The 100516-nt window shown below is 42.1% G+C and carries 78 protein-coding genes, 1 pseudogene and 1 riboswitch; of the genes and pseudogenes, 48 read left to right on the forward strand and 31 right to left on the reverse strand.

The annotated features are described in order from the left end of the window. On the forward strand, positions 1-4273 hold a 4273-nt coding region (locus tag AC2SLM_RS04370), incomplete at its 5' end, for a beta strand repeat-containing protein (RefSeq protein WP_486552262.1). Positions 4274-4469: 196 nt separating this feature from the next. Continuing rightward, a complete protein-coding gene (ttcA, locus tag AC2SLM_RS04375; RefSeq protein WP_486552348.1) occupies positions 4470-5501 on the forward strand; it encodes a tRNA 2-thiocytidine(32) synthetase TtcA in 1032 nt (343 codons plus the stop codon). A gap of 87 nt (positions 5502-5588) precedes the next feature. Here ttcA and AC2SLM_RS04380 read toward each other — a convergent pair whose 3' ends face one another. The 6 genes from AC2SLM_RS04380 to ccoN all read right to left on the reverse strand — a co-directional run bounded on the left by AC2SLM_RS04380 (position 5589) and on the right by ccoN (position 11562). Then, the gene (locus AC2SLM_RS04380; RefSeq protein ID WP_486552264.1) at positions 5589-6179 is read right to left on the reverse strand and encodes a FixH family protein; all 591 of its coding nucleotides are present in this window, start codon (positions 6177-6179) and stop codon (positions 5589-5591) included. A gap of 97 nt (positions 6180-6276) precedes the next feature. Further along, positions 6277-7683: a cytochrome c oxidase accessory protein CcoG gene (ccoG, locus tag AC2SLM_RS04385; RefSeq protein ID WP_486552266.1), complete on the reverse strand. Its 1407-nt coding sequence runs from the start codon at positions 7681-7683 to the stop codon at positions 6277-6279. 424 nt (positions 7684-8107) lie between these two features. Next, positions 8108-9229 carry a cytochrome-c oxidase, cbb3-type subunit III gene (ccoP, locus tag AC2SLM_RS04390; RefSeq protein WP_486552268.1) on the reverse strand — a complete coding sequence of 374 codons (1122 nt, stop codon included), beginning with the start codon at positions 9227-9229 and terminating at the stop codon, positions 8108-8110. Continuing rightward, a complete protein-coding gene (locus AC2SLM_RS04395) occupies positions 9226-9408 on the reverse strand; it encodes a cbb3-type cytochrome oxidase subunit 3 (protein WP_486540610.1) in 183 nt (60 codons plus the stop codon). Before AC2SLM_RS04395 ends, ccoP begins: the two co-directional genes overlap by 4 nt. After that, positions 9408-10046: a cytochrome-c oxidase, cbb3-type subunit II gene (gene ccoO, locus AC2SLM_RS04400; RefSeq protein ID WP_486552269.1), complete on the reverse strand. Its 639-nt coding sequence runs from the start codon at positions 10044-10046 to the stop codon at positions 9408-9410. The genes AC2SLM_RS04395 and ccoO overlap by 1 nt, the downstream gene beginning before the upstream one ends. A 25-nt stretch (positions 10047-10071) precedes the next feature. After that, a complete protein-coding gene (ccoN, locus tag AC2SLM_RS04405) occupies positions 10072-11562 on the reverse strand; it encodes a cytochrome-c oxidase, cbb3-type subunit I (RefSeq protein WP_486552271.1) in 1491 nt (496 codons plus the stop codon). 613 nt (positions 11563-12175) lie between these two features. Between ccoN and AC2SLM_RS04410 the strand changes: the two genes are divergently transcribed. Beyond that, on the forward strand, positions 12176-12565 hold the full coding sequence (locus AC2SLM_RS04410; protein WP_486540604.1) for an SCP2 sterol-binding domain-containing protein: 390 nt from the start codon (positions 12176-12178) through the stop codon (positions 12563-12565). 90 nt (positions 12566-12655) lie between these two features. Here the strand turns inward: AC2SLM_RS04410 and AC2SLM_RS04415 are convergent, their stop codons facing one another. Further along, a complete protein-coding gene (locus AC2SLM_RS04415; RefSeq protein ID WP_486552272.1) occupies positions 12656-13201 on the reverse strand; it encodes a hypothetical protein in 546 nt (181 codons plus the stop codon). 318 nt (positions 13202-13519) lie between these two features. Beyond that, positions 13520-14482: a hypothetical protein gene (locus AC2SLM_RS04420; protein WP_486552274.1), complete on the reverse strand. Its 963-nt coding sequence runs from the start codon at positions 14480-14482 to the stop codon at positions 13520-13522. Between the two features lie 513 nt (positions 14483-14995). On the opposite strand from AC2SLM_RS04420, the gene AC2SLM_RS04425 reads away from it, so the two are divergent. The 6 genes from AC2SLM_RS04425 to AC2SLM_RS04450 all read left to right on the forward strand — a co-directional run bounded on the left by AC2SLM_RS04425 (position 14996) and on the right by AC2SLM_RS04450 (position 23206). Next, positions 14996-16231, forward strand: coding sequence for a lipoprotein-releasing ABC transporter permease subunit (locus AC2SLM_RS04425; RefSeq protein WP_486540598.1), 1236 nt, complete (start codon positions 14996-14998; stop codon positions 16229-16231). A gap of 103 nt (positions 16232-16334) precedes the next feature. Continuing rightward, on the forward strand, positions 16335-17021 hold the full coding sequence (lolD, locus tag AC2SLM_RS04430) for a lipoprotein-releasing ABC transporter ATP-binding protein LolD (protein WP_486540596.1): 687 nt from the start codon (positions 16335-16337) through the stop codon (positions 17019-17021). Positions 17022-17139: 118 nt separating this feature from the next. Further along, positions 17140-20109 (forward strand): ComEC/Rec2 family competence protein, encoded by a 2970-nt coding sequence (locus AC2SLM_RS04435; RefSeq protein ID WP_486552275.1) that lies wholly within the window; start codon positions 17140-17142, stop codon positions 20107-20109. A 219-nt stretch (positions 20110-20328) separates the two neighbouring features. Continuing rightward, the gene (sppA, locus tag AC2SLM_RS04440) at positions 20329-21384 is read left to right on the forward strand and encodes a signal peptide peptidase SppA (RefSeq protein WP_486552277.1); all 1056 of its coding nucleotides are present in this window, start codon (positions 20329-20331) and stop codon (positions 21382-21384) included. A gap of 4 nt (positions 21385-21388) precedes the next feature. Continuing rightward, complete coding sequence (locus tag AC2SLM_RS04445) at positions 21389-22282, forward strand: alpha/beta fold hydrolase (RefSeq protein WP_486552278.1); 894 nt, start codon at positions 21389-21391, stop codon at positions 22280-22282. An 81-nt stretch (positions 22283-22363) separates the two neighbouring features. After that, complete coding sequence (locus AC2SLM_RS04450; protein ID WP_486552280.1) at positions 22364-23206, forward strand: CPBP family intramembrane glutamic endopeptidase; 843 nt, start codon at positions 22364-22366, stop codon at positions 23204-23206. A 65-nt stretch (positions 23207-23271) separates the two neighbouring features. On the opposite strand, the gene dusA is transcribed toward AC2SLM_RS04450, so the two are convergent. The 4 genes from dusA to AC2SLM_RS04470 all read right to left on the reverse strand — a co-directional run bounded on the left by dusA (position 23272) and on the right by AC2SLM_RS04470 (position 29092). After that, the gene (dusA, locus tag AC2SLM_RS04455; protein ID WP_486540588.1) at positions 23272-24312 is read right to left on the reverse strand and encodes a tRNA dihydrouridine(20/20a) synthase DusA; all 1041 of its coding nucleotides are present in this window, start codon (positions 24310-24312) and stop codon (positions 23272-23274) included. 320 nt (positions 24313-24632) lie between these two features. Then, positions 24633-25940, reverse strand: a complete 1308-nt coding sequence (locus AC2SLM_RS04460; protein ID WP_486552282.1) for an MFS transporter — start codon at positions 25938-25940, stop codon at positions 24633-24635. Positions 25941-26026: 86 nt separating this feature from the next. Further along, entirely contained in the window at positions 26027-27703 is a 1677-nt protein-coding gene (locus AC2SLM_RS04465; protein ID WP_486552349.1) for a phospholipase D family protein, read from the reverse strand. A 489-nt stretch (positions 27704-28192) separates the two neighbouring features. Then, positions 28193-29092: an NAD(P)-dependent oxidoreductase gene (locus AC2SLM_RS04470; protein WP_486552283.1), complete on the reverse strand. Its 900-nt coding sequence runs from the start codon at positions 29090-29092 to the stop codon at positions 28193-28195. Between the two features lie 396 nt (positions 29093-29488). Here AC2SLM_RS04470 and AC2SLM_RS04475 point away from each other — a divergent pair, with 396 nt between their 5' ends. The 4 genes from AC2SLM_RS04475 to AC2SLM_RS04490 all read left to right on the forward strand — a co-directional run bounded on the left by AC2SLM_RS04475 (position 29489) and on the right by AC2SLM_RS04490 (position 33504). After that, positions 29489-30793 carry an O-succinylhomoserine sulfhydrylase gene (locus AC2SLM_RS04475; protein WP_486552285.1) on the forward strand — a complete coding sequence of 435 codons (1305 nt, stop codon included), beginning with the start codon at positions 29489-29491 and terminating at the stop codon, positions 30791-30793. A 162-nt stretch (positions 30794-30955) separates the two neighbouring features. Further along, positions 30956-31288 (forward strand): YbaB/EbfC family nucleoid-associated protein, encoded by a 333-nt coding sequence (locus AC2SLM_RS04480; protein ID WP_486540580.1) that lies wholly within the window; start codon positions 30956-30958, stop codon positions 31286-31288. A gap of 262 nt (positions 31289-31550) precedes the next feature. Beyond that, the gene (gene recR / locus AC2SLM_RS04485; RefSeq protein ID WP_486540578.1) at positions 31551-32138 is read left to right on the forward strand and encodes a recombination mediator RecR; all 588 of its coding nucleotides are present in this window, start codon (positions 31551-31553) and stop codon (positions 32136-32138) included. 55 nt (positions 32139-32193) lie between these two features. Continuing rightward, complete coding sequence (locus tag AC2SLM_RS04490; RefSeq protein ID WP_486552287.1) at positions 32194-33504, forward strand: ribonuclease D; 1311 nt, start codon at positions 32194-32196, stop codon at positions 33502-33504. Positions 33505-33946: 442 nt separating this feature from the next. Here the strand turns inward: AC2SLM_RS04490 and AC2SLM_RS04495 are convergent, their stop codons facing one another. The 6 genes from AC2SLM_RS04495 to gcvT all read right to left on the reverse strand — a co-directional run bounded on the left by AC2SLM_RS04495 (position 33947) and on the right by gcvT (position 41013). Next, a complete protein-coding gene (locus AC2SLM_RS04495; RefSeq protein WP_486552351.1) occupies positions 33947-34651 on the reverse strand; it encodes an alpha/beta fold hydrolase in 705 nt (234 codons plus the stop codon). Between the two features lie 227 nt (positions 34652-34878). Next, entirely contained in the window at positions 34879-37770 is a 2892-nt protein-coding gene (gene gcvP / locus AC2SLM_RS04500; RefSeq protein ID WP_486552288.1) for an aminomethyl-transferring glycine dehydrogenase, read from the reverse strand. Positions 37771-37820: 50 nt separating this feature from the next. Further along, complete coding sequence (locus AC2SLM_RS04505; RefSeq protein WP_486552290.1) at positions 37821-38210, reverse strand: RDD family protein; 390 nt, start codon at positions 38208-38210, stop codon at positions 37821-37823. A 72-nt stretch (positions 38211-38282) separates the two neighbouring features. Further along, positions 38283-39041: a nitroreductase family protein gene (locus AC2SLM_RS04510; RefSeq protein WP_486552291.1), complete on the reverse strand. Its 759-nt coding sequence runs from the start codon at positions 39039-39041 to the stop codon at positions 38283-38285. A gap of 276 nt (positions 39042-39317) precedes the next feature. Continuing rightward, on the reverse strand, positions 39318-39698 hold the full coding sequence (gcvH, locus tag AC2SLM_RS04515; RefSeq protein WP_486540570.1) for a glycine cleavage system protein GcvH: 381 nt from the start codon (positions 39696-39698) through the stop codon (positions 39318-39320). A 169-nt stretch (positions 39699-39867) separates the two neighbouring features. Beyond that, positions 39868-41013 (reverse strand): glycine cleavage system aminomethyltransferase GcvT, encoded by a 1146-nt coding sequence (gene gcvT / locus AC2SLM_RS04520; RefSeq protein WP_486552293.1) that lies wholly within the window; start codon positions 41011-41013, stop codon positions 39868-39870. Between the two features lie 703 nt (positions 41014-41716). Then, a riboswitch (glycine riboswitch) is annotated at positions 41717-41851 on the reverse strand. A 174-nt stretch (positions 41852-42025) separates the two neighbouring features. On the opposite strand from gcvT, the gene AC2SLM_RS04525 reads away from it, so the two are divergent. The 8 genes from AC2SLM_RS04525 to AC2SLM_RS04560 all read left to right on the forward strand — a co-directional run bounded on the left by AC2SLM_RS04525 (position 42026) and on the right by AC2SLM_RS04560 (position 49862). Further along, positions 42026-42346, forward strand: coding sequence for a YcgL domain-containing protein (locus AC2SLM_RS04525; protein WP_486540566.1), 321 nt, complete (start codon positions 42026-42028; stop codon positions 42344-42346). Between the two features lie 298 nt (positions 42347-42644). Then, the gene (locus AC2SLM_RS04530) at positions 42645-43250 is read left to right on the forward strand and encodes a hypothetical protein (protein WP_486552295.1); all 606 of its coding nucleotides are present in this window, start codon (positions 42645-42647) and stop codon (positions 43248-43250) included. Positions 43251-43594: 344 nt separating this feature from the next. After that, positions 43595-44470 (forward strand): AAA family ATPase, encoded by an 876-nt coding sequence (locus AC2SLM_RS04535; protein WP_486552297.1) that lies wholly within the window; start codon positions 43595-43597, stop codon positions 44468-44470. A 43-nt stretch (positions 44471-44513) separates the two neighbouring features. Next, entirely contained in the window at positions 44514-45011 is a 498-nt protein-coding gene (locus tag AC2SLM_RS04540; protein ID WP_486552299.1) for a GNAT family N-acetyltransferase, read from the forward strand. A gap of 34 nt (positions 45012-45045) precedes the next feature. Further along, a complete protein-coding gene (locus AC2SLM_RS04545) occupies positions 45046-46278 on the forward strand; it encodes a vWA domain-containing protein (protein WP_486552301.1) in 1233 nt (410 codons plus the stop codon). A gap of 72 nt (positions 46279-46350) precedes the next feature. Continuing rightward, positions 46351-46884, forward strand: a complete 534-nt coding sequence (locus tag AC2SLM_RS04550; RefSeq protein WP_486552302.1) for a septum formation family protein — start codon at positions 46351-46353, stop codon at positions 46882-46884. A gap of 212 nt (positions 46885-47096) precedes the next feature. Continuing rightward, complete coding sequence (nspC, locus tag AC2SLM_RS04555) at positions 47097-48230, forward strand: carboxynorspermidine decarboxylase (RefSeq protein WP_486552304.1); 1134 nt, start codon at positions 47097-47099, stop codon at positions 48228-48230. A gap of 360 nt (positions 48231-48590) precedes the next feature. Then, complete coding sequence (locus tag AC2SLM_RS04560) at positions 48591-49862, forward strand: saccharopine dehydrogenase family protein (RefSeq protein ID WP_486552305.1); 1272 nt, start codon at positions 48591-48593, stop codon at positions 49860-49862. 505 nt (positions 49863-50367) lie between these two features. Here AC2SLM_RS04560 and AC2SLM_RS04565 read toward each other — a convergent pair. The 5 genes from AC2SLM_RS04565 to metG all read right to left on the reverse strand — a co-directional run bounded on the left by AC2SLM_RS04565 (position 50368) and on the right by metG (position 57060). Then, positions 50368-51162, reverse strand: a complete 795-nt coding sequence (locus AC2SLM_RS04565) for an ABC transporter ATP-binding protein (protein ID WP_486540552.1) — start codon at positions 51160-51162, stop codon at positions 50368-50370. 91 nt (positions 51163-51253) lie between these two features. Beyond that, positions 51254-52150: an ABC transporter permease gene (locus tag AC2SLM_RS04570; protein WP_486540550.1), complete on the reverse strand. Its 897-nt coding sequence runs from the start codon at positions 52148-52150 to the stop codon at positions 51254-51256. Positions 52151-52501: 351 nt separating this feature from the next. Then, entirely contained in the window at positions 52502-53530 is a 1029-nt protein-coding gene (locus tag AC2SLM_RS04575; protein ID WP_486540548.1) for an ABC transporter substrate-binding protein, read from the reverse strand. Between the two features lie 129 nt (positions 53531-53659). Continuing rightward, complete coding sequence (locus tag AC2SLM_RS04580; RefSeq protein ID WP_486552307.1) at positions 53660-54766, reverse strand: ABC transporter substrate-binding protein; 1107 nt, start codon at positions 54764-54766, stop codon at positions 53660-53662. A 194-nt stretch (positions 54767-54960) separates the two neighbouring features. Then, positions 54961-57060, reverse strand: coding sequence for a methionine--tRNA ligase (gene metG, locus AC2SLM_RS04585; protein WP_486552309.1), 2100 nt, complete (start codon positions 57058-57060; stop codon positions 54961-54963). A gap of 554 nt (positions 57061-57614) precedes the next feature. Here metG and mgtE point away from each other — a divergent pair. The 18 genes from mgtE (at position 57615) to AC2SLM_RS04675 (ending at position 80578) form a co-directional block, all read left to right on the forward strand. Next, entirely contained in the window at positions 57615-58952 is a 1338-nt protein-coding gene (gene mgtE, locus AC2SLM_RS04590) for a magnesium transporter (protein WP_486552353.1), read from the forward strand. A 210-nt stretch (positions 58953-59162) separates the two neighbouring features. Then, a complete protein-coding gene (gene apbC / locus AC2SLM_RS04595) occupies positions 59163-60434 on the forward strand; it encodes an iron-sulfur cluster carrier protein ApbC (protein ID WP_486552311.1) in 1272 nt (423 codons plus the stop codon). Between the two features lie 173 nt (positions 60435-60607). Continuing rightward, positions 60608-61696 carry a DUF2804 domain-containing protein gene (locus tag AC2SLM_RS04600; protein ID WP_486552312.1) on the forward strand — a complete coding sequence of 363 codons (1089 nt, stop codon included), beginning with the start codon at positions 60608-60610 and terminating at the stop codon, positions 61694-61696. A 235-nt stretch (positions 61697-61931) separates the two neighbouring features. Continuing rightward, positions 61932-62507 carry a dCTP deaminase gene (gene dcd / locus AC2SLM_RS04605; protein WP_486552313.1) on the forward strand — a complete coding sequence of 192 codons (576 nt, stop codon included), beginning with the start codon at positions 61932-61934 and terminating at the stop codon, positions 62505-62507. A gap of 363 nt (positions 62508-62870) precedes the next feature. After that, positions 62871-63509 carry an NADH-quinone oxidoreductase subunit A gene (ndhC, locus tag AC2SLM_RS04610; protein ID WP_486540536.1) on the forward strand — a complete coding sequence of 213 codons (639 nt, stop codon included), beginning with the start codon at positions 62871-62873 and terminating at the stop codon, positions 63507-63509. A gap of 10 nt (positions 63510-63519) precedes the next feature. Continuing rightward, positions 63520-64188, forward strand: coding sequence for a NuoB/complex I 20 kDa subunit family protein (locus tag AC2SLM_RS04615; protein ID WP_486540534.1), 669 nt, complete (start codon positions 63520-63522; stop codon positions 64186-64188). Positions 64189-64440: 252 nt separating this feature from the next. After that, complete coding sequence (gene nuoC, locus AC2SLM_RS04620) at positions 64441-66231, forward strand: NADH-quinone oxidoreductase subunit C/D (RefSeq protein WP_486552315.1); 1791 nt, start codon at positions 64441-64443, stop codon at positions 66229-66231. A 196-nt stretch (positions 66232-66427) separates the two neighbouring features. Further along, positions 66428-66937 (forward strand): NADH-quinone oxidoreductase subunit NuoE, encoded by a 510-nt coding sequence (nuoE, locus tag AC2SLM_RS04625; protein ID WP_486552317.1) that lies wholly within the window; start codon positions 66428-66430, stop codon positions 66935-66937. Next, on the forward strand, positions 66934-68547 hold the full coding sequence (gene nuoF / locus AC2SLM_RS04630; RefSeq protein ID WP_486552318.1) for an NADH-quinone oxidoreductase subunit NuoF: 1614 nt from the start codon (positions 66934-66936) through the stop codon (positions 68545-68547). Before nuoE ends, nuoF begins: the two co-directional genes overlap by 4 nt. Before the next feature lie 16 nt (positions 68548-68563). Then, the gene (nuoG, locus tag AC2SLM_RS04635) at positions 68564-71590 is read left to right on the forward strand and encodes an NADH-quinone oxidoreductase subunit NuoG (RefSeq protein ID WP_486552319.1); all 3027 of its coding nucleotides are present in this window, start codon (positions 68564-68566) and stop codon (positions 71588-71590) included. Between the two features lie 46 nt (positions 71591-71636). Further along, a complete protein-coding gene (gene nuoH, locus AC2SLM_RS04640; RefSeq protein ID WP_486552354.1) occupies positions 71637-72632 on the forward strand; it encodes an NADH-quinone oxidoreductase subunit NuoH in 996 nt (331 codons plus the stop codon). Between the two features lie 196 nt (positions 72633-72828). Further along, the gene (gene nuoI, locus AC2SLM_RS04645) at positions 72829-73377 is read left to right on the forward strand and encodes an NADH-quinone oxidoreductase subunit NuoI (protein WP_486552320.1); all 549 of its coding nucleotides are present in this window, start codon (positions 72829-72831) and stop codon (positions 73375-73377) included. Then, positions 73374-74075: an NADH-quinone oxidoreductase subunit J gene (gene nuoJ / locus AC2SLM_RS04650; RefSeq protein WP_486552322.1), complete on the forward strand. Its 702-nt coding sequence runs from the start codon at positions 73374-73376 to the stop codon at positions 74073-74075. The genes nuoI and nuoJ overlap by 4 nt, the downstream gene beginning before the upstream one ends. Before the next feature lie 143 nt (positions 74076-74218). Further along, complete coding sequence (nuoK, locus tag AC2SLM_RS04655; protein ID WP_486540645.1) at positions 74219-74527, forward strand: NADH-quinone oxidoreductase subunit NuoK; 309 nt, start codon at positions 74219-74221, stop codon at positions 74525-74527. Positions 74528-74531: 4 nt separating this feature from the next. Next, on the forward strand, positions 74532-76406 hold the full coding sequence (gene nuoL / locus AC2SLM_RS04660) for an NADH-quinone oxidoreductase subunit L (RefSeq protein ID WP_486552323.1): 1875 nt from the start codon (positions 74532-74534) through the stop codon (positions 76404-76406). A gap of 1 nt (position 76407) precedes the next feature. After that, the gene (nuoM, locus tag AC2SLM_RS04665) at positions 76408-78168 is read left to right on the forward strand and encodes an NADH-quinone oxidoreductase subunit M (RefSeq protein ID WP_486552325.1); all 1761 of its coding nucleotides are present in this window, start codon (positions 76408-76410) and stop codon (positions 78166-78168) included. Further along, positions 78168-79643: an NADH-quinone oxidoreductase subunit N gene (locus tag AC2SLM_RS04670; protein ID WP_486552327.1), complete on the forward strand. Its 1476-nt coding sequence runs from the start codon at positions 78168-78170 to the stop codon at positions 79641-79643. Before nuoM ends, AC2SLM_RS04670 begins: the two co-directional genes overlap by 1 nt. A 110-nt stretch (positions 79644-79753) precedes the next feature. Next, a complete protein-coding gene (locus AC2SLM_RS04675; protein WP_486552355.1) occupies positions 79754-80578 on the forward strand; it encodes a ferredoxin--NADP reductase in 825 nt (274 codons plus the stop codon). 137 nt (positions 80579-80715) lie between these two features. Here AC2SLM_RS04675 and AC2SLM_RS04680 read toward each other — a convergent pair whose 3' ends face one another. From AC2SLM_RS04680 to AC2SLM_RS04705, 6 genes are all read right to left on the reverse strand, one after another. Then, the gene (locus AC2SLM_RS04680; RefSeq protein ID WP_486552328.1) at positions 80716-81492 is read right to left on the reverse strand and encodes a hypothetical protein; all 777 of its coding nucleotides are present in this window, start codon (positions 81490-81492) and stop codon (positions 80716-80718) included. 123 nt (positions 81493-81615) lie between these two features. Further along, entirely contained in the window at positions 81616-82401 is a 786-nt protein-coding gene (locus AC2SLM_RS04685; protein ID WP_486552330.1) for a MipA/OmpV family protein, read from the reverse strand. Between the two features lie 95 nt (positions 82402-82496). Next, a complete protein-coding gene (locus tag AC2SLM_RS04690; protein ID WP_486552331.1) occupies positions 82497-83288 on the reverse strand; it encodes a rhomboid family intramembrane serine protease in 792 nt (263 codons plus the stop codon). A gap of 89 nt (positions 83289-83377) precedes the next feature. Further along, positions 83378-84589, reverse strand: coding sequence for an alpha-hydroxy acid oxidase (locus AC2SLM_RS04695; protein WP_486552356.1), 1212 nt, complete (start codon positions 84587-84589; stop codon positions 83378-83380). Between the two features lie 74 nt (positions 84590-84663). Beyond that, positions 84664-86439, reverse strand: a complete 1776-nt coding sequence (locus AC2SLM_RS04700) for an L-lactate permease (RefSeq protein ID WP_486552333.1) — start codon at positions 86437-86439, stop codon at positions 84664-84666. Positions 86440-86627: 188 nt separating this feature from the next. Beyond that, positions 86628-86942: a glutaredoxin family protein gene (locus AC2SLM_RS04705; RefSeq protein WP_486552334.1), complete on the reverse strand. Its 315-nt coding sequence runs from the start codon at positions 86940-86942 to the stop codon at positions 86628-86630. A gap of 162 nt (positions 86943-87104) precedes the next feature. On the opposite strand from AC2SLM_RS04705, the gene mtgA reads away from it, so the two are divergent. The 5 genes from mtgA (at position 87105) to AC2SLM_RS04730 (ending at position 91583) form a co-directional block, all read left to right on the forward strand. Next, entirely contained in the window at positions 87105-87782 is a 678-nt protein-coding gene (gene mtgA / locus AC2SLM_RS04710; RefSeq protein WP_486552336.1) for a monofunctional biosynthetic peptidoglycan transglycosylase, read from the forward strand. A gap of 238 nt (positions 87783-88020) precedes the next feature. Beyond that, a complete protein-coding gene (gene ppk1 / locus AC2SLM_RS04715; protein ID WP_486552337.1) occupies positions 88021-90252 on the forward strand; it encodes a polyphosphate kinase 1 in 2232 nt (743 codons plus the stop codon). A gap of 223 nt (positions 90253-90475) precedes the next feature. Beyond that, positions 90476-90637 (forward strand): hypothetical protein, encoded by a 162-nt coding sequence (locus AC2SLM_RS04720; protein ID WP_486552338.1) that lies wholly within the window; start codon positions 90476-90478, stop codon positions 90635-90637. 101 nt (positions 90638-90738) lie between these two features. Further along, complete coding sequence (locus tag AC2SLM_RS04725) at positions 90739-91074, forward strand: hypothetical protein (protein WP_486552339.1); 336 nt, start codon at positions 90739-90741, stop codon at positions 91072-91074. Positions 91075-91217: 143 nt separating this feature from the next. Continuing rightward, positions 91218-91583, forward strand: coding sequence for a hypothetical protein (locus tag AC2SLM_RS04730; RefSeq protein ID WP_486552341.1), 366 nt, complete (start codon positions 91218-91220; stop codon positions 91581-91583). A gap of 117 nt (positions 91584-91700) precedes the next feature. Here AC2SLM_RS04730 and AC2SLM_RS04735 read toward each other — a convergent pair whose 3' ends face one another. Then, positions 91701-92483: a MiaE family protein gene (locus AC2SLM_RS04735; protein WP_486552357.1), complete on the reverse strand. Its 783-nt coding sequence runs from the start codon at positions 92481-92483 to the stop codon at positions 91701-91703. Positions 92484-92982: 499 nt separating this feature from the next. On the opposite strand from AC2SLM_RS04735, the gene AC2SLM_RS04740 reads away from it, so the two are divergent. Continuing rightward, positions 92983-95190 carry a malate synthase G gene (locus AC2SLM_RS04740; RefSeq protein ID WP_486552342.1) on the forward strand — a complete coding sequence of 736 codons (2208 nt, stop codon included), beginning with the start codon at positions 92983-92985 and terminating at the stop codon, positions 95188-95190. Positions 95191-95317: 127 nt separating this feature from the next. Here the strand turns inward: AC2SLM_RS04740 and AC2SLM_RS04745 are convergent. Then, a pseudogene (locus AC2SLM_RS04745) lies at positions 95318-96018 on the reverse strand (IS1 family transposase). A gap of 867 nt (positions 96019-96885) precedes the next feature. Between AC2SLM_RS04745 and AC2SLM_RS04750 the strand changes: the two are divergent. The 3 genes from AC2SLM_RS04750 to AC2SLM_RS04760 form a co-directional block, all read left to right on the forward strand. Next, complete coding sequence (locus AC2SLM_RS04750; RefSeq protein ID WP_486552344.1) at positions 96886-97941, forward strand: porin; 1056 nt, start codon at positions 96886-96888, stop codon at positions 97939-97941. 782 nt (positions 97942-98723) lie between these two features. After that, positions 98724-99830, forward strand: coding sequence for a porin (locus AC2SLM_RS04755; RefSeq protein ID WP_486552345.1), 1107 nt, complete (start codon positions 98724-98726; stop codon positions 99828-99830). A gap of 120 nt (positions 99831-99950) precedes the next feature. Continuing rightward, on the forward strand, positions 99951-100516 hold a 566-nt coding region (locus tag AC2SLM_RS04760; RefSeq protein ID WP_486552346.1), incomplete at its 3' end, for a transposase domain-containing protein.

A 100516-nucleotide genomic window follows, 5' to 3' on the forward strand; every position in this document is an offset into this window, starting at 1 on the left:
AGTGGCCAATGGAGAGGATACAAACGATACCACGCCACAGATCACAGGCTCTATCTCAACTGCTTTGACAGGATCTGAGAAAGTTGTTGTGTTACGTGATGGTGAAGTGATTGGTAATGCCACAGTAGACGGTACTACTTGGACCTATAACGATACTGGTTTAGAGAATGGGAATACTTATGAGTACACTGCACGTATTGATACCGCTGGTGGCAATCAAAGTGTTACCTCACCATCTTATAGTATTAGCGTAGACACAACCGTACCAACTCAGACTATTGAGATCACAACAGTAATTGATAATGTAATCCCAGTTGTAGGAAATGTAGCAAATGGAGGTTTCACTAATGATATAACACCTGAAATACAAGGTACAATCAGTGAAACTTTAGATGTTGGTGAAGTAGTGGCAGTTTACCGTGATGAAGTTAGGGTTGGTGTTGCCAAAGTTACTAATCAAAATTGGAGCTTTGAAGATAAAAATTTACAAGATGGTGAGAATTATACTTATACAGCCCGTGTAGAAGATAGTTCAGGTAATCCAGGCCAGTTCTCATCAGACTATGTAATTAATTTAGATACTACAGCTCCAGCAACTAATACCATTGATATTACCAGTATCACTGAGGATACAGGTACAGCTAGTGACTTTATAACCAATGACCAAACGCTAGAGTTTAGTGGTACCTTAGCTAATGCACTAACAGGTAATGAGAAAGTTCAAATTAACATAAATGGAACATGGCTAGATGCCACGACCACAGGAACAACCTGGAGCTATGATAATAAAGGTGAAACTCTAGCAGAGGGAACCTATAACGTTCAAACGCGCATTGTGGATATAGCCGGTAATGTGGGAGCAGTTGATACCCAGGTTGTTAAGGTTGATACGACAGATCCTGAAACCAATACTATTAGTATAGACAGTATTACCGAAGATACTGGTAGCTCAGATTCTGACTACATTACTAAGGACCAAGAGTTAATCTTAAAAGGTAGCTTAAACAAAGCACTAGCAGCTGATGAGAAAGTTCAAGTCAGCCTAGATGGGATTAACTGGGATAATGCTGAATATACAGCAGGTACAACAACTTGGTCATTTGATAATACAGCTGAAACTTTGCCGCCTGGCGATTACACGGTATATGCTCGAATAGTAGACACCGCAGGTAATGTAGGGGCTACTGATAGTCAAGACGGTAAAATTGACACCACACCTCCAGCAACGAATAATATTGAAATCACTGGAATCACCACTGACACAGGTAGCAGTACAACTGACTTCATTACCAAAGACCAAACTTTAGAGTTTAATGGTACTTTAGCGAATCCTTTAGGAGATGATGAGAAAGTACAAATTAGTCTGGATAATGGAACAACCTGGGTCGATGCAACGACGAATGGTACCAGTTGGTCATATGATAATACAGCTATAACATTAGATGAAGGCACCACCAACGTTAAAGCACGAATTGTTGATACCGCTGGTAACGTAGGCGCGACGGACAATCAAGATGTGATAATTGATATCACAGAACCTGAAGCGAAAGCGACTATTGTCTCCTACGTGGATGACCAAGGTGATGTTACCAGTGACACAAGCACCGCTGAGGTGACAGATGATAGCTCTGTTACTCTAAATGGAACTTTATCAGAATCGTTAAAAGCTGGAGAATCAGTTGTAGTTTATAAAACAACGACTGTAAATGGTGTAGACACTACGGTCGTTCAAGGAACAGCTGCAGTAGCTGCGGATAATACGTGGACACTAGATAATGTTCCTATTTCTGAAACTAAAGCTACTTTCACTGTGAAAACAGTTGATACTGCAGGTAATGAAACTGCAGGAACAGGTTCACTACCTATTCAATTATTAGACCCTGCTCAAGTGACTAAGATTACTGTTACCGATGATTTGACAGATTTAGTAGATACCGACGGTGATGGTGTTGCAGAAGAGCTAGATGCAAATACTAATCCTGAAGGTAGTGCAACTGTTATTGATGGAGTTACAGGTAATTACATAGGTGTGGTCTCTGAAACTGAGTCAGGTGTAGTTGGTACATCTTTACTAGAAGGCTTAACCAATGATAATACCCCTACCATAACTATTAATCTTGACAAAAATATAGCTTCAGACTTCCAAGTGCTTAATCTTGTTCGCTCTTATCAAAGGGGTGATGGTGAATGGGTAGAAGAAGGAGTAATAGCCAGTTCAACTTCAGGTTTGATAGTAAACAGTTCTGATCCCACTATCTATACCTTTGAAGATGTTCTAGCAGATGGAGGTATCGATAGAAACTACCGTTATGAAGCTGTATTAGTCAATGATCCAGTTATTACAAACCCTAACTTAATAACTTCTGAAATTACAGAGTTTGAGTTAGACACTGTAGCCCAAACCCCAATCATTACAGGCTATAACTCGAGTACTGGTGTTCTAACTGGGATATCTTTAGAAGACGGTACTGTATACGTTGGTCAAGGCAATGAAAGAGTCTCTAAAGCGGTTACTGCTGATACTGTGTGGACGTTACAATTAAGTTCTTCTCAGCGAGATGCCTTTAATGCTAGAAACGACATTGATAATGTAAACAATGTCAACCCGAAACAACCGATTAGCGGTGCTACAGATGATCCCTTAGCGATAGGGTTTGTAGATAAGGCAGGTAACATACCTTCTGCGGATATCAGCTTCTACTATTTTGATTATAAAGATCCGAATTCTGGGGTAAATAAATTTAATGCTGAAGACTTACCAAAAGGTGGTTCAAATGCCTTTACTGACCCCGTAAACAATACAATAGTTAATGGCAATATAACGACGTATAAAACTAACTTTACTTCAGATTCTGATATTATCTTCATTGACAGTGATATAAGTAGATATGGCGGTAATAATGGGCGTTTCTTAGTCGATACTGGTGCAGGTGACGATGTGTTAAACCTGACAGGTAATATTAATCCTGGCGTCTCAATTCAAATGGGCACAGGCAATGATATTGTTGCTGCTGAAACCCTTAACGGTTCAACTACTGACCCAACGGTTATCGATTTAGGAGATGGTAATAATACAGTAACTAAGACCGCTAAGGGTAATTTTGAATATATCAAGGTTATCGCTGGTGATGGGGATGATGTCTTTGATATGAAATTCACTGATTCAGATTTAAAATACAGCTCTCTGTTATTAGGTGGTGGTGATAACTACATTTTCTCTGGCGATGACTTCGACAACGTCACTGTAACGACTGGATCTGGTGATGATACTATTTTGGTAGACTCTCCCATTAACGAAAACGAGTGTGATATATCGGGTGTATATAACCTTGGTGATGGTAATAACTCTATCATTCTGACATCAGGCGGTATTAATAATTTCTACACTGCTTCTGGTACTACGATTAATATGGGTAGTGGCGAGGATGTCGTCGATATTACTGACGACTTTGATAATACAAATCAATCAGGTAAGGTTGCAATATTAAATACTGGTGCTGGTAATGATAGAGTCTCGATTGGTGAAGATATTAATGGTAGTACAACTAGCGTTAATTTAGAAGCTGGCGATGATGAATTAAACGTTAGAAACATCGAAAATGGCGCTACAGTCACTATGGGAGAAGGAGATGATATCCTAAAAGTATCAAGTAATATCCAAACTGGAGCCAAAGTTAACATGGGTGACGGGGACGATAAAGTTATTATAGAAGTAGATATTAATGGTAGTACTACAAACGTAAATTTAGAAGCTGGCAATGATAGTTTAACCGTTAGAAATGTCGAGGGTGGCGCTACTGTAACCACTGGTGAAGGAAATGACACCGTAACGGTATCTGGAGAATTAGCAGGTAATTCTACCATTAATCTAGGTGCTGGCAACGATATCATCTATCTTGATCACTTCAACGATGGTGCTGGATCACTGATTGACGGTGGAGAAGGTTTAGATATACTAAATCTGACTGGTGGAAATACAGGAGGCGCTAATGATATCGCTATTAACAATATAGAGATTGTTGATCTTTTGGGTGCTGGAGGCAGTTATGATTTAGATGTTGCAGATATTACAAATAGCAGTAATACACCATCAACAATCTATATAAACCAAACTGGGACGGGTAATACGATTGATATAGATCCTAATTTAGCTAAATCTGCGTCACAGTCTGGACAAACATATTCAGATCCATCGAATACTGTTCATGTGTATGATGTGTATTCAAATGGTGTTGAAACGGTTTATATCGAGCAAGGTATCAACATAATTTAAAGTTATTACTAATAATTAGCTAAAACAACTAAAACGTCCTCTCGAGGACGTTTTTTTATGTTTATAACCTTTACCCAATTACTCAATCAAGCGAATAAATACCTAATTTGATATAATCGCACTCTAAATACAGATAGGTGATAGCGATATTATGCAAACCAATTTCTCACAACCGCAAACCTTTAATCCTGCTGAAATGACTAATAGCGCTATAGAGTCTCATGACGATATATTGTTAGACAGTCATGACAATGGTTCTGATGGACTAGAGCAAGCGATAGACCACAAAGGCACAAAATCAGCCCGCTTTAAAAAGCTGCAAAAGAAGCTGCGTAAACAGGTATCTCACGCCATCAAAGACTTTAATATGATTGAAGATGGCGATGTGGTGATGGTATGTGTGTCTGGTGGTAAAGACAGTTATACCTTGCTTGATATTCTGCTTTTTTTAAAGCGTATTGCGCCAATTAAGTTCGATGTGGTGGCCGTTAACTTGGATCAAAAGCAGCCGGGTTATCCTGAAGAAGTGCTGCCCAACTATCTACAGCAGCAAGGCATACCACATTATATCTTAGAAAAAGATACTTATAGCGTGGTAAAAAGCGTAGTACCGGAGGGCAAAACCTATTGCTCAGCATGTTCTCGCTTACGTCGTGGTTCACTATATGGTTTTGCCAAGCAGATTGGCGCGACTAAAATTGCATTAGGCCATCACCGTGATGATATGTTGGCGACATTCTTCCTAAACTTATTCCATGGCGGGTCGCTCAAATCCATGCCGCCTAAGCTACTTAGTGATGATAAGCAAAATATTTTGATTAGACCGTTAGCCTATGTGGAAGAAAAAGATATTATCAAGTATGCACGTTATAAGGAATTCCCGATTATTCCGTGTAACTTGTGTGGCAGTCAGGAAAATCTACAACGTGCAATGGTAGAAGATATGCTGCGTGAATGGGATAATGCGCATCCTCAGCGATTGGCATCTATTTTTAAAGCGATACAAAATGTAGCGCCGTCACAATTAGCAGACAGAGAGCTGTTTGATTTTGAGAGTTTACATCTAGACCGTGATGACAGTGAACGAGCCTTTGAAGGTCATAATATTCAAGTAGGTGTAGCGAGTGAGCTTGCTAATATTGGCCTGCCGACTCAACCAGAAATACAGCCATTCGAGAAAGCGGCTAAGACTAAGAAGATTCCGACGATCAATCCAATTATCGATTAACAGTGAAACTTAGTTCTTATCACTTATTTGGTTGAACTTGAATTAAATTTTGAAAAAAAAGAAGAGCCTAGGCTCTTCTTTTTTTATTCACTGAGGTTCATCAAAGGAGTGTAGGGGCTCAAATGTGATTCTGTCTTGAGGTAATTTACCCACTTCTCTTAAACGCCAGTTGAGTTTGCCCTCATTACTGACTTGAACATAATACTTGGATTCTAACTCATCAATCTGAACCTTAGTAGTATAGTGATTATCATCGGTATGCTTTAATATCGCATCACGGTCTTTATCAATGTCTGTCGCATGAGAGATAGAAAGCGTCAATTGATCAGGATAATAAATTGGCGTTCCATCATGAAGCTGCCCTGACTCTAAGCTATCAGCAGGGTAGTTCAGAGTAAAGGTTACGGCGCCGTCTTTTGCAAACAGCATCTCACCTGTTAAATCCAAATCATGCGCCAATTTATCACGTGAAACATCTTGGTATAGTGTTTTACCATCCATATACCAGTCATCACGCACGACAGTATCTTTGATTTGAACTGAATAATAAACAAACCACAAACAGGCAACTACCACAAATAGCGGTAAGCCAATCACAAAAATTACAACCATATAGTTCTTATACCAAGGCTGCGTATCTTGATGCCCAAATTTGCCTGTTGGTGAGTGCTTATTCATTTCAAAACCTTAAAGAATGTGATAGTACAACCCAGATGTTGCCAATGATCAAGACCATACGATTTATGTACGCCTTGTGTCATTAATCTAATAGAGTCTAATCGCGCCCTTGAGTGGTAAAGACGTTTTGCTTGGTCACATGGTATTTACCGTCTTTACTTTCAACGTTAAACTCAATCGGCATCTCGCCAACATCAATAACCTTTGGATCACCAACGACACTTACAGGCATGTCATAACTCTCACCGGCATTAAGCGGTAAGCTATCAAAGCGGGTACGTAAGCTCAAACCCTCTTGCTCTGTTAATGACAGCGTATAGTCATGCGGCTGCTGAGTCTTGTTGGTAATTTTAACAATGTAGCTATTTTCAATCAGACCTTCAGAGTTTAATGACGATAACTGATTGCGGTCGCGGCGAATATCCATCTGTAATGGCACGCGGTCAATTAATGCGTAACCGACGACAGCTATCAGCACCGATAATAACAGTAAATAAGCAAATAGTCTTGGGCGTAAGTAACGGCTCGGTTCATTCTCAACCAATTGACGTTCTGTCGTATAACGAATTAGGCCACGTGGATAACCGACTTTATCCATAACCTCGTTACAGGCATCGAGGCAAGCGGCACACTGGATACACTCAACTTGTAAGCCATCACGAATATCGATACCGGTAGGGCAGACTTGCACACACATGGTACAGTCAATACAATCGCCTAAATCTTCGGGATGAGTGCCTTTTTTGCGAGGACCACGAGGCTCACCACGGTTATAGTCGTAAGACACAATTAGCGTATCTTTATCAAACATCACACTTTGGAAGCGGCCATATGGACAGATATAAACACACATAAATTCGCGCATATAAGCGGCGTTAGCATAAGTGGCAAAGGTAAAGATAAACATAGATACCCAAACCCACGTTGGCCAATCTGGGAACGGAATACCGCCCAAACTCTGCCAGCTGCTATACATGAGACCAGTACCTGCCACGTAGCTGACGAACGTTGTCGCGGTAAACAGTGACATCAATGCCCAAATGACATAAATAACCGCTTTTTTACTCGCTTTACTTGCCGACATAGGCTGTTTATCAAACTTAATACGCTTGTTGCGATCGCCAATAACCCACTTCTCTACGTGCTGAAATAGATGGGTCCAAATGGTTTGTGGGCAGGCATATCCACACCAAACGCGGCCAGCGTAAACCGTCACCATAAATAAGGTAAAAGCTGCGATCATAAAGAAGGCTGCCACAAAGAAGAAATCTTGCGGGAATAAAGTTAAACCAAAAATATAATAATGTTGACTGGGTACATCAAACCATATTGCCTGCCTTCCATCATATTTAAGCCAAGGCAGAATTAAAAAAGCGGCCAATAACACATACATACTAATTAGGCGTATGCGCTGATAGAAGCCATCCGTAAAGCGAGGATGGATGCGTTTTTTTGTCGCATCTAACTCGTGAACTGGAATTTGATTGGAGGATGGGGCTGACATAAATGTACCTCTAATAGTTAGAATCATTATGCTGGCAAAAGCAGTACGGGTAGGGGATTAGCTGCCCATATCGTTATCTATATTTTAACATTGAATCGTCTTTGACAGGAGAACAATAGCGTACTGAGAGAGTCAATCATGAGTAATTAAGCAGGATAAAACACGCAAAACTTATAACAGCTTTATCAAACTTAGATTATTTAAATGATTAGGGTATAAGTTTTACCGATTTAAAATTTATATAAAATGCATGTTTAGTATCAATTTTGATTTATTAGTGCTCATAGCTACTATAATCTGGAGAAGACATATAAATATATTGCGATGATCCTCGGTTTTAAAATAGGACGATTGTCTAAAATAGATAAAGGGGGCTGTATGAACAGCCCCCTTTATTAATCTCTAGATAGTGCACTACAACAAACTATTCAGCAGATGCAGTAGCTTGTGTTGGTGCGCTAGCATTTACATTGTTAGACAGTGAGTAAACGTAAGCGGCAAGAAGCATAATACGCTCATTACCTAGCTTAGATTCCCACTCAGGCATAACCCCACCGCGGCCATGACGAATCGTTTCACGAATCGTTTCACGGTCACCACCATATAACCAGATGTTATCAGTTAAGTTAGGTGCGCCGGCAGAGATTGTGCCTTTAGCATCTTCACCATGACAAATAACACATTTTTGATTAAAGATAGCCTTACCTTGAGCTACTTTAGTTTGATCTAGGTCATAATCGTTCTGGTTGCCAGATATTGATAAGACATATTCAGCTGCAGCGCGAACGCCGTCTTCACCAATATCATTACGCTGTGCAGGCATCGGTAATGGCTGTGTTGGATCTAGGCCAACATGACGACCATTATGTAGTGTCAACAAGATATTCTCAGGCTTGCCACCATGTAACCAATCATTATCGGTTAGGTTAGGGTAGCCAGGTGCGCCTTTCGCGTTAGAACCATGGCATAAAGCACAGTTCTGTAGGAATAAACGTTCACCTGCCATCAATGCTTTAGTATTACCGGCAAGCTCTTTTACATAAGGTGCAAGTTCAGTAATCTGAGTGTTGATGTCCTCTTGTAATTGTCTAGGCGCATCTTCAGTACCACGAAGCTCAGACTGCATAGAAGCTAAAGTAGCTAGCTTCTGGTTAGCTGTTGGATTAGGCAAAAAGTTGTTTTGGAAGTTATCTGTAAACGTTTGATTGTTACGCTCAAGATCACTATAAAGCTCATTTTTTGAGCTCCAAGGGACAGTTTTACCATCAACTTCAACAGTAGCAATACCGTTAAAGGCATGCGGGAATAGGGCAGGGAAGAACACCCAATAACCGATGGCCCAAATGATAGAACCAAAGAAAATAGCTAACCACCATTTAGGTAGCGGCTTATCATACTCTTGAATCACATCATCATAAGTATGACCAGTCGTGCCGTCTTCTTCAAGATCTGGCTTGTTGCGTAGAACGAAAAGGAGCACGCCAAGAATACCCAACCAACAGGCCAAACTTAAGATGGTGATCCATGAACTCCAAAATATGCTCATCTTTTATCCTTATTGCGTAAAGTAGAGGCTGAGGAGCTAACGAGCTCATCATCCAACGCAAGCTGTGCATCTTCTTCAAAGCGCTTTTTGTTCTTTGGTGAGTAAGCCCACCATGCAATGCTAATAAAAGCAATAAACGCCACGACGGTTGCAATGATTTGTAGGTCACTAATACTCATTAACGTTGACCCTCCATCGCCGTACCAAGCTGTTGTAGATAAGCAACAACGGCATCAAGCTCTGTTGCGCCTAACACTTGGTCAGGTGCACTTTCGATGTCCTCTTCAGTATAAGGAACACCAAAGCGATCACGGAATAAGCGCATTTTCTCTTGAACTTTAGCACCATCAACTTCGCGTTCTGCAAGCCATGGGAAGCTTGGCATTACAGATTCAGGTACTAATGAACGTGGATTGATTAAATGCTTTCTTTGCCAATCATCAGAATAACGGCCACCAACACGTGCTAAATCAGGACCTGTACGTTTTGAACCCCATAGGAATGGATGGTCCCATGCAGATTCTGCTGCACGAGAGTATGGCCCATAACGCTCAACTTCTGCACGAAGCGGACGAATCATTTGAGTGTGGCAAACATGACAGCCTTCACGGATATAAATATCACGTCCTTCAAACTCTAACGCTGTCCATGGTTCCATAGTAGGAAGGGGTTGGTTAACACCACCTTCCTCAGCAGACTTGGTATCAAAAATTAATGGAACAATCTCTACCAGTGTTGCAAAACTAATTGCAATCACAATAAAGATGACCAGCAAGCCTGTATTTTTTTCAATTATTTCATGAGCTGTACCTGCCATGATATCTCCTTAAGCGATTGCTGGTTTACACATTTACAGGCTGAGTGTCTTCGTCATCATTGACGATAGGGCTATGATCGGTTGGATCTGCTGCGTCAACGGGACGGGCATTCGGCATTTTGATTGTTTTATAAACGTTGTAAGCCATAACAAACATACCGCCAACATATAATAAACCACCAAAGGCACGACCAATATATGGGTAATGCGAGAACGTTACGGTTTCAATAAAGTTATAAGCAAGCGTTCCGTCTGGATTTGTTTGACGCCACATCATGCCTTGACCAATACCTGAAATCCACATAGAAACGATGTAGAAAATAGTACCTGCAGTCGCAAGCCAGAAATGCGTAGTAATTAAACTTACAGAATACATTTTTGGTTTGTTATAAATACGCGGTACTAACACGTAAAGTGAACCGATGGTAATCATACCAACCCAGCCAAGTGCACCTGAGTGTACGTGACCAACTGTCCAGTCTGTGTTATGCGATAACGCGTTCACAGTCTTGATTGACATCATAGGACCTTCGAACGTTGACATCGCATAGAACGATAGTGCAACAATCAAGAATCGAATGATAGGGTCAGTACGTAATTTATCCCAGCTACCTGAAAGCGTTAGTACACCGTTAATCATACCACCCCAAGATGGTGCAAATAGGATGATAGAGAATACCATACCTAATGATTGTGCCCAGTCAGGAAGTGCAGAGTAATGAAGGTGGTGTCCACCGGCCCACATATATGACGCGATTAACGCCCAGAAATGCACAATTGATAAACGATATGAATAAATCGGACGACCAATTTGCACTGGTACGAAGTAATACATCATACCTAGGAAGGCAGCTGTCAAATAGAAACCTACCGCGTTGTGACCATACCACCACTGAACCATCGCATCTGTTGCACCGCCAAATAACGAGTAAGACTTAAATAAGCCTACTGGAATAGCCAAGCTGTTTACGATGTGTAGTAACGCGATAGTGATGATGAAGGCTGCAAAGAACCAGTTAGCCACATAGATATGTGAGGTTTTACGCTTAATTAATGTACCAAAGAATACAATGGCGTAAGAGACCCAAACAACAGCAATTAAGATGTCAATAGGCCACTCAAGCTCAGCATATTCTTTAGAAGTGGTGATACCTAGAGGAAGTGTGATGACCGCAGCCACAATGACTGCTTGCCAACCCCAGAAGGTAAACCACGCCAAATAAGGTGCGAATAGTCGAGTTTTACACGTGCGCTGGACAATATAGTAAGAGGTTGCAAATAATGCAGAACCACCAAACGCAAAAATCACCGCATTCGTGTGAAGCGGTCTTAATCGGCTAAAGGTTAGCCATGGAATATCAAAGTTAAGGGCAGGCCAAGCTAATTGTGAGGCGATGAACACCCCAAGACTCATGCCAATAATCCCCCAGATAACAGCCATGACAGTAAAAAATCGCACAATGGTGATTTCATAATCATGATCGACTGGAGAGACTGCTGTGTTATTTATACTCATTGGAATATTTCCTTTACAGCCTTAAGTATCAAAGTTATCAACCAAAATAGAGCCTGCAAAAAAACATATTCCTGAGTCACAAAGGTTATCAAATTCTAACCTTTAATATGACATAAACAGTCACAGAAATTAGCAATGGCTCACTTTTAACCCGCTCGTAAAAATCATTCAGCGTGTTAATCGTTTGGCTGTTATACCTGATGTTATCTAAATATGTAGCTATTGTAACGCATAGGATACAAAATATCATCTGACGAAACAGTCAAAACTAAAAAAACCCGCAAAATTTTTGTGGATAAGCATCTTGAGTGTCGTCTGAGATAAAGTTTTTATTAAGCTGTCGGCTAATCGCTACTTTTGTAAATACAAAATGACTCAGTGATTCAAAAAGTAGCAACTACCTGAGAATTTTTTGCTACAATCGATATATACGTCAGTATGATATTTGCTTATTTAAATCAACATTTAATCAAAAAACTGCTGATTTGTTAACAGGGTAAGGTACAATTGGACACAAAATATGTGATAGTATTTTAATGCACCTATAATGTGGTTAGTATTTTAACCCTATTTTTAATTTAACTCTATTTATAATTTATACAAGGGAAATCTTATGGCAGTATTCTTAACGGATGAGTGGTTCAATGAAGTGGATCGTTTAACAACTGAAGCAGGCGATTTAAACTTACCGCCAACATTTGCAAACATGAAGTTAAATCTAAATATTAGCGATACTGCAAATGGTGATGTGCAAGCTTATTTAGCCGACGGCGTATTAAAGAAAGGTCAGACTGATACTGATACGACCATCAAAATTGATGAAGAGACTTTGAAAAAAATAGCCCTCCAAGGCGATATTAATGAGGCGATGCAAGCCTTCATGTCAGGTAAAATTCGTATCGAAGGTGATATGAGTCAAGTAATGGCGCTACAAAGCGCTAAGCCAAGTGCTGAGCAAAAAGAATTATTCAAGAAAATTTATGCGATGACAGAACAAGCGTAAATAAGTCTTAATATGAGCAACAAAAAGAGCGCCTAGATTAATTTAGGCGCTCTTTTGTTTATGACATCTTATTTATTAAGTAGATAACCGTTAAGCCAAATGTAGCAAATAAAACATCAACAGCATGCCAGTAATAAAAAAGCTGGCGCAGCTAATTTGTCTAGCATCAATTGATTTACTTTTGATGCCTAGCATTACCATTAAAGGAGTCGGTAATTCTTCTTCTGACTGACTCTTACTCGAAGATAAGCTGCTAGGCGCTAAAGGATTAGCAGATAAAGAGTGGTTCGAGACAGTATCAGACGATAAAGGTGTCTGATTGCTGTTAGCTTTCATAGCATGAGGTCCGGCTAAAGAGGAGAAGGGAGTCAGGCTGCCACGCTCTTTACTACTGGCACCTAACTTCTCATGTTTAGAGCCTAAATAAGTATCTGCTTTTGCATTTAGCTGATTAGAGCCAAATGTATTCGCGGGAGTACGTAAAACACTTTTTGGAGCTTGGGTACTAGCAGCTTGATCGTTATTAGCAGAGTTAAGGTCGCCCATAGAGTAAGCATTGCCCAAAACCACAGGTTGGGTTAAGAGGTAAGGATGCGCAAATGGCGTAAAAGATTGTTTGGCAGGAGAGACTTTCATAGAACCACAATTATGAAAAGTAATAAGACATTAAAACGCAGTGATAAATAAGAGGCGCTAATGGTGCTTATTCTTTCATTGTTAAGAAGTTGGTTAATCTTAACCTGATTTTGCGTCAAATGTAAATAAGACCTTTGTCAAAAAGTCAACTATTTTTAGTATAACCATCAGTATTAAGCTTATAGATAAACTTATGTCCGGTTTTTATATAGAGCAACTAAAAAAGCCAACCCAATTAGGTTGGCTTTGATTTCTTTCTAAGCGATTGCTTTAGGACTGATTGAATCAAAATTATCAATCATTCGACAAATAAAGTGATTATACCGGCTGATTTTCACGATAAATGGCAGCTTGTAGCCAGATATTAGCTTGTACATAATCATTCACCTGAATATGTTCGGTGACAATGTTAGACGGCGTTGCCATACGTACCACAAACGGGGTTGCATCAGGTTCGCGTAAAATCGCAATATCAAAGATGGTTAGCTCTTTTTCAAATAAATGTTGCTGCTGTTTGCCAAGTACTTGGCCTTGGCACCAAGCTTCATCTTCTTGACCCAAAGTTTCGCCAAATAAGTAAGCACACATATTGCCTAAGTTAATCTCGACAGGCGCAAGAGGCTCGTCAGTGTCTGGCTGCCATTCATCAATCAGCTCATCTAGATTATCCGGAGCGACACCATTATTTTGCGCCAAAATATCGTTATAAGCACGGTGATAACGAATGGCCTCTGGGTCTTCAATTAAAATAGTCTCTTCTTTATTGCTAGGTGTAATCGCGTAGGCCCAAGCACTAAAGTTCACAAAATAGCTGTCAGACTGACGATACAAGTCTTTGTTTACAGTATAAAGCTGGTCAAAGGCATAAATCACGCTGCCATCCCCACTAATCAGACGTAAAACCGCATCTTGAGTATTATCATTGGCAATAATACGGTCAATCTTGCAGCTAAAACCATAAGGGCTATTCACACAAGGGTAGGCGTTAATAAAGTTTTTTGGTTTGCCGTTATCCATTGCTAATACTTGTTTTATATGACACATATCATTACAAGAAAGCAGTAGGTTAGACAGGTCCTCTTTCTTAAGTGCTGGATGTAGACCTGATGTGATGGTGGCATCATCAATCGATTTTTGCAGCCAGTTAGGCACATCGTTTTCGATATCGTTGGTTAAAATACGCCAATGATCACCGTGTCCAGCTGTCTGTTCGTTGGTTAGTGTAACCTTGGTAGGGCGTGTCTTAGGATGCTGGCTGTATTTATAGGTATGAGTAGTCATAATGAGCGTGTACTTTTGATGGTTAGTTATAAGGGTTGCTTTTTAACTTGTTATTAATATATTGTCATCACTAAGATGCGCTTCTATTAACATAGATAGGGGCAAGTTGTTTAAATACAACCTTTGTATTGTGACCTGCCGGCTATACCTATTAAAAATGCAGCATATCTAAAGCCAAGGGGTAGCAAGCGAGCAACTCTTAAAAGCAAAGCGGTAAATTATATTAAAATAATCACAGCAATCAAATATAGCCAAGTTGGCGCTGTTTGTGTCAAACTATGGGCTTTTGTCATATGACACTTTAATACGCTGTTATAATAATGGCAATATGTAAGTGATGCTTCTATAGATCAATAGCGATCAAGGTCTGTAAACAGGGCTTATTTTAAAATTGATTTATACGATTACCCACCTGCCATTTACTTATCGTCCATTGGCGATAACAGCTTATTTATCTTTATCATTTTAGTTACTACCGATTAGTTACCACCGAATTGGTTAAGAGCCTTAATTATGTTTCGTCCGTTAGCCCTATTTTTAGGATTACGTTATACACGCGCTGAGCGTAGTAATCGCTTTATCTCCTTGATTTCATTAATCTCTATGGTCGGATTGACACTGGGTGTCGCTGTTTTGATTACCGTGTTATCCGTTATGAATGGTTTCGACCGTGAGCTCAAAACTCGTATTTTAGGCATGGTACCGCAAGCGACGGTCAGCTCCGGAGAGATCATCACCGAGTGGCAAGGGTTGGCAGAAGAGATTAAAAAAGACCCTGATGTCGTGGCGGTTGCGCCTTTTATCGAGCTACAAGGCATGTTGACCTCTAACGGTCAAGTCGCAGGCATTATGGTCACGGGTGTTGAGCCTGAATATGAGAAAAATGTCTCAATTATTAACGAGCATATGGTCGAAGGCGATATCGGTACCCTAAAAGATGGTGACTTTAGTATTGTGCTTGGTGAGAGTATGGTCGAGGCACTTGGTTTGCAAATTGGCGATAAAGTCACCTTGGTATTGCCTGAAGCGTCGCCTTCTCCAGCAGGTGTTATTCCCCGCTTTAAGCGCTTTACGCTAACGGGTGTGTTTAATATTAGTCGTGAAGTCGATAATCTGGTTGCCTTTATTCCCATGGGGGATGCGGCAAAATTACTACGCTTACCAAAAGGTGCTCAAGGTATTCGAATGAAGTTAGACGATATCTTTATGGCACCTGAAGTTGCACAGCGTGCGGCCAGTATTGCACCAGGTAGTCTGTTTGCCAATGATTGGACCCGTACGCATGGTAATCTATTTGGCGCTATCCAAATGGAGAAGGCGATGGTTGGTTTGCTGCTATTCTTAATTATTATCGTTGCTGCCTTTAATATCGTATCTAGCTTAGTAATGCTCGTTACCGATAAAAAAGCCGATATCGCTATCCTCAAAACCTTTGGTGCCTCACCGAAACTGATTACTCAGGTATTTATGGTGCAAGGTCTGGTTATTGGTGTGATTGGTACAGTGGCTGGCACGATACTCGGTGTGATTTTAGCGCTGACTGTTGGTGATTTATTAGGCTGGGTCAATCAGGCAATGGGTCTGCATTTATTTGATGCTTACTTTATTAACTACTTGCCGACTGAACTACGTTGGATGGATGTACTGATTATTACCAGTACTTCATTTTTATTAAGCTTTTTGGCGACTATTTATCCAGCACGTCGTGCGGCCAGTATCCAGCCTGCTCAAACCTTACGTTATGAGTAATTGGGTTTGATTCATTAAATGGCCTGTCGTTAATGCCATAAAATTGATGCCATAAAGCCTTATTTAAAATGTATTATAAAAAAACAGCTAGCGAGAAAGATGTATGTCAGAAATATTAGTCGCAAAAGATATTAATAAAATATACGACGAAGGAAATATCCGTACGCAGGTATTAACCGGTCTGAATCTTACGGTTCGTGCCAGTGAGCGTATTGCGATTGTCGGTACCAGTGGCTCAGGTAAAAGTACTTTGCTTCACTTATTAGGCGGGCTAGATGTACCGACTTCGGGAGAAGTTTGGCTGCAAGGCAAATGCTTAAATCAAATGAATGAAACCGAGCGCGGTGAAATGCGTAACCGCCATTTAGGCTTTATCTATCAGTTTCACCATTTATTGCCAGAGTTTACTGCCATTGAAAACGTGGCTATGCCGTTACTACTACGTAAAGAAGTGCCTATTAAAGAGGCGCGTCAGCAAGCAGTTGACTTATTAGAGCGTGTTGGTTTAGGTCACCGCTTGGAGCATCGCCCAGGTGAGCTATCAGGTGGTGAGCGCCAGCGTGTTGCCATAGCTCGAGCCTTGGTAACCAAGCCTGCGCTTATATTGGCGGATGAGCCAACCGGTAACCTAGATTATGACAATGCACAAAGTATCTTTGCACTATTAGCGGAGCTGCAAGATACGATGAAGACGGCTCTATTAATGGTGACCCATGATCGTAGCCTTGCCGCTATGGCAGATAGGCAAATGCTACTCAAAAATGGTAAGTGGGAAGAGTTTGATAGCTGATCTTAATTTGTCACTGAATTAACTTGATAGGCAAATGATAACGCCAACTGTCCGATGGGTGGTTGGCGTTACTGCTATTGAGGCTTTTAATTATTAATATGATATTAGGGACGAGACCGTGGCTTGGTTCACAGGGGGTGTGGCGCTTGCATTGATGTTGGCTATTTTAGAGATAGATCCTAATCAATTGGCAGCAATCAATGGAGAGAACTCTTATCAGCAGTGGCAAACACTAAGTTACGGGTTTATCTTTATTAGTCTTACCGCTTGGATGGTGGCTTATTTTCGTGCCCACTCTCAATCACACTCAAAGCCCTCTCATCCTACCCAAATTAACTTTTACTTATCTCCTCTTCGCGTATTAAAGCAGCAAGGTATCATCGTTTTGTTAGCTAAAGTTATGGCAGTCGTATTATTTTGGCTTGCCGTTATGAGTCAGGGGCTAGCACAGCGGACACAGGCTATTGAGCAATCACCTGCTGAAACTTGGTATATACAGACAACAGTCACGCCACTTGGATTAAGTGATAAGCGATTAGAGCTGAAACACTCTTCTAATACTTCCAATAATAACAATAATAATAAAAAGTCATTAACTGTTGAGGAGGGCTACCGCCAGTTAGTCAGCTTAACAGATATAACTTGGCATAAAAGGGTGGAGCCTAGCTCCAGTCATCAACAGGATATCGCTACTAATCCCTTTACAGAACCCGCGGTTTTAGAAGACAACGATACAGAGATATCAGATGTCACAGCTGCTCTAAAATTGCCTAAACAAATGACAGTAATGCTACAGAGTTACAAAGCTAAAGATATCTGGCTTAATGAGTTCTCTGCTGACAAAACAGTTCGTTTAGCGCTGCAATTAAGCCCGATAGAGCTGACCGATAATCCAGATGAGTTTAACGAATATCGCTGGTTAAGTAGCCGGCACGCCACTGCTAAAGCCAAACTTATGACAAGTGATGATGTTAATCAATCGATAGAGATGGTTAATAACGATGGTACTGGCCTAGCGCAGTGGATTGATAGGAAGCGCTTTGACTTACGTCAGCATTTCTTACATTTAATGGCGATGCAACATGCAAAACAGAGCGATTTAAAGGAAGATGGCGTTAATACGGATGACAACACTTCTAATTCTGATAATAGCCTATCTATAAATCCTGCGAAAAAAGAGGCAATAGCGGTTACCTTAAGCTTATTAACCGGCGATCGTAGTCTTATCAGTCAAGACATGACTGGGTTATATCGTTTTGCCGGCATTTCGCATCTGTTGGCAATATCTGGAACTCATGTTCTGTTTTTAGCCATGCTTTGCGCGGCTCTTATCACAGCCCTGATTAATCGCTTTAGACCCAGTATCTATGAATGGCTACCGCGATGGCAATGTGCGTTTGTTATTGGCGTAGTCGCAGCCTTTGCTTATGCCGCTTTCGCAGGATTTGATGTGCCGGCAGTGCGCACCGCGTGTATGCTGCTGGTCATTGGTATATTGCGCTATTTTTTAGCGATAACGGCGACATTTAAAGTTTTACTGAGCTTAGCGGTTGCTATGGCGTGGTGGGATGTTTTTGTGTTATGGCAGGCGGGGTTTTGGCTGTCTTTTATCGCAGTAGCGGTACTCTTTGTTTATACTCAGCGCTGGGGAAGTCGTGATAAAAAGTCGACTGATATAAATCTGACCACACGGAGTGCAACGGTTAGCAAGGCACCAGCAATAACAATCTCTAGAAGCAGTCGGATAAGGCGGCAAATAACTGATTTATTTAAGCTACAGATGTGGATATCTGTTGCTATATTGCCAATTAGCTTGTGGTTATTTGGTAAAGTATCACTATGGGGCTTTGTGGTAAATTTATTCGCTATCGGTTTATTCGGTTGGATTATTGTGCCGTTAAATCTACTGGCAGGGGTGGTTTATACCTTCTCTCCAACTGTGGCAGACAGGCTATGGTCACTTTTATTCTGTATATTATCTAACTTTCATACTGGTTTATTTTGGTTACAAGAGACAGCCAAACAAGTCGGCTGGATATACACTGATATCAGCTTGCCAATCTTACTTCTTATTTTGCTTATTGCATTGCCGTGGATGTTGCCGCAACGGGTGCTCAGCCGACTACTTAGTATCCCTGCACTACTACTGCTCGGCTTTTCGACAGTATTATTAGCAAAAGATACCACTGATTCGATACAGATAATTCCCATAAATCTGCAAGACTCAGATTATTTTGCAGTTATCGTACGTGATAACACAAATGCTTGGTTATTATTATCAGCATATGCTTCGGGTTATCAAAATAAGGCCAATAAGTTAAACGACAATGCTTTATTTATAGCGCCTGAAAAAACAAAAGCGTTATCACAGGCGGTCTACGAGCAGTTAAAAGAACAGCGGCTAAGTCAGTTAACTGGTGTGATTGTACAAACAGCGACGCCCAAGCTTGCGGCCGTGGTTGCTGATTTACGTAAATTTATGCCTATTTCTTATTATTGGCAGGCAGGTCTGAGTGTGCATGAGTCTCAGGTTACCAAAGTTATGCAGGGGACGCGTTTGCAGGCTCAAGATTGTCTGGCTGGCAATAACTGGCAAGCTATTGATAGAGACAAGACATCTGCCTCAAGCATTAATATTAGTGCCGTTACCGGTTGGTCAATTGATGAAGATAATAAAGTCGCTGACTGTACGATTATGCTAGATACGCCTTTGTCGATAACACTTATAGATAACCCGCAACAAACAAATATCATAGCATCGCATCCTTCTAGCTATCCTACAGGCAGTCAGTTAGATGACGATACAAATAGCTCTTTAAATAATTCGACGTTAAATAACAATAATTTTCATAATAGGATTATAATATATACCAGTGCTCAGCCACGAATGGCAGCATTATGGCAATTGCAGTGCGCAGCAGATATTAAAGAGCAGCCCTGGGTCACCTCACCGCAGGCTCAAATAGACAAATCCTCCCTAAATGTCATGCAGCCATCATCTTGGCAAATTATTGACGAGCAATTGATTCCAATAAACTCTCAGCTTAAGCAAACTCATTTATATTGGCATCAGTCTATCAAGCCGTAATAATAAACGTCGGTTAAATACAATTGTTAATTAATTTCAGTTATCATGACGATTATTTTACAGAAATACCGCTGACATTTAGGGATCAAGTAATATATCGTTGCGTTTGTTAAACAAAGCCATATTGCAGCCTTGAAGAGTAATTGCCATACTGGTTCTCTTTACTCTAACTGTCATAATTTAAACCCTTTTTTATAGCACGTAGGATTCATATTTTATATGTCAAACTGGCCACCAGAACCGAATAAAGTTCCTGATAACAACCCATCACCAAATAACAAACCTCCTCGCGTTTTACCGACAGGCGCTGGCGGCCGAGAATGGCATTTACTTGAGAAAACATTACTGGCAAGTATCGAGGAGCAGCGTCGAGCGAGACGTTGGCGTATCATATCCAAGCTAATAACCTTTGGCTTTATTTTGCTGTTTTTCTTTTTATTAAGCAGAAGCTGTACTACCGTTGAAAGTATGAACAGTGTCGATGTGGCCAAGCCGCATATCGCTGTTGTCGATGTCGAAGGCGTAATTAGCAGTAGCGATCAAGCCAATGCTCATGATATCAGTGCTGCGCTTACCGAAGCGTATGAAACTGAGTCAGCTAAAGCCGTAGTGTTAAATATCAACTCACCAGGTGGCTCTCCAGTTCAGTCTGACCAAGTGTGGCAGACGATGATGGACTTGCGTACAGAGCATCCTGACAAGAAGCTGTATGCAGTGATTGGTGATATTGGTGCGTCAGGTGCTTATTATATTTCGTCTGCAGCTGATGAGATTTATGTCAATCCTTCAAGCTTGGTAGGCTCTATCGGCGTTATTATGCCTGGCTACAATATTGAAGGCCTGATGGACAAGGCGGGCGTTAAAGACACCACGTTAACCGCGGGAGAGTACAAAGATATCCTTAGCATGAGCCGCTCTTTGACTGAGTTTGAGCAGCAGCATGTAGAAAGCGTGCTAAATAATACTCATAAGCACTTTATTAATGCGGTCAAAAAAGGTCGCGGCAATAAATTAAAAGATCCTGAAGAGAATAATCTATTTACAGGGCTGTTCTGGACAGGTGAGCAAGCAATTGATTTGGGTCTAGCAGATAAAGCAGGCAGCTTAATGACTATTGAAAAAGAGCTTGATATTGATCATGTTATTAATTACACGCCAATGGATCCAATGCAGCAATTGTTAGATAGCTTTGCGATTAAACTGGGTGCTGGTATTGGTTCTTCAGTTGAGTTAAAGTTATTACCCCAAGAGTCAACGTCTGGTGAGATGAGATAAAAAAATGGCAACAGGTTTTACGTTTTCTAATGAGCTAATTGATATTAAAGGCTTACCCGTGTCTAAACTGACGGGTAAGCCGGTGATTCATTTTGCGCATGCCAATGGGATGCCAAGTCGGGTGTATCAGCCTATCTTTGATATTCTAGAGCAGCAGTTTACGGTGGAATATATTCCTACGTTAGGCTTTGATGAACAAGGCAAACCGACTTATCCTATTGATAATCATTGGAAGAGCTTGACCAAGCAAGTGATTGACAGTGTCAAACAGGTCAAAAAAAAGCATAAGGTACCTGTGATAGGGTTGGGCCATTCACTTGGCGCACTGTGTACACTGCAAGCTATGTATAAAAAGCCCAAGCTGTTTGTACAATCGGTATTGATGGACCCACCACTGATTTATGGACTCAGCAATCTACTATGGCATATTGCTAAGCTAACCTCTAGTAAAGTGGTAGATAAAATGTCGCCGGCAGGTATTTCAAAACATCGCCGTGATGTATGGGAAAGTCGTGAGCAGGCCAGTGAATTATTGCGCCCCAAAACCTTCTTCAAAAACTTTGATCAGCGTAGCTTTGATCACTATATTCAATATGGGCTACGTGACCAAGAAGATGGCAGTGTGACGCTAACCATTCCCAAGCAGGCAGAAGTAAAAGTATTTCGTACCAATCCATCACTGTATTGGCTCAAGCCTAACAGGCCACCGAAAAAGCCGGTGACCTTGCTTATTGGTGATAATAGCCAGTTTCATCAGCGTCAGTTTCCACAAAAAGTGGAGCAGCGCTTATCTATTCCTTTTAAGCTGCATGCCGGTGGTCATATGTTCCCTCTAGAGCATCCAGACTCTGTGGCTCAGCTTATTCTGCAGACAATCGCTGAGCAAGCTTCAAAGTAGGCTTCGCTGTACTTTGACACTCTTTATTTATCGAGCACGTTTTATACGTGCTTTTTTAACGACTGATATGACCTCATTCTTATGGCTGACTTTCCCTACAAAAGACCAGATACCGACTTAACAAAGAGCGACCTTCAGCAAGATACGAGCCCTCTTAATGAGCCAAAACTGTTCTCCAGTCCAGGAGTGGTTCTGCTAATAGCGGGGATAGTTGGGCTGTTTTTGATAGTTCAGCTGTTGGGTGTTTATCTGTTTGCTCCGATTGTCTTTAATGAGCAAACACTAACGCCTGCTCAGCGTTTTGCGATGGGCAGTTTTAATGGTACGGTAACCAGCTATGCGCTGATATTTACCTTGGCCACTATCAGCATTGTTATCTATGCTGTCGTCAAGTGGCGCATCAGCCGAGCGACTAAAAGCAATACGTCTTATACTCAGCATCAAAAAATGCAGGTACGTGATTATCTGGCGATGAGGCCATTTAATTACAAAGTCGGTCTAGGTATATTGGGATTATGGCTGCTATTTGTCATAGTCACCGAAGCGATAAGCTTTGCACTAGATAAAGATCCGACCGCTTTTGTCGATGTCTTATATGACAGTGCTAATCCGAAGTGGCTGCTTATTGTGGTGATGGTATTGGTTGCGCCGGTTTATGAAGAGCTAATGTTCCGCGGAGTATTATGGAGTGCATTAAAAGAGCAGATAGAGGGTAAGAAAGGCGTATGGCTTGCCACGATAGTAACCAGTCTTATCTTTGCGATTATTCATATCCAGTATGCTATCTATGAGATGAGCGTAATATTTATCTTGGCGCTTTTATTAAGCTACGCCCGTATTAAATCAGGCTCAATATGGCTGCCGATGATGATTCATATTCTCAACAATACAGCAGCCATGTGGCTATATCTTTCAGTGCACTAGCTGATTAACAATCATAACTTGTTGTTAAACTAGTATCGGTAAGTTGCATTTACTTCAAGTACCTATTAGCCGATACTTTCTTGCTCAAGCTGAGCCTGCCGGCTTCTCTCAATCAATGCCAATGTATGGTCGCCGGCTGCTCTAATCTCGTCAACGGTTAGCTGCTGCTTGCCGCTGAGAGCTTGACGCCATTTACGTGCCCCAGGCAAACCTTGGAATAACCCTAAAAAGTGACGTGCCACAGACGGTAAAGGCTCCCCTTTGGCGGCTTGCTCATCTAAATATGGATACAGCTTAGCCAGAATATCTTCACGCGTCGGCGGCTGTTCACCCCATAAAGTCATGGCTTCTGCCAATAGGTAAGGGTTTTGATAGGCTGCACGGCCAATCATAACCCCGTCGACATATTGCAGATGCTCTTTAATTTGCTCAATAGTGCTGATACCGCCATTAATCTCTATCTTAAGCGCAGGAAATTCTTGCTTGAGCCGGTATACATCTTCATAGCGTAGCGGCGGAATCTCACGGTTCTCTTTCGGGCTTAAGCCTTTAAGCCATGCAATCCTAGCGTGTACGATAAAACGCTCACAGCCAGCATCGGCACTGGCAGCCACGAAATCTCGCATAAACTCATAACTGTCATGCTCATCAATACCGATACGGTGTTTGACTGTCACCGGAATATCAACCTCTGCTTGCATTGAGCGAACTAAGCTTGCCACCGTATTAGGCTCAGCCATTAGGCATGCGCCAATTTTATTGTGCTGCACTCTATCAGATGGACAACCTACATTGATATTAACCTCATCAAAGCCGCGCTTTTGCCCCTCAACTGTGCAATGTGTCATCTCTTTAATATCAGCGCCACCTAATTGCAACACAAGTGGATGCTCAATATTATCAAAGCGTAGAAGCCGATCAGTATTGCCATGAATAATCGCACCGGTTGAAATCATCTCAGTATATAGATAAGTATGCGGATTAAACAGGCGCGCAAAGAAACGATAATCCGTCGTTGTCCAATCAATCATGGGTGCGACAGATAGGCGTTTGTTTTGCATAATATTGATAGGCGTATCGATAGAGTTTACGAGGGTATCAGTCATAAGGCTGCAGGTACTCTTTGTTATCTGAGTTGAGGCAAGGGTGATTTTAGGCAATAATAATACTGCCTATAGTGGCTGCCATAGGGTGGCCGCTATTATACCATGACCGGCTGCAGCTTCTTACGATTCATCATATTGTTATTCATTACTGGGAGACATCGTTGTTGTAAGGGCTTAGGTTGTTCATAGCAATTAGTATAAAAACACAGAGTATGACTGCTTTTAGAACACATAAATAAGTTTAATAAAAATGAGCCAGTCAATGGTTTAACTGGCTCATTTTTATTAATTAGTTACTATTTAGATCAGATAAAGAGCGTTTATAACTTAAGCCCAGCATCCAAAGCTTTAAATTTCGGTAAGCGGTAAATATATAGACCAATAAGAAAGGCGATAATACCGATAAAGATGAGATAAAGGGCAGGCGAGAAGCTCACATAACTGGTGGCATAGCCTAAAGCAAAGGGCAAGTTGACCCCAACGACGGCATACATAAAGTTGTAGGTAAGACCAACTGAGGTAACGCGAGAGGCTGTAGGGAATAGCTGTACTAAAATTACTGGACCGAGACTAGCGATACCACTACAGAATCCTAAAATAGCATACATAAATAAAATCAGCATGCCGCCGGTCTCAGAAAGATGATAGTAAAAGGCCAATGTTTGGAAGATAAGGGCTAAGCCGCCAAAAATTAGCGCCTTACCAGTACTGCTTTTATCCGCAATTAATCCAAAGAAAATACAGCCAATAATTAAAAATAGTACGCTTAAGTTATTGGAGAACCTAAGCATAGATTGATCGACACTAAACTTCATTAAAATCAATTCAGGTAATAATAAAGCAACGACCATTACTAAGCTTGAGATAACAAAGGTTAGCATTAAAGCCAAAAATATTGCATTAAAGCGCTTAAACGGCAGGCTCATATCTGACAAGCTGGGCACATAACGCTTATGCTCTTGTTGGCACGTAAAAATAGGTGTTTCATCGAGTAGATTAAAAAGCATCAGGGCTATAAAGTTTAATGCCGCCCCCCACACAAAAGGAATACGCCAGCCACTTTCAATAAGCTGAGTCTGAGTATAGGTGGTCGTCAGCAGCTCAAACATAATGTTAGAACCGATTTTGCCGAACATGAAGGCTGCGGTCACAAAGCTTAGGTAAGTCGCTAAGTTGCTTTTGGATATGTGCTCCGCAATATACACCCAGCCTAGCGGTGTATGTGCCCCGAACGCCATGCCTTGTATAAGCCGCGCCGCAATAAATAAAATTGGTGCAATAACACCGACTTGAGCGTAAGTCGGCAGGCAGGCAATCGCTAAAGTAGTCACTGCAATACAAGTCAAGCTCACCATTAAGGCAGGTTTTCGGCCTTTGACATCAGCATAACGACCTAAAAATAAAGCTCCAATCGGCCGCGATAAATAGCCGGCAGCAAAAAGACTTAATGCTTGTAGCTTATTAAGTACGGGGTCATGACTGATAGGAAAGAAAGTCGCGCTAATGATATCTGCCATAAACAGGTAGATAAGAAAGTCAAAATATGTGACCGCATTAGCAAAGCAAATAACCATTAATTGCTTTGGCGATATGGCACTCTTTGAGTCTGATAAAGCAACAAAAGGCATAGGGTTCAATTGTTATCATTAAAAATAAACTGCCATAATCATTATGACAGACCAAGAACTTCTAAACATTAAGGTAGTTATAACTGCTATAACAGCCAATCAATCGGTAGCCATGACATGATCTTTAACCAAATGGTATCTGCAAAGTCGACATCTGGTTCTTTGTTATAAATGACCGTTTTGCCGGCTTCGTGAGTTTGCCACTGCAATTGATTGTTATCGGTCAACACAACTCGGTACGCCAAAGGCAACAAATCTTTACTGACGGCATCATGTAGCTCCAATGCCAAATCTTCATCCTCAATTACCACGCCCATTTCAGTATTAATATTGGCTGAGCGGGGGTCAACATTATAAGAGCCGATAAAGACATTATGGTCATCTACTGCAAAGGTTTTGGCATGTAGACTGGTCGAGGACTGTGAACGTGCCCGCCACAGCTTATTCTCACGATCTTCTTCTGATGCAATCGCTTTGAGCTCGTAGACCTCTATCCCCGCTTTTAATAGTGGCACACGCCACTGGGCATAGCCTGAATGAACAGCGGCAACATCGGTTGCATTGAACGAATTAGTGAGTATCTTAACGTTAACGCCGCTCTTAGAAAGTTTGATTAATGTATCTACACCTTCCTTTGTAGGCACAAAATAAGAGGAAACAATGGTTAAGTCTTTGTTTGGCTTACCTAATAAGTTTCTTAACTGATAGACCAAATGCGTGTCTGAATCTGCGGTATTAACCAATTTATTAACATCATCACTCAAAAAAGTCATCGGCGCCCAGCGAAAAGGCACCCGCTTGTTAATCAAATCATTACCAATACTTGCTCGTTGCAGCGCACGATTATAGACATCAGCGGCTTCATCCCCAACTTGAGACGGAGTGATTTTATCTAACTTTGAAATAAAATCATCCCTTGGCGTGTTGTTATTTGTTAATGTGCGCGGTTTGTCTACCAAAGTCTCGATGTCATACGATAAGGGTGACTGCCAATAATCCTCAAAACTGGTGGTAATATCAGCGACGACATCACCGATAAGTAATACATCAAGATCGGCAAATTGACTGCTTTCGTTATTACTTAAATACTCATCACCGACGTTACGTCCACCAATGACACTGATTTGTCGATCGAAGGTCATGCTCTTATTGTGCATACGATGATTGATGCGTCTTAAGTTAGTTAGGTAATTTAAGGTCTGGAATTTTCGGTACGAAAGCGGGTTGATTAATCTAACCGCAATATTTGGATGGCTTGAAAAACGGCGTAAATGTTTGTCTAATTTGGCGTTATTATTAAAATCATCAAGCAAAAAGCGAACCACTACGCCGCGTTCAGCCGCATCCCATAATTTCTTAAGCAGCAGCTGTCCGGCCTGATCGTCATGCCAAATGTAGTATTGCACATCAATACTCTTTTGAGCCATATCCGTTAAGATGCTACGGGTCGCAAAAGCATTGGTACCGGTAATAATCGGATGATAACCAGATAAATTCGGATGTAGCTCGTTTTGCTCAGTGACTGCTTTAGCAAATTGAGCCTCTTCTATCGATACAGTTGCGGGCGGCTTGCTCTCTTGGGTATCCGTACTGTTTTGAGTCGTCTGTTTTTGATTATTATCCTTATCTGAAAGATGAGACGTGTTAGAGGCGTAACGCTCTTTTAATAGCTGGCTGAGCCTAAGGCTGTTTTCAGTATGCGGCTCAGTAGGCAATGAATTACAAGCGGCCACTGCCAAGCTTAAACAGCAGGTAGACGCCATCTTTATCAGTAGATGGCCTTTGAGTTGTGTATAAGCCTTAAAAGCGCCTGTTCCTGCCTGCATTTTTTTTACCATGAGTTTCTTTGATAACGGTGTGTGTTTATGGCTGTTAATAGAATAATTGCCCAAAATATCGATACCTTCTCATAAAAATTAATCTGAGGGTGCAGTGTTAAAATTATTCTACACCCAATCACCCTTGTAGACAGTCATATTAAACTAGCTGAAATATTTATCGCATCGTGCTTGTCATCATCTGGTTAAATCAAATCAAGCACGATGAATAGAAAAACAACGCTTAATTTAAATGCAGCCGATTTAGGGCGTGTCCTCATTTTGAAAATGGTGATAAAAATAAGATAAATCGCAGTCAGACAAGGAAAATAATGCCGTAAATATCGAGATATTTACGAGTTATTTGAGGCAGTATGACAAGATTTAGCTATTTTTAGCCCATTTAAATGTAATCGTACGAATTGAGGATACGCCCTAATCATCTTCAATTGTGATGCCGGTCATAGACTCATAGAATTTGGCAAATTCAGAAAAATCTGCCGCGCCGGCTTCATGTTGATTACTGGCAGCACGGACTAGGCTAGCCACTTGAGCCATCACTGGCGTGGGGACCTGTTTTTTAGTTTGCAAATCAATAGCGATACCGCAGTCTTTGGCCATCAAATCAATGGTAAAGGTCTTAGGGAACTCTCTATTTACAATACGATCTGGAAGGGTTGCGCTAGTGGCAAAGCTTTGGCCACTGGCTTTATTGATACAGGCCAAGGCTTGCGTAGGGTTAACGCCATGTGCTTTGAGTACCGATAAACCTTCAGCAGCTGCCCATGCATTAATCGCAAATAAAGTGTTGTTTACCGCTTTGACCGCAAAACCTGCACCGGTATCACCGACATGCACAATGAGACCGGCAAAGCAGTCGATAGCTGGTTTGGCGTAATCAAGCGCTTGCTTATCACCGCCGACCATTACCGTAAGTGTACCACTGTCTGCACCTGTGGTTTGTCCAGACACCGGTGCATCCAAAAACTGACAATTAACGGTAGCAAGCTTTTGCTGACTGGTTTTGGCAGCCTCTGGAACGCCGCTGGTGCAATCGACCCAAACACTGTCAGACTCAAGATGCGGTAACGCCTCATCAATCAGCGTATAAACCACTTGACTGGTTGGCAGGCAAGAGAAGATAACATCTGCTTTAACCGCCTGCTCTAAGCTAACCGCTTGTGTGCCAAATTCTGCTGCGTGTGCCTCTGCCTTGCTAGGGGTGCGGTTCCAAACCATGACCGTGTCAAAATGAGCGACTAAATGTTTTGCCATAAGATAGCCCATAGCGCCTAAGCCGATAAAACTTACTGTGGTGGGAGCAGGTGTGGTCATTGTTATTCTCCAAAAGGAATTAAAAGGGGTAGGTTATAATAGTTTATGATAATAAAAAGCGGGCTTTAATTTAAAGGATGCATACTTATATAGGCTGATTAGATGGTCTCTGTGCTACAGAAGATGCCTAGTCACAAAGCAAGGTTAACTATAAAATAAGCGGCCTTCAACTCAGACGCGTCTTATAACAGCAATAAATGACTCAGATAGTGACAGGTTTTTATTGATAGCGCCTGTTATCTTAGCGATACTAGTGACTGAATCTTTTTATCACTGTTACTGTTATTTCACTATTATTATAACGAGATAGTAGAGTGAGATAGCTGAGATAAATCGCATATTTCTTTGAAAGACACCTACTTTAACCATTAACGATACTGGCTAATTGATACTACTATGACAGATAACACATCGAACCGTAAAGAGACAAACCTAACTAAGGCGCAAACTGAGAATAATACGCTGGATAGTAACTGGCGTAATGATGCGCTGGATTTGAGCCAAGACTATGCGATGCAAACCATTGCTGTTCGTGCCGGTCAGCACCGTACTGATGAGGGTGAGCATAATGAGCCGATTTTTACTACCAGCTCTTATGTTTATGACTCCGCTGCTGATGCTGCCGCTCATTTTAATGGATCAAAGACCGGTAATGTTTATTCTCGTCATACCAATCCAACGGTGCGTACCTTTGAGCGTCGTTTAGCGGCGCTAGAGGGTGGTGAGCGTGCAGTAGCGACGGCTTCTGGTATGGGTGCTATCTTAACGATGTGTATGGCCTATCTAAAAGAAGGCGACCATATTCTGGCGGCGAAACAGTTATTCGGCTCATCAGTGGGCTTGTTTAACAACTTCATGGGTAAATTCGGTGTAGAAGTCAGTTATGTTGACTGCTTTGATAATGATGCTTGGGCACAAGGCGTGCAGCCCAATACACGTCTGCTATTTTGTGAGACGCCAAGTAATCCGCTAGGTCAAATTGCTGATATGCAAGCGATTGCTGATATTGCCCATGCGCATGATGCACTGTTTGTGGTAGATAACTGCTTTGCCACGCCAGCGATTCAGCGTCCATTAGATTTCGGCGCTGACATCGTGATTCATTCCGCGACCAAATACATTGATGGTCAAGGCCGAGTGCTTGGCGGCGCCTTAGTGGGTAGCGATGAGTTGATGCAGCAAGCCTTTGTGGTGGTACGCTCTTGCGGTATCAGCATGAGCCCGTTTAACGCGTGGGTATTTATCAAAGGCTTAGAGACTTTAAACTTACGGATGCGTGTTCACTGCGACAATGCCAATAAAGTCGCTGCATTCTTAGAGGCACATCCTAATGTTGAAAAGGTGCATTTCTCAGGATTAGCCAGTCATCCTATGCATGAAATGGCGATTAAACAGCATCACCGTAGCCACTGCTTTGGCGCCATCATGGGCTTTGAGGTCAAAGCAGTCGGTGGTCATGACATGAAATCAGCGGCATGGCATGTGATTGATAGTACTCAAATGGTGTCTATAACCAATAATTTAGGTGATGCCAAAACCACGGTCACGCATCCGGCGACAACCACCCATTTTAGAATATCAGCTGAAGCGCGTGCAGAGGCTGGCGTGACCGATGGGCTCATCCGTCTGTCGGTGGGTCTTGAAGATGTAGATGATATTATCAAAGACTTGGCTCGTGGTTTAGACAGTTTATCTGCATAGATTATTCAAATACGTTACTGACGTATATTATTGGCGTGAGCGCACATACAAGCGGACTATAATATCCCCTTAGACACTCTAGCCACTTATCAGTATAATGAGACACATCTATAACGTAAGACGTAGACTGCACATAAATTTATGATTAATTAAGAGGCAACTATGAATATTCAAGCACTTATGCAGCAAGCACAATCGATGCAAAAGCAAGTAGAAGCGAACGTCGAAAAAGCCAAAAAAGAGCTTGCTGATAAAGAAGTTCAAGCAGAAGCAGGCAACGGCCTAGTAAAAGTTACGATGACGGGTCGTCATGTGGTGAAACGTTTGTCTATCGACCCAAGCTTGCTTGAAGATGAACCAGACTTAATCGAAGACTTAATCGCTGCTGCTATTAATGCGGCTGTGACTAAAGCAGATGAGCTGTCTGACAAGACTTTAGCTGATGCGACTAGCGGTATGGGCTTACCACCAGGTATGCAAGGTCTGTTCGGTTAATAACAGTTGTGAACTAACAGTTATCAATTAATAAAAATAACTGTCTATAACATAAACTAATATAAGCACCGATAGAGATGCTGATATAGATAAGAGTAGCTGCGTAATGTGGCTACTTGAATAATATAAGATAAGGGGTGGTAATGATTGAATTACACCCCTTTTTTATTCTTTTATAGTTATGCCTTTTGAATTGACCTTATATCGTCACCATATATAGGCATAATGGATAAGTGACTTTAATTGTTAAAAAGGTGATTGATTGTTAACCGAAAAATTTGATAATTTGGTTAAGCAGCTTCGTGTGCTGCCAGGTGTTGGTCAAAAGACAGCACAGCGTATGGCACTACATTTGCTCAACGGGAAACGTCCTCAGGGCCTAGCATTAGCACAGGCTTTGGATATTGCGATGCACGATATTATTGAATGTCGTCAATGCCACTCATTTAGTGATGATGAAGTGTGTCCAATATGCTTAGACCCAAGACGTGATGATACTGTGCTTTGCGTGGTCGAGACCGCAGCGGATGTGATGGCTATCGAGCAGACCGCAGGCTATCGTGGCCGTTATTTCGTACTTGGTGGGCATTTATCACCGCTTGATGGTATTAATGCTGATGATTTAAATATTGATCAGCTGATACATCGTCTCAAGCTTAGTCCTGTCGACGAATTGGTACTGGCGACCAGTACTACGGTTGAGGGGCAGACCACGGCGCACTTTATTACCGAAGCGGCAAGACGGCATGTCGGTAAAGTGACACGTATTGCTCAAGGCATCCCGATGGGCGGCGAGCTTGAGTATTTAGACAGTATGACCTTATCGCAAGCCCTACAAAATAGATCGTAAACCCTTTAAAAAATAATCACGCTTTATTTTTACTCCTATTCTAAAGAAGACCGTAATGACTCAAGTATCATCAGACTCTCAGTCAGATTCTAAAATGAGCGACAAAGCGCCAAAATTAGCCAGTATCCATGATGTAGCAAAATTAACCGATATGGCGCAAATAAAACAGCAGCTGCAAGCGTCAGCGGGTTTACCCGTCTACTGGGTAACAGATTTTGATGGTTTAGAGGCCTGCCTCGATGATTTAGAGTCTTGCGAGCGTGTGGCGTTAGATACCGAGTTTATTAAGCGTAATACCTATTTTCCTATTTTGGCACTGATTCAGATTAATACGGGTAAGAGAATTTATCTAATTGATGCGCCTAAGCTTGATTTGACTGAGTTTTGGGTGGTGTTAGAGGAAATGCCACTAATGATTTGGCATGCGTGTGGTGAGGATTTAGGGATATTCTACTTGCTCTCCGAAAGCCCTGCGTTGACCAATGTATTTGATACCCAGATTGCCTTGTCCTATCTAACAGGACAGCTGCAAATGGGATATCAGCAAGCGTTAAGCCAAGAGCTGGATGTGCATTTGGAGAAGGGTGAGAGTCAGTCGGATTGGCTCGCACGTCCGTTAACCGATGAGCAAGAAAACTATGCCATTGACGATGTGCGCTATCTATTGAACCTGTATGATATTTTGCAGCAGCAGCTTGATAAAACCGGTCTTAAAGAAAAGGTGGTTGAAGATTGCCAACTGTATGCCAGAGAGCTTTATGAGTCAGCAAATGTTGAAGATGACGCGACTTATCTGGCAATGGCAGATTTTAGGTATACCGGTGAGCAATTAGCGGTATTACAAGCGGTATCGAGTTGGCGTGAAGGCTTAGCGCGCTCGACCAATCAGCCTAAGACCTTTATTTTAAAGAAACAAGCGGTACGCGATGTGGTAGTAGAGATGCCAACCACAATGAAGCAGCTGACTCAGAAAACCACGATGCACCGCGGTATGGCGCGTATGTACGGTGAAGAGCTGCTAGGCATAATCAGCCAAGCACGTGAGCTCGATGCCGAGGCGCAGCCACCACGAGTGCTGCCGCCATATCGCTCTAAAGACAAAACCATTTCAAAGGCGGTGCGTCAGGTGATCAAAGCGTATGCAGATGAAATAGGCGTACCAGAAAATGTGCTAATGCGCAAAAAGTGGCTGTCGCAGTTATATGAAATTGTTGCTTATGATTTGCCGATTGAGCAGCTACCGGAGGGGCTAAAAGGTTGGCGTAATTCGTGGGTAATGCAGACGCTGATTCCAGCGATTGAAGCCCATAAAAAGGAATTACAAGCAGGTATGGAAGTTCAGGATGATAGCGAGAGTTCGCCATAAGCTATTATAAATGTGGCTGGGTTAGGGTCTGTTGAACATCCAAAGGTGGAACTGGCAGAGGCTGTTTTTTAGGCAATATGCAGGGAAATTTTTGACGCTTAGTCATTCTAAGTTAAAAAATTTCGCAATATATTGACAGAAAACAGACCTGCCCCTGGGAACGGATTAAGCAAAGCACTGCTTTGCCCGTTTGCAAGGCGAGAGCTGTGCTCGAGTGAGCCTGATGCTAAAATTGCCCCAAACGTTGTTATAAACCTAGCTAAGATCTAGACATTATCGTCGGTTTACGCCTAGTTTGGAACAATTTTAGCTATCAGCAGTCCTAATATTTGAATGTTCAACAGACCCTAATATTTTGCATCAAGCCAGCCAGCTAAATATTAAGTATGTCAATTCAGCTGATTTAATGAAAAGCACTCTTTATTGCTATAAAGGGTGCTTTTTATCGTTTGAACATACCGTGGTCTAGGAAGTAAGCCGTTTGCTCTGCGACTTGCTGATTAATCAGCATACCCGTATGCGAGACCGGCAGTATGATATGGTCAGTGGCTTCTGGTAGTTTTGTTTCGAACACATAAACGGTGCCATCATGGTCGCATTGCGGCTTAGATAATTTTACTTTTCGCTTGTGATAATCCAATACAAGCTGACCTAAGCCATAAGGTGAGTTACCAGCAATGACGCCAAGACTAATGCCTGTTCTAAGCGGGGCGTTTTGACCATCTAATGCTTTCTCGTATGAACGACCGACTAACGGTGAAACCAGTTTTTTAATGTATTCTGCAGTGGTGCTGCCCATATGCGGTGTACCTAAGGTCACGCAGCGACCGATTTTCCACTGTGGGAATCGGGCGATAAAGTCTCTAATCACCAATCCACCTAAGCTGTGCCCAACCAAGTTAATTGGGACATCAGGGTTGTGGTTTTCATTTAGCCAGTTATTGAGACTAGTACTATGTTGGTCAATACTGTCACGCAGACTGTGATAATTATGCTGATGTGTAGCAAACCCTTTGGCCTGTAACTGCTTGGCTAGAGAGCCCATAATCCATGCCTTTTGATGTAAGCCATGAATCAACACCACAAAGGGCTTGTCTGGGCGAGGGATGGGCTTATCTGAATTGCTGTTAGGTTTTTGAGTTCCCATCATTTGGCGTAGAGAGTCTAGAGCGGTTACCACGATATATCGTCCTTTTATAGGCTAATTATTGCATCTGCCATAGTACCGTTAATGGTTACAGAGTTAAAGTCTCATCTAAGAACTGCTAAACGGTTACAGTGTTAGATTTGAATCAACCTTTAGAGTATAAAAAAACCTCCAAGCTTGGCTTGAAGGTTATTGTTTTGCTAAATATTAAGAGCCACTGCTTGAAACTACATATAGTTTTCGATACTTGGGCAGCTACACATTAGGTTCTTATCGCCATACACGTCATCAATACGGCCTACAGATGGCCAGAATTTGTGTTCACGGATATAGTCTAATGGGAACGCAGCAGTATCACGGCTATATGGATGTGACCAGTCAGAACCTGTGATAACAAACGCAGTATGCGGTGCGTTTACTAATGGGTTGTCATCCACTGTCCAACCATCCTCGCCTGATTTTACTTTCATCGCTTCTTGTTTAATCGATTTTAGTGCAGAGATAAAGCGGTCTAGCTCATGCTTAGCTTCAGACTCAGTTGGCTCAATCATTAACGTGCCGGCTACTGGGAAGCTCATGGTAGGCGCGTGGAAACCATAGTCCATTAAGCGCTTAGCAATATCTGCTTCAGTGATGCCTGTTTCTTCTTTAAGCGGACGAATATCAATGATACATTCATGTGCCACACGGCCATTTTTGCCAGTGTAAAGAACAGGATAGTCGTCTTTTAGCTGACTGGCCACGTAGTTAGCATTAAGCAGTGCCGTCTTAGTCGCTGATAATAGACCATCACGGCCCATCATGGTAATGTACATCCATGAAATAGGTAGAATACTCGCTGAACCATAAGGCGCTGCAGAAACCGCTGTGGTATCTTTTGGCGCGTTAAAGACAGGCGTCACGCTGTGGTTGGCTTTAAATGGCGCTAAATGCGATTTCATGCCGATAGGGCCCATACCTGGACCGCCGCCGCCGTGTGGGATACAGAAGGTTTTGTGCAGATTCATGTGAAGTACGTCAGCACCCACTTCTGCAGGCTGCATGACGCCTACTTGAGCGTTCATGTTAGCGCCATCCATATACACTTGACCGCCGTGATTATGAATCATGTCACAGATGTCACGGATACCTGGTTCAAACACACCATGCGTTGATGGATAAGTAATCATCAATGCACCCAGATTATCGCTGTGCTCTTCACATTTGGCCTTTAGGTCATCAATATCGACGTTACCATTTTCATCGGTATCAACAACCACTACTTTCATGCCCATCATTTGAGCCGTCGCAGGGTTGGTACCGTGTGCAGATCTTGGAATTAAGCATACTTCGCGGTTGGTTTCGCCTAGTGACTCATGATAACGGCGGATGGCCAATAGACCAGCGTATTCGCCAGACGCACCTGAGTTTGGCTGCATAGAGATGTCATCAAAACCAGTGATGGCTTTCAATTGCTCTTGCAAGCTTTCAATCATATCAATATAACCGGTCACTTGGTCGCGCGGTGCAAATGGATGCACGTTCGCAAATTCGTTCCAAGTAATTGGCAACATTTCACTGGTCGCATTTAGCTTCATAGTACAGCTGCCCAGTGAAATCATGCTACGATTCATCGCTAAATCTTTGTCTTCTAGCTTTTTAAGATAGCGAAGCATCTCGTGCTCAGTATGATGTGAGTTAAATACTGGGTGCGTTAAGATATCATCCGTACGTAATACCGCATCGTCTAAAGAGATTCTGGCATCGCTTGGTAAGTCATGTGACTTATTGGTGAATAACTGAGTTAACACACCAAAGTCTGCTGCATCACTGGTCTCTGAGAACGATACAGCCAGTTTGCTGTCGCCTTCACGCCATAAGTTGTAGCCGACATTTTCTGCATTTTCATAAATCTGAGTAGCTAGTTTTTCAGAGCCACAGTCCACAAGCACGGTATCAAAAATATGGTCGTGTACAACGCTTAAGTCGCCGCCCACTGATTTGATAGCATCGCTAAAGGCAGTGGCGATAGCGTGGATACGAGTGGCAATACGTTTTAAACCTTCAGGGCCATGATAAACCGCATACATACCCGCTAGGTTAGCTAATAGAACCTGAGAGGTACAAATGTTTGAGTTGGCTTTTTCGCGGCGGATATGCTGCTCACGTGTTTGTAGAGCCATACGTAGTGCGACATTGCCTTGAGCATCTTTTGAAACACCAATAATACGGCCAGGCGCAGAGCGTTTGGCTTTATCAGTGAATGCAAAGTAAGCGGCGTGTGGACCCCCAAAGCCCATTGGAATACCAAAGCGCTGCGTGCTACCTAATGCCACATCTGCACCCATATCTGCCGGAGATTTAAGCAGTACTAGGCTTAAGATATCACTAACGACTAAGGCATAAGTTTTGTTTTCTTTAACCGCAGCAATCACATCCGTCAAATCAGTCACGTCACCTTCACGGCCAACATACTGGAATAACGCACCGAAGAAGTCGCCAGATTTAGCCGTTTCAAAATCACCGACCACCACCTCCCAACCAAAGTATTTGGCACGGGTTTTTATTATGTCAAGCGTTTGCGGATAGACACGCGCATCAACGAAGAACTGGTTTGATTTGCTTTTGCTAACACGCTTGGCCATTGCCATGCCTTCAGCAGCTGCGGTAGCTTCATCAAGCAATGATGCCCCTGCCATCTCAAGGCCGGTTAAATCAATACAAACTTGTTGGAAGTTTAATAGAGCTTCCAAACGGCCTTGTGAGATTTCGGCTTGGTAAGGCGTGTACGCAGTATACCAACCTGGATTTTCTAACACGTTACGCTGAATGACGGCAGGCATACGTACTGGAGAGTAGCCTTGACCGATATAGCTTTTGTTTACGGTAATCTTGTCTGCCATGCCACGCAGTTTTGCAAGCGCATTGTGCTCGCTCATCGCTTTTGGCAACTCTAGGTCACGGTTCATACGTACCGCTTCTGGTACCGTATCGGCAATAAAGCTATCCATATCGTCATAGCCGACGGCTTTTAGCATTTCTGCTTGATCGTTAGCACCAGAGCCTAGATGTCTAGATACAAATCGTGCTTCGTCAAATAGCCCATCAAAAGATAGTGTAGGGTTAGTTATTGAGGTCATGGTAATCCTTAGATTTTACGGTAGTAGGGAGTGCTTAAAAGTTGTTAAAATTACTTAGAATCTATTACGACACAAGTACCAGCAATAAAATCACCTAAACGGCGATAATAACTAACATATAAAATATAGTTGAGCACTGCTGGTAATACTAAAAAATTTAATAGTGCAAATAGGTTTCTAAGTAGTGAGCGACCTAGTCCAATAGGTGCTTGGGTTTTGAAGTTAACTACACGAATATTACACAGTTTTTTGCCAATGCTTTGACCGTGGCTGGCATCACTTAATACAAATAAAATTACAAAAACAATATTAGGTATTTGAGAGTATTCTCCTAAAGGGTTTTTTCCTAATAGGTAAGTTAAAATAAGACTAATAAAAAAACAGATTAAGAAATCAATAAATTTTGCAAGCACTCTTAGATGTAAGCTCGCTATTGGCATATACGTATAACCTTTATTCAGTGGCGTAACTACCTTTAATTATTGATGCTTACTTTTCAAAATATAAAAATATTAAACTTCTTTAACAAATCTGTCGTATTCAAAACGGAACTGGCTGTGGTAAATGCCTTTCTCGGCGCGTTCGCCAGCAGCAATCATCATAACCACGTGCTGGTTATCATTTAAATTAAGAAGCTCTTTCAAAGCAGGCTCATCAAAGCCTCCCATTGCACAAGTATCGAAACCATGTGCACGTATGGCCAATATTAAATTTTCAGCAGCCAAAGCTGTGTTATACATTGCCCAGTTCTTAATATCGAAATAGGTATAGCAAGGTGTCTTAACCGGTCCCTTAAATTGTCTTATGGCTTTAGTTGCTCCCCATTTGGCTACAGAAACTACGCCAGCAGGTCCACGTATAAAATCTAAAGGGACGATTTTTTTATAATAGTCTCGTACCTTTTTAGGGGCTGAGCCATCAGGAAACTCCGTAATATTCTTTTTGGCATGATCTCGCCAGGTATCGGTTCTAGCAATAATGGCAATTAATTTGTCTGCAGTTCTGGCAGCATTTTGATTCATGCAAATCTTATTGGCTTGCTTTCGCTTATTCAGGGTTTCAATAACATAAAATTCCCAAGGCTGTAAATTACTAGAATTCGGAGCCAACATTGCTAATCTAAAGCATTCACGCATCACATCATCAGGTATTGAGGTGTCGGTAAACCTTCTTACCGAACGTCTAGACTCCACAATTTCGGTAAAAGCTTTTAAGTTTTTGTCCGAACGTATTTCCTGTATAGAACTGTTTTCATTTTCTGACTTCGACATAACAAATTTATCCCTAAAAATAGTTAATGATGTAATGGTGTTTATATTGAGTGCGCTGCCTCATATCTGAAACAACGCTTATAAAAAAATAAATTAATTAATATAAAGCTTAGGTTTTGACAATAAAACCAATGCTTTGTCTACTTTAAACCGAGATCAAGCGAATACTATCCATGGATTTTTTCCCTTATCCAAATTTAATATCTCGATCTTAAAATTTAAACTATCATATAAATCTAGAAGTTTATGGTTTAAACCAGTAAAACAATCCAGTTATTATAGCTCTGCTTGATACTCTTCAGCGTTCATTAGTGCCTCATAATCATCAACATTGTCAGGCTTGATACGGTACATCCAACCATCGCCATATGGGTCTGTGTTGATGACTTCTGGATCATCCTCAAGCGCTTCGTTGATTGCCACAACTTCACCTGTGATAGGCGCATAAACGTCAGAAGCTGCTTTTACAGATTCTACAACCGCTACTTCGTCATCCACTGCAACAGTATCGCCAACATCTGGTAGTTCAACATAGACGATATCACCTAGTGCTTCTTGAGCGTGGTCAGTGATACCTACAGTGATGGTGCCGTCGTCTTCTAAGCGTAACCACTCATGGCTAGCAACGTACTTTAGTTCTGATGGAACATTACTCATAAATTTCTCCAAATGAAGGTATAAGGGTGGGTTAAGTCAATATAATAAGTTTTAAAATGCTGCTTAAATGGGTTTTACGACAGCAGGTTATCACTATAGCAAAGTCTGCGACGATTTTTTATGACCGTCGCAGTTTTGGCAATAAATTAATAAAATTTAGGTCAATAAATTAGTCAAATTGTTTTTCGCCGTTACGTACAAATGGCAGCTTCAATACGCGAACGTCAACGAACTTGCCTTTACCGCGTAGGTCAACTTGAACATTGTCTTCGTCGCTCAGGCTAGCTGGAACACGCGCAATAGCGATTGACTGCTTTAGGCTTGGAGAGAAAGTACCACTGGTAATAATACCAGTCTGCTCGTTGTCCGTACCTTGATTGATGGTTACGGTCATACCTTCACGTAGAACGCCGCGGCTCTCTAATAATAAGCCAACTTGCTTCATCGCGGTGCCATCATCTTTGGCATGTTGACGCTTAGAAACTAAGGCGTCACGACCAACGAAATCACGGTCATCTTTCAGTGCTAACGTCCAGCCCATATTGCATTCGTAAGGACTAGTGGTTTCATCCATATCATGGCCATAAAGGTTCATGCCTGCTTCCATACGCAGCGTGTCACGAGCACCAAGACCGGCAGGTTTTACGCCATTGTCTTTTAATAATGCAAAAAAATCAGCAGCATGGTCGCCATGTAAAATAACTTCAACGCCATCTTCGCCAGTATAGCCAGTACGTGCCACAAACCAATCATTACCTTCAATATCCGTTAAGTCAGCACCAACGAATGGCTTAAGACCATCTAGTGTCTCAGCCCAGCTTGGCTTGGCTTGTTTTAATTTAGCAATGGCATTAGGGCCTTGTACCGCAAGCATCGCAAGCTCAGGACGTTCAGTTAACGTCACATCGAAGCCTTCGGCTACTTTACGGAAATTCGCTAAATCTTTATCACGGGTTGCTGCATTAGAGACGATACGGTATTCGGTTTCTGCCTCATTGGTTAAATAAACGATAAGGTCGTCAATAACACCGCCTTCTTCATTGAGCATACCTGAGTAAAGCGCTTTACCGACGGTCTTTAACTTGGCAACGTCATTGGCCAACAGCTTTTGTAGCCATGCTTTGGCGTCGCTACCTTGAATGTCCGTAATCACCATATGTGACACATCGAACATACCGGCATCGGTACGCACAGCTTCGTGCTCATCAATTTGAGAACCATAATGGATAGGCAGTTCCCAACCTGAGAAATCGACGATTTTGCCGTCATTGTCTAGGTGAGACTGATAAAAAGGGGTACGCTGTAACGTTGTCATGACACATCCTTATAGTTAAGTAACTTATTGGTTAGGTAAAACACACGTAATCTAATGCAGCTGGCCTATAAGACGGAAATTTTTAGTAAACAATTGCAAATAATAAGCCGTCATCGCAGAATTTAAACCAAAAAAAGGGCAAACACGTCATCAAGTACATTGTTTGCTATAGTTTGCACGCGTCAAAATACGCTCTGCTAACTGCAAAAAAAGATGTCTTGATTAACCTGTTTGCCCCATCTGTCCTGTTACCTGAGATTTTCGAGCGTGCCGGCCATTGTCTTTATCCTAATAAAAACAGTGACGGGCCAACTCTTTTCCCCTTCGGTGGGCACCGAGTTATTTAAACACGACTTAAGTGACTTAAATAACTTATGCGATATTTGCCATACTACTTAATTGAATAAGGCATTAATCTAGCAAGTAGGTGCCGCTCTCCAGATTTGTCATTTGTATTAAAATATGTGTTACTGATTTTTTAGGGTCTACCGTTGTCTTCTCACGATTATCAATACATTAAAATCATCAACAAGACAGGGTAAACCGAATAGGGGTGTATCACAGCTTTTTTAATACCAACGCTGGCCGTTATGACCTAGTCAATTATCTTTAAGCCAGCCGCTATTTAACTAGTTAGCGGTATGTGTTCAAAGGGTTTGAATAATATGCATCAAAACACCTTGATGATAATTGTCATGCGTTAATGAGTTATTCAGTCCGGTTACCTGAGCGATTGGCAGGGTGCTTACGCCTTCGGTGGCGGTCCTGTTATTTTGCTTAAAATATTTTGCTTAAAATAATGCAAATAAATAGGACTGCGCTCTCCTGAATAACGCCCTTATTATGAAAGGTGCGTTACAAATTTACAAGTGACAAATTTACAAGTTTAAATCAGAGCGAGTTTTTTTGATAAAAAAACAACATTTACGCTTATTAAGTACACAAGCATACATTGAGTTTGTACCCATATCCGTTATTATAGAGGGTATTAAACATAGCAAAGGGTAATGTAATGCATTGTGATATTTATAAATTTCCAAAACGCAGCGAAATGTACGTGTATATTGCACGACCTGATTATCCCAATGACACCGATGAGATTAAAGATTGGCTAGGTGTGTTGCCAAAAGAGCTGCGTCAAAGCTTGGGTGAAGGTAAATTCTTAATGCACCTTGATTTAGAAGAGACTAATAAGCTGGCCCGTGTTAATAAAGATGAGGTGATTGAGAAGCTTAAGACGCAAGGTTATTTCGTCCAGTCGCCGCCATCCGATGTGTTGCTTGCACAAGCGCAATCGCGCCTAAAGGAAGGTCAGGATAAACGTTACGACTAACGTATTATTCAGACCAATGACGGCTTTCATTGTTGTTTGAGTGCTGTTCGATTAAAAACAACAGTGATTATAAAGTCATCAAAAATGTATTCACTTATTAATTAAGTGAAACACAGGTTAGTTTATTATTTAAAGAGTCGTGGTAGAATATACCCCCATATCTATACCAAATAGCTTTTATTTCTATAAATGCGCTTGAATTCTTTAGTTATCATTTAATACACTGAGCTATTTGCTATGACTCGCTATAATGGCGTGTTGACCCTTATTTATATTCATTTTGTGGACTGAGCATTGCATGGACTGGTTAGCCAATATTGTTTCTAATTTACCGCTGGATCAGATCAGCGATGCAGTGAGCCGAATGACGATTTGGTGGAGTCATTTTGTGGCCGATGTGCCGCCCGATATGTTACCGATGTATGCTTATATCGGTTTTTCGGTAATTGTACTTCTGCTCTGGTTATTCATCGTTAAAGTGCTGCCAAGCCCACTGGGCGGCATGAGCTGGCTTGCTGTATTTGCGGTTTTATTAACTCCAGGAACCGCTGCAGGCGATTATGGCGATGTCGCACCGGCCAGTATTGGTGTGATTTATGGTATTTTAATGAAAGAGCCGGGCCTAGCACTGCGTAGTCTATTACCGATTTTGGTGGTGTTCTCCGTTGGTTTGCTATTGGGTTTTATTTGGCAACTGATTAAAAGTATCGTTGAGAAAAGTGCAGAAAAGTCACTTGATCAAGCGGTTGCGGATGAACGTGCGAATGCGCAGCTTGCTTCTGCTAATTATGCAGACGTCTCAAATACTGACGATGTGCAGGCTGAACTGGTAAAAGCCAAAAAGAGCGTTCCTAGCGCAGAAAAAGCAGACGTCAAAGTCGATACAACCACTCTGAAAAAGTAATTTTAGAGGGCTTTATCATAATCACAGTGCATTGACTAATGATAAAGCATGGACTATTGATAAAGTGAGTAACATAGCAAAATAAGTCGCACATCACAGCCAGTAGCTAGCGCTGATAAATCCCAGTCGCTCGCTACTTAATTTATTAATACACCACTTTTATTAATACACCACATACCAGTCCAGTATTGTTAATACATCCAATTCTGCACCGCTTCTAAGTAGCGCCTATAAATGATTTAATATCTCTAGGCGCAGCGTTTAAATAGCCTAAGCTGTACACTTCTTCTCTTTCTTGATTTTCTTATCCACTTATTGATTCCTCTTTTAGCGAGATAATAACTATGACGCAAGCAAACAAAGACGCTCAAAATCAGAATACTCAGTTCTCCGGTACCCAAAGCTATATCGCCACCGATGATTTACAGTTAGCGGTGAACGCTGCGATTACACTGCAAAAGCCGCTTTTGATTAAAGGCGAACCGGGTACAGGTAAAACCTTACTGGCCGAAGAGGTAGCGCAAAGTCTTGGTATGCCGCTGATTACTTGGCATATTAAATCGACGACCAAAGCAGAGCAGGGCTTGTACGAATACGATGCAGTATCGCGCCTGCGTGACTCGCAATTAGGCGATGATAAGGTCTATGATATTAATAACTACATCAAGCCCGGTAAATTATGGGAAGCCTTTACCTCAAATGAGCGCAGTGTATTATTGATTGATGAGATTGATAAAGCCGATATCGAATTCCCGAACGACTTATTGCACGAACTTGATAAAATGTCGTTCTATGTTTATGAGACTGGTGAGACTATTACGGCAGACAAGCGTCCGGTAGTGATTATCACCTCAAATAATGAAAAAGAGCTGCCTGATGCCTTTTTACGTCGCTGCTTCTTCCATTATATCGACTTCCCTGATGAGCAAACTATGCGCCAAATCGTCGATGTACATTTCCCAGATATCCAGCAAAAATTGGTCAATGATGCGTTAGATATCTTCTATAAGCTACGTAATATACAAGGTCTAAAAAAGCCGCCTTCAACCTCTGAATTGGTAGATTGGTTAACGTTATTGTTATCTGATGATATGGCGCAGCAAGAGCTTGAAGAGAACTTACGTGGCGAAAAGTCAATCCCACCGCTGTACGGTGCGCTGTTAAAAAATGAAGCGGATATCACCTTGTTACAGCGCTTTGCTAATATGATGCGTCGTTAATTTTTGGTCTCGAATTGCATCAAGTTTATTGTAAGGTGCTTTCATGATAAGTCTTGCGAAATTTACTATTGATGATTTTGAACCGTTAAGGAGTTGGATAAATTCAGAGAAAGAATTAATCCAGTTTAGTGGCAGTATATTTAAATTTCCCATTGATAAAGATCAGATTTCTCGTTACTTAGCAGATACCAATAGAGTTGCCTTTAAGGTGATAGCCAATGATAAGCTAATAGGGCATGCAGAAATCTATCATGAAACACAAAAAAGAGCTAAATTATGCAGGATTTTAATAGGTGATCCAAGTCTGCGGGGTAAAGGTCTGGGTCAACAGGTCATCTCAAAACTTTTAAATATAGCTTTCGAGGATATGGGCTATAGTGTGGTGCATTTAAATGTTTACGACTGGAATATGAGTGCTATAAAGTGTTATGAAAAATGTGGTTTTAAAATAAACCCAAATACTACATGTGATATAACAGTTGGCGGAGAAGTATGGACTGCTATAAATATGTCTATTAATAAAGAACAGTGGCAAGCTTAATAAATCTATGACTAATTAATATAGCGAACCGATTATGTTTGTAAGACTATTCTACACGCTACGCACTTACGGGGTACCAGTAAGTACACGTGAGCTGCTCGACTTAAATGCCGCGCTCGATAAAGGGCTTATGCGTCAGCCGCATCCTGAGTTTCCTGATGATAAAGACCTGTGGTATTTCGCTAGTCGCGATGACATGTATCGGTTAATTAAGCTGTGTATGGTCAAAGATGAACGTCACTTTGATAAATTTGACCGGGCCATGGCCGACTATTTCGATGGTATCGACAGCTTAGATATTGATGAATTGATGGCGAAGCTGACCGATATCCCCAAAGAGTGGCTTGATTTAAAGCTTGACCCCAAAAACCTGACCGAAGAACAGCGCCGCTTGCTCAAAAAATACGGCTCACTTGAAGAGCTTATGAAAGCACTTGAAGAGCGTCTCAAAGAGCAAAAAGAGCGCCATCAAGGCGGTAGTAAATGGGTGGGTACAGGCGGCACGTCACCTTTTGGGGCCTATGGCGATCATCCTGAAGGGGTACGTGTCGGCGGTGAGTCACGCAAGCGCAGTGCAGTCAAAGTCTGGGAGCAGCGTAAATATCGCGATCTTGATGACGACAAGCTGCTTGGTACCCGTCAACTACAAATGGCGCTGCGTAACCTGCGTCAATTTGCGCGTACTGGTAGTGCGGATGAGCTTGATATCAAAGAGACTATTAAGCGTACTGCTAGAAAGGGCGTGCTTGATATTCATATGCAGCCCGAGCGTCGCAACCGTGTCAAAGTATTGATGCTATTCGATGTTGGCGGCAGTATGGATGTGCATATTGAAGCGTTAGAAAAGCTGTTTTCAGCAGCGAAAAACGAATTTAAGACCTTAGAGTTCTTTTATTTCCATAACTGTCTTTATGACTATGTATGGAAGAATAATCAGCGTCGTCATGCCGAACGTACGCCGACCATGGAGCTATTGCAAAAATACGGCCGTGAATATCGAGTAATTTTTGTGGGTGATGCCTCTATGTCACCTTATGAGCTGTTTTCAGTTGGTGGTAGTGTGGAGTATATGAATGCGGAACCTGGTGCGGTGTGGCTAAAACGGGTGTTAGAACACTTTGACAAAGTGGCATGGCTTAATCCAGAAGAACAGGCACATTGGCACTATACCCATACCATAGGTGAGATTGAAAAACTAATGGACGGTCATATGTATCCTATGACGCTGCATGGTGTTGAAGACATGACTGCGTATTTAGCCAGATAGTTTAGTCAACCCAGTAACGAGAATAGCCAATAACTGCTGCTATCTCACAATGAAAACCAATTAAGAGTCCTTATGACAATCAAGCCTGCCACTGTAGCTAATCATTCAGCCCTAGACTTACTCAAGAAATCGGCTGTGGGGATGGCGGTTGTTCTAATGCTGGCAAGTTGTACTCAGCAAGAAAACGATGAACACGTTTTTAAAGGTGAGATTGTCGAAGTAGTTGAGGTATTAAAGCCGGGTATGTGCTTTGATGATGCGGATGAAGAGGATACCATTATCGATGACAATCAAAATGTATCGGTCACTAGTATTCCTATTATCCAGTGTCTCGAGCCGCATGATAACGAAGTGTATTACACTTACAATTTGCCAGAAGCAGACAGTTATGTTGAGACCGAGGCGCTGCTGGAATCTATGTTCGTGACCTGTGAAGACACTTTCAGCGATTATATCGGTCAGTCTTATCAAGACTCATTTTATGAGATGTCGTTTTTAACACCGACCGTGGGCAGTTGGAAAGACGGTGATAGAGAGGTGGTGTGCTATGCGTTCCATCCAGATGATAAGAAATTAAAGCGCTCATTAAAGGGTATTGATAAATAACCTGTGCCATTGATTTTACCAGTGCTTTTGAGTTTGCCTGCTTACATTGCAATTGACTCAAGCAGACCTCATTTAAGGCAATGAATATTAATATAACACCGCTTTTTATAAGTGGTTTTATTGATTGACAGACTGCTTTATAATGCGCTGCTTTTTACGTTTTGCTTGACGTCAATTCCCTTAATTTAGGTCACCTCATTTAGGAAACCAATATGCTAAAAACGCCTTATTATCAAATTGATGTGCCTGCTTTACAGCAAAATCTAGAGATTGTGCAGCGTTTGTGTGAGCTTTCAGGTTTAAAAGCATTGCTTGCGTTGAAGTGCTTTGCAACTTGGGGTGTGTTCGATGAGATGAAGCCTTATCTGCATGGTACGACCTCATCGTCACTAAACGAAGTGCGTTTGGGTAAAGAAGAGTTCGGCGGTGAGACGCATGCTTATAGTGTGGCGTATAGCCAAGATGAGATTGATGAGGTATTAACCTACGCCGATAAGATTATCTTTAACTCATTCAATCAATTACATGCGTTCAAAGACAAAGCCTGCGAGCAAGGTATTCCTGTTGGTCTGCGTATTAATCCAAAGACTAGTAACTCGTCATTTATCATTGCCGACCCTGCGCGTCCGTTTAGTCGTCTAGGGGAGCATGATATCGAGAAGATTAAACCGGTCATCGACGACATTACTGGGGTAATGATTCACAATAATTGTGAGAACGAAAGCTTTGACGCTTTTAGTGCCAGCCTTGATGATATTGAATATAAATTTGGTGCGCTATTTCATAATCTAGAGTGGGTGAGCTTAGGTGGGGGTATTCATTTTATCGCCCCTGATTATCCGCTTGAAAAACTGGCGCAGCGCCTAAAGCAGTTTAGTGAAAAGTACGGTGTACAGGTATATCTAGAGCCGGGTGAGGCTTGTATTCACAATGCCGCAAAACTCGTCACTACCGTACTAGATACCTTACATAATGGCAAACCACTTGTCGTTGTCGATGCGTCAATTGAAGCACATATGCTTGATTTATTGATTTATCGTGAAAGTGCGCCTTTGGTCCAAATCAACGACACAGAGTGTGATATCACCTCTCAAGAAAGCGCCGGTAGTACCATTATTTATGGTAAATCTTGCTTAGCTGGGGATATCTTTGGTGAATATGCGCTAGAGCAAACGCTTCAAATCGGTGATAAAGTCGCCTTTGGCAATGCCGCTGGTTATACCATGGTTAAGAAGAACTGGTTTAATGGTGTGGCTATGCCATCAATTGTTATTTGTGATAAAGATGGTGAGCTAAAAGTGCAAAAAACTTTTGGTTATGAAGATTTTAAAGCCAGTTTGTCATAAATCTTAAGTCTAATTGGATTATTTTAATCTCGTCGATGTTTGATGTGAGTCAATAACGTCCAGAGTCGTTAGGTAACATAACGGCTCTTATAAATTGCAAAGTAGCCAGATAGACTGTTTTAGATGCCATCACAAGGTACAAATAAAACATTCAAAATGCAGTGCATATTTGTGTGTTTAACATTATAATGCTGCGTTTTTAATGGCTTGGCTATCATTGATTAAACTAATTTATCTGACAGCTGAGCGAGGTGATTTCGGGTGCGTGGGTTTTCCTTTTTCTTCCTTTTTAATTCGCGCACATCATTCACGGCGTCAACATGAATTCTATGAGTTGACCCACTAAGGAGGATTTCCAGATTGACTACTACTAATACTCAAACCCCAAAACGTGATGTTCTTATCATTGGCGCAGGCGGCGTGGCCCAAGTGGTTGCCCACAAATGTGCGATGAATAACGATGTCCTGGGTGAGTTACATATCGCATCACGTACCAAAGCTAAGTGCGATGCCATTGCAGCAAGCGTTGTGGAAAAAGGTAGCTTTAAACAAGCTGCTACGCTGCATACCTATGCTGTCGATGCAATGGATTCAAAAGCAGTCGCTGAGCTGATTAAGCAAACCGGCGCCCAAATCGTGATTAACGTGGGTTCTGCTTTTGTAAATATGACCGTACTTGAAGCCTGTATTGAAACCGGTGCGGCTTATATTGATACGGCCATTCATGAAGACCCTCGCAAAATTTGTGAGACGCCGCCATGGTATGGAAACTATGAATGGAAACGTAAAGAGCGCTGTGCGGAGAATAACATCACCGCTATTTTAGGCGCTGGATTTGATCCAGGTGTGGTTAATGCCTACGCGCGTATTGGCTATGACATGATGGACAAAGGTACAGTAACAGATATCGATATTATTGATATCAACGCCGGTAGCCATGGCAAGTATTTTGCGACTAACTTTGATCCAGAGATTAACTTCCGTGAATTTACCGGTACCGTTTATTCTTGGCAGGACAGTCAATGGCAATCAAACAAAATGTTTGAAGTGAAGCGTACGGACGATTTACCTGTCGTTGGTGAGCAAAACAGCTACCTAAGCGGCCATGATGAAATTCACTCTTTATCAGCCAATCTTGATGTGCCAAACATCCGTTTCTGGATGGGCTTTGGCGAGCATTACATCAATGTATTTACTGTATTACAAAACCTAGGTCTGTTATCAGAGCAGCCAGTGACGACTGCTGAGGGTCAAGAAGTTGTGCCTCTTAAAGTTGTTAAAGCCGTGCTTCCAGATCCAAGTTCATTGGCACCAAACTACACGGGTAAAACCTGTATTGGTGACAAAGTGAAAGGTAAAATCAATGGCGAGGAGACAGAGGTATTTATTTATAACGTTTCTGACCACAAAGAAGCTTACAACGAAGTAGGCAGCCAAGGTATTTCGTACACCGCAGGCGTACCACCTGTTGCCGCGGCAATGCTTATTGCAACTGGTGAGTGGGATGTGGGCCATATGGCAAATGTCGAAGAGCTTGATGCTAAGCCATTTATCAACACTCTAAACAAGATTGGCCTGCCTACACGCATCCAAGATACCAAAGGTGACCGTGCTTTAGAGTTTGATATCTAAGCCTAATCCAGTAAGTACGATAAAAAATAAGTAATGAGAAAGCCTAACTGAATCCAGTTAGGCTTTTTTGTTTTTAACTAGGGCGTGCCTCATTTTGAAAATGGGGATAAAAATAAGATAAATCGGAGTCAGACAAGGAAAATAATGCCGTAAATATCGAGATATTTACCCGTTATTTGATGCAGTATGACAAGATTTAGCTATTTTTAGCCCATTTAAATGTAATCGTACGAATTGAGGACACGCCCTAAGCAAATGGCTAAATTTTTACAACCTATAGTCAAAGAAGTCTAAAATGGTTACAAGGCAACCGAGCGAAGTACGACAAGTATAGGCTTAGCGAGGTTATCGCCTTAACTGTTTAGTAAAAGGTATAACGTTAGTGAGGCAAAAATTAGACAGCAGAATATACACTATAAATAATTATCTGCGCAATATAAAGCCCATTCATATGAATGGGCTTTATATTATTTCTTAGCAAACCAACTGTCTTACCAAACCAACGTTAACTTAATATCAAGCTGTCATCTTCTATTTTTTCACCACGGGTTTGCTCAAACATATCTAGTAAGTCATGGACATTCATGCCTTTACGTTTATCACCTGAAACGTCCAACACTACTTGACCTTGGTGTAACATCACCGTGCGGTCACCGTGTGCTAGTGCTTGCTGCATTGAGTGGGTGACCATCATGGTGGTTAGATTATTATCGGTTACAATCTTATCGGTCAATTCTAATACAAAGTCTGCTGTCTTCGGATCAAGAGCTGCGGTGTGCTCATCAAGCAATAAAATTTTAGACGGCTGTAATGAGGCCATGAGTAGGCTTACGGCTTGACGCTGACCACCTGATAGCAGCCCCATCCTATCAGATAAGCGGTTTTCTAGACCCAACTTCAAGATAGATAGCTTTTCACGGAATAAATCACGATTACGGCTGTTGAGCGCCATGCTTAATCCGCGCTTACTACCACGCTTATAAGCCAAGGCTAAGTTCTCTTCAATAGTCAGTGCTTCGCAAGTCCCAGCCATTGGATCTTGGAAAACACGGGCTACCCAGTGGGCTCTTTGGTGCGCTGTCTTTTTGGTGACATCCACGCCGTTTAACAATATAGAGCCACTATCAACACGGGTTGTGCCACTGACAGCGTTTAAGAAAGTCGACTTACCTGCACCATTGGTGCCAATAACTGTGACAAACTCGCCTTCAGCGATATTTAAACTAATACCACGCAGGGCAGGGTTTTCAATCGGTGTACCCCGGTTGAAGGTCAATCGAAGGTCATTGGCTTGCATCATATGGCGATATCCTTTTTCAGTGCTCGCTAAATTTAATATTATTTATTCAAAATACATCCAAATCGTTATTGGTAATTTGCGTCAATAAGTTCTAACTGCGACGACTTGAGAGTATTTTTGATTTAATAGAAGGCAGCTGTAGCGCAATAACAACCAGTAGGGCAGTAATTAGGTTCAAATCTTGTGAACCAAAACCAATGCTGCGCAAAGTGTCACTTGATAACGCCACTTGAATAAACAGCTTATAAATCACAGCGCCTAAAATAACGGCAAAGGTAATCAGCCAAATACGTTTCGCTGGAATAATGGTCTCACCAATAATAACTGCTGCCAAACCAATAACAATCGTACCAATACCGATAGAGATGTCTGCACCGCCTTGGGTCTGTACAAATAACGCACCGCCCAATGCGATCAGCGCATTAGATATTGCCATACCAACCACAGTCATAATAGAGGTGTTGATGCCTTGTGCTTGCGCCATTCTAAGGTTGGACCCTGTAGCACGCATGGACAATCCTGACTCAGTACTAAAGAACCAGTCCAAAAATAACTTAGCGACAATAACCACGGCGCCGATAATCACGCAGCGCATCCAATAGCCATTCTCGTTAGTCACTAGAGTGCTAAAGACGGTTTTTTCACCAAGTAAAGGCAGGTTAGGCGCGCCCATGATGCGTAGGTTAACTGAATACAGAGCAACCATTACCAAAATACTGGCAAGTAATTGTAAAATGCCCAGCTTAACGTGAAGCCAAGCGGTTACGACGCCAGCAGCAGCACCAGCAAGCATGCCAAGACCACAGGCTATCCAAGGATCAATGCCGGAGATAATAGAGATGCCGGCAACGGCGCCACCTAATGGGAAACTACCATCTGCTGTTAAATCAGGAAAATCGAGGGTGCGAAATGAAAGCAATACACCTAACGCAACCAGTGCGTAAATAAGACCACTTTCAAGAGCACCAAAAAAAGCAATGAGAGACATAAGGGATTAAGACACCGCTTAATGTTCAGCGTACTGCAATCAGTATGCACCTAATGTGAATATACAAAAGACACATAAAGACACATAAAGACAGTGAGCTAAAGTGGGTTTAACAGATTAAGCAATCTGCAGTTACAGTAAACCAATGAGCATTATGGTAGCGCAATTTCAAAATTGTCATCATATTACCCAGAAATTTAGGCTGGGAACATCATGGTTCCATATAAAAATATTTTATTCTAACAAACAAACTCAAAACTAAACAATACAAAAAGCACATGATACTCATCATGTGCTTTTGATATTAGCAATGCCATTTATTAACTCATTAACATGCTAATAAGTAGACGTTTATTCACTAACTTCTTTTGCTTTATCAAGCACATCTTGAGATAAGGTGATACCTTGCTCTGCAGCATGGCTTGGGCTGACATGTAGATCTAGAGAGCTTGCAGTATAAACAGGGATACTACCAGGTGCTTCACCATTTAAGATACGGCCAACTAATTTACCGGTTTCGCGGCCTAGGTCGTAATAATTAACGCCAAGAGCCGCAATCGCCCCACGTTCAACAGAACCGGTATCAGAGGCGATTAACGGTACTTTGCTTTCTTTGGCCACTTGATATAAAGACTCATACGCTGACACCACGTTGTTATCGGTTGACGTGTAGATAACGTCTACTTTATCGGCGATACTGCGGGCGGCCATAGCAATGTCATTACTCTTTTGCGCAGGTGCAGAATGTAAGGTAATGCCCATTGGCTGCAATTGAGTCTCAAGATTTTTAAGAACGATGGTTGAGTTAACCTCACCTGGGCTATACACATAACCGACACTCTTAAGATTTGGAATGATTTGCTGCATTAATTCGATTTGTGGTTTATACGGTAGGGCATCAGAGGCACCTGTTACGTTGGTACCTGAACCGTCTAAGCTGTTTAGTAATTTAGCTTCTACTGGATCGGTTACCGCTGAGAATACCAACGGAATAGTATTGGTTGCTGCAGCCACTGACTGCGCAGATGGGGTTGCGATAGCAACGATAACGTCTGGATTATCACCAACAAACTGTTTGGCAATCTGACCGGCAGTTGCGGTATTGCCCTGAGCGCTTTGGAAGTTGATTTTAAGGTTTTCGCCTTCCACAAAGCCTTCATCAGCCAGCTCTTCAATCACACCTTTACGTACATCATCTAACGCAGGATGCTCAACAATAGCAGTAATGGCTACTTCTTTTACTTCGGTAGCTGCTGGCGTATTGCCGTTAGCATCAGTAGTGCTTTCGTCTGTAGCAGGTTGCTGGTTACAACCGGCAAGAATGGCAGTAGCAACGCCTCCCCACATAAGGGTTTTAACAAAGCGATTTGGATTAAACATTTGGTGTTCTCCTAGGGAGATAATCCCTGATAAATAGGTGGTGATAATATTAAATTGGGGCCTATGCTCATTATTAGAATAAACAGTAGACGTTTAATAGCTGTTATAAATTTAGTGGGCTGTCTGTAGTTATTCAGCCGACTGCGTGCTCGGCTCAGTTTCGTCAACGTTAATAGCATTCTCTAGAGTTGCCACATCAAAGGTCACGCCTTGCGCTTTAGCATGCTTTGGGCTGACATATAAGGTCAAGTCGTTCATCACTTGCGGCTTAATATCGGTAATGGCTTCACCATTTAACACGCGATATACCATCTTGCCTGTAGCACGGCCGAAGTCATAGTCATTCACGCCAAGTGCTGCTGTTGCACCGCGGCGCACACTAAATTCATCTGAAGTAATAACCGGAATATGCATCTCATTAGCCGCTGCTGCCATAGCTTCAAAAGCAGAGATAACGTTGTTATCTAGCGAGGTATAAATAACATCAGCACGGCCTTGTAAGCTACGTGTTGCCATGGCCACATCGGTTGGACGATTGGCACTGACATCAAGAATCTTCAGCCCACGTGCCGGCGCCGCCTCTTGTAGCTGCTTTAATACCGCAACTGAGTTTGCCTCACCTGGGCTATAAACATAACCGATGGTTTTGACATTTGGTACCACTTTTTGAATCAAGTCTAATGGTGGCTCGATAGGAAGCTGGCTTGATAGACCAGTAATGTTAGACTGTGTTGGGACTTCATTTTCATCAATTAGCTTTGCGGCAACTGGATCAGAGATGGCAGTATAAATCACAGGAATATTAGTGGTTGAGGCAACCACGGTTTGCGCTGATGGAGTAGAGATAGCCACAATCGCATCCGGCATGTCACCGGCGAACTGCTTGGCAATTTGTCCTGCAGTTGCGGTATTACCTTGCGCGCTTTGGAAGTTAACGGTTAAATTATCACCTTCGACATAGTCATTGTCGGCCAATTCATCAACGATACCGCGGCGTATGTCATCCAATGAGGGATGCTCTACGATCTGGGTAATCGCTATATTTTTTGGCGCTTTGCTCGTATCAGCTGTCATTTCACTTTGCTCAGCTTTATCAGCACAGCCACTAACCAACGCGGCTAGGCCTAAACCCACACTCAGGGCCATGACAGTTTGCCAAGGCTTTTTTAGCTTGGTTGTCACATTAAGATTAGAGGTGGTCTTGAGAGGCATGATTGAGGGGTAATTTGACGACATAAGTGTTCACTAATCCATTAAGGTTAACAGTGTAAGTCTATATTACAATAATGTAACACAACTGGGAAATAAAAAAACCTGATAAATAATATAAAAGCCGATACCCTTAAGCATCGGCTCTCATTAAGGGTAGGGCTTATTTGGCTTTACGACTTATTTGTCTAGAAGACGAGACAAATAAGTCAAGCCAATCATTAAGCCAATTTGTCACCCACTTGGCATTCATCTGGCAGGCTGATGACTACTAAGCCCGTTTTTGGATCCCCTGAAGATAAAATCATACCTTCAGAGACACCAAATTTCATTTTACGCGGTGCAAGGTTGGTGACACAGATGACCTTTTTATTGGCCAATTGCTCTGGCTCATAAAACTTACGAATACCACTAAATACATTAATCGGCTTATCTTTACCGATATCTAAAGTAAATTGAAGTAACTTATCTGCGCCTTCCACATAGTTGCACTCAAGCACTTTAGCCACGGTCATTTCAACTTTCATAAAGTCATCGAACTCGATGGTATCGCTTGCCTCTGATGCTTCAGCCTTGGCTGGCTTGTCGCCCGATGTTGCATTAGCCTTTGAGTCAGTCTTAGCCTTAACAGCGGCTAAATCTTGCTTTGATTCTTCAACCATGGCATCAAGCTGAGATTGCTCAATACGCTGCATTAATGGCTTAAACTTATTGATTTTATGACCAAGCAACAGCTCATTGCGGCTCTCAAAGCTTAAATCATCGATATTTAAGAAAGCTTTGGCGTTATCGGTTAGCTCAGGCAATACAGGTGCTAGATACACCATCAATTGACGGAAGATGTTAATCGCAACCGAGCACACATCTTGTACTTCTTGTTCAGTACCTTCTTCTTTGGCCATAGCCCATGGTTTTTTGCTATCGATATACTCGTTAGCTTTGTCCGCACATTGCATGATAAGGCGCATTGCACGGCTAAACTCACGATTTTCATAAGCGGCAGCAATCTCTTCACCGGTGCGCATGACTTCATTTAATAGCTCAGGCTCAGCGCATTCTTCTGACAGCATGCCATCATATTTTTTGACAATAAAGCCAGCGCTACGGCTTGCGATATTAACCACTTTACCAACCATATCTGAGTTTACTTTTTGCATAAAGTCAGCAAAATCTAAGTTGATGTCTTCGACTTTGTCAGACAGTTTGCTTGCAAAGTAATAACGCAGATATTCAGGATGTAAATGCTTGGCAAACGTCTCTGCTTGAATAAAGGTACCGCGCGATTTACTCATCTTATCGCCGTTGACCATTAAGAAACCGTGAGCAAACACTCCCGTTGGTGTACGATACTCTGCTCCGGCTAACATGGCAGGCCAGAATAGGGCATGGAAATAGACGATGTCTTTACCGATAAAGTGATAAAGCTCTGTTTTGTGCTGATTTTCCTCTAACCAATAATCATCAAAGTTTAGCGCAGGTTTAGCAGGGTCAGTTGAGTCTTTGCGCTGCTCACATAAGTTTTTGAAGCTGGCCATATAGCCCACAGGCGCATCTAGCCAAACATAGAAGTATTTTTCTGGCTCATCGGCCGGCGTATCAGGGATTTTGAAACCAAAGTAAGGCGCGTCACGTGAGATATCCCAGCTGGCAAGACCGGCTTCGAACCACTCTTGTAGCTTGTTCGACACAGATGGCTGCAGACGGCCACTATCGGTTGTCCACTGTTTTAAGAACGACTCAAACTCTGGCAAGTTGAAGAAGTAGTGCTTAGAGGTTCTTAATACTGGGGTGGCACCAGAAAGCGTCGAGTACGGGTTTTTAAGCTCAGTGGCATTATAAGTGGTACCGCACACTTCACAGTTATCGCCGTACTGATCTTGCGCGCCGCACTCTGGGCATTCGCCTTTAACAAAACGGTCGGCTAAGAATAATTTTTTCTCAGGGTCAAATAACTGCTCAACATCTTTGGTTGAGATATGACCTTCGCTGTTTAAACGACGATAAATCAGTTCAGAGAACTCACGGTTCTCTTCTGAGTGAGTTGAATAATAGTTATCAAAACCGATTAAAAATTTGCTGAAATCTTCTTCGTGTGAGGCTTTGACATTGGCAATTTGCTCTTCTGGGCTAATACCATTAGCCTCGGCTTTTAACATGATGGCTGTGCCATGTGCATCATCGGCGCAAACGTAGGTCACTTGATGGCCTTGCGCTTTCATAGCACGTACCCAAATGTCCGTTTGAATGTATTCGACCAAGTGACCTAAGTGAATTGGGCCGTTGGCGTAGGGAAGGGCACTGGTAACAAGAATTTGACGCACAAAATCACCTATTAAGTTTATTGGTTTTAGGAAGGTTGTCAGGATATAAAAAGTGCGTCTATGATACCGCAAATGGCATAAAAATGGGAGTTTACCTCTATATAATTGGTGGGTTGGTGGTATGCAGGCGCTGATGACAAAGGTTTATTTATATTCTGTTTTTATCAATAGCCATAACAGCATTTTTATCAATAGCCCGTGTTTAACAGTCACTCACTTGCTTAAAAACCAGCAATCGCTTAGCATCTTATAAGTTTGGTAACCAGCCCTTAAAAATAGGGCACTAAGCCCGATATATATCATAAGTGAAGGTTTTTTTCTATAAAGGCTATTATGAATTCATTGCTACATCTGCCTTTGTTATAAACCCTAAAATATTGATGACATAAAAAGATACTTATCCAATCACTGTTCTATTAGTTTTTATACTTTGAATTTCTATACATTCCACTTCTTATCAACACAGTCAGCGGGTATCCGATTGGCATTGGGCCTGCTATGGCTGTGATTAATTGCTTGTGGTAGTGATGCACTGCAAGGAGTAAATACCTATGATGAATTATGATGACATGGCGCTACAATTGGCCGGCGCTATCGAGCAGCAGCAGTTTAATCAAGCCATCTCACAGGTAGCACCGCTACGCCCGATTGATACTGCGGATGTGCTGGCATTAATTAAACCCAGACTGGCGTGGCAATTATTAGAGCGTTTGCCAGATAGAGCCAAGATTTTTTCTTATTTGAAGGTAGAGAATCAAACACGACTGGCGCGAGAGTTTCCACGCGCTAATCTTGCCAAGTTGGTCGGCGAGATGCCGGCGGACGAGCGTACTGACTTATATAAACAGCTCGACCAGAGCCAAAAAGATGCACTATTGCCAGCACTTGCTCAAGCGGAGCGTGAAGACATTCGCCGCTTATCTGCTTATGAGGAGGGAACAGCAGGGGCGCTAATGACGTCAGATTATGCGACGCTAAGTATTCAGATGACGGTAGCAGACGCACTAGCAGCGCTGCGTTTAGAGGCGCCTGATGCCGAGACTATTTATCATGCTTATGTCATTGATAAAGAGCGTAAGCTGCAAGGGGTGGTGTCACTGCGGTCGCTTATTTTATCTGCGCCAGAAGAGCAGATTAGTGACATTATGCTTGAGTCGGTTATCTTCTCAGAGGTTAGTGATGATCAAGAAGATGTCGCCAAAAAGATTGCACGTTATGACTTAATCGCACTGCCAGTTGTTGATAGCAACGGCGCGTTGGTGGGGATTGTCACTCACGATGATGCTATGGACGTGGCACGTGATGAGGCGACTGACGACTTCCATAAGTCAGGCGGTGTATCTAGCTTAGTCAGTAGCTTTAAAGACACTAGCATTAATCTGTTATATCGTAAGCGTGTGTTTTGGCTGGTGTTTTTGGTATTTGGTAACCTGATATCTGGTATGGGTATCTCGCATTACGAGGAGGTAATTGCGGCTAACTTAGTATTGGTATTCTTCTTGCCTTTATTAGTCGATAGTGGTGGTAACGCCGGCTCACAGTCGGCAACCTTAATGGTTCGCGCTTTAGCCACAGGCGAGGTGGTGATGCGTGACTGGTTTTCACTGCTTGGGCGAGAAGCTATGGTTGCGCTGCTATTAGGAGCGACAATGGCAGTTGCCATCTCTATTATCGGCTATATTCGTGGAGACGCTGTAGTGTCATTAGTATTGGCATTAAGTATGGTGTCAGTGGTGATGATTGGGTGTGTGATTGGTATGAGCTTGCCATTCGTGCTGAACAAACTCGGTTTTGACCCTGCCAGCGCCAGTGCGCCACTGATTACGTCGGTCTGTGATGCTTCTGGTGTGGTGATTTACCTGTTTATTGCGTCGCAGTTTTTACCTATTTAATGATAGATTAATCAAAGAAGTCATCAGGTAAATAAAGAGAGCTGATACCCAGTTAAATAGTCACTGCCAGTGTGGTTTTTTTATAGACCAAAGTCCGCTACACTAACCCGTAATAATACGGCTCAATTACCGTGCACTTACTTTATTGATAATGGTTTTATCAGTAGCAGAAAACAATTAATGGCAGCAATGCTAAGCTAAGGGGCAAGCATGTTTAACTTTATAAAAAAAACGACCCATAAAGAAGGCCAAACTGAATCCTTTACCGCCACTAAAGCTGAGTTAGAAGCTGCAGCAAATCAAGTGCTCGCTAAAAACAGTAATGCCAATCAGCAAAACTCAATGACTGCTTTAAAGCAAAGCGGTGAGTCGGTAACTCTAGATTTGCGCTTAAGCGGTGACGTTGAGCCTGAAGAGATTCATCGTCAGCTTGGTTTGGCGTTGCAGCCTTACGGAATTAAAGAGATTAATCTAAATGTAAGCTTGCCACCAAAATCTGCTACTACAGCGGCTAAATCTGCAAACATGACCACCTCAGCTGGTATTGAGCCGGTATCTTCTACCAAGGGCGCCGGTAATAAATTGCCTAAAACGACCAACGCTGCCGCTCCTAAACAAGCTGCGGATTCGGATGAGCCACCGATTACTAAGCGCGCACCCATGCAGTCGAAATTGCAGCCACACCCTCGTATTAAACATATTATTGTGGTGGCATCAGGTAAAGGCGGTGTGGGTAAATCGACCACCACGGTGAATATTGCTTTAGCACTACAAAAGCTAGGTAATCGAGTGGGCGTGCTCGATGCCGATATCTATGGTCCGTCTATGCCAAGTATGCTTGGTGTCGAGGGCGTAAAGCCGCAGCTTGAGAATGAGCAATTTGTGCCAGTAGAAGCGTACGGACTTGCCATGCTTTCTATAGGTAGCTTATTGGATGGAGATAATACCCCTGTTGCATGGCGTGGCCCTAAAGCGACCGGCGCATTGATGCAGTTGTACAATCAGACCAATTGGCCGATGCTCGATTATTTGGTAATTGATATGCCGCCTGGCACTGGTGACATTCAGCTAACGCTTGCTCAGCGTATCCCTGTTACTGGCGCTGTGATTGTTACCACGCCGCAGCACATTGCATTAATGGATGCGCAAAAGGGCATCGAGATGTTTAATAAAACCAGCATTCCAGTCATTGGTGTGGTGGAGAATATGGCGCTGCATACCTGTTCTAATTGTGGTCATACCGAAGCGATTTTTGGTACCGGCGGCGGGGAGACCATTGCCAAAGAATATCAAGTACCTTTATTAGGACAATTGCCGCTAGCAGGGGCAATTCGTGCTCAAGCCGACAAAGGCGAGCCAAGTGTGATTGCCAATAACGGCGATGGTGATGATTATGCAGAGTTTTACATGAATATCGGCAAAAATATCGAAGCCAATATTGCTAAGTTTGCTAAACAGCGTGATGACGGTCGTATTTTCTAATAGACTGTCATCTATTAAACTGTAAATAGTTACCTATACGAAAGGCAACAAAACAAGCAATTACCAAAGCATCAGATGGGCTTGCTAAAATAAGCGTATCTGATGCAATGCGGTTTGAATAAATAATAGCCCAGTTCGTTCAGAGTACCACTCTAAAAAGGAATTTAGAGATTATGCACAATAATGATAAAGCGGAAAATGCGGTTAATTTACCAAGCTTAGAGACAGTAGAGCGTTTAATTGAAAATGGTCAGCCGCAATTTGGGGTATTCAAGCAGGTGAAACAGATTAATTATCTGGATTACCACAGCCATCTGATTTCACAAAAACCGGTATCTGCAAGACGTAAGCAATTTAAAGTTAATCAGTTTGCATTTATTCAAATAGTGCAGCCGCCATACCGTATTTGTATAGCCGTGGCCTCTATTAAACTGGCAAGTTCTGCTTTTGCCTACCTTTATAATGAGCAGACGCAGCAGCTTGACGTGGTTGAAGCGGTCAGTCCGTTAACCTATAACACGGTATTAGAGGGCGATCATCAACACGGACAGATGTCATTTAATCGTGAAAAAATCAGTGTCGATATGCAATTTAAGCCTGAGCAGGTGTCATTAACGTTAGACAGCTGCTTATTTGCAGTCAACGCGGTGCTAACCCGAGGTGATAATCCACTGGCAGTGTGCTCACCATCAGGGCGACGCGGCTGGACATTTACTCAAAAAGAGCCGTTTTCAGCAGTTCAAGGTGATTTTTCATTTAAAGGGCACTCTAAGCATTTTGAGACTGCTGAGTCAAAGGTCGAATCTTTGAGCTTTGATGATAACAGTGCTGCAAACCTAGATTGGACATTAGGCTTTATGCGCCACGAGACCAATTGGTTTTGGGCCTGTATCAATAGCCACTTGCCAAATGGTGCTCATTTCATGCTCAATTTATCTATGGGCGTTAATGAGACCGGTGTGAGCGAGAATGCGTGCTGGCTTGATGGAGAGATTATACATTTGCCGCCAGTTATGTTTAGACGCGGTCAACAAAAAGAGGCATGGCAGATCAGTAATCAGAATCTTGGTTGGAGTAAAGTCGATATTCAGCTCAGCTTTGAGCCAGTAAACGTTTATCAAAAGACAGATAACTATCATCTGGTGGCCAGTATCTTTGAGCAGTGGGTTGGCTATTATTCAGGCGAAATAAGAGTCGGCGATAAAACCATTGTGCTAGATAAAGTGATGGGATTGGCAGAAGATCATTTCGCAAAATGGTAATCTAGGGCGTGTCCTCAATTCGTACGATTACATTTAAATGGGCTAAAAATAGCTAAATCTTGTCATACTGCATCAAATAACGGGTAAATATCTCGATTAAGATTAATATAGAGATAGCGCTATAAATTAGCGGTGTAATTCCTTATAATCACTGCCGTGTTATATTGTGTCATCAGAGGTTCAAAATTGGCCGATATGGTCGCAATGATAAGAATTAATATATTGAGGGTATGAAATGTCGATTAAATCTGACCGCTGGATTCGTAGAATGGCTGAAGAACATGGCATGATTGAGCCATTTGAAGCCGGACAAGTTCGCTTTAATGATGCCGGTGAAAAGCTGGTCAGCTATGGCACATCAAGCTATGGTTATGACGTACGCTGCGCGCGTGAATTCAAAGTATTCACCAATGTACACTCGGCCATTGTTGATCCAAAGAATTTCGATGAAAACAGCTTTATCGATATTGTTGGCGATGAGTGCATTATCCCGCCGAACTCCTTTGCGCTGGCTCGTACTGTTGAATATTTCCGTATCCCACGTGACGTATTAACTATTTGCTTAGGTAAATCGACTTATGCGCGCTGCGGTATTATTGTGAATGTCACGCCGCTTGAGCCTGAATGGGAAGGTCACGTGACTCTTGAGTTTAGTAATACCACCACATTGCCGGCGCGTATTTATGCCGGTGAGGGCGTGGCACAAATGTTATTCTTTCAAAGTGATGCCGATGATGTCTGTGAAACCAGTTACAAAGATCGTGGCGGTAAATACCAAGGTCAAAAGGGCGTGACCCTGCCACGTACCTAAGCATATACATTAGATGCTTATAGACATACACTTATAGACATACATAGGACTAGGTACATAATGTAACGCAACCTATTGAGCCTTAAATAAGTGATTAGGGTATATTGGTTAAGTCTTAGTTATGGTATATGGTTGTGAAGACTAGGTATTGCCTTAAAAAAATTATATTGTCAACAAGCAGTTGCGTGTTTAAGTAACCGAAGTGTGACCTTTAAATTCAGTATTGAGGTAGCTTTTAGCTGTTAAAAAAAGTATAGTATCACCTCAGTTTTTGCCAGCCGATGTATCAATTTATTGCTGTTTAGCGTTATTATCTTTGTAATATAACCGTCAGCGGATACTTGCCAGTGAGGAGATTTATAAATGACTTCCGCCTTTAATTGGTCAGCATTAGCCTTTATTTTGGCTGCCATTGGTTTGGTTATATTCATGCTTGTGGTCCCACGTTTATTAGGTGGACGCTCACAAGGTACAGAAAAAAATGAAATATTTGAATCGGGCGTTGTCGGAGCTGGCAATGCCCGAATTCGTTTGTCTGCAAAATTCTATTTAGTAGCTATTTTCTTCGTTATTTTCGACATTGAGGCCTTGTATTTATACGCTTACGCCGTCTCTGTTAAAGAAGTGGGCTGGCCAGGTTATGCAACAGCGGTAATCTTTGTTGTCGATTTATTAATTGGTTTAATATATGCCTTAAGCTTGGGTGCTTTAAATTGGGCACCAGCTGACAAACGCCGCAAAAAAGAGCGTTTAACCGAAGCGCCTATAGGCTTCAATCTAGCTAATATTACTAAATTTAATGGCATTGATGAGCTACATACCGATCCGACAGGTAAAATACCTGCCCAATCTTCTGGTCAAGTTAACGTATCGAATGATATTGCAGTGAATAAACGTCATTTGGCAAATATCGATCATATTAATACAACAGGTAATGTCACAAGCGTCGATTTTTCAACGCTATCTGATGACACCACTTTATCTAACAAATCGTCTTCTTAAGGGTTATATCATGAAATATACGCTAACCCGTGCGAATCCTGACGCCGATACTTATCCTGCGCAAACTCGTCAAACGGTGAACAATCCGATTGAGGACGAGGTAAACCGCAATGTCTTTATGGGTAAGCTTGAGGATATGGTTCATGCCTCAGCAAACTGGGGACGTAAAAATTCATTATGGCCATTTAACTTTGGTACCTCATGCTGCTATGTTGAGTATGCCACCACACTAACTGCGGTGCATGACTTGTCACGCTTTGGTGCAGAAGTTATCCGTGCCTCGCCCCGTCAAGCAGACGTAATGATTGTCGCGGGTACTTGCTTTGTTAAAATGGCGCCGGTTATTCAGCGTCTATATGAGCAGATGCTTGAGCCAAAATGGGTTATCTCAATGGGCTCTTGTGCAAACTCTGGCGGCATGTACGATATATATTCTGTGGTGCAAGGCGTGGATAAGATTATTCCTGTTGATGTCTATGTTCCAGGGTGTCCGCCGCGTCCAGAAGCACTGATTCAAGGCTTGATGCTATTACAAGATTCTATTGAAAAAGAGCGTCGTCCACTTGGTGCTTATGTCAATGACAAAGGTATCTATCAGCCGCAGATGCTACCTGAGCGTGATCGCAAACAGGCAGACCGTATTGCTGTTAAAAACTTGCGTAGCCCAGACAGTATTTAACACCTGAATAGAGCAATCACTTATATAAAGGTCATCTGACTTAAGAGATGACCTGACCAATCAATATTAAACACATGGCAACTCATTTATATTAAATTTGCATTTAGTAAGTAGCTTGTAATAAATACCTTGCATTTAATAGCACATATTCAACAGACAGATAAGCCTAGTACGGTAGAGCAGGACCGCGAATATCAACGTATTCAACGTGTGTTTTCCGTCATTGCAATGACTCTGAGGTAAGCGGTAATCATGGTAACGGATAATAGCAAAGCGACTAATAGCAACACTGCTGGGGCTAATAAAACACAGCCTGCAGTACTTCGTGAGCTTGGACATAGATTCTCAGGTAAATTCACTGAGCAGTTTACTTTTGATAGCATCCCGACTATCTGGGTGGCGCGCAAAGACTTACTTGATATCTTGATGTTCCTGCGTACCTTGCCTAAACCTTATGTGATGCTGCTGGATTTATCCGCCATCGATGAGCGCCTACGGAAGCATCGTGACGGTATGCCAGACAGTGATTTTACGGTGTTCTATCACTTAATGTCGCTTGAGCGTAATAGTGATATCCGTATCAAAGTTGCTTTATCTGAAGACGATTTAACTGTTCCAACAGCAACCAAGATTTGGCCAAATGCTAACTGGTATGAACGTGAAGTGTGGGATATGTTCGGTATCGTATTTGACGGCCATCCGCATTTAACCCGTATTTTATTACCAAAGTACTGGGAGGGTCATCCACTTCGCAAAGAGTATCATGCGCGTGCTACTGAATTTACGCCGTACTTCTTAAATGCTGCCAAACAGCAGTTTGAACAAGAAAACTTACGCTTTGTACCAGAAGAATGGGGTATGAAACGTAGCGGACGTGATGAAGACTTCATGTTCCTAAACTTAGGTCCTAACCACCCCTCTGCTCACGGTGCGTTTAGATTAGTATTGCAGCTTGATGGTGAAGAAGTTATCGACTGTATTCCAGACATCGGCTATCACCACCGCGGTGCAGAGAAGATGGCTGAGCGTCAAACTTGGCATTCTTATATTCCTTACACCGACCGTATTGATTATCTTGGCGGTGTGATGAACGAGCTGCCTTATGTGATGGCCGTTGAGCAACTGGCAGGCATTACTGTACCTGATCGCGCTCAAACCATTCGCGTAATGATGAGTGAGTTTTTCCGTATTACCAACAATCTATTGTATTTCGGTACCTTTATTCAGGATGCTGGTGGTATGACGCCGGTATTCTATATGTTTACCGACCGTCAAAAAGCGTACGACGTGATTGAAGCCGTAACAGGTTATCGTATGCACCCAGCGTGGTTCCGTATTGGCGGTACTGCTGCTGATTTACCTCGTGGTTGGCAGCGTCTGGTTCGTGAGTTCTTAGATTGGATGCCAAAACGTCTTGATGAATATGTCAAAGCGGCAATGCAAAACTCGGTTCTTAAAGGCCGTACTCAAAATGTAGCACAATATGATGCTAAGCAAGCACTAGCTTGGGGCGTGACGGGTGCTGGTTTGCGTGCAACTGGTGTTGACTTTGATTTACGCAAAGCGCGTCCATACATGGGTTATGAGAATTATGACTTTGAGATTCCAGTCGGCTACAACGGTGATGCATATGACCGCTGTATGGTGAAGATTGAAGAGATTCGTCAGTCGCTACGTATCATTAAACAGTGTATGGATAATATGCCATCGGGTCCTTATAAAGCCGATCACCCATTGGCAGTACCACCACCAAAAGATCGTACACTAAATGACATCGAAACCTTGATTAACCACTTTATTTCTGTATCGTGGGGTCCTGTTATGCCTGCTGGTGAAGCGTCGATGATGGTTGAGGCAACCAAAGGTATTAACAGTTATTATATTACTTCTGATAAGTCGACCATGAGTTATCGTACTCGTATTCGTACGCCAACATTTGCGCACTTACAGCAAATGCCATCGGTGATTAATGGTAGTCTAGTATCGGATTTAATTATCTATCTGGCTTCTATTGATATCGTTATGGCAGATACCGACAGATAGATCGGTTTTAGTTTTGATATACCGTTTTGCTTATTAAGACAATAACGATCGATTAAGATAAATTGGCTTGCCGCAGTATCAGGATAGATTTAACCAATCATTCAAACAGATACTGCTCGCCACAAAGCAGTTTAATACACAAGATAGCCCGCACGAATCGTGCCTGCTAAATATGACTAAGTTAAGGATTGGCACTGTGAGAATTGTGACCGATAAAGCACCAACCGTTGATGTTGCAAGCATCTTAACTGCCCAAGAGATTGATGGTATTCATGAATATATTCATCATTATCCTCATGCACGGGCGGCGTCACTTGACGCTTTAAAACTTGTGCAAAAGCGCAACGGCTGGGTAGATGACGCGCAAGTAAACGCCATCGCTAATTTATTAGATGTACCAGTAACAGATATTGAGGGTGTGGCCACCTTCTTTAACCGTATTTATCGCTCGCCTGTGGGTCGTCATGTTATTTTGGTCTGTGACTCAATCGCTTGTTATTTGACCGGTTATGAAGAGTTATCGGCATCACTAAAATCGCATCTGGGTATTGAATTTGGTCAAACTACTCCAGATGGCCGTTTTACCTTATTGCCAATTTGTTGTTTAGGTAATTGTGACAAGGGTCCTTCTGTATTAATCGATGAAGATACTTTTGGTCCTGTTGCTCCTGAAGAGGTTGCCGAGTTATTGGAGTACTATCCATGAGCGAAAATAGCCAAAATACAGCTGCCCTGAGCCCAGAGAGTGCGCCAAAAAGACTGTCTATCGCTGAGCAGTTTGCACGCCGTAAGCAAGGTAAAGCACCTAGCCAGTTAAATGAGCAGCGTGTGCCTATCTATGGTGACAAAGAAACCGCTACTATTGAGACCAAGCCATTAACTTGGCGCTTGGCTCATCACGATGCTATTTTAGATTTAGATACCTATCGCTCATTACGCGGCTTTGAGGGGTTGAAGAATGCCTTAGATAAACCGCCTAAACAAGTAGGTGATATGATTAAAGCGGCCAACGTTCGTGGCCGTGGCGGTGCAGGCTTTAATGCTGGTCTGAAATGGTCATTTATGACACCTCCAGATGGTGGTCCTCGCTATCTCATCTGTAATGCTGATGAGATGGAGCCGGGTACCTTTAAAGACCGTTTGCTTATGGAACGTTTGCCACTTCAGCTAATTGAAGGCATGTTAATCACTGCTCATGCTATTGGCGCAACCGACGGTTATATCTTTATCCGCGGTGAATATATTATTGCGGCAAAGCGTTTGATGGCAGCGATTGATGAGTGCTTAGCGAATAACTTACTGGGCGACAATATTTTAGGCTCAGATTTTAGCTTTAATTTACATGTGCATACGGGTGCTGGCCGTTATATTTGTGGTGAAGAGACGGCACTGATTAACTGTTTAGAAGGTCGCCGTGCTAACCCTCGTACTAAGCCACCATTTCCACAGGTATCGGGTGCGTGGGGTCGACCAACAGTGGTTAACAACGTTGAAACGCTAAGCAATATGCCGGCCATTATGGTCAACGGTGTGGACTGGTATCAGTCATTGCCAAAAGAGAAAGGCAATAGCGAAACCCCAGGTACTAAGATATTCGGCTGCTCAGGCTTGGTAAATGATCCAGGTCTGTGGGAGTTGCCATTTGGTTATACTGCTCGTGAAATTATTGAAGAGTTCGCAGGCGGCATGAAAGATGGCCGACGTCTTAAAGCATGGTTACCAGGCGGTGCATCAACTGACTTCTTAACACCGGATCATCTTGATGTAGCGATGGACTTTGACAGTATCCAAAAGGCTGGTAGCCGTATGGGTACGGGTCTGATTATGGTGGTCGATGAGTCACAAGACATGGTGCCACTGCTTAAAAATCTTGAGATTTTCTTCCAGCGTGAATCATGCGGTTTCTGTACGCCTTGCCGTGATGGTCTGCCTTGGGGCGTCAAATTATTGACTGCCATTGATGATGGAGAAGGTCAGGTCGGTGATGTTGAAAAACTAGAAGGCTTAACCCGCGATTTATGGATAGGTAAAACCTTTTGTGCTCACGCGCCTGGTGCAATGGAGCCGCTAATGAGTGCGATTAAGTATTTCCGTAGTGAGTTTGACAGCAAGATTATTGTTGAGCCGCCAACCGAAGTAGATGCTGAAACATCACAGTGGGCAGAGTCTGAAATTAAGAAAGTAATGTCATCGATGGTGAAAAGTAGTCCTGCCGCATCAGCAAGCACAGAGACTGATGCTAACAACAATGCGGATTCAAAAGCAGGTGTAGGAGGTGCAGCAAATGCAGCCTCTAAACCTAGTGATATGAAGTAGAGGAGTAGAAACAGGCATGGCGGTCATACATATTGACGGTAAGCAGGTCGAGGTAAACGGGGCAGATAACCTTTTAGAAGCGTGTCTGTCACTGGGTATCGATGTGCCTTATTTCTGCTATCACCCCGCACTTGGTTCAGTCGGCTCATGCCGTCAGTGCGCGGTAAAGCAGTTTAACAATGCAGAAGATGCAGAAGCAGGCAAAGGCCGATTGGTAATGTCGTGTATGGTGGCACCAACTGATGATATGTATATCTCAGTTGATGACAGCGAAGCGGTTGCCTTCCGTAAGTCTATTGTCGAATTCTTAATGACAAACCACCCTCACGATTGTCCTACGTGTGAAGAGGGCGGACATTGTCATTTGCAAGATATGACCTACATGTCAGGTCATAACAAGCGTCGTTATCGCTTTACTAAGCGTACCCACCACAACCAAGAATTAGGTCCTTTTATTGCACACGAGATGAACCGCTGCATCGCGTGTTATCGCTGTGTCCGTTATTATAAAGACTATGCAGGCGGTGAGGATTTAGGCGTTTATGCCTCAAATAACCGTGTGTACTTTGGCCGTGATAAAGATGGGCAATTTGAAAGTGAATTTTCTGGTAACTTAACCGAAGTTTGCCCAACCGGTGTTTTCACTGATAAGACTCATTCGGATCGTTATAACCGTAAATGGGACATGCAATATGGTCCAAGTATTTGTCATGGCTGTTCAGCAGGCTGTAATATTTCAGCTGGTGAGCGTTATGGTGAATTACGCCGTATTGAAAACCGCTATAACGGTGAAGTAAACCGCTACTTCTTATGTGATTTAGGCCGCTTTAGCTATGGCTATGTCAACCGTGACGACCGTCCATTACAAGCGATTGAGCGTATTAACGATAAACACGTTAAGATTAACGTTGATTATGCCTTAGACGAAACGGTTAAGCGTTTAAAAGGTAAAAAGGTCATCGGTATTGGCTCACCACGTGCCAGCTTAGAGACCAACTTTGCGCTTAAAAAACTGGTTGGTTTTGATAACTTCTCAACAGGGTTTAATAATCATCAGCAAACCTTAGTCGAGAAATGTATTGAGGTTTTAAGTACTAAAGGTATTCATAACCCAAGCATTACTGAGATTGAAGCACACGATGCGGTCTTTATTTTAGGTGAAGACATCACTCAGACTAGCGCACGTGTAGCCTTAGCAGTACGTCAAGCAGCAAAGAATAAGAAAGTTAAAATGGCTGCAGCGCTCAAAACACAAGAGTGGTTAGCAGAGCCCGTTCAGCGTATTGGTCAAAAAGAGTTAAGTCCTGTTTATATTGCGGACACCGTGCAGACTAAGCTTGATGATATCAGTAAAGTCAGCTGTGTGGCGACGCCGGAAGATATTGCTGCACTTGGATTTACCGTCGCTGAAGAGATTGAAGCATTAGCAGATAACTTAGACGATATTAAAGCAAATTTTGCTAATCAGAATGAATCTGATGCAGATGCAGACTCTATAAAGTCATTAGCGAAGCAGATTGCGTTTGATTTAGTAAGCGCTGATAAGCCTTTAGTTATCTCTGGCACAGGCCTGTATCATGTGGCTATTATTGAAGCAGCAGCACAAGTGGCTCAAGTATTGACTGCCAAGCGTGATGCTCTGAAAAAATATGAGCATGAGCAAATTGAGATTCATAACGCCAAAGTACGTGCTCAAGATGCCGAAAATCAGCCCAAAGAAGATAAAGAGCTTGATGCAAAAACTGTGAAAGATACGCCTAAAGAAGATGTCGAGCGTAATCCTGAGCAAAAAGAAAACTTAGAGCTAAAAGAGCCTAACCCGAACTATTCTAATCAAGCGGGTCTTTATTTAATTGTGCGCGATGCCAATAGTATTGGTGTTTGCTTGCTAGGTGGTAAGCCTGTTGAGTCGCTATTGGCGACTGACTTTGACGCTATTATCGTTGCTGAAAATCAATTAACCGATGCGATTGATATTGATAATTTGGCACAGCTATTAAGCGATAAGACCGTTATTGCGCTAGATCATCAGATGCTACATTGGCATAAGTTTGTTGATTTGGTATTACCGGCTGCAAGTTTTGCTGAAGCGGATGGTACCTTGGTATCTGCTGAAGGGCGTGCGCAGCGGTTTTTCCAAGTTTACGACCCAAGCTACTATGATCCTAAATGCAGTATCAAAGAGGGTTGGCGCTGGCTACATGCTGTTGAAACTAGCCTAAATGAGCTGCCATTGGATTGGACACAGCTTGACCATGTCGTGAATGAAATGGTTAAAACGCATCCAAACTTAGAGGGTATCAAGGGCGCAGCACCAAGTGCAGAATACCGTATTTCGGGCCTGAAGATTGCACGTGAGCCAAGACGTTATTCTGGTCGTACTGCTATGCGCGCCAATCGCTCTGTGCATGAGCCTATGCAGCCAAAAGATTTAGATACTGCGTTAACCTTCTCGATGGAAGGTTATGCCGGTGAGCAAACGCCAAGCTCAATGATTCCATTCGCGCAAGCACCAGGTTGGAACTCACCACAAGCATGGAATAAATATCAAGACAAAGTAGGTGGTAGCCTCAAGCAAGGTGATCCTGGTGTGCGTTTGTTTGATTTAATGGCGGATGAGGATAGATTACCTAAACGTGACTATATTCGTCCAGAAGCAGTGGCCCCAGTGAAGACCAGTATTTTCCAAGGTCAGGCCAAATTGGTACCAGTGCATAATTTATATGGCAGCTCACCAATGGCACATCGTAGCCCTGTGGTTGCAGCACAAATGCAGGCACCAGCTTTCTATATCGGTGCTGATGATGCTGAGCATTGGCAAGTCAGCAATAATGACTGGTTGGCTGTGACCGTCGATGGTCACCGTGTTGAACTACCTGTGAAAATATTGCCGTATCTTGCAGAAGGCTGTATTGGTTACCCAGTAGGGCAGGCGCCTATTTTGCATGGTCATCTGCCAGCGTCTGTGGTGAAGATTGATCCACCACAAACAGACACCGCATCTTTTAATAATCAACCACAGTTAGAGGGCCAGGGAGGTTAATATGCAAATTACTCGTATCATCCCTGATGTGCCAAGTTTTTTACCGATGTCAATGGAAGCTTGGACAGTACTTTTTTTAGTCGCTCAAGCGCTGATTATTTTTTTGGCAGTGGTAATAGTTGCTGCCCTTATGATTATTTATGAGCGCCGTATGCTGGCACTTTGGCAGGATCGTTATGGTCCAAACCGTGTTGGTCCTTGGGGCTCATTACAGCTGGTTGCTGATATGCTAAAAATCTTCTTCAAAGAAGATTGGACGCCAAAGTTCGCTGATAAATTTATGTTTATCTTAGCGCCAGCTATCGCTATGTTCACCGCTTTGGTCTCATTTGCTATTATTCCTATTTCCCCAACACTGGGTGTTGCTGACTGGAACATTGGTATCTTGTTCTTCTTTGCTATGGCTGGTATGGCAGTTTATGCCGTTATGTTTGGTGGTTGGGCATCAGAAAACAAATATTCTTTGCTAGGTGGTCTACGTTCTGCTGCGCAAACCATTAGTTATGAGGTCTTTTTGGGCTTATCACTGATGGGTGTTGTCGCCATGACCGGTTCGTTTAACTTACGTGAAATCGTAGTTGCACAAACGGGTGGCTTTTGGCACTGGAATATTTTCCCGCAGTTTTTAGGTTTCTTAACCTTCGTAGTCGCCGGTGTCGCAGTTACTCACAGACATCCATTTGACCAACCAGAGGCGGAGCAAGAGCTTGCCGAAGGTTATCATGTTGAATATTCAGGCATGAAGTTTGGTATGTTCTTTATTGGTGAGTATGTGAACGTGGTGCTTATTTCAGCACTAATGACCTGTTTGTTCTTTGGTGGCTGGGATGCGCCAATGAACCTAGGCTTCACAATTTTGCCACCTGCTTTTTGGTTCATGATTAAGACCTTATTCTTTATGACCATGTTCGTTCTAGCACGCGGTTCATTGATGCGTCCAAGATATGATCAAGTAATGAACTTTGGCTGGAAAGTCTGTCTGCCTGTGACCTTGATTAACCTATTAATCACTGCCGCACTGATATTAATTTCTAGTAGCTAATTCTTTGGTGTTTAATATCATTGCAAGCTTTGCAGTAAGACAGATAAAACGATAAAACAAGAGTTTAATTAGTTTTTTAAATCTTCTATTTATTAGTTTAGAGTTATCAGTCAAAACCTAGTAAGTATTAAGCAGTCTGTAGTGCTTGTTACGTTTTGGTTTGATGGCTCACTGATAAGCAATTAGAGAAGTTAACATGTTTAAAACGTTGAAAAATACAGTCGTGGGCATGTTTACCATTGTGCGCTCCATGTGGATGGTTAACAGTCATGCGTTTAGACCTCGCGATACAATTTTGTATCCTGAAGAGCCTGTACCTGTGCCGCCACGTTTTCGAGGACGGATTGTATTGACCCGTGACCCTGATGGCGATGAGCGCTGCGTGGCTTGTAACTTATGTGCCGTGGCATGTCCTGTTGCTTGTATTTCATTACAAAAAGCAGAGCGTGAAGATGGGCGCTGGTATCCTGAGTTTTTCCGTATTAACTTCTCGCGCTGTATCTTCTGCGGCATGTGTGAAGAGGCGTGCCCAACCACGGCGATTCAGTTAACACCAGACTTTGAGCTAGGTGAGTATGTTCGTCAAAACTTAGTGTACGAAAAAGAACATCTACTTATCTCAGGTCCTGGTAAATATCCGGATTATAACTATTACCGTGTTAGCGGTATGGCGATTAAAGACAAACCAAAAGGGGCTGCTCAAAATGAAGCAGAGCCTGTCGATTTAAGGAGTCTATTGCCATGAGTTGGCTACACTGGTTTGATAATACCGCATTGGTAGGATTCTATACATTAGGTTTGGTGGCGATTATTGCGAGCCTTCGAGTCATTATGCTTGCAAATCCTGTTCATGCCATTCTTTCAATGATTGTCTCCTTACTTTCGCTAGCGGGTATTTTCTTTATTATTGGCGCACCTTTTGCCGGTGCACTGCAAGTCATTGTTTATGCCGGCGCTATTTTGGTGTTATTCGTCTTCGTTATTATGATGCTTAATTTGGGTATCAGAAATGATGAGCGCGAGAGCAAATGGCTCGCCTCCGATGTTTGGGCAGTGCCGACAGGACTTACTCTTATCATTGCTATCGTGTTGGGCGCAATGATTAGCATGAGCCCAGCTGGACTTGATGCACATGATGTATCTCAAACAGCCATGATTGGCGGTGAAACGATTTCTGCCAAACATGTAGGTATTGCACTGTTTAGTGAATATCTATTATTGGTCGAAGTGGCGGCGATGCTCTTACTAGCTGCTTTAGTAGCTGCTTATCACTTAGGTAAAAAAGCCTTGGATGATGAGAATGTCAGTCATAGCAGTAGAGTCGGTCAGCTTGATGCCGATGAAGCAGCTGCTTATAACTACACATCTCTTGATGCAAAACGTTTTAAAGATACCCATGCGCATGGATCAAGAAAGACCCTGTATCGCAAGGAGGACAGTTAATGCCAATGGTAACCTCTGAATCAGTCGCGGCAGTGAATGACGGCACCGCATTGCCCGACGATGTTGTCGCAAGCTTCGGTACCGATACCACGGTGGAAGTGATACAAGATCCTCATACTATTGTTGATGTCAATGACTCAGTACTGGGTACGATACCCATGGAGCATGGTCTGATCCTAGCAGGTATTATTTTTGCTATCGGCTTATGTGGTGTGATGGTACGTCGTAACTTTTTATTTATGTTAATGAGTCTCGAGATTATGATGAGTGCCGCGGGTCTCGCCTTTATTGTTGCAGGCAGTCACTGGATGAGCGCAGACGGTCAGATTATGTTTATTTTTATTCTGACGCTAGCTGCTGCTGAAGCCTCACTGGGTCTTGCTATCTTATTACAATTCTATCATCGCCGCGGTCATTTAGATGTTGATTCGGCCAACGAGATGAGAGGTTAATATCATGAGCTTTTTACCATTAACCTTTATCTTCCCCGCGATTAGCTTTCTAATCTTGGCATTTATGCGTGACCATTTGACCGAGCAATCAGCAAGATGGCTTGGCGTAGGTAGCATGGGCTTATCAGCTTTATGTGCGTTAATTGCCGCATTGAGCTATATGGGTCAATACGATCCGAGCACAGTTATTAATGTGCCGTTATGGACATGGTTACAGGTGGGTGATTTCGCACCTGCGTTTGGCTTAAGCTTTGATGGCTTAGGTTTAACCATGTTAGGCGTAATCACTGGCGTTGGCTTTTTGATTCACCTATTTGCTTCTTGGTATATGAAAGGTGACCCTGGGTTTGCACGCTTCTTTAGTTATATGAACCTATTCGTCGCCAGCATGTTGCTATTAGTATTAGCTGACAACCTTCTACTGCTTTATTTAGGTTGGGAAGGCGTTGGCATCTGTTCCTACTTATTGATTGGTTATTACTTTGAAGACCGAGCCAATGGCCGTGCGGCGATGAAAGCCTTTACTGTGACACGTATTGGTGATGTGTTCTTAGCATTCGGTCTATTCTTATTATTCCGTGAATTTGGCACCTTAAATATTCAAGACATCATCATACGCGCGCCGCAAATGTTTGAGGTGAATAACCCAACATTAGTACTAGCGGCCATGATGTTGGTTGGCGGTGCCATGGGTAAGTCTGCACAGATCCCGCTGCATACGTGGCTTGCTGATGCGATGGCCGGTCCGACGCCTGTTTCTGCACTGATTCACGCTGCGACCATGGTAACAGCGGGGGTTTATTTAATCGCTCGTTTGCATCCATTATTCATGTTAACACCTGGTATTTTACTGTACTGGGTTGGTGCGGTTGGTGCGATTACATTGGTTGTTGCCGGCTTCTGTGCACTAGCGCAAACTGATATCAAACGTATCCTTGCTTATTCAACCATGAGCCAAATCGGCTATATGTTCTTAGCATTGGGCGTTGGTGCATGGCAAGGTGCTGTATTCCATCTTATGACACACGCGTTCTTTAAAGCGCTATTATTCTTGTCATCGGGTGCGGTTATTATTGCGGTTCACCATGAACAAAACATCTTTAAAATGGGTGGTCTACGTAAAAAGATTCCATTGGTATTTTGGTGTTTCATCATCGGTGGCGGTGCGCTAGCAGCGATACCTTGGGTAACGGTTGGTTTCTATTCGAAAGAAGCTATTCTTTGGGAAAGCTATGCAACAGGGCATCAAGTATTGTTTTATATGGGGGTGTTTGGTGCGTTTCTAACCTCACTTTATACCTTCCGTATGATTTGGTTCACCTTCTTTGGTGAAGAAAAAACGCATGCACACAAGCTGTCAGGCTTATCGTATCAGATTCCTCTTGTTGTATTACTTGTGTTATCTACGGCTGTTGGGGCCTTGATTACGCCACCACTACAAGGCGTATTGCCAGAGAGTGTGGGTCATTTATTAGAGATGAATGGCGAGGCACATGCTAAGCACACAGCAGAATATATTGCGATGGCTGCGATGGCTGCTGGTTTGATTTTTGCTTATTTATTGTATGTATTAAATAGTGGCAAGCTATTGGCTAAATTTAAAGCATCAAGTTTAGGTGGCGCGATTTATCATTGGTGTTACAACGGCCTTGGTTTCGATGCCTTATACGATCTTGTGTTTGTAAAACCATTTTTATTAATTGGTAAATTACTAAAAGCGGATCCTGTTGATAAAACTTGGAACATTCTACCTGCGATTGCTTCAGCAGGTAACAAAATGATGTCAATGACTCAAACAGGGTCACTTAGAGGATATGCCGCGAGCTTTGGACTGGGGATGGCAGTGTTATTGATACTAGTCATGATGACGGTGATTTAAGATGACAGAATTTCAATTAGCTTGGATGTTGCCAGCACTGATAGCAACCCCGTTTATTGCGGGTACATTGTGTTGGCTCGTAGAAAAGATAAATAATCGTCTGCCACGCTGGATTGCTTTAATCGGCATGATTATTACCTTTGTGATGACCTTGGCGCTATGGAGCGAAGGGGCATTTACAGGAATGAGTCAGCAAGTCTTAGCACCGACAGCACAGTTGCCTTGGTTCGCTGAATTCCAAGTGCCTTGGATTGACTCTTTTGGTATCAGCTTCCATTTAGCACTTGATGGCATGTCGTTACTGATGGTATCGCTTACCGCTTTCTTAGGTATTATGGCCGTCGGCTGTTCATGGGGTGAGATTCAGCGCCGTGTTGGTTTCTTCCATCTAAACCTATTATGGAGCTTAGGCGGCGTTATTGGTGTTTTCTTAGCCATCGATCTATTCTTATTCTTCTTCTTTTGGGAAATGATGCTGGTTCCTATCTATTTTCTAATTGCCATATGGGGTCACAATGCGACCAATGGTAAGACTAAGGAATATGCAGCGACTAAGTTCTTTATTTATACCCAAGCATCTGGTTTGATTATGCTTGTCGGTATTTTGCTGTTGGTTATTATCAGCTACGTGAACTCTGGTACTCTAAGCTTTAACTATAATGATTTACTGGGTACACAGCTTGGCGGTTGGGAGTATCCAATCATGCTGTGCTTCTTTATCGGTTTCGCCGTTAAATTACCTATTATGCCATTTCATGGTTGGTTACCAGATGCGCATGCTCAAGCACCAACCGCAGGTTCTGTCGACTTGGCAGGTATCTTAATTAAGACCGCAGCTTATGGTCTGATTCGTTTTGTTATTCCATTATTCCCAGAAGCGTCACATCAGTTTGCTCCGATTGCGATGACCTTAGGTGCCATTGGTATCTTCTATGGTGCGTGGTTAGCGTTTATGCAAACCGATATCAAACGTTTACTGGCTTATACCAGTGTCTCGCACATGGGCTTTGTGGTACTGGCAATTTATGCTGGAACACTTATCAGCTTGCAAGGTCTTATGGTGCAAATGTTGGCGCATGGCTTAGCCTCTGCAGCATTATTTATCATGGCAGGTCAATTATACGAGCGTATGCATACTCGTGAATTGCCATTGATGGGCGGTATGTGGGGTCAGTTCCGTTATTACTCGCCACTACTTATGTTCTTCTGTGCCGCACTATTAGGCATACCAGGAACGGGTAACTTTATTGGTGAATTCTTAATCCTAATTGGCTCATTTGAAGAGTATCCAGTATTTGTGGTACTAGCAACATTTAGCCTGGTTTGGGCAGGGCTATACTCGCTTATCCTTGTTTATCGTGCTTTATTTGGTGAAAGAACAATACCAAAAGTAGCGTTAGAGACAGTAGGCTCACGTCCACCTGCGGTAGTAGATAATGCAGCCGTTACTCAAACTGCTTTTGCTAACAATGCCAATCACGTAGAAACGACTGATAGTACTCATAGGGTCAATACCAGCTATGAGGGTGAAGAAGTTACTCATAAGCCAGTTAAATTATACGATCTCAACCGTCGTGAGCTTGCGCTACTATTATTGTTAGCTGTAGGCCTTGTGTGGTTAGGTTTATTCCCACAAACCGTATTAGATACATCAAGTCATGCTATGCAGTGGATTAATAATGCGTACACGTACCATGAGGTTGTCAATTTTGACACGCTTGAATCCGCGCAATCTGTTATCGGCGCAGGGGAGGTACGCTAATGAATACGCTTGTTAATAACACTTGGCCTATCTTAACCCCATTTGCTCCTGTTCTAATTGTGGCAGCGACTCTACTTATCGTTATGTTAGCGATAGCGGTTAAACGCTCACACTTTGTGACCGGTACATTAACCGTGCTAGGCTTGAACGCTGGTCTAATAATGCTGTTCGGTCAGATGGTTGGCTGGTTCCCGATATCAAGCATTGAGATGGCTACCCCGATGTTTACGGTGGATCCATTTGCACAGTTTAATATGGTGATTATATTTATATCGTCATTGGCATGCTGTACGTTGGCTTATCCATACTTTAGAACCTTCAATGACCATAAAGAAGAGCTGTATTTATTGATGTTGCTATCAACCATTGGCGGATTGCTGATGGTAAGTGCGCATAACTTTGCCTCATTCTTTATGAGTTTAGAGCTACTGTCTGTGCCTTTATATGGCATGTTGGCTTATGCCTTTATGCGCAATCGCTCGCTTGAGTCTGGTCTTAAATACTTAGTGCTATCAGCAACAGCGTCTGCGACCTTATTAATGGGTATGGCATTTATTTATGCCTCAACGGGCACACTAGACTTTAAAGAAAACGCTGTTGCGTTACAGTATGTCTTTGAATCACCACTTATGATTTTGGGTGCGGCGATGATGGTATTTGGTATCGCGTTTAAATTATCTGCAGCACCCTTTCATATGTGGACGCCGGATGTCTATCACGGTGCACCGGCACCAGTGGCAACTTTCTTAGCGTCGGTCAGTAAAGTAGCGATGATGGCATTGGCACTGCGTTTCTTAATTGAAACGGCTTTACTAGCATTGCCTGCAGTGACTACTGTATTGATGGTTATCGCAACATTATCTATCTTAGCGGGTAACTTATTGGCTCTACGTCAGACCAATTTAAAGCGTTTACTGGGTTATTCATCAATCTCACATATGGGTTATGTGTTGGTGGTCATCGCTAGCGTAGGTCCGACGGCTTACTCAATTAGTAATATGTATATGGCGATTTATGCGCTAACTTCACTGGGTCTGTTCGGTGTAATTACTCTGATGTCGAGCACTTACAAAGATTCTGGTGAAGCCTCAGAGCTTGAGCACTACCGTGGTCTATTCTGGCGCCGTCCAGTCTTAACCGGTGTCATGACTGTCATGCTACTGTCGATGGCGGGTGTGCCTTTAACTGCAGGCTTTATTACTAAGTTCTTCGCGGTAGTAGCTGCGGTACAAGGTATGCAATGGTTCCTAGCGGCGATGATTATTTTAGGTAGTGCTATTGGTCTATTCTACTATCTAAGAGTGATGCTGACCTTGTTTAAGCGTCCCAATAAAACCATCGAATTCGATGCGCTATGGCATTGGGGCATTCAAGTAGGTGGTCTGATGGTGCTTATTGCAACATTAGCGGTAATCTACTTCGGTGTTCTCCCTAATGACTTTATCCTTTGGGCGAGCAACGCAGTTATCTGGTAGCTTGGATGAGATAAACAGTACAATATGTTATGCTTGTGGAGTACATTTACTCTGCAAGCATTTTTTTTGTTTAATCCTATAGGCAGCAGAACCTTTAATAAGAAGTGACTATTATGAGTGATAATATTCAGACCGTTAAAGTATTGAGTAAGACAACTTGGACACCCACTTTGTTTAGTTTTATGGTGACACGGCCAGAGAGTTTTAAGTTTACGGCAGGTCAATGGGTACGCTTAGGTGTCAATCCAAGTCGGCTAAATTATCACAAAAATAACACGGCTGATAATGCAGAGTCTGCGCCTGATGAAGACATCTACCGTGCATACTCGATTGTGTCATCGCCATATGATGAGACTATAGAGTTCTTCTCAATCGTTATTGAAGATGGTGCATTTACTTCTCAGCTACAGCATCTAGAAGTGGGTGATGAGCTGCTGCTAAACACCACGCCGTTTGGTTTCTTAACCCTTGCCCGTTACCAAGAGCCGTTACCAAAAGACTTATGGTTATTGGCGACTGGAACTGGGCTTGCGCCGTTTTTATCCATGCTTCAAGACATAAAGACATGGGAAGATTACGAGCATATTATTCTGGCTTATAGTGCGCGCAATCAAGCAGAGTTGGCCTATGTTGATTTGATTAAGTCATTTGAAAAAGACTTCGGTGGGCTAGTTACGTCACCGGCCAAACTTACCTTTGTGCCAATTGTGACACGTGAAAAGGTTGACGGTGCATTGAATAAACGCTTGCCTGAGCTACTGATAACCGGTAAGCTCGAAGCAGTTGCTGGTGAGAATCTGTCTAATGAGCACTCACATGTGATGCTATGTGGTAACCCGCAAATGGTGGACGATACCAAAGAGACCCTAAAAGAGATGGGTCTGGTAATGAACCGCCGCGGTGTGGGTAATATTGCGGTAGAAAACTACTGGTAAGAAGGGCTTGTTTTTTGTGGTGGTTTTCCGTGGATTAATTAGATAAAGACAATTAGTCCAGTGAAGATAGAAAAAGCCCCTAAATTAATTTAGGGGCTTTGCTTATGCTAGTAAGCTTTAGATAATGAATAGGCTAATTATTCTTGGCTAGGGCTAATGGCATCACTAATAGGGTTAGTTGGGCCTTTTAGTAATTCTGGCTCATCATCTGGAGTGATGATATCATTATTACTCTCATTAGAGAGTAGGTCACGCACATTTACCTTGGTCTTTAAGATAAGCTGCTCTTCTTCTACCAAACCATAGTTTATCTGTACCTTATGTAAGGTGTTGATAATCTTCTTATTCTTTTTAAGCCAGCGGTTAATATCCAAGTAAATTATATTATCTTTTGGACGGGCGATATTAATTTTGCTAAGAATGAAGCCTAATGGGTCTTTGTGTAGCACACTGTGATAAAACCAAATAACAAATTTAATACCGCTACGTTTGAGAAAAGACTCACAACGAAGGTTAAGCACATCGGTATTGGTCATTTGTCCAAAAACGAAACGCTGAACGTCACGGTCTAATTGGACATGCACCAATCTAAAGTTACTGGCGACCTCGGCATAGATGCCTTTGACCTCGACGGTACAAAACAGTCTAAACCAATCGTCATGCAGCTCCACTCTTAACTCAAGAATTTGTTTGACGTTGTCTGTAACAAACTTCTTTAGTGCGCCGTTGACTTGATCTTGGCTTACCGGTAAAGAGAATTCATCGTCTACAGAATCTGCTGCTTTACCATACACAGCTCTTACTTTGTCTGTAATATACGACCAAATTCCAGAGAAACCAAACTTTAGATTGTCATCAAAATCTGTGAAAGACTCATCTGCCGTATCATCAATAGGTTGCTGAGTATGTTGCACGTATCGTCCTCTTTATATGAGCGTAATTAAACTTGAAAACAGGTGTTATCTTAACGGTGTGGCTATGATTATAGATAAGAATAGCCACGCTCGATTAGAAATAACAGATTCTAAGGCATATACTTAGAATTTGTATAATACCCCTAAAGTGGTGCGGTAGTCGACACGGTCATCAACCATAGGGCTGTCATACTGCTCATCATTTAGATAAGTGATGTTCTGACCTAAGAATAAATCCCAGTCATTATTTATTTCATAAGTGGCATTTACGCTCACATATGGGCTAACGCTTGAGTCTAGAGAATAACGGCGGATACCTGATTTGTTAGACTCTTTTTGAGTTACGCCATAATAGTATTCGTTGTAATCTTCGCTTACCCATTCAAGACCGGCGCTTGGATAGATGGTCCATTTGCCTGGCGTTAGTTTGGCTAGATAAGTTAAACGAGCAACAGTGCCTTCACTGCGGCCAGTTACATCGGTCGCAATTTGACCACGGAAACCGCCAATAGGCGTGCGGCGTAGGTAGCTTGCGCCAACCATACCCGACCATTTTCTCTCATCTAACTCTTTTAATGCACCGTCAGCATCATCAGGGTCAAACTTACTGCCGCCAGGCTGAATAAAACCGGCAACCTCATTGGTGCCATCATTTACCAGATAACCACCGAACTGGCTACCACGGGCGTAAATCTGACCGTTGTCATAAAACAGGCTTGGTAATATGCTAACTTCATTGTCTCTATCATAGGCGCTGCTTTCAGCAATAACGTTTACGCCAACTCGAAGGCCAGACTCCTCACTAGCTGGAGAAGTAACAGGAGCTTGAGCTTGTGCTGCAGTAGAGGCTAGACCGATTAAGCCTAAGCTTGCCAAAAGTAGCGCAAGTTTTGTATAAGTGGTGATCATAAAAAACTCTTTATCAGTTGATTGATAGAAGGTAAATAAAATTTGAATAAATAAACGGGTAACGTTCGTTAACCGCTATTTTACAGTTAAATGAACTATAAGCCTAACAGTAGATGTAAGTCTAGCCATAACTTATAAAAAATAGCGCTAATAATCAAAAATCCCAACCAAGGGAGTAGCTTATAAATAGGATTACTATTATTGGAATGATTGGTATTCGGTGCAGTTTGAGCACTCTTATTATGGCGCACAACACCGCGATAGCCGAGCATAATACTTATAGCCAATAGTCCTCCTGTGATAGCGCCGCCAATGTGACCGGCATTATCAATTCCAGGAACCGCAAAGCCATACATAAGGTTAATACCCATAATGATGGCTAAATTTTTCAGCTGAGCATTATTACCTTTTGCAGGGAAGTTAAGTAGCTTGCCTTTAAATAGCTCAACCATAAGCAGTGCCATGCCTAGGCCCATAATACCGCCAGAGGCTCCGGCGGATATGCCGGGCACTCCGTTATTATGCATGATTTGCCACCAAGTGACATAGCTGTTAAGTAGATTGCCTCCTACGGCAGAGAGCAAAAATAGCAGTAAGAATTTAACCGAACCGAAGCTGACCTCTGCCGCTTGGCCAAAATAATACATCGCAAACGCATTAAATAGTAAATGCATTAAACCAATATGTAAAAAGGCACTGGTAATCAGGCGCCAAGGCTCATAACCGAGCGTATAGGGGAGCGCGTTGGCACCCCAAGTCAATAGCGCCTCAAGACTTGGCTCATTGGCATCCATACCAGTGGCTACTTGAATAACAAACAGAGCAATAAAGCTCAGTAGCAACAGGGTGGTCATCGGGGCGCGGTTAAAGAATTGTTTTACGGTCATAAGAGGAATTAGCGGCTTATAAAGTTTCGCTATTTTAGCATAGCTAACTGCATAAGACTGCGTCGTTCCTCTTTGAGAGAATATCGGGATTAGCCCCAGCGAATAGGTGCTATTTGTGGAATAGAGGTTTTAAGATACTCGTAAGTGCCTTTGACTAAGATATCGTCTGTGACATTATTAATGTTGGTCTGACCACAAAATGCCATTGTAATATCGCATTCTTTATAAAGTATCTCTAATGCGCGGCGTACACCATCTTCACCGTAAGCGCCGAGGCCGTATAAGAAAGCGCGGCCGACCATGGTACCTTTTGCACCCAATGAAATAGCTTTTAATACATCTTGTCCTGAGCGGATACCACTATCTAGCCAGATTTCGATATTACTATTTTCAGCCTGAACCGCTTGTACGATTTCAGTTAAGCAAGCAATAGAAGAGGGTGCTCCATCTAACTGGCGGCCGCCATGGTTGGAGATAACCATCGCATCGGCACCGCTGCGTGCGGCTAAAATAGCGTCTTCAGGCTCCATAATGCCTTTGATGATTAATTTACCGCCCCACATATCCTTAATGCGTGCCACATCTTCCCAACTTAAGCCTGGGTCAAACTGCTCAGCTGTCCATGATGATAAGGAAGATAAATCGCCAACGCCTTTTGCATGACCTACGATATTACCGAAGGTACGGCTTTTAGCGCCAAGCATGTTATAGCACCATTCAGGCTTGGTCATTAAATTTAAGATATTGCTTAATGTTGGTTTCGGCGGTGCAGACAAACCATTTTTAATATCTTTATGACGCTGACCTAAGACTTGCAGATCTGCGGTTAATATCAGCGCAGAGCAGTTGGCTTCTTTAGCACGGCGGATAAGATTAGCCATAAAGTCTTGATCACGCATTACATACAGCTGAAACCAAAAAGGACGCGTCGTTGCTTCTGCGACTTGTTCGATAGAACAAATACTCATGGTAGACAGTGAAAAAGGAATACCAAATTTCTCAGCTGCGCGCGCGGCATGTATCTCACCATTGGCCCACATCATACCGGTAAAGCCGGTTGGGGCAATGGCGACAGGCATACTGACATCTTCACCAATCATAGTAGTGGCAAGGCTGCGATTGTCCATATCAACCAAAACCCGCTGACGCAGCTTAATACGATCAAAATCCGTTTCGTTATTACGGTACGTCGTTTGTGTCCATGAACCTGAATCAACGTAGTCATAAAACATACGTGGTACCTTGCGCTCGGCTACGCGGCGAAGGTCTTCAATTTCAGTCATCTTGGTTAAGTCTTTCATGATAATGAACTCGCTTAGCTTTGGCATCGACTGATGCTATTAAGAGATTCGAAACTCGTTTTGAGTTTACCTAGTTATTTTATAGTTGAGTGAGCCACTGCAGCCGGTTTGCTGGTAATAGACATAAGGGTTAAGAATAAGATAGGCCAAGCCAGAGCCAATAACCACCAGATTAAACCGCCAAAAATGACTGCCATACCCAAGAATCCTGCCTGCACCACATAATAAGTCATGGCGACTAAGGTCTTACGGATAACATAGCCTTCTTTGTTCACTAAGCCGACGACTGCACAAGCAGCCACCACATTATGAACAGAAATCATATTACCTGCAGCACCGCCAATCGCTTGTAGAGCCACCACTTGCGCAGCAAGGTTGGTATCTAGACCAATCTGAGTGGCTGTTGACCACTGAAAGTATGAAAACATCATATTACTAATGGTGTTAGAGCCAGCAATAAAGGCTCCCATTGCGCCAATCCAAGGTGATACTAAAGGCCAAGTTTGTGAAAATGTGGCACTGGCACTTTCTGCTAATAAGATAGGCATGGCAGGCAAGTTGGTCGCAACGTCAGTACTTGAGCCTGAGTTGATAAACACCTGTACCATAGGCACAGATAATAATAACGCAGGAGCTGCAGAAACCATAGTTTTGGCTGAGTTTGCCCAACTGCGTTTTACTGCGCTCGTATTCATATTATAAATCCACATGCACAGTAAAGAGGTAATAATTAAAATAGTGCCAGGAGAATATAGTAGCTGAATTTTGCTTGAGATTTCGCTGCCATATAAGTTATTAAAAACGATGGTTGCTGAGTCCCCAACCAAGAAGTTTTTGAGCGGAGCGATAACACGTGTAATAATCAATAAACCAATCACGATGGCATAAGGCGAGAAGGCTCGTAGAATTGAGAACTTTGGTTCCACGCTGTCATCAAAATCCTCTTGTGCCAAGGTTCCTAACCATTCTTTATCCCAATGTTCTCTAGGGCCAAAGTCAAAAATCTCTTTTGGCATTAAAAAACCATGTTTGGCCGCAGGAATAACAATTAACAAACCAACAAAACCGCCAACCAATGAGGGGAACTCTGGGCCTAAATATTTGGCAACCAAAAAGTAGGGTAGGGTAAAGCAAATGCCAGAAAATAAAGCAAAAGGCCACACTTTTAGACCTTCCACAAATGATTTTTTCTCACCGAAGAAGCGGGTTAAGAAGGCACTAAGAATTAGTGGAATAAGGACACCGATAAGCGAATGAAATAGACCAACATTTGCGGTAATCTGTAATAAATAATCTGCTACCGTAGCAGGTTCGATAGCGTCTGCTAAATCTTGCTTGTTATCAATCCCTGACCATACGCCGAGTAACAAGGGTGTGCCAACAGCGCCAAAAGAAACAGGGGTTGATTGAATAATCAAGACCACCATGACCGCCGCCATAGCAGGGAAACCTAAGGCCAATAATAATGGTGCGCCCACTGCTGATGGCGTTCCATAACCTGACGAGCCTTCGACCAATGAACAAAATAACCAAGCGACAATAATGGCCTGCACTCGGCGATCAGGCGTGATATCCATAAAGCCGCGGCGGATAGCAATCATCGCACCACTTTCTTTGAGCGTATTTAGCAACAAAATAGCAGAGAAGACGATGAATGCAATAGTTAGGGCAACAATAACCCCGTTAGTGGTCGCTGCAGCAACTTGGGATAAACCCGCATCCCAAACAAATAGCGCTAATAAAGCGGTAACTAAATAAGAAGCTGCCATAGCATATTTGGCAGGTAACCGCAGTACGACCAATAATAGGAATACGGTTACAATGGGAGCAAGTGCTAAAAAAGTAAACATGTAACTTCCTTGTTATGCATGTACAAGTTGAAAATACCAATTGTTCAATTGGCTAATGATTTGAGAATGCCTATAGAAGAGCAAAAGGCATTTTTAAACATACAAAATAATGATGAAAAACTTTAATGGTGCTATTGTATTGCCAAATATTTTTCAAGTAAACACTTGTTTGTTTCTTTGTTAAGTTTTTATGAGAGATGAGCCGTTAAGTCCATGACAGAGAACGGATAATTAATTTGCGTCGTTGGGGTTAAGATAACGGGTATTAATGTGGCGAACTGATCCATCAGTTGCTCATCGAAATCAGCGATATCTACCTTTTGTATAGTAACTGGATTAACACTAGAAAATAGCCTAAGCGTATGTTCCGCTTGCTCACAAAGATGACATCCCGATGTTCCTAATAACCACCAAGCCGTCTCATCTAGATTATTCTCATGGGTATATTGTCCTACATCGGCTTGTTGTTTGATTTGTTGTCGGGCTTGTTGGATATGAGACATATGTTGCCATCCTTTTAGGTGTCTAGATTAATAGTGTAGAGGGTAAGGGTGTAGAGCAGCTATTTTAACGTGATTCTACAAAAGGGGTGATAATTAGCTAGTCGTAAAACCTAGGTTGGTTTATCATTGTTTAAATTTCATTGTTAGCTGAGTCAAAATATTATGACGGCAGTATCTAAGTTTATAAAACGTTTATTAGGGGCACTCATTCTGCTCGTAGTAGCTTTCTATCTTTTGGTAGCCAGCTTGCTTATGGTATGGAAAACGCAGCCTATTAATAACAGTATGTTTATGGTGGCACACCGCATGGGCGGTGGTAGTGTCTCTCAGACATGGGTTGATTATGACAATATTGCAAAAAGTGCCAAGCAGGCGGCGATTGCCAGTGAAGATGCCAAGTTTCTGACACATGAAGGCTTTGATATGGAAGGTATTGAAGCGGCGATGAAGAAAAATGAAAGCAGCGGTAGTGTGTCTGCTGGCGGGTCAACCATTACTCAACAGTTGGCGAAAAACCTATTTTTAACCTCACATCGCTCTTATGTGCGCAAAGGCATTGAAGCCAGTATCACGGTGATGATTGAAGCATTGTGGGATAAAAAGCGCATTTTGACGGCTTATTTGAATGTGGCAGAGTTCGGTGACGGTATTTACGGGATTGAAGCGGCGGCGCAGCATTATTTTAATAAGTCAGCGAGCAATCTTAACCGCGATGAGTCTGCACTATTGATTAGCATGCTGACCAATCCTAAGTATTATCAGGATAATATGGGTGCTAAGCGCCTACGCAATAAACAGCGCATTATTATGAGACGCATGAATAGCGCCAGTATCCCTTAATAAAGTGTGTTTATGACTCAATATACAGGCGGTTGATATATAGTCGTCATATTTGCGTGCTACCATATATAAATAGAGAGGTTTAATTGAGAACAGCTACTTATAGGCTCACTGTTTAAGTCATAAACCCTCGATAATTAGGCATTAATAATGAAGCTAATAGAACGATACCTAGTTTAAATAAGCAAAGACTTAATAAAATCCGCCGTACCATGCATTTAAGGATGTAATTGATATTATGACCAACAACACAGCGACTCAAAAAAAGACAACAACCACTGCTCAAGATAAGGAGCAGACGACTGCCGCTCAGCAATCAAACAATGAGCATGAGCTAACCGTATTAGATTGGCAGCGTTATGACGATGGTACCTATTCGCCGAACTGTTATATCAACCGTGAGTTGTCTTGGCTGCAGTTTCACTTACGTGTACTGGCGCAAGCGACTAACCCGCGCCATCCACTACTTGAGCGTCTGTTTTTCTTAATTATCTTCTCATCTAACATGGATGAGTTCTTTGAGATTCGTGTAGCTGGTCTGATGCAAAAGCTTAATCATGGTTATATCTCAACCAAGCCGGACAAGATGCGTCCGAGTGAAGTATTAAGACAAATCTCTGATGTGGCGCACAAAGCCATTGATGAGCAGTACCGTATTTTAAACGAAGATATCTTGCCAGCATTGGCGGAAGAGGACATCCGCTATCTGAAGCGTAATGAGCTGAATGCCGAACAAGCGCAGTGGATGAAGAATTACTTTATTGAACAGGTCATGCCAGTATTAACACCGATTAGCATTGACCCTGCGCACCCGTTCCCACGTTTGGTAAACAAGAGCCTTAACTTCATGGTGAGTCTAGAGGGCAAAGATGCCTTTGGCCGTGATATAAATCTGGCAGTTGTGCCAGCACCGCGCAGCTTACCACGCGTTATTCGCCTGCCAGATGAGCTAACTGGTGGTAAAGAGCATCATATTATGCTGTCGGCCGTTATTCATGAGCACGTGGGCAAACTATTCCCAGGTATGTCAGTAACGGGCTGCCATCAGTTTCGCTTGACCCGTAACGCTGATCTCGAATTATCTGATGATGTTGAAGATATCGCCAAAGCCCTAGAGGGCGAGCTGGACAATCGCCGCTTCGGTGATAAGGTACGCCTAGAGGTGACTACCAACTGCCCAACTGAGATTAGCGACTATTTATTAGATGAGTTCGGCCTACATGACAACCAGCTATATCGTGTTAATGGTCCGGTTAACCTGACTCGTTTGTTGTTCGATTTTGATATTCCGAAGTTGCGTTTCCAGCCGTTTACGCATATTATTCCTAAAGCCTTTAGACGTGAGTCATTTGACAAAGGTGAGAGCATGTTTACCGCCATTCGCCGCGGCGACGTGATGGTGCATCATCCTTTTGAGTCATTTAATCCTGTAGTGAACATCATTTGGCAAGCGGCCAATGACCCGAAAGTATTGGCGATTAAACAGACTTTATATCGCTCGGGCAAAAACTCTGAAATTGTTAAGGCATTAGCAGAAGCGGCACGTAATGGTAAAGAAGTTACCGCTATTATAGAGCTACGTGCCCGTTTTGATGAAGCGTCAAACATCGAGGTTGCTAACTTCTTGCAAGAAGCAGGCGCAGTCGTGGTTTACGGTATAGTCGGTTATAAAACGCATGCCAAACTGATGCTGATTGTACGCCGTGAGGATAATAAAATCCGCCGCTATGTGCATTTAGGTACTGGTAACTATCATGAAGGTAATGCCAAAGCTTATACAGATTATGGTCTATTTACCGCTAATCCTGATATCTCTGAAGATGTACACAAAATCTTCCAAGAGTTAACTGGAATGGGTAAGCCTGCCAACGTGAATAAACTATTGCATGCGCCATTTACCTTACACACTCAGTTGATGTCATTTATAGATGGTGAGATTGCCAATGCCAAAGCCGGTAAAAAAGCCCATATCATCGTTAAATGTAACGCGCTAACCGAGCGCCATTTGATTGATAAGCTATATGATGCCTCGCAGGCAGGCGTGAAGATTGAATTGATTTTACGTTCGATGAGCTGTATTCGTCCGCAAGTCAAAGGTTTGTCTGAGAACATTACAGTACGCTCAATTGTGGGCCGCTTCTTAGAGCATACACGTGTTTATTATTTCTATAACGGCGGCGATGAGCGCTTGTATTGTGGCAGCGCGGACTGGATGAGTCGTAACTTATTCCACCGTGTTGAGGTGGCATTCCCTGTAGAGGACCGTAATCTGTTCAAACGTGTCTATGAGGATGGTCTGATCAGCTATCTAAAAGACAACGTACAGTCTTGGTCATTAAAAGGCGATGGCAGCTGGGAGCAGATAAAACCTGCAAAAGGCGAAGAGCCGTTTATTGCACAGGATTATTTATTGAAGAAAATAAATGGGGTGTCAGATATTGAAGAGAGTGTTCCTCAATCTGATATTTGATTGATAACGCTTATTTATCCTGTTTTAGTGAAAGAAGAGCAACTTTGTTTACAAAGTTGCTTTTTTTTCAACATTTTTAAACACAATACTACGTGTTGCTAATAGTTTATAGCAGTGCTTTGTCTATATGATAATAATCAGCTTATAAAGGTCAGTATTTATTAGCTGCCTTAATAAAGAACCACAATAGATAGTTCATATTATTGATAAAAGGAAAAACATCATGAATAACGATGCAAATAAATCGGAAGTGACACAAGCTGCAAACGAAGTAGAGCCAAATCAAGTGAAAGATAATCTAAAAGATGACAATCAAGCACCACAAGATTTATCTAAGGATGAGGAAACACCATTTATTGATGACGATGTACGAACTGATAAATAGTGCATAAATAAATGTTAGGCGAATAAGGTCTTAAGCACATAAAAATTAATTAGCTACTGGGATATCAGTACAATTATAAAAATAAATAATGAGGGGATAATATGTCGATTAACAAAGAAATCAAAGTAGAAGGCACTCGTGATCAAGTTATAGCAGATGACGTGAATAAAGCGCGTGCTCGCGGTGAGCATCATGAAGAAAATATCCCTTCTATTGATAAAGGTGCTGCTCAGTCTAAAGGGACTGAAGAAGGCAAAGAAGAGTTAGGCGATTACGAAGGCACTAAGCATCAACCAGAAATTGATGGTGAACAGCAAGATTCACAAGAAACTGATGAAGTGTATTTAGACCCTCGTGCTCAAGCAGGTCTACCGCCAGCAGGTAAAAATGTGGGTGATTTAAATGCTCATGATCTAGGTCGCCATGATAAAGACTAATAAATGCAATTGAGCAATTGTTCCTCATCTACATAGACAGGTTACTCATTTATATAGAGGACTCGTTTATATAATGAGAGTGATACGAAACTTTTTATACTTATTAGAAGAATAAACTTACTCAATAATAATAAGGATGAACCATGCAAACCAAAGACCCTCATTTAACCAAAACACCAATTAATACAGAAGCCCCGAATACAGAAGCCGTTAATACAGAGACTGGAACTGAGGATCGTCGCGTTGCTTCAGAGACTCAAGATGATAAGGGTACAGAAACACTTAAGCAGGATGTCTATAAGTCTAAACATGTCAATGATGGCGACAATCCAGCGCGTCAGCCAGACAGACGAGATCAAGAAGGCGAAACGCCATTTGATGGTAATGTGAATGCCAATACTGTATCAAAAGCAGATGAGCAGCCTCAGAGCGATGAAATCACGGATCAGAACCGTTATGCCACTGTTGATAACGCGCAAACTCGAGTACTAAACGAAGATTTAAAATAAAAAGTTTGAGTAGCTTTTAAACAAGGCATCAAGCTGTATAAGAATAGAAGAGGGTAGATTAACTGAGTTAATCTGCCCTTTGTTTTGGCTAAATTCATCTATTTGACAAATGGGTGCTTAAAGACTGGGTACGCCGCTGTGGAAACGCAGCTCACTATCTGGGCTAGTAATCAGCTCCGCCTCAACTTCCCTAAAAAAGGCAATGCGGGCATCAATATCTAAGGTTTGCTCGTCATGATTGATACTACCATTGGTGGCTTGATGCAGCGCTTCATAATCTAAAGCTGCCTTTGCCTGCTTTTCTTTGGGGTTATCTGATACAAGAGAGCGGGCGAGCGTAATGTAATCCTCGTAATGACGACTTTCAGATTTTAATAGATAACGGTAATATTTAGCTAGGCGTTCATCATCGATCACTTCACTTAATGCCGCAAAGCGCTCGCAAGAACGTGCCTCAATAAAGGCACCAATGATCAATACATCAATCATAGCAGCAGGCTCAAAGGTACGCTTGTGTTTAAGCATTCCTTTTGCATAACGGCTAGCAGGCAAATGACGCCATTTCTGTCCACGTTCTACCATAATGCCGACCACTTGTTCGTAGTGTAACATCTCTTCACGAATCAGTTGAGCCAGTTTTAGCTGTAAGTCGCGATGGAACTCATAACGAAAAATAAGGTTCATCGCTGTTCCGGCTGCCTTTTTCTCACAATTGGCATGATCTTGAATAATGGTCGGTAAGTCCTGCTGCGCCGCCTCTAACCATGATTTTGGTGTACGCGTACCTAAAAATTCATAAATATGAGAAATATCTGTTTTTGCAGGGGCGTGAACGGTGTTGTTTACGTCCTCGTCAGTTAAAGACGTTGCAAAAGAAGAGACAGGTGCCGTGGTATTCATCGAATTAGTCATAAACAGTCAGTCTTAAGTATGGGGTAAGAGAAAAGAGTAGTGAGTCATAAACTCTAAAATAAAATGAGTAGGCGATTATAAATTGAGTAGGCATTATTCTATCAAATATCAGCCACTGACTTCGCCTATTGTTTGGCCATCGGCACTAAAGATTTAAAATATTAAAAATAGCAGAAACTGTAGTAAATTAAATAGCTAAACTCTGCCAGTGGCTACCATGCTAAGTCTATAGACCGCTGATTTATATCGTTTTAATACCCATTATCAAGTGATTAAAGACCAAATATTTATTTGTGAAATGCCAGTTTCTTGTTTATTTAGTTGAATGATAGTAGTATGAGGATAGATAAATCAGGCATGGTTTATCAGTCATTTTAAATAGTGATATTAGTCCGAAAAAAGACTATAGAATAAGATATAACTAATAAAAATTTAGTCTAAATCTTTTTTGATATTTATAACTTTCACCAATAAAGGATCAAATGGTATGAGTAACTCTGTTAATAACGGTCAGAATCGTGTTCAAAAAGGCATCCTTGCTATTGATAGTCAACTTTATAATTTCATTGAAAATGATGTGCTACCTCGTGTTGGTGTAGAGTCAGAAGCGTACTGGTCAAACTTCGCAGATATCGTTAAGCAATTTACGCCACGCAACAAAGAGCTACTTGCTAAGCGGGATGAGCTACAAGCAAAAATCGATCAGTGGCATTTAGACAATCCTGCCAAAGACGGTGAGATTGATTACCCTAAATATAAGCAGTTCCTACAAGATATCGGTTACTTATTGCCTGAAGGCGATGACTTTGAAGTAACGACAGAAAACGTCGATGCTGAAATTGCAACGACCCCAGGTCCACAATTGGTTGTACCAGTGCGTAATGCTCGCTATGCGCTAAACGCAGCCAATGCGCGTTGGGGCAGCTTATACGATGCCTTATATGGCACTGATATGATTGACACTGACGATGGCAAAGACAAAGGCAGCAGCTACAATCCAAAACGTGGTGCTGAAGTTGTGGCTTATGCCAAAGGCTTCTTAGATGAGTATTTTGGTCTAGAGCAAGGCAGCTATACTGATGTGACTGGCTTTAGTGTTGAAAACGGTGCATTGGTTATCGCTCAAGGTGACAGCAAAACCGCACTAAAAAATACTGCGCAATTCGCAGGTCATGTGGGTGATGCTGCAAAACCAACCGGTATCTTGCTTAAAAACAACAACCTACATGTAGAAATTCAGATTGATGCCAGCCATCCAGTGGGTAAAGATGATCCTGCTAACATCAAAGATGTGCTATTAGAATCAGCGATTACAGCTATTCAGGATAACGAAGACTCAGTTGCTGCGGTTGATGCAGAAGAGAAAGTAGAAGCGTACCGTAACTGGTTTGGCTTGATGAATGGTGATTTAACCGAGACTTTCTATAAAGGCGATAAAAAGCTAACTCGTAAACTTAACCCAGATCGTGAATATACTACGCCAGAAGGCGGTAAGCTTGTATTACCAGGCCGTGCGCTACTGTTAACGCGTAACGTGGGTCACTTAATGCAAAACCCAGCTATCTTAGTTGATTTGGGTAACGGTCAAGAAGAGATTTTTGAAGGTATCATGGATGCGCTAATCACGCCATTATTGACCATCAATGACATCAAGGGTAATAACGAGCACTCTAACTCACGTGAAGGCTCAATGTATATCGTCAAACCGAAGATGCATGGCCCTGAAGAAGTGAAGTTCGCTGATGATTTATTTGCTGCGGTTGAAGATGCGTTAAACTTACCAAGAAATACCCTAAAAATCGGTATTATGGATGAAGAGCGCCGTACCACTATTAACCTAAAAGAGTCGATTCGTCAGGCTAAAGAGCGCGTTATTTTTATTAACACCGGTTTCTTAGACCGTACAGGTGATGAGATTCATACCAGCATGAACGCCGGTCCTTTTGTTCGTAAAGGTGACATGAAGTCACAAGCGTGGCAGCCTGCGTATGAGCAGTGGAACGTTGATATCGGTATTGAAACTGGTTTAATCGGCCGTGCTCAAATTGGTAAAGGCATGTGGGCGAAACCAGATGAGATGAAAGAGATGGTGGAGACTAAGTCTAACCATCCTAAAGCCGGTGCGACAACCGCATGGGTACCGTCACCAACAGGTGCAACGCTACATAGTATTCACTACCATCAAGTGAACGTACAAGACGTACAAGAGAGCTTTAAAGGCCGTGAGCGTGCAAGCCTTGATGATATCTTAACGATTCCATTAGCAAAAGATACCAATTGGACAGAAGAAGAGAAGCGCCAAGAGATTGAGAATAACGCACAAGGTATCTTAGGTTACGTTGTACGCTGGGTTGATCAAGGTGTCGGCTGTTCTAAAGTGCCAGATATCAATAACGTGGGTCTAATGGAAGACAGAGCAACGCTACGTATTTCAAGTCAGCACATTGCTAACTGGTTGCATCATGGCGTCGTAACCGAAGAGCAAGTGATGGAGGCTCTAAAACGCATGGCGAAAGTGGTTGACGAGCAAAATAAAGGCGACTCGAACTATATCCCAATGGCGGATAACTTCGATAACTCAATTGCTTTCCAAGCCGCTAAAGATTTAATCTTTAAAGGCCGTGAGCAGCCAAGTGGCTATACTGAGCCATTATTACATCAAGCCCGCTTAAAACTTAAATCTTTATGCGAGTGAATCGTGCTAGCACTATTTAACTTTTAACTATTCTACACTTTTTTAAAGCTCTGCTAAATTCGATATTTAGCAGAGCTTTTTTTTGTCTATTCAAAACCTTGGTGGTGTTTCAAAAAGTATGCTGACATTAGACATACCCACAATTGATGTAAAAGAACAGCATATCAAAGGTCTTAAAATGGTTATCGAGCTTTTTAGAGAAACCACAAGTTTTTCTAAAAGCTCGTCTTAATCTTTGTCTTATTCGGCAGTTATTGCCTTTAATACCGACAGTATATTTTTACCAATTCGTTTATTGTCAGCTTTGAAAGCAGTGATAAAGCTGTCCCTGTTGTCCATAGCTATATATCCATAGTCAATTTTAAGCTGCTTGAGACGGGCTCTAAGCTTCTTAGCTATCTTTAAGTTACACCTGCCCCATACATAAGCTACTATCTCACCTATGCTACGGTCATAGGCATAAATGAGCCAAACTTTACGCTTCTTTTTGCCTACATCCGTCCAAAACTCATCGACCTCAAGTCTTCGGTAGTACTGTTGCTTCGGGGTGAGTTGGTATGTCCAGCCTTGTATCGTATTTAGTATCTTACCTATGCTTACTGTGGCTATTTCAGCAATATCTCGAATGCCACAGCCTCAGACTAACATTAACCGAATTCTGCTTTTTACGGTTGAATGACAACCTTGATAGGTTAAAGCATGGTCACCAATAAATTGGCGTTTACATCTCTTACATTGGTAGTTTTGCTTACCATAGCCTTTTTTACCGTTTTTCTTTACACTTGTACTGTGACAGTCGGGGCAGTTAAGTTCTATTTGTGTCTTCATAACCTCAAATATAACATCTGCTCTGGCTGTCCCAACATTTTTTCTACTTCAGTATACTTGTTGAGACACCACCAGTAATTTTTCTAAACCTGCTTCAATTTACGCACAATATAATAATGTTAGTGATCTTGGCGGCTTAGATGATGTAGATAATGACCAGTATGTTATAGGTGGAAAGTATAAGTATCAAAAAATATAGTTGGTCATTTATATGCTGGATATAGTGATAAAGAATTAAGTGATAGAGCAGATGCTGAAGTATTTGCAGTAGGTGGTGGTTGAGAGTATTTATTCTAGACTTAATTTGCTAATTAATAATAATAGACTCACTGTAACTAGTGGGTCTTTTTTATATGCTGTATAAAATAGAACCAATACCTCATTCTCAACTTTTAACGTAGACTTTGGCTTTAATCTAGCATTATGATTAGAGGTCTAAACTGGCTGGACTAAAAATACCAGACTTGAATCTACAGTTAATTTTAATAGTTTGAGAATAGGGTTTGTTTAGTAAGGTTTGACATAGTCATTAGGAAAAAATAAGGCCTAGTGCTAAAAAAGTGTTGCAAATTATTTCAAAGTTGATATCCTTATTCAAGAGGTATAAGTTTGGTGAGTTATGTAACAGAATTCTATGCCTTGTTATTTTTATGAGTTTCTAAAAACGAGTTGTAATAAATAGACTTAGTTAATTTATTTATAAAATCAATAGAACTGTAATACTTTACTACCATACTACATTAAGATCTGACTGTTATATTAAGTCAGAGAATTTTAATGACAATTATGTCTCTTTGACTAATCATTCGATGGCCGTTAGCTTTTTAGAGCAGCCTATAACTAAAATTGTAAAGTGGAGAACCACCCATGAAAAAACTACTTCTAGCATCAGCCATTGCTGCTCTATCTATTTCAACTGTACAAGCTGCACCTACCATATATGGTAAAGCTTTTTTAACAGCTGATTATGTAGACGCTGAAATAGACTATGAATCTCCTACTGTAAAAGATAAAGATGGTGATTCATTGCAGTTGAACTCAAATGGATCGCGTATTGGTTTTAAAGGTTCAGAACCAATTACAGAGAATACTGATGTTATTTATAAGTTAGAATATGGTATTGACATTGATGGTGATAAGACTGATACATTCACGCGTCGTACTACTTTTTTAGGTCTAAAAAATAACAGTTTTGGTGAGCTAAGATTTGGTAACCAAAGCTCTCCAGTCGATGAGATCAATAATATCACTGTTACAAATGGTTACTGGGATAATTTAGGTACTAATAATGAAGAGCCTACTTTAGCTCAAGCTCTAACTATGGCTGATAGTAGTCGTATCGATAACTCTGTAATGTGGGTTTCACCTCAGTTAGGTAACCTACCTTTACAAGTTACTGCTATGTACGGTGCTGATGAACAATTTGACATAGATGGTGAAGAGAAAGATGATGACGGTTATGGTGCTTCAATCATGTTTGATCAAGGTACTGGTTTTACAGCAGGTCTAGCATATGATGATGACTTAGAAATTGCAGGCGACGTTATCCGCGGTACAGTTTCATATGACGCTTCTGAGTTAACGGGTACACCAATAATGATTGGTGCAATGTATCAAGAAGCAGATTACGATGATACAAGCGAAGATGAAACAGGTTTTGTTATCTCTGTTGAAATGGGCTTAAGTAACTTTGCTAAACCTGCTACTGTCTATGCACAGTATAACAATGTTAGTGATCTTGGTGGTTATAAAGGTTTAGATTCTGATCAGTTTGTTTTAGGTGGCAAATATATGTACCAGAAAAATATGATTGCTCATCTATATGCTGGTTACAATAACACTGAAGGGTATAGTGCTAGTACTAATACTGATGCAGAAGGTGATTTATTTGCTATTGGTGGCGGTCTAGAATATAAGTTCTAATTTAAATATTAGATTTTAAGTCAAAAAAAACTCATCTTTCAAGATGAGTTTTTTCTTACGTTATAGTATCAAAGGTAGTCTTTATTTAAGGCCTTACTTTTATTAATGACGAGATTAAAATTAGGGCGTGTGGAACATTCGACCATGGCACTGGCGGCGACTATTTTTTAGTCAATATGCAGTGAAATTTTTGACGCTTAGTCATTCTAAGTTAGACAATTTCGCAATATATTGGCAAAAAAGAGTCCCGCCCCTGAGAACGGATTAAGCAAAGCACTGCTTTGCCCGTTCGCAAGGCGAGAGCTGTGCTCGAGTGAGGCTGATGCTAAAATCGCCCCAGACGTTATTGCAAACCTAGTCAAGGTCTAGACATTAACGACGGTTTACGCCTAGTCTGAAACAATTTTAGCTATCAGCAGTGCTAATTTGCGAATGTTCCACACGCCCTAATATTTTCATAATTATATAAGATAAATTTGTCGTTAATAAATAGTTTGAGTAATCCAAATCACCTTTATGCATATTGTAACACCGATATTTCTGAGCTATACGGCGAAGAATGAAAGTTATTATTGTATCTAGTCTCGTGTTTTTATAGTTAAGTTAAAAAATTATTGCATTATTTAACAATTTTGTCATAAAATATTGCCATAATTGCATCAAGTTTAATTTAGGTTAATAAATTGATTCTGTAAGTTACAGTTTCATCTTTTAAAACCATCAAAGCGAACATTTTTCAATTGAAATGATTCGTAACTAATCCGTAAGTGGAGAAATACCCAATGAAGAAATTACTTTTAGCCTCAGCAATCGCCGCTTTATCTGTATCAGCTGCCAATGCCGCTCCAACTGTATACGGTAAAGTATTCATGACAGCGGATTACATCGACGCTGAACTTGATTATGATAATAACTATCTACAAGCTGAAAATGCTGCAAGACTTGCTTATAACCAAGCGAATCCAAATGCAGAACAAGAAGAGCTTTTATCTGATAGTGATGGTGATTCGTTACAGCTTAATTCAAACAGCTCGCGTATTGGTTTTAAAGGTGCAGAGGCTATTACTGCAAATACTGATGTCACTTATAAGCTTGAGTATGGTATTGATGTTGATGGTGATAAAAAAGATACTTTTAAAAGACGTGATACTTTCCTTGGCTTAAAAAATAACAGTTTTGGTGAGTTTCGTTTCGGTCATCAACATGGACCGCTTGATGCGATTGATACTGTAACTCTAACTGAAGGTTATTGGGACAATTTAGGTGGTAATAATAACGAAGCGACTTTAGCAGACGCTTTAACCATGCTTGATAGCAGCCGTATAGATAACTCTATTTTGTGGATTTCACCAAAGTTTGAAGGCCTACCATTACAGTTTACTGCTATGTATGCTGCTGATGAAGTATTTGAAACTGATGGTGTTGATCGTGACAATGGTTACGGCGCATCAATCATGTTTGATCAAGGAACTGGCTTCTCAGCTGGTGTTGCTTATGATAAAGACATTAATGTCGCGGGTGATGTTATCCGTGGTACTGTTTCATATGATGCTAGTAACATGACTTCACTACCATTAACTGTAGGTGGTATGTATCAAGAAACTGATTATGATAGTTCAAATAAAGATGAGAAAGGTTTTGTTATTTCAGCCGAAATGGGTTTAGCTAACTTCTCTAAACCTGCTTCTGTGTATGCACAATATAACAACGTTAGCGATCTAGCTGGTGTTAGTGGTTTAGATTCAGACCAATTTGTTGTTGGTGGTAAATACAATTATAAAAAGAATATAATTGCTCATGCATACGCAGGTTATAACAAAACTGAGCATGACAACGTAGTTGAAGCAGACGTATTTGCTATCGGTGGTGGCCTAGAATATAAATTCTAATTTGAATTAAAATTCTATTTCTCAAAAACTCACTCTTCGGAGTAATGCCAGTCAGTTAAGGCAAAAACCCGAAGAAAAGTAATAAAATAGCCCATCTATAACTAGATGGGCTATTTTACTATGAGACTACAAGAAGCTATTAATGAGACGCATAAAAGGATCCCAGACACCCTAGAACAATTTAGTGAATTAATAGACCCTGACTGGATACAGCAGGCCTTAGAATATACAGGCAAAGCGAGCATTAGAAGGCGGAAGCTACCAGCCGAACACGTTGTTTGGCTAGTCATCGGTACAGCCTTATATCGAAACCGTTCCATCTGGTATATCACAGAGCAAATGCGGCTTAATCTAGACTCACAGGCCTGCGTACCCAGTGCTGTTGTACAAGCAAGACAACGCCTCGGGCATGAACCTCTAAAGCAGCTATTTCATCAACTAAGTGCTCACTACCAAACGGAATCACTAGCCCAGCAACAAGACTTCATGGGACTTAGCGTCCAAGCCGTAGATGGCGTCGTATACTCATTGCCATACACCGATGAGAACCTTCAGCACTTTAGCTCAAGCAAAGGTAGGACCAAAGAGGCGCCTTATCCACAAATGCGTTCGGTATGTCTTATCAATACTGACACACATGAGATCATTGACACAACTCTTGGAGATATGGGTCAAGGAGAGATCAC

This window comes from Psychrobacter sp. CX16 (assembly GCF_057396245.1).

Excerpts from the sequence above, each read along its gene's own strand:
- ttcA (WP_486552348.1), top strand. The coding sequence starts at position 4,470 with ATGACTAATAGCGCTATAGAGTCTCATGACGATATATTGTTAGACAGT.
- AC2SLM_RS04380 (WP_486552264.1), bottom strand. The coding sequence starts at position 6,179 with ATGAATAAGCACTCACCAACAGGCAAATTTGGGCATCAAGATACGCAG.
- ccoG (WP_486552266.1), bottom strand. The coding sequence starts at position 7,683 with ATGTCAGCCCCATCCTCCAATCAAATTCCAGTTCACGAGTTAGATGCG.
- ccoP (WP_486552268.1), bottom strand. The coding sequence starts at position 9,229 with ATGAGCATATTTTGGAGTTCATGGATCACCATCTTAAGTTTGGCCTGT.
- AC2SLM_RS04395 (WP_486540610.1), bottom strand. The coding sequence starts at position 9,408 with ATGAGTATTAGTGACCTACAAATCATTGCAACCGTCGTGGCGTTTATT.
- ccoO (WP_486552269.1), bottom strand. The coding sequence starts at position 10,046 with ATGGCAGGTACAGCTCATGAAATAATTGAAAAAAATACAGGCTTGCTG.
- ccoN (WP_486552271.1), bottom strand. The coding sequence starts at position 11,562 with ATGAGTATAAATAACACAGCAGTCTCTCCAGTCGATCATGATTATGAA.
- AC2SLM_RS04410 (WP_486540604.1), top strand. The coding sequence starts at position 12,176 with ATGGCAGTATTCTTAACGGATGAGTGGTTCAATGAAGTGGATCGTTTA.
- AC2SLM_RS04415 (WP_486552272.1), bottom strand. The coding sequence starts at position 13,201 with ATGAAAGTCTCTCCTGCCAAACAATCTTTTACGCCATTTGCGCATCCT.
- AC2SLM_RS04420 (WP_486552274.1), bottom strand. The coding sequence starts at position 14,482 with ATGACTACTCATACCTATAAATACAGCCAGCATCCTAAGACACGCCCT.
- AC2SLM_RS04425 (WP_486540598.1), top strand. The coding sequence starts at position 14,996 with ATGTTTCGTCCGTTAGCCCTATTTTTAGGATTACGTTATACACGCGCT.
- lolD (WP_486540596.1), top strand. The coding sequence starts at position 16,335 with ATGTCAGAAATATTAGTCGCAAAAGATATTAATAAAATATACGACGAA.
- sppA (WP_486552277.1), top strand. The coding sequence starts at position 20,329 with ATGTCAAACTGGCCACCAGAACCGAATAAAGTTCCTGATAACAACCCA.
- AC2SLM_RS04445 (WP_486552278.1), top strand. The coding sequence starts at position 21,389 with ATGGCAACAGGTTTTACGTTTTCTAATGAGCTAATTGATATTAAAGGC.
- AC2SLM_RS04450 (WP_486552280.1), top strand. The coding sequence starts at position 22,364 with ATGGCTGACTTTCCCTACAAAAGACCAGATACCGACTTAACAAAGAGC.
- dusA (WP_486540588.1), bottom strand. The coding sequence starts at position 24,312 with ATGACTGATACCCTCGTAAACTCTATCGATACGCCTATCAATATTATG.
- AC2SLM_RS04460 (WP_486552282.1), bottom strand. The coding sequence starts at position 25,940 with ATGCCTTTTGTTGCTTTATCAGACTCAAAGAGTGCCATATCGCCAAAG.
- AC2SLM_RS04465 (WP_486552349.1), bottom strand. The coding sequence starts at position 27,703 with ATGGCGTCTACCTGCTGTTTAAGCTTGGCAGTGGCCGCTTGTAATTCA.
- AC2SLM_RS04470 (WP_486552283.1), bottom strand. The coding sequence starts at position 29,092 with ATGACCACACCTGCTCCCACCACAGTAAGTTTTATCGGCTTAGGCGCT.
- AC2SLM_RS04475 (WP_486552285.1), top strand. The coding sequence starts at position 29,489 with ATGACAGATAACACATCGAACCGTAAAGAGACAAACCTAACTAAGGCG.
- AC2SLM_RS04480 (WP_486540580.1), top strand. The coding sequence starts at position 30,956 with ATGAATATTCAAGCACTTATGCAGCAAGCACAATCGATGCAAAAGCAA.
- AC2SLM_RS04490 (WP_486552287.1), top strand. The coding sequence starts at position 32,194 with ATGACTCAAGTATCATCAGACTCTCAGTCAGATTCTAAAATGAGCGAC.
- AC2SLM_RS04495 (WP_486552351.1), bottom strand. The coding sequence starts at position 34,651 with ATGGGAACTCAAAAACCTAACAGCAATTCAGATAAGCCCATCCCTCGC.
- gcvP (WP_486552288.1), bottom strand. The coding sequence starts at position 37,770 with ATGACCTCAATAACTAACCCTACACTATCTTTTGATGGGCTATTTGAC.
- AC2SLM_RS04505 (WP_486552290.1), bottom strand. The coding sequence starts at position 38,210 with ATGCCAATAGCGAGCTTACATCTAAGAGTGCTTGCAAAATTTATTGAT.
- AC2SLM_RS04510 (WP_486552291.1), bottom strand. The coding sequence starts at position 39,041 with ATGTCGAAGTCAGAAAATGAAAACAGTTCTATACAGGAAATACGTTCG.
- gcvH (WP_486540570.1), bottom strand. The coding sequence starts at position 39,698 with ATGAGTAATGTTCCATCAGAACTAAAGTACGTTGCTAGCCATGAGTGG.
- gcvT (WP_486552293.1), bottom strand. The coding sequence starts at position 41,013 with ATGACAACGTTACAGCGTACCCCTTTTTATCAGTCTCACCTAGACAAT.
- AC2SLM_RS04525 (WP_486540566.1), top strand. The coding sequence starts at position 42,026 with ATGCATTGTGATATTTATAAATTTCCAAAACGCAGCGAAATGTACGTG.
- AC2SLM_RS04530 (WP_486552295.1), top strand. The coding sequence starts at position 42,645 with ATGGACTGGTTAGCCAATATTGTTTCTAATTTACCGCTGGATCAGATC.
- AC2SLM_RS04535 (WP_486552297.1), top strand. The coding sequence starts at position 43,595 with ATGACGCAAGCAAACAAAGACGCTCAAAATCAGAATACTCAGTTCTCC.
- AC2SLM_RS04540 (WP_486552299.1), top strand. The coding sequence starts at position 44,514 with ATGATAAGTCTTGCGAAATTTACTATTGATGATTTTGAACCGTTAAGG.
- AC2SLM_RS04545 (WP_486552301.1), top strand. The coding sequence starts at position 45,046 with ATGTTTGTAAGACTATTCTACACGCTACGCACTTACGGGGTACCAGTA.
- AC2SLM_RS04550 (WP_486552302.1), top strand. The coding sequence starts at position 46,351 with ATGACAATCAAGCCTGCCACTGTAGCTAATCATTCAGCCCTAGACTTA.
- nspC (WP_486552304.1), top strand. The coding sequence starts at position 47,097 with ATGCTAAAAACGCCTTATTATCAAATTGATGTGCCTGCTTTACAGCAA.
- AC2SLM_RS04565 (WP_486540552.1), bottom strand. The coding sequence starts at position 51,162 with ATGATGCAAGCCAATGACCTTCGATTGACCTTCAACCGGGGTACACCG.
- AC2SLM_RS04570 (WP_486540550.1), bottom strand. The coding sequence starts at position 52,150 with ATGTCTCTCATTGCTTTTTTTGGTGCTCTTGAAAGTGGTCTTATTTAC.
- AC2SLM_RS04575 (WP_486540548.1), bottom strand. The coding sequence starts at position 53,530 with ATGTTTAATCCAAATCGCTTTGTTAAAACCCTTATGTGGGGAGGCGTT.
- AC2SLM_RS04580 (WP_486552307.1), bottom strand. The coding sequence starts at position 54,766 with ATGTCGTCAAATTACCCCTCAATCATGCCTCTCAAGACCACCTCTAAT.
- mgtE (WP_486552353.1), top strand. The coding sequence starts at position 57,615 with ATGAATTATGATGACATGGCGCTACAATTGGCCGGCGCTATCGAGCAG.
- apbC (WP_486552311.1), top strand. The coding sequence starts at position 59,163 with ATGTTTAACTTTATAAAAAAAACGACCCATAAAGAAGGCCAAACTGAA.
- AC2SLM_RS04600 (WP_486552312.1), top strand. The coding sequence starts at position 60,608 with ATGCACAATAATGATAAAGCGGAAAATGCGGTTAATTTACCAAGCTTA.
- dcd (WP_486552313.1), top strand. The coding sequence starts at position 61,932 with ATGTCGATTAAATCTGACCGCTGGATTCGTAGAATGGCTGAAGAACAT.
- ndhC (WP_486540536.1), top strand. The coding sequence starts at position 62,871 with ATGACTTCCGCCTTTAATTGGTCAGCATTAGCCTTTATTTTGGCTGCC.
- AC2SLM_RS04615 (WP_486540534.1), top strand. The coding sequence starts at position 63,520 with ATGAAATATACGCTAACCCGTGCGAATCCTGACGCCGATACTTATCCT.
- nuoC (WP_486552315.1), top strand. The coding sequence starts at position 64,441 with ATGGTAACGGATAATAGCAAAGCGACTAATAGCAACACTGCTGGGGCT.
- nuoF (WP_486552318.1), top strand. The coding sequence starts at position 66,934 with ATGAGCGAAAATAGCCAAAATACAGCTGCCCTGAGCCCAGAGAGTGCG.
- nuoG (WP_486552319.1), top strand. The coding sequence starts at position 68,564 with ATGGCGGTCATACATATTGACGGTAAGCAGGTCGAGGTAAACGGGGCA.
- nuoH (WP_486552354.1), top strand. The coding sequence starts at position 71,637 with ATGTCAATGGAAGCTTGGACAGTACTTTTTTTAGTCGCTCAAGCGCTG.
- nuoI (WP_486552320.1), top strand. The coding sequence starts at position 72,829 with ATGTTTAAAACGTTGAAAAATACAGTCGTGGGCATGTTTACCATTGTG.
- nuoJ (WP_486552322.1), top strand. The coding sequence starts at position 73,374 with ATGAGTTGGCTACACTGGTTTGATAATACCGCATTGGTAGGATTCTAT.
- nuoL (WP_486552323.1), top strand. The coding sequence starts at position 74,532 with ATGAGCTTTTTACCATTAACCTTTATCTTCCCCGCGATTAGCTTTCTA.
- nuoM (WP_486552325.1), top strand. The coding sequence starts at position 76,408 with ATGACAGAATTTCAATTAGCTTGGATGTTGCCAGCACTGATAGCAACC.
- AC2SLM_RS04670 (WP_486552327.1), top strand. The coding sequence starts at position 78,168 with ATGAATACGCTTGTTAATAACACTTGGCCTATCTTAACCCCATTTGCT.
- AC2SLM_RS04685 (WP_486552330.1), bottom strand. The coding sequence starts at position 82,401 with ATGATCACCACTTATACAAAACTTGCGCTACTTTTGGCAAGCTTAGGC.
- AC2SLM_RS04690 (WP_486552331.1), bottom strand. The coding sequence starts at position 83,288 with ATGACCGTAAAACAATTCTTTAACCGCGCCCCGATGACCACCCTGTTG.
- AC2SLM_RS04695 (WP_486552356.1), bottom strand. The coding sequence starts at position 84,589 with ATGAAAGACTTAACCAAGATGACTGAAATTGAAGACCTTCGCCGCGTA.
- AC2SLM_RS04700 (WP_486552333.1), bottom strand. The coding sequence starts at position 86,439 with ATGTTTACTTTTTTAGCACTTGCTCCCATTGTAACCGTATTCCTATTA.
- AC2SLM_RS04705 (WP_486552334.1), bottom strand. The coding sequence starts at position 86,942 with ATGTCTCATATCCAACAAGCCCGACAACAAATCAAACAACAAGCCGAT.
- mtgA (WP_486552336.1), top strand. The coding sequence starts at position 87,105 with ATGACGGCAGTATCTAAGTTTATAAAACGTTTATTAGGGGCACTCATT.
- ppk1 (WP_486552337.1), top strand. The coding sequence starts at position 88,021 with ATGACCAACAACACAGCGACTCAAAAAAAGACAACAACCACTGCTCAA.
- AC2SLM_RS04720 (WP_486552338.1), top strand. The coding sequence starts at position 90,476 with ATGAATAACGATGCAAATAAATCGGAAGTGACACAAGCTGCAAACGAA.
- AC2SLM_RS04725 (WP_486552339.1), top strand. The coding sequence starts at position 90,739 with ATGTCGATTAACAAAGAAATCAAAGTAGAAGGCACTCGTGATCAAGTT.
- AC2SLM_RS04730 (WP_486552341.1), top strand. The coding sequence starts at position 91,218 with ATGCAAACCAAAGACCCTCATTTAACCAAAACACCAATTAATACAGAA.
- AC2SLM_RS04735 (WP_486552357.1), bottom strand. The coding sequence starts at position 92,483 with ATGAATACCACGGCACCTGTCTCTTCTTTTGCAACGTCTTTAACTGAC.
- AC2SLM_RS04740 (WP_486552342.1), top strand. The coding sequence starts at position 92,983 with ATGAGTAACTCTGTTAATAACGGTCAGAATCGTGTTCAAAAAGGCATC.
- AC2SLM_RS04750 (WP_486552344.1), top strand. The coding sequence starts at position 96,886 with ATGAAAAAACTACTTCTAGCATCAGCCATTGCTGCTCTATCTATTTCA.
- AC2SLM_RS04755 (WP_486552345.1), top strand. The coding sequence starts at position 98,724 with ATGAAGAAATTACTTTTAGCCTCAGCAATCGCCGCTTTATCTGTATCA.